This is a genomic window from Chryseomicrobium excrementi, from assembly GCF_002798305.1.
GTDB lineage: Bacteria > Bacillota > Bacilli > Bacillales_A > Planococcaceae > Chryseomicrobium > Chryseomicrobium excrementi.
The window spans coordinates 1-115,343 of record NZ_PCGR01000001.1; the positions used below are offsets into that span (position 1 = coordinate 1).

Here is a 115,343-nt window from a genome sequence, read left to right on the forward strand (position 1 = left end):
AGTGATGATGGCGAAGAGGTCACACCCGTTCCCATACCGAACACGGAAGTTAAGCTCTTCAGCGCCGATGGTAGTTGGGGGTCTCCCCCTGTGAGAGTAGGACGTCGCTAGGCACCACTATTCCGAAGTAGCTCAGTGGTAGAGCAACCGGCTGTTAACCGGTTGGTCGTAGGTTCGAGTCCTACCTTCGGAGCCATTTATGGAGAGCTGTCCGAGTGGCCGAAGGAGCACGATTGGAAATCGTGTATACGTTAACCGCGTATCAAGGGTTCAAATCCCTTGCTCTCCGCCATATAGCTTCAGTTCTACATAGTACATGGCCCCTTGGTCAAGCGGTTAAGACACCGCCCTTTCACGGCGGTAACACGGGTTCGAATCCCGTAGGGGTCACCATTTTCGGAGGATTAGCTCAGCTGGGAGAGCACCTGCCTTACAAGCAGGGGGTCGGCGGTTCGATCCCGTCATCCTCCACCATTTATCTTCATAGTATTGTCGCGGGGTGGAGCAGCTCGGTAGCTCGTCGGGCTCATAACCCGAAGGTCGCAGGTTCAAATCCTGCCCCCGCAACCAAGGTCCCGTGGTGTAGCGGTTAACATGCCTGCCTGTCACGCAGGAGATCGCGGGTTCGATTCCCGTCGGGACCGCCATTTTTTAATAAGTAGATTTTACATAAGCCATAACGCTTACATAAAATCTTGTTGGCTCAGTAGCTCAGTTGGTAGAGCAAAGGACTGAAAATCCTTGTGTCGGCGGTTCGATTCCGTCCTGAGCCACCATTTGCGGGTGTAGTTTAGTGGTAAAACCCCAGCCTTCCAAGCTGGTGATGAGGGTTCGATTCCCTTCACCCGCTCCAAATGGGCCTATAGCTCAGCTGGTTAGAGCGCACGCCTGATAAGCGTGAGGTCGATGGTTCGAGTCCATTTAGGCCCACCATGTGTATTCCGAAGTAGCTCAGTTGGTAGAGCATCCGGCTGTTAACCGGCAGGTCGCAGGTTCGAGTCCTGCCTTCGGAGCCATTGATGGGGAAGTACTCAAGTGGCTGAAGAGGCGCCCCTGCTAAGGGTGTAGGTCGGGCAACCGGCGCGAGGGTTCAAATCCCTCCTTCTCCGCCATCATGCATTGGCCCCTTGGTCAAGCGGTTAAGACACCGCCCTTTCACGGCGGTAACACGGGTTCGAATCCCGTAGGGGTCATCGCAAAACACGTTCTTCGATTTTCGAAGAGCGTGTTTTTTTATAGTTTTTAAAGTGAGCGGTCGTTCTGGAGCAAGTGGGTCATTTTCTAGAACATGTAGTCGAATTTCTAAGTCATGTGAACTGCTTTCTAGAACATGCAGAACCATTTGTAGATTCAAAGTCGTTTAAGGAAACTAAGCCATCGTTCTCATTCACTCACATAAGAGTTTCGCACACAGAAAGAGGCTGGATCAGAATCCAGCCTCTTTTTGCATCAGGTATACGATTTGCCTAGTTCTGTTAATCGTTGAGCAAATGGCTCTGTTCGATCGAAGGCAGCGCCGTAAGTCTCACGAACCTCATAGGCACTTGTTCCATGTTCTACATAATCAAGTCCTGTCATTTCTTCTTCTTCCGTTACTCGGATACCTATAGTTACTTTTGTGATGTAGACCACTGCGAATGAAGTGCTAGCCACCCATAGTATCACAGCAGTAATGCCTACTGCTTGAATACCGAGTAACTGGATACTTCCTGACGTGAATAACCCCGCTGATGAATCGAACAGTCCCACAGCTAGAGTACCCCAAGCACCAATAATACCATGAACTGTTATCGCACCTACCGGATCATCTACACGTAGCTTCGCATCTAATAGACGAATTCCTTCAGTCATCACAATACCTGCAATGAATCCAATAGCAATAGCGGAAGGGAGGGAGACATTCGCTGCACCAGCAGTAATTCCTACTAGACCGCTCAGGGCTCCGTTTAAAGTTAACGATGCATCAATCTGTCGGTAGCGTAACTTCGTATAAAGAGCAGTAGACACTACCCCAGCAGATGCTGCTAGAAGAGTATTTGTAATGATTGAAGGAACCGTTTCAGGATCAGCTGCTAATGTACTCGCTCCGTTAAATCCGAACCAACCTAACCAAAGGATGAATACGCCAAGCGCACCTAAAGGAATGCTGTGTCCAGGGATAACATTTACTTTCTTTCCTGAATACTTGCCAATACGAGGTCCAAGGACTGCAGCAGCTACTAATGCGCCAACAGCTCCTGTTAAATGGACTACAGTAGAACCAGCAAAGTCTATAAATCCTAATTGCGATAACCAGCCTCCAGCCCAAACCCAGTGACCTACGACAGGATAGATGACTGTGACGACCGCTATGGTTAAGACGAAATAGGCGGACAGCTTCATTCGTTCTGCTACTGCTCCGGAGATGATTGTTGCAGATGTAGCTGCGAAAACTGCTTGGAAGACGAAAAAGGCGATATCCTCTACTCCAGACAGTGCAAACCCTGAAGTGCCGATGATTCCTTGGAACGAATCTCCGAACATTAAAGCATAGCCAACCACAAAATAAAGAAGTGAGGCAATAGAAACCGTGATAAAGTTTTTCATTAAGATGTTGACGGTGTTCTTTGACCTAGTGAAACCTGATTCGACCATTGCAAAACCAGCGTGCATAAAGAAGACGAGGATGGTACCTAACATGATCCAAAGCATATTGATAGATGAAAGTAAAAGTTCGTTTGTCATTCGGTTTCCTCCTTAGTGTACAGCGATAGCGCCGGTTTCTTTTGTTCGAATACGAATAGCTTCTTCTACAGGGAGAATGAAAATCTTCCCGTCTCCCACTTTACCGGTTGAAGCAGTTTCTACTATCAAATCGGTAAGAGCTGCTACCTCAGAATCATCGACGACCATTTCAATTTTCAATTTCGTATGAAACTCCATTTCGTATTTATTTCCTCGAAACAGTCCAGTACGACCTTCTTGCTTCCCGATACCAGCTACTTCACTCACGCTAAATCCATCAATTCCATGCAAGGCTAAGGCTTCGCGAATGTGTGGAAAGACATCTGGACGAACGATTGCTTCAATCTTTTTCATAGTAGCACCTCCAATGTTAGAATATATAACATCATAAAATGTATTTTCAGAAAAATCAACCATTATTTTTATTTTAATGTAAGGAAAACTAACATAATCGAATTCGTTCTTAATTTTGTAAGTCAAAAGTGTGCGTGCATACTAGGAAAGGAGTAAAATAAATGTAGTGTGAAGTGTAAAGTCACGGAGGTTTAATTAATGGCAAAACAAGTGAATTCTACAACTGGAACGGAATATCTTTATACAGAAACAATTGATTCAGAAGGAATCTCTCCTATAGCGTTTTTTGAAGCTGGAGAAAGGTTGTACGAAGGCCAACGTCTATTTTGGCAAAATCGAGAAAAGACACATACGATTGTAGGACTCGGGCATGCTGCCGTACTAAAGGCAGCTGACACGAACCGAATAGCTACAATCCAATCGGAATGGAACCGTTTAAAACAAGTCGTAGTGAAAGAGAAGATGGATCAAGCACCGATTTTATTTGGTGGCTTTTCTTTTGATCCACTCCACGTTGTCTCAGGGGAGTGGGCTGCTTTTTCTGCTGCTTTTTTTGTTGTCCCTCAATTCCAACTTGAAATCAAAAATGAATCGATCAAATTGTCCATCAACTGCATGTCAGAGCGGACGGATATGTCGACACGTTTTGACCAATTACGAAAAGAGCGTGACCGGCTTCTTCATATGGCACAAGTCCAAGAACGTCCATTGTTTGAAAAGGCCAACGTGATTGAGAAAGTGGAGCGAAATGTTCCAGATTATTTGGCTGCTGTTCGTTCTGTAAAAAAAGAAATTGCTACTGGGAAAGTTGACAAAGTAGTTATTTCTCGGTCTATCGAGCTTGACTTTGAGGAACCGGTTTCTTCTGGTGCAGCACTTTATTATGCTCTCCAAGAGCAGCCGGAAAGCTATATCTTTGTACTTGAAAATGGGAGTTCTACTTTCTTAGGTGCCACCCCAGAGCGTCTAATTCGCAAAGAACAAGGTACTGTATATTCAGCAGGAGTTGCGGGTTCTGTTCGAAGAGGGAAAGACGTCGGAGAAGATCAACGTCTAGGGACGGCACTACTTACGGATGAAAAGAATTTAGAAGAACACGAATTTGTTGTGTCTATGATTCGTGATGTGATCGAACCATTATGTAACGATCTCATTATTCCAAGTCATCCAAAGCTCTTAAAAGTCCGTGATATCCAGCATCTCTTTACCCCGATTCAAGGACAGGCAGCTCCTGACAAGGATATGTTCTCGTTCGTAGATGCTCTTCACCCGACTCCAGCGCTAGGCGGAACTCCAAGAAAACAAGCTGTGGAATTGATTCGAGAGCTTGAACAGATGGACCGTGGCTATTACGCTGCGCCTATCGGCTTTGTTGATGCGGAAGACAACGGGGAATTTGCTGTAGGTATCCGCTCTGCACTTCTTCGGGGAGGAAAAGCGCTACTTTATGCTGGAGGCGGAATCGTATCTGAGTCTGAACCGCTAGCAGAGCTAGAAGAGACGAATGTGAAATTCCGTCCAATGCTTCGAGTACTAGGGGGACATCGTCATGACTTATAAAGAAACCTTGACTCGCTATGTACGGACTTTTTTATCTGCACTGAAAGACTACGGAGTCGAACAGGTCGTTGTCAGTCCGGGATCTCGTTCAACGCCACTTGCCTACGGTGTGGTCTCAGATCCAGATTTTAAAGTGTCGATTCAAGTTGACGAGCGGTCTGCTGGATTTTTCGCTTTGGGACTTGCTAAGGCTTCAGAAAAACCGGTTGTTCTGGTTTGCACATCGGGATCTGCAGCAGCAAACTATTTTCCAGCAATTGTGGAGGCATACTACGCTCGAATCCCACTGATTGTAGTGACCGCAGACCGGCCACATGAGTTGCGCCAAGTAGGAGCTCCCCAAACTATCGACCAAGTAAAGTTGTATGGAGATCATGTGAAATGGACATTCGATTATCCTTTAGCAGATTCCTATGAAGCCACAGAACCATTTGTTTATCAACAGACGGTTCGTGTGGTCGCAGAATCGATGCAGGCACCTAGAGGACCCGTCCACGTGAACATGCCGTTCCGAGAGCCGTTACTTATCGATTTAGAGATAAAACCAAGGCAAAAAGCTAGTAAGACAATTCGTTACCCTGAACAACGACTGTCTGAACGAGACAGAGAAGAATTGACGAGTCTAATTAATGGGGCTAAGGGTGGTATTGTAGTAGTTGGTGAATTTACTACATCAGACCGAGCTGCAGTGGAAGTCTTCTTGACGAGACTCGGGTGGCCAGTCCTTTGTGATCCGCTTTCGAATTTACGAACGACTAAAAACAATTCTTTACAGCAACTACTCATTGAGAATTACGATGGGATGCTGAAGAACAAAGATTGTTATGCGGCTTTAAAACCTGATGCCGTCATTCGTATAGGAGCACAGCCTGTATCAAAATTCTTGGGTATCTTTTTGAAAGAAAGTGCTCCAAGCTTGGTCATCTCAGTCGATCCTGCAGCACGTTTTCGTGACTCGCTTGGACTCACTACGGATCTTGTCGTTGGAGACATTGCTGCACTTCAAGAACTAAAAGTAGCACCAGATTCCGAGCATCAAACTGTAGCATCATGGATCCGTTGGAATCAACAAGTCCGTAAGTTGATTACGAACTATAGAGAGCAGCAATCTGATGAGGGAGCTTATGTAGCTACGCTTTTAGAGCACTTACCAGAAGAGAGTCTCCTCTTCGCTAGTAGCAGCATGCCGATTCGAGATGTCGATACATTCTTACAAGCGAAAGCAACTGGCGTCCATGTGCTTGCGAACCGTGGTACAAATGGTATTGATGGTGTGGCATCCACAGCATTCGGTGTACAAAAAGCTGCACAACGTCCACTGGTTCTGCTGATTGGAGATCTAGCGATGTTGCATGATGCGAATGCTCTGCTACTGAGTCGCTATCAGGAAATTAGTGGAACTATTGTCGTCATGAACAATGACGGGGGAGGCATCTTCTCCTATCTGCCCCAAGCAACAATTCCAGAGCATTATGAGACGCTGTTTGGAACCGCGAGTGGTTTGAAATTTGATAAGCTTGCGGAGATGTATGGGCTTTCCTATACTGCCGTCACATCTAAAGAACATCTTGCTGAACTCATGAAACAACCTACAAGTGGGCTTCGTATTCTAGAGATATCCACTCATCGTCCAACAAATACGGAGGCTCACCGAGAACTTTGGAAGCAAGTTGCAGAGAGTTGGAACTCGCATGACAAGTGATGTAAAGTATCGACGCTGGAATGACAACGGGACGAAGAGAGTCATTATGTTACATGGCTTCACGGGATCTGAGCGTTCGTTTGAACCTATAATTCCGTATCTTTCAACAGAAATTGAAGTAATAGCACCGCTCCTTCCTGGTCACGGAAAAGAGCCATCAAGTTTAGAAGACCTTTCGATGGAATCACAAATTCAGTGGCTTCGGGAGTTTATTGTCAGCAATGAACTTGAAGATGCTGCGCTCCTCGGTTATTCGATGGGGGGACGGTTGGCGATTGGATATGCCATGACTTATCCCGTAAAGCAGCTCATTTTAGTAAGTAGCTCGCCAGGTATTCAAAGCGTTGAAGAACGAAAGAGCAGGGCGGAAGCTGATAAAAAATTGGCTCAGAGCATTCGACAGAACGGCATAGAAGAGTTTATCTCCTACTGGGAGCAGATTCCTTTATTTGCATCGCAACAATCGCTGCCAGTTGACGTGAAGCGACGAGTCCGAGCAGAACGATTGCAGCACCAGCCTCTGCAGCTTTCTATGAGTCTCGAGCAGTTCAGTACGGGGAAGATGCCGAGTTATTGGCAACAGCTAGGAACGTATGCTGGACATGTCACTCTGATCGTAGGAGAGCAAGATTCTAAATTCGTCGCTATTGCTGAAGCAATGGAGAAATTACTGAAACATTCGGAACGCATTGTGGTGCCTCGTGCAGGCCATGCGATTCAAGTGGAAAATCCGAAAATCTTTGCTACAATAATAGAGGATGTACTTTTAAGGAGGAACTAACATGACAAGAGAATGGAAACCGCTCCGTACATACGAAGATATCAAGTATGAATTCTTCAACGGAATCGCAAAAATTACAATCAACCGTCCAGAAGTGCGCAATGCCTTTCGTCCAAAGACGGTAAACGAATTGATTGACGCGTTCTCACGCGCTCGCGACGACAAAGATATCGGTGTAATCATTTTGACAGGCGAAGGCGAGAAAGCGTTCTGTTCAGGTGGAGACCAGTCAGTTCGTGGGCACGGTGGTTACGTTGGAGACGACGAAATCCCACGTCTAAACGTATTAGACCTTCAGCGTCTGATCCGTGTAATTCCAAAACCAGTAGTAGCCATGGTTTCAGGATATGCGATCGGTGGGGGACACGTCCTTCACGTTGTATGTGACTTGTCTATTGCTGCTGACAATGCACGTTTCGGTCAAACAGGACCTCGCGTTGGTTCATTTGATGCTGGATACGGTTCTGGTTACTTGGCCCGTATCGTAGGTCATAAGAAAGCACGTGAAATCTGGTACCTATGCCGTCAATACGACGCGCAACAAGCGCTTGATATGGGCTTGGTCAACACAGTGGTGCCATACGAGCAACTTGAAGACGAAACAGTAAAATGGTGTGAAGAGATGCTTGAGATGTCTCCGACAGCTCTACGTTTCTTGAAAGCAGCTATGAACGCAGACACAGACGGTCTTGCGGGTCTTCAACAAATGGCTGGAGACGCTACACTTCTTTACTACACAACGGATGAGGCAAAAGAAGGTCGTGACGCTTTCAAAGAGAAGCGCAAGCCAGATTTCGGTCAATTCCCACGTTTCCCTTGATTTAACACATCTAGCTGTCCTATAGGGCAGCTTTTCTTTTTAATGAAAGGATGAATGGGGATGTATCCAAACTTACTTCAGAAACGAGTAGCGTTAACTCCAAACCGAGCGGCGTTTGAAATGAACGGCAAGACTTGGACATGGAGTGAAGTATATGGTCGAGCTTTAACCATCGCTGAAAAGCTTCCAATCAAAGAAGGCGAACGAATTGGTTTCTGGACGAAAAACAGCGAGTCTCTTTACTTCTTTCTCTTAGCGGCGATGCTAAAAGAGTCCGAAGTGGTTCTATTCAATGATCGTCTGACTGAGGAAGAATTCTTGTATCAACAGCAAGATGCGGAAGTTCAACTGACTTTAACAGAATCCTCTGATCGAGCTCGATTAGACAACGTGTTTTTATTCCGTGAAGTGGAAGAGGGAATTCCAAATCCTTTTACAATGCGACCACAGTGGAACCCTGATCGAACAATTTCTATCATGTACACTTCTGGAACGACTGGACGACCAAAAGGTGTTCGCCAAACGCTTGAAAATCATATGTCGAGTGCACTCGGTTCTGCGCTGTCATCTGGTGTGCTGCCAGAAGATAAGTGGTTATGTGTCATGCCTTTGTATCACATAAGCGGTTTTTCGATGATTATGAGGTCTCTTATCTATGGCTCTGCTCTGCAGCTTCACACGCGCTTTGAAGTTGATGCGATTCTTGAAGCAATAGAGCACGACGGGATTAGCCATCTATCCGTCGTGACGACAATGCTCGGACAACTTCTTGAACAGTACGAGAAGCAGCCTTTTCCTATTCCTTCAATGTTTCGTACAGTCTTAGCGGGTGGTGGGCCGGTACCTGCTAGTTACTTGAAACAAGCACAATCGAATGGGTTTCCAGTCGTGCAAACATATGGGATGACGGAGACTTCTAGCCAGACCTGTACATTGCTCGCTGAAGATGCTATTCGAAAACTGGGTTCTGCAGGGAAGCCTCTATTTTTCGCAGAAGTTCGAATCGACGGCGAAGAAGAAGGAGAAGTGTGGGTAAGAGGGCCTCACGTGACACCTGGTTATATTGGAGCAGCAGCACATATCGATCCGGTAACGGAAGATGGATGGTTGAAGACGGGAGACATAGGCCGAATCGATGAAGAAGGTTATCTGTACATTTTGGATCGCCGATCGGATTTGATTGTCTCAGGTGGAGAGAACATCTATCCTGCTGAAATTGAACAAGTGCTGGTGGGACATCCAAATATTCAGGAAGCAGGAGTTACTGGCAAACCAGATGAACGCTGGGGACAGGTGCCAGTAGCCTTTGTTGTACTGCGACCAGGCGAAGAGTTACCAGAGCTCGATTCTTACCTAGGACAACATTTGGCAAAGTACAAACATCCTAAAGAAATTCGAGTAGTCGAGCAATTGCCTCGCAATGCTTCAAATAAATTGATTCGAAGAGAATTGAAAAAGTGGTTATAAAAAAAGGGGAAGCAGGCAGGTGCCTGCTTCTCCTTTAGTTGTCTAATGCAGTTTTTAGAGTTTCGATATTGCGTTCCATGATCGTTAAATAGTCGTCTCCATTGTCGATATCTTCATCCGTCAGTACACCCAAATTGTGAAGGGGAAGCGTTTCGGCACCGACTTCCGTACGAATTATATCTGTGAGTTTAGATGAGACATTCTGTTCTGTTAAAATGTACGAGATTTGTTGCTCTTTTGCTTGATCTACGATAGTAGCCAGCTCTTTTTGAGACGGCTCATCTTGAGTGGAAAGACCCGCAACAGCTACTTGTTGCAAGCCGTAATCTTTCACCCAGTAACCAAATGCGGCGTGAGAAACGAAGAATGTATCGCGTTCTGCGTCGCTAACCATTGTTTTAAACGATTCATCTAATGCAGCAAGATCCGCTTCTAATGCTTCAAAATTCGCTGTGAATTCTTCTTCGTTTTCTGGAGATGCCTCGATCAATTCATTGAGGATTGACTTAGCTAATTCAGCGCTTAGTGTAGGTGAGATCCAAAGGTGTGGGTCTAGTGCTCCGTGATCATGACCTGCGTGAGAATCTGCTTCTTCAGCATGCTCCTCTTCAGAATGACCGTCTTCCGTATGTTCCTCTTCGGAATGACCATCTTCTGAGTGGCCATGTTCCTCTTCTGAATGTCCTTCTTCAGCGTGTTCTTCTTCAGAATGATTCTCACCTTCTAAAAGAGCATCATCAGAAATAAAGTCTGCAAGCTCAACGATGTCAACGTCTTGATTCTCTAATGTTTTCTTTGCATTCGGAATAAAGCTCTCAAGTCCAAGACCAATTGCGAACAACTTATCCGCTTCGGCAAATTTGATCATATCTTGTTGCGAAGGTTCATAGGTATGTTCATCAGCTCCTGGAGGATAGACAGATTGAACATTTACTAAATCGCCACCGATTCGCTCAGTGAAATATTCAAGTGGATAGACCGTTGTATAAATAGAAAGCTGCTTAGCGTCTTGAGATGATGATTGGTTTGAAGTGCCTTCCTCCGAGCTGCAAGCTGCTAAAGTTAAAGCAGACGCCAGCGCGAGAGGGAATAAGATCTTTTTCATAACTTCCTCCTAAATAGTAATCGTTACGTTTTGTAAAATGACTTTCTTATCATACAAGCATTTCAAAAAGAAAGCAACAAAAAACCACCAAATTATTTTTTTGGTGGCCAGTCGTCAGGAACAGGATCGATTCCGCCTTCATGAAAGGGATGACATTTTAAGATGCGGCGCACAGTCAAGTAACCGCCTTTAAGAGCGCCGTGTTTTTGTAAAGCTTCTACTCCGTAGTGAGAGCAGGTCGGATAAAAACGGCAGCTGGGTGGTGTCAAAGGAGAGACAGCTTTTTGATAAAATCGGATCAATCCGATAAACAGATGTTTCATTTTCGTTCACCTCATGATGTTTAGTTTACTCTAAAAGATGGGAAGATAAATAGTACAACGACTTAAAAGGAGAGATGATAAATGTCAGCAGCACTTAATAAAGAACTTAACAAACAGGTGGCCACTTGGTCCGTCATGTACACGAAGTTACATAATTACCACTGGTACGTTAAAGGCCCAACATTCTTCACGTTGCATGCAAAGTTTGAGGAGCTTTACAACGAAGCTACTTTGCACATGGATGAGATTGCAGAACGCCTACTAACTCTTGGTGGAAAACCTACAGCTACATTAAAAGAACATCTCGAACTATCTGTTGTTAGGGAAGCTACTGGTAAAGAATCCACAGAACAGATGGTAGCTACTATTGTAAAAGATTTTGATACCATCATGAAATCCTTGAAAAAGGGGATGGATGAGGCGGCAAAAGATGAAGACGATATGACAGAGGATCTTTTGAACGCAGTGTACCAAAGTATTGAAAAGCATCAGTGGATGCTCAACGCTTTTCTTGGTGACACAAACGAATAAGATACTAGAGCGTGTGCGGAAATCTCGCACACGCTTTTTGCTATACTGAACGTAGTGAAAGGCGTGATTTGATGATTACATTTCAAGATACAACTGGAACCCCAGTAACTCTCTCATTCGATTTACATGATTTTACGATTCCTTCCCGACATGTACTTGTCATCGTCAAAAGAGGGGACGAGTACCTCGTCACAAAGCATCCAACGAGAGGAATCGAGTTTCCTGGTGGCAAAGTCGAGCAAGGGGAGACGTTACACGAAGCAGCTGTTCGTGAAGTATTGGAAGAGACGGGTGTCCATATTCATGATGTCCAGCCATTTGCTGCCTATCAAGTCGAAGGGGAAGCACCATTTGTGAAAACTGTCTTTCTCGCACAATTTGCTTCTGAACAACCGTTTCTATCACAGTTTGAAACTACAGGGAGACAGTGGTTACGACTTCGTGACATTGAACGTCATCCGGATAAGAGCTTCTATATGCGAGACGAGGGAATGACCACGATGCTGACGGAATTAAAGCGTCGTTTTCCTATTGTCAAGAGTCATAAGATTCCAAGTCCGCATAACGATGTCAGCATTCAAGAAGTGACGTATCATTCAGATGACTATTATGTAAAAGGCTGGCTAGCGCTACCTAAGGGTGAGGCCAGAGAAGCAATCGTCTATCTACGAGGTGGCATTAATCAGATCGGGAAAGTTCGGCAGGCTCGTATAGCTCAAATCGCCAGTCAAGGATTCGCTGTCTTTGCTCCGCACTATAGAGGCTCGTTCGGAGGAGAAGGAAAAGATGAATTCGTTGGGGACGACCGACAAGACGCTTACGGAGCTATAGATATTTTGAGTTCATTAGGTTATGACAGGATTCATTTGTTCGCATTTAGTAGGGGAGGCATCATGGCGCTCTGGACAGCTATCAAACGCCCGAGCGTCACCTCCATCGTAACGTGGGGTGGTGTTTCATCTATCTATCTGACATATAAAGAACGGGTGGACATGAGGCGCATGATGAAGCGAATCTATGGTGGGTCGCCGAATACAGCGGCAGAGGCATTCGACTCTCGAGATGCTTTACAGCATTTAGATGATATTCACTGCCCTGTTCTGATCATTCATGGGGAGCTTGATAAAAATGTGGGCTTTGAGCATGCGACGCTGTTAGAAGACGGCTTGAAAGAGAAAGGGAAGCAAGTGGAGACGCGTTATCTGAAAAATCATCATCATTTTGTTCCCGATCCTCTGAACCGGGAGATTTTACGCGAGGCACTCGACTGGATGCGCGAGCAGTAAGAGGGAGATTGGAATGAGCGGGTGTTCATCGGCTTAAAGGGGAGTTTCTTGTGCATCAAGTTAAGTTTCTTCTGCATGAAGTTGAATTTCTTCTACATGAATGGAGATTTCATCTACAAGGGACCTTCAAATAAAAAGAAGAGTCTGGGACATAACACATTCAATTCCACAAATTTAGTTAAAGATAACAAAATGAAAAGTGTGTAGGGGTGACTCCAGCGGGATTAAAAGCGGAAGCTGAGACCTTGGCTCAGCCCGCGCCCGCGGAACGCTTCCCCTACACACAATAGAACAAACAAAAGGGAGTTTCTCATTATGAGAAACTCCCTTAGCTGGGTTTTGTCCCAGCCTCTTGTTTTGGTTTAATTAGATGATAGGGCCGCCTTTAGAGATAATCTCTTCAGATACGCCAGAGAACTTTTTGAAGTTCTCACGGAAGCTGTCAGCAAGCTCTTTTGCTTTCTTGTCATAAGCGTCTTTATCTGCCCAAGCATTGCGTGGGTTCAAGACGTCACTTGGTACGCCAGGAACTTCTTTAGGAATCGCGACACCGAATACAGAACCTTGCTCTGTTTCTACGTTATCTAGTTTCCCGTCGATTGCTGCACGAACCATAGCGCGTGTGTAAGACAGCTTCATACGAGTACCAACGCCGTACTCTCCGCCAGTCCAACCTGTGTTGACTAAGTAAACATTCACTCCGTGCTCGTCGATTTTTTGTCCTAGCATTTCAGCATACACAGACGCTGGAAGTGGAAGGAATGGAGAACCGAAGCAAGTTGAGAATACTGGTTGTGGGCTTGTGATCCCACGCTCTGTACCTGCAAGTTTTGAAGTGAAGCCACTTAAGAAGTGGTACATCGCTTGTTCTTTCGTTAATTTAGAGATTGGAGGCAATACGCCGAATGCATCTGCAGTCAAGAATACGATCGTTTTAGGGTGACCTGCTACAGATGGTACCATGATATTCTCGATAAAGTCGATTGGGTATGCAGCACGTGTGTTTTCAGTCAATGAATTGTCATCATAATCTGCTTCACGCGTCTCTTCATCAATCACTACGTTCTCAAGAACAGTACCAAACTTGATCGCATTGAAAATTTCTGGTTCATTTTCTTCCGTCAAGTTGATACATTTTGCGTAACAACCGCCTTCCATGTTGAAGACGCCTGTGTCTGACCAACCGTGCTCGTCATCACCGATCAGCTTACGGCCTTTGTCAGCAGACAATGTTGTTTTACCTGTTCCAGAAAGACCGAAGAACAAGGCAACATCGCCTTCTTCACCAACGTTTGCAGAACAGTGCATTGGAAGAATGCCTTGCTCTGGAAGTAAGTAGTTCATGATGCCGAAGATGGATTTTTTCATCTCACCAGCGTATTCTGTACCACCGATCAGGACGATTCGCTCTTCCATAGAAACCATGATGAACGTTTCCGAATTAGTGCCATCAACAGCAGGGTCTGCTTTAAAAGTAGGTGCACTTACAATCGTGAATTCTGCATTGTGAGAGGCAAGCTCTTCAGCAGTTGGACGGATGAACAACTGGTGAGCGAATAGGTTGTGCCATGCATACTCATTGATCACTTGGATTGGTAAGCGAGAATCTTTGTCTGCTCCTGCAAATCCTTTAAATAGGAAAAGAGCATCTTTTGTTTGTAGGTAATCAATTACTTTTGCGTAAAGATATTGGAAGATTTCTTTAGAGATTGGACGGTTTACAGAACCCCAATCAACCTTGTCGCGAGAAATGTCTTCATCGACCATATATTTATCTTCTGGGGAACGCCCCGTGTACTTTCCGGTTTCTGCGCGAAGTGCGCCAGTTGAAGTCAAAGTGCCTTCTCCACGAGCTGTTGCTTGTTCAACAAGTTGAGCTACTGAAAGCTGTGTATGGACTTGGTCTCCCGATAATAAAGACTGAATTGCGCTTTTTGTATCGATCGATTGCATAGGTTGAATACCATCCTTAAATAGATTTTCCGCATTAACGGAATGCTAATATGTGAATTAGTATAACACATTAAAACAAATAGTCTACACTAATACGTCACCTAAGTGGTGATTTTTTTGTGTAGGGTTTCACACAGTTTTTTGTTGACTTTCTCAATACGAGTGCGTATGATGAAAAATTGAACGGATACTCTTATCCCGAGCTGGTGGAGGGGTCAGGCCCTATGAAACCCGGCAACCTCAATAAGATAGAGATTCAAGACTTATTGAAAAGGTGCCCAACCTGAGACAGGGATTTTCCCTGATTGATAAGAGTGAAAGGTGCAAAGAAATCATCCTTTCCTCATTAGTGAGAGAAAGGATTTTATTATTTATGAACGCCTTCAACCATGCGCCAAATCCAAAACAGCTTCAAGTATTCTAGGCTTGCCATGGGGAATGAGTACCGGTTCAATTCACGAGAGCAATCTCGCAGGATCAAGAAGGAGGAAATATTATGACACAACGTCGATTATTCACTTCGGAATCAGTAACAGAAGGCCATCCGGATAAGATTTGTGACCAAATCTCAGATGCGATCCTTGACGCAATCTTGACTGAAGACCCGAATGCACGTGTTGCGTGCGAAACTACTGTAACTACTGGACTTGTTTTAGTTGCAGGAGAAATTACAACATCTGCTTACGTAGATATCCAAAAAACGGTGCGTGAAACAGTTCGAGAAATCGGCTACACACGTGCAAAATTTGGTTTTGATGCAGACACATCTGCAGTCTTAACAGCAATCGATGAGCAATCTGCTGATATCGCTTTAGGTGTTGACCAAGCGCTTGAAGCTCGCGAAGGTTCTATGACGGACGCGGACATCGAAGCAATTGGTGCAGGTGACCAGGGTCTCATGTTTGGATTTGCTTGTAATGAAACAGAAGAATTAATGCCACTTCCAATCAGCTTGGCACATAAATTGTCACGCCGCTTATCAGAAGTGCGTAAAAACGAAACTCTTGAGTACCTTCGTCCAGATGGTAAAACTCAAGTGACGGTTGAATATGACGAGAACGGGAAACCAGTTCGTGTAGACACAATCGTTATTTCAACACAGCACGCTCCAGAAGTAACGCTTGAGCAAATCCAATCAGATTTGAAAGAACACGTGATCAACGCGGTAGTTCCAGCTGAGTGGATTGATGAAAACACAAAATACTTCATCAACCCAACAGGTCGCTTTGTAATTGGTGGACCTCAAGGAGATGCAGGTCTAACAGGACGTAAGATCATCGTTGACACATACGGCGGTTACGCTCGTCACGGTGGCGGCGCATTCTCTGGTAAGGACGCTACAAAAGTAGACCGTTCTGCAGCGTATGCAGCTCGTTATGTAGCAAAGAACATTGTCGCTGCAGGTCTTGCTGACAAAGTAGAAGTTCAACTTGCTTATGCAATTGGTGTAGCACAACCAGTTTCTATCGCTGTTGATACGTTTGGTACTGGGAAAGCAACTGAAGCGGATATGGTAACATGGATTCGTGAATTGTTTGACCTTCGCCCAGCAGGAATCATCAAGATGCTTGACCTTCGTCGTCCGATCTACAAGCAGACAGCTGCTTACGGACACTTTGGTCGTACAGATATTGATGTACCATGGGAAAAAACAGACAAAGCTGCTGATTTGAAAGCTAAAGCAGGTCTATAAGATGAAAGCAAAACCATCCGAGACTAGTTGTCTTGGATGGTTTTTTGTTGTTGCTTATAAAACTGGCCTTTTTCATGGTATTCGCGAACGATACGGTCCATGTCTTTTCGGTCTTCTTCGTTTACTGCGCGCACGACTTTAGCAGGACGTCCATATGCCATCATACCAGGTGGGATGATCTTTCCTTGAGGAACTAGACTGCCAGCTCCAATAAAGGCGCCTTCACCAATTTCAGCTCCATCTAAAATGATGGATCCCATTCCAATTAATGCACCTTTTCGAATGGTGCAGCTATGTAAGGTCACTTGATGGCCAACCGTTACTTCATCTTCGATGACCAATGGATACTGAGGGCTCTGGTGCAGACAGCATAAATCTTGAATATTTACTCTCTTCCCTATTCGTGTGGCGTTGACGTCTCCACGGATGATCGTATTGAAGAAAACAGAAGAACCTTCCTCAATTTCTACATCCCCTGTGATCGTTACAAAGTCTGCCACGAAGACTGAAGGATGGATTTTTGGAGTTTTTTCACCAAATGGATAGATCATAACAGACTTCCTTTCTCTACACTTGCTATACTATACAATAAGTGTAGCAGAATCAGAAAGGGGAAGGTAGCCATGTGGATATGGGAAGCAGAAAACCAACCAAAAGCAGTCGTGGTCATCGTCCACAATGTTTTCGAACACCATCGCCGCTACGCATGGGTCATTGAATACTTGAGACAAAACGATCTTCATGTGGTGATGGGAGACCTCCCGAGTCACGGAGAATCTGCAGAGAAGAAGGGGCTTCATAATGAATCTATCGGAGAGTATGATCATTATCTTGAACGCGCGATAACTTATGCTAGTCAGTTCAACTTGCCCATTTTCTTATACGGTCATGGCTTTGGAGCAACGCTCATCCTTCATTACATGAGAAAACAAAGAGACTCTATAGCGGCAGTACTCCTTACCAGTCCCTGGCTTGAGTTGTTTGAAAGCCCATCTAAGTGGGCAAATCGAATCGCCAAACTGACCATCAATCAGCGATTAAAATTCCCACTTGATCCAGAGCTTTACGTGGAGGACCCACAACTTCAAAAAGAATATGAAGAAGATTCCTTAATTCATACGACAGTTACAACAGATTGGTATGAGAGTCTTGTTGAGCGAATGAAGACGGTGTCTCAAGCGAAAAACGAATGGGCACTTCCTGTTTGGCTTCAAGTTGCTAGTGATGACCGCATCATCAATGTGGCTGCAGTTCGGAACTGGATGAGTCACCAAAAGCTGCAAACTATTCATTACTCGGAGTGGGATCATATCCAACATGATATGCATCAACACGCGGACCGGGAATTCATTGCAAAGAGTGCTATCGATTTTATACACCTCACTGTATTGCGACTTGGCTATGTTATATGACGTCTGACCTTAAATGTGTTATACTCTAACGGCACAAAATTGAAGGAGAGAAACGATGCAGCATTTAATTCGCAATATTATAGTAGAAAGTCCATCAAAAGTTGGAAATTTAGGATTAGTAACTTCCGCTATAGGAGCAGCTGAAGGAGACATTGGCGATATCAAACTGATCAAGAGTGGCCCTTTGACGACAGTACGCGACATTTCCGTCACTTGCCGAGATGAAGTCCATTTAGAAACCGTCATTGCCAATATTGAAGCTATTGGAAATGGTGTTGAGATTCATGCCGTGACAGATGATGTATTGAAAGCACATGAAGGCGGAAAGATTGCCATGAAGAGTACGATCGATGTCCGTTCGCTCGGAGATCTGCAACGCGTATACACGCCAGGTGTAGCAAGTGTATGCTTAGAGATTGAAAAACATCCAGAGCAAGCGAAATACTTCACGTCCATTGGAAAATCAGTGGCGATTGTAACAGACGGAACCGCGATTCTTGGACTTGGGAACATCGGTTCTGTTGCGGGGATGCCTGTTATGGAAGGGAAATCGGTTCTTCTTGATCAGTTTGTAGGACTTAGCGGTGTTCCAATTTTATTAGATACAAGTGATCCGGACCAAGTCGTGGAAACGGTCAAACATATTCACCAAGGGTTTGGAGCCATCTTATTGGAAGATATCGGTTCGCCTCATTGTTTTGAAATTGAAGAGCGCTTGAAAGCGGAACTACCGATTCCAGTCATGCACGATGATCAACACGGGACGGCTGTTGTTACATTAGCGGCAGTTCTGAATGCGTGCCGTGCAACGGGAGTCGATCCTACAAAAGCGACTGTCGGTCAAATCGGTTTAGGGGCAGCAGGTCTTGCCATCGTCCGAATGCTTTTAGCATATGGAGTAAAGGATGTATATGGTATCGACCGTCAACCGGCTGCGATTGAACGCCTCCACAATTACGGCGGAAAATCGAAAGAGTCGCTTGAGGAGTTAATGAACGATTGCGATATTATTATTGCGACTACAGGAGTGGAAGGTTTGATCAAGCCAGAGATGGTGCGTAAAGGTCAGATTATCTTGGCACTTTCAAACCCAAATCCTGAAATCCAACCAGCAGAAGCCATTAAAGCAGGCGCTGCATTTGCAGCTGATGGTCGTTCGGTCAATAACGTGGTAGGGTTCCCTGGAATCTTCCGCGGAGCACTCGATGCAGAAGCCAAACAGATCACGTATCCGATGTTGATTGCAGCTGCTGAGGCTATCGTTAGCCATACACGTCGTGGAGAGTTAATTCCAACGCCACTCGATCCTGCACTTCACTTAGTGGTAGCGCGAGCTGTTGAAGAAGCTGCAGCAAAAGAAAAGCAATCACAATAATCATGAAAAATCCCGTTGAACTAGGTTCAGCGGGATTTTTTTTCGATTACCAATAGTTCAGGTGGCGAATTTTTTTGATTTAAGAACGCACTGTGGAACACTTGAACCTCTTCTTGAGGAAGGGTAGAAACTTGGTTTAGTAACGCCTGCCGTTCGAGCTTTCCACTCACATGACCATGATAAATCACGATGACAATACGACCTCCAGGTTCGAGCCATTTAAGGGCTGTCTCGATCGCTTGCCAAGTAGATGTACTCTCTGTTGTTACCTCATGTTCCGCTCCAGGAAGGTAACCCAAGTTAAAAACGACTGCACGAATAGGGGACTCGATATATTTTTCTAAATTTGCATGGCTGTCTAAGATGACTTGACACCAACTACTTACATCAGCTTCTTGAAGGCGTTTTTTCGTACTAGCAATCGCTTGTTCTTGTATATCAAAGGCAAGTACCTGTCCTGTTTCTCCGACAAGTTTCGCGAGAAAGAGAGTATCATGCCCGTTTCCCGCAGTTGCATCGATTACACGATCTCCGGGGCGCACAATCTCTTTTAAGTACTGCTTAGATTGATGTAGAGCATTTTGAATCATAAGGCACATCCTTTCTCCTCTTAGTTTATCATCTTGTCGGAAGTGAAAAAAAGGTCTAAACTGAGTGAAGTGAATGGAGATGTCAATTATGCCAAAACGCGTCTGGCTACTAGTCATTGGAATGCTAATCAATGTAACAGGGAATTCCTTGCTATGGCCACTCAATACTATATATATGAACGAATACTTGGATAAATCGTTGTCTGTTGCTGGGCTTGTCTTGATGGCGAATGCAGCAGCTGGAATTGTAGGCAACCTACTTGGTGGTTGGATATTTGACAAACTAGGTGGTTACAAAGCTATTATGCTAGGTATTGCTATTACACTCGTAGCTCTAATTGGGCTAAATTTCTGGCACGGCTGGCCGCATTATGTGTACTTCATGATTGCAATAGGTCTTGGAGGAGGGATTGTCTTTCCAAGTATGTATGCGCTTGTTGGTACAGCTTGGCCTGAGGGAGGCCGGCGTGGATTCAATGCGATTTATTTAGCTGCGAATGTTGGAGTAGCACTAGGACCAGCTGCAGCTGGGGTCATTGCAAGTTACTCATTCGATTATTTGTTTACAGCCAACATGTGGATGTACGTCCTATACTTTATCTTAGCCGCGGTAGCTTACCGAGAATACGATAAAAAAGCAGCGGTCAATACGAATGTGATTCAAGAGCGCAGTCGCATCGATCGCAAAGCACCATTTTATGCTTTGTTATTGATTTCAGGAGCTTATCTACTTGCATGGGTCGGTTATGTACAGTGGCAATCTACGATTTCTACTTATACACAAGAAATTGGGATCACGCTCAAACAGTACAGCTTACTATGGACGATAAACGGAGCCTTGATCGTTCTAGCCCAACCACTCATCTCGCCTGTAGTGAAACGATTGGAACATCGAATCAAATTGCAGATGGTCTTCGGGCTCCTCATCATGCTCATTTCGTTTATAGTCGTAGCGTTTGCTGAGCAGTTCACGATGTTTGTGGTCTCCATGGTCATTTTGACTTTAGGGGAAATGTTTGTATGGCCGGCTGTGCCGACGATCGCAAATCAACTTGCACCAGAAGGTAAGATTGGCTTCTATCAAGGAATCGTCAATAGTACTGCAACAATCGGTCGAATGATTGGGCCTGTCATTGGAGGTGTAATTGCCGATTTGCAGGGGATGAGTATGATGTTGTTATTTATAACAGTGTTCATGGCAGCTGCGATTGTACCCGCACTTCTATATGACCGTCCTTTAAGAAAGGAGCAACAAAGTTGAAAGATTGGATCCAACATTTATCGACAGAAGTAATCGATCAGATTCTTGAAAATGCCTTTCAATGGTTCGTTGTTGTAGACCGAGAGTCAAAAATCCTCTATATCAACGAAGACTATTGCCACTTTTTAGAGGTGAAGCGAGAGGATGCAATAGGTCAGCATGTAGCCGATATCATTGAAAATACAGAGATGCATATTGTAATGGAGAAGGGCGAAGCAGATATTGCCGCGCCTCATTATATTAAAGGTTCTTATATGCTCGCCAATCGAGTTCCGCTTGTAGTTGAAGGAGAGATTGTCGGAGCTTTTGGCAGTGTGATTTTTCGAGATATGACGGACTGGAAACGTTTAAGTGCCCATGTGAAGACCACCATGGAACGCATAGAGGAAAAGTTTAGCCCCACGTCGCACACTTTGTCTCGACTAGAAGACATCATCGGTGAGTCAGCTTCAATCCGAAAATTAAAAGAAACGGTCCGAATGATTGGTCCAACAAAACTTCCAGTAGTGATTGAAGGAGAGACGGGTACAGGGAAAGAGATGTTTGCTGAGAGCATCCATCGTCTTTCAGAGCGGTCAGACGCATCATTTGTCAAGGTGAACTGTGCAGTCTTACCAGCAGAGCTTGCGGAACAAGAATTGTTTGAGGGCACCGACAGCAAATTAGCGCAAGCTTCAGGTGGCACTCTTTATATAGAAGAAGTTCATGCACTTCCCATTCCTCTTCAAGCAAAACTACTAAGAACGATCACTGAAATTGAACAAGGCGTTTTTGCGACAGCAGGAGATGTCAGGTTTTTATTTTCATCGAATCGAAATCTTTCTAAGCTCGTAGATGACGGGCTTTTCAGGGAAGATTTGTATTACAGAATTCAATCGGTATACTTGAAGGTCCCAGCTCTTCGGGAACGAATGGAGGATTTCTCTCTTCTCACACGGCATTTTCTTCATCTTATAGAGCAGAGTGAAGGGCGAAGAGGCTTAAAGCTGGATCCTAAAACGGTGAGGCATCTGGTACAGTATAAATGGCCAGGAAATGTACGAGAACTTTTTAATACACTTAGAGCCATGGTCTTTATGACGGAAGGAACTAGACTTACTACAGCAACTATTCCGATGCATATCTTTCAAAACGTCAAAGCATTCTCTAATCAAACGGGTCGCTTGGAAGATATTTTGTCGCAGACCGAGTTGCAAGTTCTTGAAAACACGTTAGCAGTTTATCCAGACAAAACCGAAGCTGCCAAAGTCTTAGGAGTCAGTAGATCAACATTGTATGAAAAATTAAAAAAATATAACTTATGAACTACTTTCCGGAAATTTAGACACTGCGTCCAATTTTCCGGAATTTTTAATTGTTTATAATTCGCGTTTTATCTTGTTAATTCAATAAATATGTCCGGAATTCTGGACAGCGGATACTACTTCTGTTGTCACAGATTTGTCACAGTCTATTGCGGTGTTGAGAGGGTTCTGTTTTAATACTTATGAAAGCGCTTTTTTTATACACAATTCGAGGAGGAAGTTTCCTATGAAGCCAATCTATTCTTCTGCAGAAGAAGCAGTCAGTCAAATTCAAGATGGAGCTACGCTAATGGTAGGCGGGTTTGGTCTTGTCGGTATTCCAGAGCAACTGATCATCGCTCTGGTAAACAAAGGTGTTAAAGATTTAACCGTCATCTCAAACAACTGTGGTGTGGATGATTGGGGTCTTGGTTTATTACTTAAAAATAAACAAATTAAAAAGATGATCGGGTCATATGTTGGAGAGAACAAGGAATTTGAACGCCAAGTTCTTTCAGGCGAAATCGAAGTGGAGTTGACGCCTCAAGGTACACTCGCTGAAAAATGCCGTGCAGGTGGCGCTGGAATTCCAGCATTCTTTACACCAGCAGGAGTAGGTACTGTTGTTGCTGAAGGCAAAGAAGTACGTGAGTTTGACGGCAAAGAATACGTTCTTGAAGAAGCACTCGTCGCCGATTTCGCTCTCGTACGTGCTGCAAAAGCAGATAAGTTTGGAAATCTCATTTATAACAAGACAGCTCAGAACTTCAATCCGATGATGGCTGCCGCTGGAAAAGTCACGATTGCGGAAGTGGAAGAGATTGTGGAAACAGGAGATCTTGATCCTGCCATGATCCATACACCAAGCGTTTATGTACAAGGCTTGTTCCAAGCGAAGCAAGAAAAGCGTATTGAACGTTTAACAACGAGAGACTAATTTGAGGAGGGATTTTCATGACATTATCAACGCGTGAATTTATTGCAAAACGTGCAGAAATGGAAATTGAAGACGGGAACTATGTCAATTTAGGTATCGGTATCCCAACACTTGTAGCCAACTTTATCTCACCAAACAAGACGGTGGTTTTACAATCGGAAAACGGTCTGCTTGGAATTGGACCCTATCCTACAAAAGATCAAGTCGATCCAGATTTGATTAACGCAGGTAAAGAAACGGTAACAACAATTCCGGGTTCTGCCTTCTTTACTAGCGCAGAGTCTTTTGCCATGATCCGTGGAGGCCACATTGATGTTGCCATCCTGGGTGGTATGGAAGTATCTGAAACAGGCGACCTCGCCAACTGGATGATTCCAGGCAAGATGATCAAAGGGATGGGCGGCGCTATGGACCTTGTCCACGGAGCAAAAAAGATTATTGTCATCATGGATCACGTGGCAAAGGACGGATCTCCAAAAATCAAAAAAGAATGTACACTTCCACTGACAGGTAAAGGTGTGGTCAACATGATTATCACAGACCGGGCAGTGATTGAAGTGACTGACCAAGGACTAGTATTAAAAGAAGTCTTTGAAGGACATACAATTCAGGGTGTCGTCGAAGCAACTGAAGCGGACCTGAATGTGGACAACGTGAAGGAGAACGTTTCGTTCTAATACGACCCCAAGAACAGATGGGGGAAACTCAAGTGGAAAACATTTTAAGTATGATTGGTCTGCTCGGCGGACTATTCTTATTAATCTTTTTGACGATGAAAGGTGTTAACATCATCATCGTCGGACCAATCTCAGCACTATTTGTAGCATTATTATCTGGAATGCCTTTATTCCCTCAACTAGTTGAGGAAGGTGTACCAAACTTTGTAACGAACTACATGACTGGGTTCACTGGATTTATCATGGCTTGGTATTTGATGTTCTTATTAGGTGCCATTTTCGGTAAAGTGATGGAAGATAGCGGAGCAGCGGATTCAGTTGCGAAGTTTGTAACAGACCGTCTAGGTCTTAAATATGCGGTACTTGCAATTGTAATCGCCTGTGCAATCTTAACTTACGGTGGGGTTTCTCTATTCGTTGTTGCATTCGCAGTGTACCCAATGGCTATCTCTCTATTCAAACAAGCGAACTTACCACGTCGTTTCATCCCAGCGACACTTGGTCTAGGTTCTGTAACATTCACAATGACATCTGCAGGATCTCCTGAGATCCAAAACTGGATTCCGATTCCGTTCTTAGGGACTACTCCTTATGCAGGGTGGGAAGTCAGTATCATCGTGGCTATCTTCATGGCGATTGCAGGATATATGTGGTTGAAGAAAATCATTACTAAGGCAGTTAAAAATGGCGAAGTATTTGATGCTCGTGAAAATGATCCAACATTTGATACGACTCGTGCACTCCCGAATCCATTCTTATCATTCATTCCTTTAATTGTAGTATTGATTATCTCATTCATCTTCCATGACTCGTTGAAACAATCGGCATTAATCATTGCATTATTAGCTGGGATTTTGGCAACCTTCATCGTGAGCTGGAAATACTTCAAGAGTCCGTGGGAAGCGGTTTCTCAAGGGACACTAGGAGCCATCATTGCTATTGGTAACACGGCTGCAGTTGTAGGTTTTGGTGGAGTAGCGAAAGCAACTCCTGCATTCAATGTAGCAGTTGAAGCAATGACGAACATCCCAGGTTCACCATTAATCGGGGCAGCAGTTGCTGTATCTGTAATCGCAGGTATGACAGGTTCGGCTTCAGGTGGACAGCAAATTGCATTACCTCTAATCGCTCCAGGCTACTTGGATGCAGGTGTTAACGCGGAAGCCCTTCACCGTGTCGTTGCGATTTCATCAGGTGCATTAGATTCTCTTCCACATAACGGCTATGTTGTAACGACAATTCAGTCGATCTGTGGTGAAAAACATAGTGCAGCTTACTGGGCAATGGCAGCTACGACTGTAGTGATTCCGGTAATCGGTGTCATTATCGCAATTGTCTTGTTCTCTTTAGGACTTGGAATTCAATAGTAGATAAAGCCGCCGTGTGCGGCTTTTTCTAATCATCAAGAGGAGGAACAACCATGGTAGAAAATAAAGTAGTCTTTATCACAGGAGCCGCTCAAGGAATTGGTTTTGAAATTGCAGAAGAGTTCTTCAAAAACGGAGCAAAAGTGGTCCTCACAGATATTAACGAAGAGAAAGTTCAAGAATCGGCTGCATCACTTGGAGGCGACAGCCTTGGTATTAAATGTGACGTTACAAGCGAAGAGGAATTGAAAGCTGCTATCGATCAAACGGTCGAAACATTCGGTCGCATCGATATCTTGATTAATAATGCAGGCATGCAACACGTGGCGATGCTTGAAGATTTCCCTACGGAGCGATTCGAACTGTTGGTAAAAATCATGTTGACGGCGCCTTTCGTAGCAATCAAACATGCGCTTCCTCATATGCGTAAGCAAGGCTTCGGTCGTATTATCAATATGGCTTCCATCAACGGACTTGTTGGATTCGCAGGGAAAGCTGCATACAACTCTGCGAAGCACGGTGTCATCGGTCTTACAAAAGTTGCGGCTCTAGAAACGGCTGCTGACGGTATCACGGTGAACGCCATCTGCCCAGGTTACGTGGACACGCCACTGGTTCGCAATCAGATGCAAGACCTTGCGACGACTCGCAATGTGCCACTTGAATCTGTACTTGAAGAAGTCATTTATCCACTCGTTCCACAAAAGCGTCTACTCGATGTAAAAGAAATCGCAGATCTTGCCATGTTCATCTCAAGCGAGCAGGCAAAAGGCATGACAGGGCAAGCTGTTGTATTAGATGGCGGGTATACAGTCCAGTAATCTGTCGATAGTACTTGAACTGTCTCGCAAGTTCCGGTACAATTACAATCAATAACAGGACTGAGAGAAGGACTAGTAAGAAACCCGTGTTTCTAAAGAGAGCTGGTGGTTGGTGCAAACCAGTGGAGGCGGATTCTGAACTCACCTTTGAGTCAAACAGGCGATATGTAGTCTGTTTCGTATTCCGCGTTAAGGAATCAAGTTGAGCAGGCAACTGCTAATTTGGGTGGTACCGCGTGAGGCATATACTCTCGTCCCTTTTTCAAGGGGCGAGTTTTTTTATTGTCCAAAATGTGCCACCAACAAGGAGGAAAAATCATGAGTTTTCCGCATCAGGAAATCGAGAAGAAATGGCAACAGTACTGGGATGAAAACAAAACATTCCGCACCGAGAACGACAACTCGAAACAAAAGTTTTATGCATTAGATATGTTCCCGTATCCTTCAGGGGCTGGACTGCACGTAGGTCACCCAGAAGGTTACACGGCAACGGATATCTTAAGTCGTATGAAGCGTATGCAAGGCTACAATGTGCTTCACCCAATGGGCTGGGACGCATTTGGTCTACCTGCTGAGCAATACGCTCTTGATACTGGAAACGACCCTGCAGAATTCACAGCACAGAACGTAGCTACGTTTAAACGTCAAATGAAAGAACTGGGCTTCTCTTATGACTGGGACCGTGAAGTCAATACAACTGATCCGAACTACTATAAATGGACACAGTGGATCTTCATTCAGCTTTACAAAAAGGGCCTTGCTTATGTCGATGAAGTGGCTGTTAACTGGTGTCCGGCACTTGGTACAGTTCTTGCGAACGAAGAAATTGTCGATGGCGTCTCTGAACGGGGTGGTCACCCTGTAGAACGTCGTCCAATGCGTCAATGGGTTCTACGTATCACAGAATACGCAGAACGTCTACTTGATGATCTAGAAGAACTCGACTGGCCAGAGAGCATCAAAGACATGCAGCGCAACTGGATCGGGAAATCTGAGGGAGCTGAAATCACGTTCGCAGTGGACGGAACGGAGCACAACTTCCGTGCTTTCACGACACGTCCAGATACTTTGTTCGGCGCAACGTATGCAGTCCTTGCTCCTGAACATGCACTTGTATCGTCTATCACAACAGATGAGCAGAAAGAAGCGGTCGAAGCGTATCTCGACAAAGTGAAATTGAAGAGTGACTTAGAGCGTACAGATCTTGCAAAAGAAAAAACAGGCGTCTTCACAGGTGCTTATGCAGTGAATCCCGTTTCTGGCGACAAGATGCCAATCTGGATTGCAGATTATGTATTAGCTACTTACGGAACAGGAGCTATCATGGCCGTTCCTGCTCATGACGAGCGTGATTACGAATTCGCTACAGAATTCAACTTGCCGATTAAAGAAGTTGTATCAGGTGGCGACATCTCGAAAGAAGCTTATGTTGGAGATGGTGAGCACGTTAATTCGGACTTCTTGAATGGTCTTGGTAAAGAAGAAGCCATCGCGAAGATGATTGACTGGCTAGCAGAAAAAGGTGTAGGTGAGAAGAAAATCACGTACCGTCTGCGCGACTGGTTATTCAGCCGCCAACGCTATTGGGGCGAGCCGATTCCGGTCATCCACTGGGAAGACGGCACGATGACAACCGTTCCTGAAGATGAGCTACCGCTTGAACTTCCAAAAACGAAAGACATCAAGCCAAGCGGAACAGGTGAGTCTCCACTTGCGAACATCGAAGAGTGGGTAAACGTTGTGCATCCTGAAACAGGAATGAAAGGACGCCGCGAGACAAATACGATGCCTCAGTGGGCAGGTAGCTGCTGGTACTACATCCGTTACATCGATCCAGACAATAACGAAGCGATTGCAGACCCAGAGTTACTAAAACGCTGGCTGCCAGTAGATATTTATATCGGTGGCGTGGAACATGCCGTACTTCACTTGTTGTACGCGCGCTTCTGGCACAAAGTGTTATTCGATATTGGCGTGGTTCATACAAAAGAGCCGTTCCAAAAGCTCTTCAACCAAGGGATGATCTTGGGTGAAGGTAATGAAAAAATGTCGAAGTCAAAAGGCAACGTCGTCAATCCAGACGACATCGTGCGCTCGCACGGTGCAGACACACTTCGCATGTACGAAATGTTCATGGGACCATTAGAAGCTGCAGTTACATGGTCAACAAATGGTCTTGATGGTTCTCGACGCTTCTTAGATCGCATCTGGCGACTACTTGTCACAGATGAAGGTAACATCTCTACGAAAGTCCAAGAGTCTTCAGACACGACGCTTGAAAAAGTGTACCACCAGACCGTGAAGAAAGTGACAGAAGACTACGAAGGCATCCGTTTCAATACGGCGATTTCTCAGCTGATGGTCTTCATCAACGAATGCTACAAAGCAGACGTCGTGCCAAAACATTTTGTGGAAGGCTTCGTAACGATGCTGTCTCCAATTGCACCACACGTGGCAGAAGAGCTTTGGGAGAAACTTGGCCATAGCGAGTCGATCACGTATCAAGCATGGCCTACTTATGACGAAAGCAAGCTAATCGACAACGAAATCGAAATTCCGGTTCAAGTCAACGGCAAGCTTCGTGCAAAAGTGGTTATTGCAAAAGACGCAACACGCGAAGAGATGGAGCAGCTAGCTCTAGCTAACGAAACAGTTAAAGAGTGGACCGACGGCAAGGAAGTTCGCAAAGTTATTGCGATTCCTGGAAAGATGGTCAATATTGTGGTTGGGTAATTTAGAAAGTCCCTTGTGCCAATTTTGGCGCAAGGGACTTTTTGGTGTTTTGGAATTCAATCTGATGCTTCAAGAAGGTCATGCATAATAATTGAGCTGTCATGTATAAGAAATAAAACTTTATGTTGTAGAAATCAAGTTTGATGCTGTAGAAATCAAGTTTGATGTCGAAGAACGACCGCTCACCTCTAGAGTGGCGTTCTACACATCTAAACGAGCCGCACTCATCCCCGCCACACGACCCGTTACTAAAGCCGCGGTGATGTTGTAGCCACCAGTGTAGCCATGGATATCGAGAACCTCACCACAGAAGTACAAGCCCACTTTTTTCTTGGAAGCCATCGTCTTCGGTTCGATTTCTTTGATCGACACGCCACCACCAGTGACATAAGCTTTTTCAAGAGGTTGTGTGCCATCGACGAGCATTGAGAACGACTTCACAAGAGTGGAAAAGGCTCGCACTTTTTCAGCTGATAGCGTTTCACCACGTGCATCTTCTTCAATTCCTGCACGCTTCAACAAGAACAGCAACCAGCGTTCCGGCACGAGACCTTTCAACGCATTCTTCACTGCTTTTTTTCCATCTTCTTTCAGCATGCGGTGAATGTGCTGGAATGCTTCTTCACCGTTCATAGCAGGAAGTGAATCAATGCGAAGCTCTACAGGCTTACCGCCGTTCTTCTTACGTTCTTTGACGACGAATTGGCTACAGCGGAGAATCGCTGGTCCGCTCACTCCAAAGTGCGTAAACAGCATGTCCATTTGATGTGTAACAAGTGTTTTACCTTTTGCGTTATGAACAGAGACTGCAACGTCTCGAAGAGCAAGTCCTTGTAGTTCTTTCGAGCGAATGAATGGTTCTGAAGATAATACAGGAACCTCCGTTGGAAACAACTCGGTAACTGTATGACCTGCTTTTTCAGCCCACGGGTAGCCATCACCAGTAGAGCCGGTTTGGGGAACCGCTTTCCCGCCGACAGCGACGATGACCGACTTTGACAAGATTTCTGTTCCATCCTCTAAGCGAATGCCAAGAATTTTGTCATCGTTCATCAACAACTTCGCAACTTTCGTGTGCAAGCGGACGTCTACATGCCATCGTTTCATTTCGTCGATCAAGGCATTCACGACATCCATTGCTTTATTCGAAACAGGGAACATGCGTCCGTGGTCTTCTTCTTTTAATGGGACACCAAGCGATTCGAAAAAAGCGATGATGTCTTCGTTATTGAAAACAGAGAAAGGGCTGTATAAAAAGCGGCCGTTCCCTGGAATATGCTTGACGATTTCTTCCTGTGGTAAGCGGTTCGTGACGTTACAGCGCCCACCGCCAGAAATCGCTAATTTTTTTCCGAGCTTCGATCCTTTTTCGATCAACAGCACGCTTTTACCTTCGGCACCGGCAGCACAAGCCGCCATGAGACCAGACGGGCCACCGCCGATTACGATTACATCTATCATGAATACGTCACAATCCTTTTTTTCTTTTAGTATACAGCATTGAGCTTTTTCATGAGGAGTTGTAAACTGAAAGATAGACATTTTGCAGATGGGAAGATGATGATGGCTGGAAATTTGCTTAAAGGCACAATGATTCTGACTCTCGGGCTCGTGCTTTCACGAATTCTCGGGGTTTTATATGTAATTCCGTTTTATCAATTGATTGGGGAAGAATATGTCGTGTTGTATCAGTACGCCTATGTCCCGTATACGATTATGCTTGCGATTGCAGTCTCCGGAGTTCCTGTCGCCGTTTCGAAATTCGTGTCGAAATACAACGCGATGGGTGACTATGCTACAGGTCGTAAGCTTGTCAAATCAAGCGGAATTCTCATGCTAGTGACTGGATTTATTGGTTTTTTGATTTTATTTTTACTGGCAGAGCCACTTGCTCATGTCGTTATGAAAGAAAATGCGGATCCGACACAACCTGTGCCGTTCACAGTGAACGATGTGGCGACCGTGATCAAATATGTCAGCTTTGCAGTACTAGTAGTTCCGGCGATGAGTCTTGTTCGAGGTTTTTTCCAAGGCTATCAGCATATGACGCCAACTGCCATTTCGCAATTGATTGAACAAATTATCCGGATTGCAGTTCTTTTAGTCGGTTCCTTTATCGTAGTAAAATTGATTGGTGGAACAGAAAAGACGGCTGTGTCGTTTGCCGTATTCGCAGCGTTTATCGGAGCGCTTGCCAGTATGGGTGTGTTGTACTGGTACTGGAAGAAACTCAAACCAGAGTTTGATGATTTGATGATTGGAACGGGGGAGCATCAGTCTCCGAGATCTCTCAAATCGATTTATAAAGAAATGCTCATTTACACCGTGCCATTTGCCCTTGTAGGTGTAATCAATCCGTTATTCCAGTTCATTGACATGATTACATTCAACAATGCGATGGTCGCTATTGGGTACGACCAAACAACGTCCCAGACGCTTCTTGGAATGCTCAACTTCTCGACGCACAAGTTGGTGATGATTCCAGTCATGCTAGCAATGGGATTCTCGATGACGTTGATTCCACTGATTACGACTTATTACGCAAAGGACGATGTAGGAGGACTGACGAAGTCTTTGAACCAGACGTTCCAAGTCTTATTGTTCTTAACCCTACCCGCAGCTCTTGGAATCTCTGTACTCGCGTATGAATTTTATACGGTGTTCTACGAAGCTAGCGCCACAGGAGCAGGAGTGTTGGCAGCATATGCACCAGTCGCCATTCTATTTGCGTTGTACCCTGTTACGACGGCGATCTTACAAGGTATCGACCAGCAAAAGTTGATCATCTTAAACTTGATGATTGGTATTTTGGTCAAGATGTTATTGAACACACCACTGATCAAAGTATTTGAAACGGACGGTGCAATCATGGCCACTTCAATAGGATATATCACGGCAATTGTATTGAACTTCCTCGTGATTCGTTATTATCTTGCATATGAGACGAGAATGTTGTTCCGCCGAATCCTATTGATTGCGGGTCTTACGGCAGTCATGCTCATTCTAGCCTTCATTTCGAAAGAACTGTTAGAGCTCGTGTTGAACCCAGACTCAAAACTTCAGGCACTGGTGATTATTATGATCTCAGCAGGAATAGGAGCTGCGTTCTATGGCTTCGTTAGCTTGAAGCTCGGGCTTGCGCAACGGTTGTTTGGAGACCGTCTAACACGACTAACAAGAAAGCTAGGGATGTCTTAATGCGAATTGATAAATTTCTTTCCAATATGGGAATTGGGACTCGAAAAGAAGTGAAGCAGCTGATCAAAGCGAAAGCCGTGACAGTCGATGGGAAGTTTGTAAAAGACAGTGGTCAGCAAATCAATCCAGACATTGCAGATGTTCGTGTGTATGAAGAGCAGATTGCTTACAAGCCGACCATATATCTTATGATGAACAAGCCACCAGGCGTCATCTCAGCAACTGAAGATCACCGCGATAAAACTGTAGTCGATCTGCTCGAGGATGATGTTCGCCACTACGATCTGCATCCGGTTGGTCGCTTAGATAAAGATACTGTAGGGCTCTTGCTTCTCACAAATGACGGAGATTTGACGCATCAATTGTTGTCACCGAAGAAGAAAGTGCCAAAAAAATATTACGCCCATATTGACGGTGTTGTCACAGAAGACGACGTGAAGGCTTTTGCAAACGGGGTCGAAATTGGGGAAGGCTATATTACAAAACCAGGGGAACTCCACATTTTAGAGAGTGCAGCGCTATCTAAAATCGAACTGATTATCACAGAAGGAAAGTTTCACCAAGTGAAGCGGATGTTTGAAGCCGTTGGTAAACAGGTCGTCTATTTGAAACGTTTAGAGATGGGAAATCTGAAATTAGACGAATCTCTCGCTGAAGGGGAGTACCGGGAACTAACAGAAGAGGAATTGAATGAGTTGAAACCAAAATAAAAGAGAGGTGCTCGCGATGAGCCCTCTCTTTTTCCGTGGTGTAGGTTGTCTAAGATGGAATTTTAACTCGTTTGTTCGTCGTTGTCCATTTCCCTCTAACAGGGCTGATGACCAGGTCATTAAATGCAAGCACGTTCAAATCACGTTGAATCGTGCGAGGAGTGATGCCAAATTCATCGACTAAATCTTGTGTTGTCACTGTTCCGTTCTCACGGATGAACATATACATATCTTTAATTCGATTGAGCATCCGATCAGTAGTTGGTTTCATTCGTAACCACTCCTTCTTATCGTATCCCTTGACTCGACTAGCGGACGATTTGTTAAAAACGGTTAACTAGCTACTTTAGACATCCCCTTTATTTTCTATTCTAAAACTATCTGACAATTTCATTATAAGCCCTAATGCAACAATTTTCTAGAAAATTTGCTGATTTTACAAAACCTTAACGCATTTTCGGTGTAAAATAGAAGCATTATTCATCAAGAGGAGGCGCATTATGGATTGGTACCAACGCGCTGTAGAGCGTAAAGACGAATTGATTCAAGAACTGCAACAGCTGATTTCCATTGAAAGTGTGTTAGATGAATCTGCTGCAACGGATGCCTATCCGTTTGGTCCTAAGCCAGCAGAAGCCTTACAGTTCTTATTAGAAAAAGGTCAACAAGCAGGCTTGACTATCAAAAATGTAGATCATGTAGCGGGACATATTGAGATGGGGCAAGGTGAAGAACTCATTGGGATCCTTGGACATGTAGATGTAGTGCCAGCCGGAGATGGATGGTCTGTTCCTCCATTTGAAGGAAGAGTTGTGGGAAACAAGTTGATCGGACGCGGTGCGATTGATGATAAAGGACCCACTATGGCGGCATGGATGGCTATGAAGCTTGTGAAAGACTCCGGTATCGAACTTTCAAGACGCGTTCGACTCATTATTGGCACGGATGAAGAAAGTGGATTTCGTTGTGTGAAACGGTATTTTGAAACGGAAGAGATGCCAACTCTCGGGTTTGCACCAGACGCTGATTTTCCAATTATCTATGCGGAGAAGGGAATTGCTGGACTAATGTTATCCCAAGCAGCTTCCGCAGAACCGACAGATCTCATCTGGTTCCAATCAGGTGCTAGAACAAATATGGTTCCAGATGAAGCGAATGCTTACATCGAGCGCCCTCTATCGGAAATCGAACCTGCATTTACAGCGTACCTGGAACAACATCAACTGAAGGGCCTAGCACAAGACGTGAATGGGAACACTTCACTGATTGTCCAAGGAAAGTCCGCTCATGCGATGGAGCCGGATCATGGGGTAAACGCAGCAATCCAACTAACAAGATTTCTAGCTACACAAAGTCTCGGAGGACAAGGCGAAGTATTTGTTCAGCTTGTAGTGGATTCCTTCGAAAAAGATTCAAGAGGAAAGATATTTGGTGGTGCATTCCGCGACGACATGTCAGGAGACACCACTTACAATGCAGGTATTTTGCGATTCACAAAAGAAGACGGTTTCAAGATTGAAATCAGCATGCGCTATTCTGTGAGCTGTCCATTTGATCAACTAATTGAATCGATTCGACAGCACTTTGACCAGCACCAAGTTCAGGTTCATGTAAAATCTAATTCGACTCCCCATTATGTAGAAGAGTCAGATGAACTTATTCAGACGTTGTCTAAGGTCTACGAACGCCAGACTGGGGACAAAGCAGAGCTTCTCGCAATAGGTGGCGGTACTTACGCCCGCGTCTTAAAGAAAGGTGTCGCATTCGGCATGTTGTTCCCAGGAGAGCCCGATGTGGCACACCAAGCAGATGAATTTGTAGATGTTGAAAATTTACTTAAAGCAACAGCAATCTATGCAGATGCAATTGCTGAACTTGCAGGAAAGAAGGAATAGTACATGGAAAAAGTTTTATGGAATGATCAAATCGTAACACGTGACTCTGTACATATCAGCATCGAGGACCGTGGCTATCAGTTCGGAGACGGCATTTATGAAGTAGTAAAAGTCTATAACGGAGATGTATTCACAGCAACGGAACATATCGACCGCTTATATGCAAGTGCAGACAAAATCGGTATGGCAATTCCGTACACGAAAGATGTATTGCATCATTTGATTCATCAATTAATCGAAGCGAACGAGCTGGGAACGGGAATCGTCTACCTTCAAGTGACGCGTGGTCATTCTCCGCGTAACCATGCCTTCCCAAATCCATCAGTTGAAGCTGTTGTAACAGGCTACACACGTGAGTCTGCTCGACCAGTCCAAGACTTAGAGACAGGTGTATCCGTTTGCTTAGTGGAAGATGTGCGCTGGTTGCGTTGCGATATTAAATCATTAAATCTATTAGGGAACGTCATGGCGAAGCAGCAAGCTGTTGAAAAAGGATGTTTCGAAGCGGTCCAACACCGTGGCGATGTCATAACAGAAGGATCTTCATCTAATGCTTATGGCATCAAGGATGGGATTTTATACACGCATCCTGTCAACAATCTGATTTTGAATGGAATCACACGTCAAGTGATCCTGGATTGCTGTAAGGAAATCGGTCTACCTGTTGTGGAAAAAGCGTTCACGGTTGCTCAAGCACTAGAGATGGACGAATTCATCGTCTCCTCTACAGGGATTGAAGTGATGCCTGTAGTAAAAATTGAAGAGACCCAAATTGGGGATGGCACGCCAGGAGAATGGACGCGCAAGTTGCAAACGGCTTTTGAGGCAAAGCTGCCACAACAGCTCCATGTCTAACGCGCATTATTTTGTTGGCATTCAAGTGCCGACCGAAAAGCAGGAGTTCTATCAGAACATCCAGAATGAATTGGAATTAGGCGATTATTATCGTCGTGTGACGCACCCCGCAGATTTGCATTGTACGTTGTCGTTCATTGGCGAGGTTCGGGAGGATCAACTCCAGTGGTTAAAAGAAGAACTGTCACAGATACAACTTCCTGGCTTTACAATGAGGACGACTTCCATTAAAGGATTTGGATCAGGGAAGGTACCTCGAGTGGTGTATGCGGAAGTCGAAAATGCGGAAACGTTATCTCACTTAGAACAAGCTGTCTGGACGATTACGGAGCAGCTAGGCGCAGACCGGAAGTCACCTTACGTCCCGCATATCACTCTTGCGAAACGTGCGAAAGTACAAGATGCCATCATATTTACGGGAGCTGCAGAAGCTGATTTTCATGTAACTTCGTTTCAACTGTTCCAAGTGCATAAAGGGCAATCACCTAGCTATGAAGTGATTGCTACTTTTGCTTTGCGTAGCGAGGGTGAAAAATGAGACGACTCGTGTTTATTATTAATCCTGCAGCTGGAAATGGCCGAGCTCTAAAAAAGTGGGAAGCCTTGCAAAAAGAATTGACTGGGGACTATCAGTTCTATCTTACAAACTACACTCGCCATGCAGTCGAACTTGTCCAAGCGTTAGATCCAGATATCCATACACTTCTCATCGCAATAGGTGGAGATGGAACGGTTCACGAAGTCATCGAAGGGGCTTTAAATCGACCTTGCTTTGCCATTGCTGCTCTGTCTGCAGGGAGCGGCAATGATTTTGGAAGGACGTATACTTCTGTAACATCAAAAGATGAGATTGAGGGACTACTACGATTAAGCGAACAGGTTCCCATGAAATTAGGTAGCCTTCAAACAACTACTAGTCAATATGTATTCGTTAATAACGCAGGATTTGGGTTTGACGCCGAGGTGGTGTATCAAACGAATCGATCGCTTTGGAAAAGACGATTAAACCATTTTGGATTAGGCAAGCTTGCATATTACGGTGTTGTAGTGAAAGAGCTCTTGACATTTGAGGCGGCTACGATCGAATTAACAGTGGATGGACAGACACATGTACTTCCGAAAGCTTGGTTCTTGGTTGTTTGTAATCAGCCCTATTTTGGGGGAGGAATGAAGATCTCGCCAAACTCGAATCCTGCTGATGATATGTTAGAGGTGACAGTCGTATCGGACATCTCGAGGTGGAAATTGTTGTTGTTATTTGGTACGGTCTTTATAGGCTGGCATACAAAGTTACAAGCTGTGAAGCAGTTTTCAGGACAGAGCTGCCAGTTTACAGTGAGTCGTCCTATGATAGGACATACAGATGGAGAGTATTGTGGCCGGTTAGAAGCAGGTCAAGTGGCATCTGCACATCTCCTGTCACAAACTTGGGCAATGCCCGTGAAATAGAAAGGTGAAGAAACATGCGTTTAAGAAATAAACCGTGGGCTCAGGACTACATCCAAGCTCACCCAGAAGTGGTCATCGCAAATCCCGAGTCACGAAAAGGAAAGTGGCACGAAGAGTTCGGCAACCACAATCCTGTCCATGTAGAAGTTGGGACAGGGAAGGGCCAATTTGTCATTGGAATGGCTCGCCAAAATCCACACATCAACTATATTGGAATCGAACTTTATGATTCTGTAATTGTTGTGGCGCTTGAAAAAGTGTTAGAACAAGAATCTCTGCCAAATCTGCGTTTGCTCAATGTAAACGGTAAGGATTTGACCGAGTACTTCGAAAAAGGTGATATTAGTCAAGTGTATCTGAACTTCTCAGATCCATGGCCAAAGACACGTCATGCGAAGCGTCGATTGACTCATGCGAATTTCTTAACACTATATAAAGAACTGATGCCAGATGGCGGAGAAGTCCATTTCAAGACGGACAACCGCGGGCTATTCGAATACTCCTTAATGAGTATGACAGACTTCGGCATGAAGCTTCAGTTTGTATCACTAGATTTACACGCAAACGAACCGGAAGACAATGTTCGAACAGAATACGAAGAAAAATTTGCTGCAAAGGGGCAGCCGATTTATCGATTAGAAGCAAAATTTAATTAGGGGTGACGAAATGGACACGTATACATTTGGGGAATTGAAGTTTTCATGGTTAAAAGGCGGTACAACCAATATGGATGGGGGCGCCATGTTTGGAGTCGTTCCAAAACCGCTTTGGTCCAAGCGTTATCCAGTAAATGAACAAAATCAAATCGAACTTCCTTGTGATCCGTTATTGATTCAAACAGGGAACGATGTCATTTTGCTCGAATCAGGTTTAAACGCAGGGAAATTTGACGATAAGAAAAAACGCAACTATGGGATTACGGATGAATCAAAAGTAGAAGAGCAGTTGAAGGAACTTGGGCTGACTCCACAAGATGTGACAATTATCATTATGACCCACATGCACTTTGACCATGCATCTGGCCTTACGTCGTTAGAGGAGGACGGTACCTATAGCTCCACATTCCCGAACGCGACCATCTATACTTCTGAAGTCGAGTGGAATGAAATGAGACATCCTAATGTTCGTTCTCGTAATACTTACTGGAAAGAGAACTGGGAGCCAATCGAACATCAAGTGAAGACGTTTAAAGAATCTCATGAAGTCATTCCAGGTATTACGATGATTCATACAGGAGGTCACAGTGACGGCCACAGCATCATCAAAATGCAGCAAGGAGAAGAGACAATCATTCACTTTGCAGATTTGATGCCGACTCATGCTCACCAAAATCCGTTATGGGTACTTGCTTATGACGATTATCCGATGACTTCTGTCTTCACTAAAGAAAAACTAGTGAAAGAAGTTTTGGAAAACGGCTATTGGGTGAGTTTTTATCACGATTCGTTCTACCGTTTGTTGAAATGGTCTGCAGACGGCAAAGAAATCGTGGATTCAGTGAAACGCAACGATGTTTGATTACTAGATGCAAATGAAAAAGCATTTTCTCCGAGATTTCAGGAGAAAATGCTTTTTGTGTAGACACATTTAGAACTCTTAAACTGCTAATTGCTTTATTTCTAAAATAGACCCAGTCTTAGCATCCGCCGCAAACTCAAAGTTTTCCGTCACACCGTTTTTCATGCGTGTGATCCCACCGCGGTAAACATCCGTTTCGATAACCCCCACTTGGAAGGGTTCTGTTTTCATATACACCCAAGAGCCATCAATCGGGCCCTCTTTTTTAAAGGCATCTTTCACTTGTTCTAGAATCTGATCGGCGTTAACGCTAGGAATGTACCGTGTAGCCGCTTGCGATGCCACCACTCCAATCACGACACCAGTACCTAGACCCATCATATAATCACGTAATCTCATAGTCGATTCCTCCTTAAAGTAAACGATTCTGTTTTCAGTATATACGTTTTTTCGCGGAATAAGAAATGTTAGCCTATCCCTAACATTTCGAATAACGAAAGAAAAGATGGAATTTTCTATTTTGTTCTACTACAATAAACTATAGAGTGCTTTTTAGGAGGGGAACGATTGTGAACAACGAAACATTGGAACTGTTTAAAACACTGACGGAATTACCAGGTACTCCTGGCAATGAACATCAGGTGAGAAAATTCGTTCGACAAGAACTAGAAAAATACGCGGATGATGTGATCCAAGACAATCTTGGAGGCATCTTTGGAGTGAAAAAAGGCCCTGAGAACAGCCCGAAGATCTTAGTGGCAGGTCACATGGATGAAGTAGGTTTCATGGTTTCCAGCATTACAGATAACGGCATGATTCGTTTTCAGCCATTAGGAGGCTGGTGGAACCAAGTGATGCTTGCACAGCGAGTGGACATTGTGACTCGTGACAAGACGGTTCCTGGAGTTATCGGATCCATTCCCCCACATCTGCTTAGCGATGAAGTTCGTAACAAGCCAATGGACATTAAAAACATGCTAATTGATGTTGGGGCAGATGATAAAGAAGATGTGAAGGCGATGGGCATTCGTCCAGGTGACCAGATTGTTCCTGTTTGTCCTTTCACTCCAATGGCCAACCCAAAGAAAATCATGGCTAAAGCATGGGACAACCGCTATGGTGTCGGTCTTGCTATCGAATTGTTAAAAGAGTTAAAAGACGAAACGCTTCCGAACCAGTTGTTCTCAGGAGCCAACGTGATGGAAGAAGTCGGCTTGCGAGGCGCACAGGCTTCTGCGACGATGATCCAACCTGACCTGTTCTTCGCATTAGATGCAAGTCCAGCTAATGATGCTTCAGGAGATAAAAATGAATTTGGGCAATTAGGAAAAGGGACATTGTTGCGTATCCTAGACCGTTCCATGGTAACGCACCGCGGTATGCGCGAATTTATTTTAGATACTGCGGAAACACACAAGATTCCGTATCAATACTTTATTTCTCAAGGTGGAACGGACGCTGGGCGTGTTCACACTGCTAATGAAGGAGTACCGAGCGCTGTCATTGGAATCTGCTCTCGTTATATCCATACAGCCGCTTCGATCATTCACACAGATGATTATGCAGCTGCAAAAGAATTACTGACGAAACTTGTTAAAACAGCTGACGCAACTACACTTCAAACAATAAAACAAAACGTCTAAGTGTCCTTCGGGGCACTTTTTTTAAAGGAGCGATTCGATGAACATTGCAATTGGAACCAAGAACCCGGTAAAGATACAGGCAGTAAAGAGCGCATTTGAACAGGCACAACTAGACGCTGATTTTACTTCGTATGATGTCCCTTCAGAGGTCTCAGCACAACCCATCTCAGATGAAGAGACGAGACTCGGGGCTCTCAATCGAGCACGTCATGCCCAGCTAAAAGAACATGCAGAAGTAGGAATCGGCCTTGAGGGAGGAGTCAAATGGATTGAGGGGACACTCTATCTCTGCAACTGGGGGGCCCTTGTCACAGCAGAAGGAACTGTTTTTACAGCGATGGGAGCGGGTCTGCCATTGCCTGAAGAGATTGCAAAAGGAATTGAAGCAGGTAGTGAACTAGGACCGCTTATGGATCACTTCACATCACGGACCGGTATTCGCCATGCGGAAGGAGCCATTGGCGTTTTCACGAATAATCTCATTACAAGACAATCGATGTTTGAACAGATCGTCTTACAACTTGTCGGCCAATATACCCTACATAAGTCAGTTAATTGATTGTTTTGGCATAGGAAGGTACAATAGAGGGCAGGGTTAAAGAAGGGAGGCCATTTTTAATGAAGCAAACATGGCGATTTTTACTGATCCCACTGGCTCTTGTGCTCGTTCTCGTTGGGTGTGCATCACCTGAAGAGCAAGCTGCTGAAGGCGTTCGACAAGCTGCTGCGCAACTTGAAGAATCCCCAGAGGAGCCAAATGAAAAAATTGGAGACTACTCTGTTTTTCTACCAGGTGGTTATACAGTAGAAGCGGGTTCGGAAGCTCCAAACATTTTACTTGAAAAGGATAACGACACTTACGTGTTATTTATAAATGAAAATGAACCGGCAACAAGTCGTTTGTATTACGATTTACTTGTTTCAGATCCATCGAAAGAAATCGTGGAAGAAGAGACAAATGAACTCAGTGACCAATTTGGTTTTGCTGCAGTTGTCGAACATTCTGACGAGCAGTTTGAGTTGATTGTTTCTAGAGGTGGAGTAAAATTGTCCACAGTCACGGACGACGGCTCAATCGATAAAAAGTTGAATGAGATGATGCAAATCGTTCATTCGTTCAAATCTGAGGAGGGCTCTAAATGATAGCATTGCAGTCAAAAGAACAGTTTGAAGAATTCAAACAAGGCAATACCGTTTTCTTGTTTACAGCTGGATGGTGTCCCGATTGTCATTTCATCGATCCCTTCATGCCAGAAGTGGAACAAAAATTTGACCAGTATACTTTTGTGTCAATAGATCGCGATCAATTTATTGAGATCTGTCAAGAGATGGACGTATTCGGTATTCCAAGCTTCATCGTTTTCGAGCAAGGGAAAGAAACGAAGAGATTTGTAAGTAAAGACCGCAAGACGCAACAACAAATTGAAGAATTTTTAGACGGTTCACTAGCGTGAGCCGTTTCATTTTGATGCTGAGAAAGGAGTGCTCGCTATGAAGCCCTTGCAGCTCATTGCACAACTAAAAGAACAACTTCCTGAGACGGACTATGTGTACTCTTATAATCGCGAAACAAACATCTTAAAATTAACGCACCAACGAGTAGGAAGAGCCATTGAAGTAGCACTAGGTCCAGTCATTGCAAAATATGGTCAAAAAGAGCAAGCAGCTATTGATGAAGTCGTCTATATGATTCGTGAAACATTTGATGCGATGGAGAAAGAGCAACAGACAAAAGGTTACGTGAATCCTGTGATTTATCCAGTAATCCGAGCTACGTCGTTTCCTAAAAAATCTAAAAGTGGCGTACCTTTCATTACGAAAGCTCACACAGCTGAGACACGGATTTTTTATGCTCTAGATTTGGGTACAACTTACCGTCTAGTTGACGAAGAGTTGTTACAGAAATTAAATATGACCGAGCAAGAAGTGATGGAGTCCGCACTTTTCCAATTGCGAAAGCTACCAACTCACTATAAAATAGATGAGGTTGCAGGAAATCAATTCTATTTCTTCAATGCCAAGGACGGCTATGATGCGAGTCGCATCTTAAACGATAAGCTATTGAAAGAAATGCAAGACAAGATTCAAGGAGAAATGACAGTGGCGGTACCTCATCAAGATGTGTTGATTATCGGAGATATTCGAAATGATGCAGGGTACGACATTTTGGCACAAATGACGATGCACTTCTTTACTGTTGGCATTGTCCCTGTGACATCCCTGTCTTTCCTATATGAAGACGGTGAACTAGAGCCGATTTTCATCCTTGGAAAACATGCAAACCAAAAGGAGAAGAACTAAATGCGCGTGTATTATAATACTAACGGGATTGGTGACGTCCTTCTGATTGAACTAGGGACGACTACAAACGAAGTCAACTCAGAACGTTTTGGAGATGTAACGCTTGTTACAGACGCACAAACAAATGAAGCGATGGCATGCAATATTTTTTGCTTCTCGAATTATGAAAACATTCAAGAGAACGGTGCAGTTGAACTGACACCAGAACTGATTGAAAAACTTCAACAGATTCTGGATCAGAATGATGTACCTTTAGAATTGCACGCAGACTTTTCACCGAAATTTGTAGTAGGCTTCGTTAAAGAGTTACAGCCACACCCAGATGCAGACAAACTGCGCGTGGCGACAGTTGACGTTGGGGACGAAGAACTTCAAATCGTTTGTGGCGCACCAAATATAGAACAAGGCCAACATGTAGTTGTAGCTAAAGTTGGAGCCACGATGCCATCTGGTCTCGAAATCAAAGACGCGGTCCTTCGCGGAGTGCCGTCATCGGGTATGATTTGTTCAGCTAAAGAGCTAGCGATCCCTAATGCACCACAAGAAAAAGGCATCTTGATCTTGGATTCTTCTAATGAACCAGGAACGCCTTTTGAAGCTTCGCAAGTAGAATTATAAGAGCATGCCTTCGGGTATGCTTTTTTTCTTTGCCTAAATAGGAAAATGGAAGGGGCTCGCTTACGAAATTCCTACAGACGTATGGTGTTTTTCTTGCTAAAATGAAGAGATAGAAAGGATGAAGTACCATATGGATTGGATTAAGCGATTCTTTCGCCAAGAACAAGAGATAGAGGACATCGAGGAATCATCCTTTGAAGAAGTTAAAGAAACGAAACAACCGCCGTTTCGGTTTCCTCTCATTTCGGATGAGGAAAAGAATCTCCTACTAAATAAACAGTCGAGCCCTTCTTATGAAGACTATAGCTATGAAGAGCCGTCTTATATACGGCAACAAACGAATCGTGAATCAACGAAACAAAAATCTACTACTCAACAAACTAAAGCAGTGCCCAAAAAAGAAGAGTCACGACCGATTGTAAGGTCATCTAAGCGTTATGTTCCTTCTGTAGTGCCGTCTCCAGTATTCGGATTAAAGACAGAGCAAGAATCTACAGGGAGCATATCTCGCACTATGAGAACGTCTCACTATGACTGGTCGACAACTGCAGTTGAAGAAGAGCCCGTTGTAGAGCAATTGCCTAATGAAGAAGTGAAATTAGTAGAGGAAGTGCAAGTTGCATCCGAAGTAGCAGTAACTGAAGAAGTTGTTGTTGCTGAGGAAGATACAATTTGTGATGAACTTCATGAAATGCACATGCAACCAGTTGAAGAGGAACCAATCAATCTAGCTCCACCTCAAGAGACGGAGAGTAAGGATACTCCAGTTGAAGAGCTTGTTGAACAACCAAGAGAAAAGATCAAACCCTTCAATGTGTTAATGCTAACTTCTGATAAACGCAAGCTGCAACAAAAAGCAGCACCGCAACTAGTGAATAGGGAAAAGACAAAAGTAGAACCACCAAAAGTAGAACCACTGAAGACTGAACAACCTGTTGCGCATTACGCGATGCCTAATGCGAATTTTCTACACGCTCCTGTACATAAATCGGATGATCAAGAATGGATGGACCAACAAGCAGAGCATCTTGTAGAAGCACTTGCCCATTTCCAGATTCAATCTGAAGTCCTATCGATTGTACAAGGTCCAGCCGTGACGCAGTTCGAGCTAACAGTGGGCCAAGGGACGAAAGTTAGTAAAATTCGCAACTTGACGGATGACTTGAAACTGGCATTAGCAGCAAAAGACATTCGTATTCAAGCACCGATTCCAGGGCGTCGTTCAATTGGTATTGAAATTCCTAACCGCACATCTCGTGCTGTGCAACTATCAGAAGTGATTGAAGCTCCTGTATTTAAGCAGGCGGAATCACCTTTAGAAGTCGCTATGGGATTAGATCTCCATGGGCAACCGGTGACAATGGATCTTCGGAAGATGCCACACGGGTTAATTGCGGGAGCTACTGGTTCAGGAAAATCCGTCTTTATTAATTCTCTTTTGATTAGTTTGTTATATAAAGCGTCTCCACAGGATGTAAAGCTTTTGCTAATTGATCCAAAAGTGGTGGAGCTCGCACCATTTAACCACATCCCACATTTGATTAGTCCTGTCATCACGGACGTCAAGGCAGCAGCTGCTGCTCTTAAATGGGCTGTGGAGGAAATGGAACGCCGTTATCAACTGTTTGCGCACGCAGCTGTACGAGACATTGGAAGATTTAATCAGCAAGCTGTTCAGGCAAGAGAGTTTTCGAAAAAACTTCCCTACATCGTTATTGTTATCGATGAGTTGGCAGATATGATGATGGCTGCTCCACAAGACGTTGAGGATTCCATTTGCCGAATTGCGCAGAAAGCACGTGCTTGCGGGATTCATCTAGTACTTGCCACACAACGTCCAAGTGTTGATGTCATCACAGGATTAATCAAATCTAATGTTCCAACTCGTATTGCATTTTCCGTATCGTCTCAGATTGATTCACGCACTATTTTGGATCAACAAGGGGCAGAACGTTTACTGGGAAAAGGGGATATGCTGTATTTAGGCAGCGGCATGGCGAGTCCTGTTCGTATTCAAGGGACATTTGTGTCGGATGACGAAATCGACCGAATCATTGAACATGCACGCTCGCAGGGTGAACCGGATTATTTCTTCAAGCAAGAAGATTTGATTGTCCGTGCAGTTGAAGTTGAAGAGCAAGATGAGATGTTCGAAGAGGCTTGTCGATTTGTCATTGAACATGGTGCGGCATCGACCTCTCTGTTGCAGAGAAAGTTCCATTTAGGCTATAATCGAGCAGCACGCCTGATGGATGCGATGGAAACAGCAGGCATCATTTCAGGGCAGAATGGCAGTAAACCACGTGAAGTACTCGTATCAGAAGAGTTTTTACAGGAGATTTTGTAAGGAGGAACTTAAGGTGACAACCTATCATTTTACAGGAATTAAAGGATCGGGCATGAGCTCGTTAGCTCAGATTCTTCACGATGTTGGACATACAGTACAAGGTTCAGATAAAGCAGAGTTTTTCTTTACAGAAAAACCTCTTCATGAGCGAGGCATTTCCGTTTATGAATTCGGTCAGGCAGAACTTACAAAAGATATGATTGTGATTGCAGGAAATGCGTATCCAGACAACCACCCAGAACTTGAGCAGGCACGCGTGGCGGGTGCCGAAATCATTCGCTATCATACATTCTTAGGGGACTATATGAGTCACTTTACGTCTGTAGCGGTGACAGGTGCTCACGGGAAAACCTCTACAACAGGTCTACTTTCTCATGTTTTGAATGTCTACTCTCCAACCTCTTATTTAATTGGAGATGGTACAGGGAACGGGCAAGCAAGTGCTGAAAACTTTGTCTTTGAAGCATGTGAATACCGCCGTCATTTCTTGGCGTATCATCCAGACTATGCTGTTATGACAAATATTGATTTTGACCACCCAGATTATTTTAAAAGTAAAGAAGATGTGTTTTCCGCATTCCAAGAGATGGCGAGTCAAGTTAAGAAAGCCATCTTTGCATGTGGAGATGATGAAGATCTACTAAAAATTACGGCATCTGTTCCCGTGATCTATTATGGATTAGAGAGTGGAAACGACTTCCAAGCAACAGCTATTGAAAAATCACCAGAGGGGACTTCGTTTGATGTGATGATTCGAGATGAATTCTATCACCGCTTCCATATTCCTATGTACGGAGATCATACCATTCAAAATGCATTAGCAGTTATCGCATTATGTCATTTTGAAGAGATTCCTGCCGAAGCAGTTGCAAAAGGTCTTTCTACATTCTCTGGAGTGAAGCGTCGCTTTACTGAAACTGTCAAGGCTTCTCGTGTGTTAATTGACGATTACGCGCATCACCCGACAGAGATTACGGCTACGATTCAATCAGCTCGTCAGAAATATCCCAATAAAGAAGTCGTTGCAGTTTTCCAACCACATACATTCTCAAGAACAGAAAAGTTTTTAGATGAGTTTGCTGTATCACTTTCACAAGCAGATACTGTGTATCTATGTGAAATCTTTGCTTCCGCTCGTGAAGCATCAGGAGAGCTTACGATCCATGATTTGCAAAAACTGATTCCTTCTAGTCAAGTCATTTCAGAGGATGATGTATCACCTCTACTTACTCATGAGGACGCAGTATTTTTGTTCATGGGAGCAGGGGACGTTCAAAAATTCCAAGCTGCATTTGAAAAATTAGTTTAATCTTTATGAAACCAGCCGATTCAGTCGGCTGGTTTATTTTTACTTGAAAAGAAGATTCCTTTAAAGCGATAATAAGAGCATGGTAAAAAAGGAGCAGACGAGTTTACCGTCCCTAGTTTGGGGTATAATGAACTAGCACTGCTTGAATTAAGTGAAGGAGGAAGAGTAGATGGAAAACTTATTGTACATAGCTGCCATCATTGCAGCAGTCGGTTTTCTAGTTCTATGTGTCAGCTTGGCCATCACATTTTTCTCTGTGAAAAAAACATTGGCAAATGTAGCTGTTACGGTAGAACATTTAGACGCCAATCTGCAAGACATGACGAAAGAGACGGCATTGCTATTACACAAAACAAATGCTTTAACGGAGGATATTCAATATAAATCTTCCCAATTGAACGGCTTAGTAACTTCAGTAAAAGGTTTTGGAGATACGGTCAATCAATTTAATTCCTCCATGCAACGTATTACAAGTTCGGTAACAAACGAAGTAGAGAAGAATGAAGATAAGATTGCTCAAGTTGTTCAGTGGAGTAATGTGGTACTTGGCATTCGTGACCAGTGGAAAGAACGCAAATCTTTAGAAGAAGCTGGCTACTATACGTACAAGGCCAAACAAACGAAAAAAGAAGATCCAACCTACCAATCTAACTTATAGGAGGAACTTATAATGACAAACTACTCAAACAAACCAAGTTATGGTGAGAGCCGTAAAAACTCTGAATACTACGATCACGAAGCTTCGTATGCAACACAAGGAGAAACATTCTATGCTCCACAAAATTATATGGCGCATGAAGACATTTACCGTGAAGAATCAGCAAGCAAAGATTTCTTGTTAGGTGCTCTAGTAGGTGGAATCATTGGTGCAGCTACTGCGCTTTTATTGGCTCCAAAGAGTGGAACAGAGTTACGTGGTTCCCTATCTGAACAAGCTTCAACTTTAAAAGAAAAATCTGCAGATTTTTCTCAAACTGCAAAAGACAAAACTACAGAAATCTCTAAAAAGGTTTCGGATTCTTCAAATCAGCTGTTAAGCAAAGTGAAGAAAAATCAAACTCCTCCAATGGATGATGGTACTGTTTCTTCAGAAGGTGAAGAAGAGATGGATGTGCTTGAAACCGTATCAAACACAGTAGAAGATACATCTTCTGATACGACTGTAGGGGAAGCGTTCACGGAAGCTTTGAAAGACAGCGAAGATGCATCTGACTCTACAACTAAAAACTAAATGTTCGGTGAAGCGCCCTTAGACAGGGCGTTTTTTTTATACAAAACTTTAACGAGTTGAAGCGTTAAATCATTTTTCGTGACTTTTCACCTCTACTTGCTTATAATAGACAGTATCTCGAAAATGAAGTACAATTTTCAGAAATTCAACGAACACCAGGAGAGGAGTAATTCCATGAGCCAATCAGAGCTAGAAACATTACGCAGCCGCGTAGATGACTTAAACATTGAAATTCTCAAACTGATCAATGAACGTGCTACAGTTGTTCAAGAAATCGGTCGAGTTAAAGAAAAATCAGGTGTGAACCGTTATGATCCGCTTCGTGAGCGCACCATGTTAGATTTATTAAAAGAATCAAACCAAGGTCCTCTCCCACAATCAACGGTTGAACATATTTTTAAAGAAATCTTTAAGACAGCACTTGAACTTCAAGTGGATGACCAGAAGAAAGCACTTCTTGTTTCTCGTAAAAAGAAACCTGAAAATACAATTGTCACAGTAAATGGGGAACCAATCGGACAAGGGAAACCTTCCTTCGTGTTTGGTCCATGTGCAGTTGAATCGTACACACAAGTTGCAGAAGTCGCAGCTGCCATTCAATCAAAAGGTCTAAAACTCATTCGAGGCGGCGCATACAAACCACGTACCTCGCCTTATGACTTCCAGGGTCTTGGTTTAGATGGATTGAAAATCTTGAAACAAATCTCTGACGAGTTCGGTCTAGGCGTTGTATCTGAAATCGTAACCCCAGGTCATTTAGATGAAGCCCTTGACTACATCGATGTAATTCAAGTCGGCGCACGCAATATGCAAAACTTCGAGTTGTTGAAAGCTGTCGGCTCAGTAGACAAGCCTGTACTATTAAAACGTGGTATTGCTGCAACTCTTGATGAGTTTGTTCATGCTGCCGAGTACATCATGTCTCAAGGAAATGATCAAATCATTCTTTGTGAGCGCGGAATCCGTACGTACGAACGAGCAACTCGGAACACTTTAGATATCTCAGCTGTGCCGATCTTGAAGCAAGAAACGCACTTACCTGTATTCGTCGATGTGACGCACTCTACAGGACGTCGTGATATCTTGTTGCCTGCAGCCAAAGCAGCATTAGCTATTGGAGCAGACGGAGTTATGGCAGAGGTTCACCCGGACCCAGCAGTTGCACTTTCTGACCAAGCTCAACAAATGAACTTAAAGCAATTCGATGAGTTCTACGAGTCGATTCAGACATTCATGAAATCACACGAAATTCATGCTTAAACACAGCACCCTTCGGGGTGTTTTTTAGTGGAATGAAATCGAACACCTTCCACATCTAGAGTAATCGAGTTGCGAACTTCATCTGAGAAGCCTTTATGATGAGAGTGTTCGGAAAAGACACGCTTATCTTTGGGAGCGGTCATCAAAATCCTATCTTAGTGTAGCTAGTTTCACCTGGAAGCCCCTTTCCAAGGGGAGAACCTCGAAGCCTCCTCGTCGTGAACAAAGCTTCGCTTTACTCCTGCGGGGTCTCCGAGAACCTCTTGATACCCTAGGAAAGAGGCATCTCAGGTTCAAAAATATCTAGTGTCAGATCACATAACAGGTTTCGAATTGCAAGAAGCGTATAAGCGTGCCATAGATCTTGGGGCTGTTTCCTGAAGAATCAGGTTGATGCCGGATATCACCCGTGTCGCTTAGATGTCTAGTTACACCGGCTAGAAACTCACTCGAAAATCGGCCACACCCAATGAGGCAAAGAACGCCTCACCGGGTCCGTCCGATTCCCGAGAAGTTTCTGACCAAGCCGGTTTCACTTTTCTTGCGTGAAGCGATTGGGAAGATTCGGCACGGCCCTTTTGGAAACAGCCCCAAGTCAGGCACGATTTTAGCATTAAAATGGCGTTCTCCACATCTAGAGTAATCGAGTTGCGAACGCCAGAAATCTCCGCAAGTATCGGTCGCATCCCTAGAGGCAAAGAGCGCCTCCACGGACACGCCCAATTTTTACAAGATTTCTTGAGCGGCGTTCCACATCTAGAAGTTACAATGATTTCCTTTCATAAAATGACATGATTTTTAACGTTTTCCGTTCAAAAGTATTGTATACTAAGTAAAATAGTACGAGTTGAAGGAGAGAATCCACATGACTGTAACCATTTATGATGTAGCCAGAGAAGCCAATGTCTCGATGGCAACGGTGTCTCGTGTCGTGAACGGCAACCAAAATGTAAAGCCAGCTACACGGCAAAAAGTATTGGCTGTCATTGAACGACTAGATTACCGCCCAAATGCGGTAGCAAGAGGATTAGCTAGTAAAAAGACGAAAACTGTAGGAGTGATCATTCCAGACATCTCCAACGTCTTTTATGCAGAATTAGTTCGCGGCATCGAAGATATCGCGACGATGTACCGCTACAATATTATTCTCACAAATTCGGATCAACAGCCTCAAAAAGAAGCTCAGTTACTTTCCACGTTACTCAGCAAACAAGTAGATGGGGTTGTATTGATGAGTGATCAATTGTCTGATGGATTGCGAGACGAAATGAAACGCTCTTCCATTCCAATCGTTCTTGCTGGAACGTTAGATCAAGCAACAGACACACCTTCCGTAAACATCGAATATCATCAAGCTGCGGTAAAAGCAGTAGAGCGCTTGATTCAGAATGGACATGAGCGAATCGCCTATGTGACGGGTTCACTAAAATCTTCAATCAATCGTCTGCACAAACTTACAGGTTATGAAAAAGCACTCGATGCTGCTAATTTGGAAGTTGATTCCGACCTCATTGTAGAAGTCGACAATACATACGAGGAAGGGATTCGAGCATTTAACCAACTACAGGGACTTAAAAATCCACCGACAGCATATTTTGCCGGTAACGATGAGATTGCAATTGGCATCCTTCAAGGTGCTAAAGATGCAAACCTTGATGTACCAGGTGATATCGAGATCATTAGTTTTGAGGATTCGAAACTTACGCGTATGGTGCGACCTCAATTGACAAGTATAGCGATGCCGCTTTATGACATCGGTGCCGTATCTATGCGCTTACTGACAAAATTCATGAATAATGAAAAAGTAGAAGAGAATAGCGTTATCCTGCCATATCGCTTAGAAGAGCGTCAATCAGTTAAGCAGCATTAATATAAAAATCCCGACCATCCAATGGTCGGGATTTTCTACGTCGAGAGCTTGCGCTCATTTCGAATAATGTATAACGCTTTTTCAAGCATCTGTTGATTCTTTTCCGTGATTTCTGCTTTTCTAGGAATCTCTTCATAGAGCGGTTGTGGGTCTTCCCAAGTAGGGATGAGTGGCACGGGGCTTTCTTTTTCCCATCGTTCCAACCAGTCCCCAGGAAGTGGACCCCGTGGAAGCGGTTGATTCGTCATCTCAAACCAAATCAGAGACCAGGCTCTAGGTACAACTCGCCAAATATCATATCCTCCGCCACCAACAGCAATCCAGCGACCCTCGCAGTACTCATGAGCGAGCTCGTGCGCGAGTTTTGGTATCTCTTTGTAGATTTCCATAGAACCGTATAAATGCGTGAGAGGATCAAAATAATGGGCATCAGCACCGTTTTGAGTCAAAATGACATCTGGTTTGAAATGCTCAATGATTTCTCGAAAAGCTGTCCGGTAAATTTCTAAAAACGACTCGTCTTCCGTAAATGCATCGATAGGGAAGTTAAAGGACGTCCCGTATCCTTCACCAGATCCTCGTTCGGTAATATTACCAGTACCAGGGAAGAGGTAGCGACCGGTTTCATGGATTGAGATCGTACATACATTTGGATCATCATAAAAACACCATTGCACCCCATCCCCATGGTGAGCGTCCGTATCAATATACAAGACTCGTGCATTGTATTTTTCCTGCATATAGCGAATAGCTACAGAACTGTCATTGTAAACACAAAAGCCTGAAGCTTTTCCTCTAAATCCATGATGCAAGCCACCGCCAAGATTCAAAGCGTGTTTAGCTTTACCTTCCATCACATAATCCACAGCAGTCAAAGTACTTCCTACTAAACGCGCGCTGGCTTCGTGCATACCAATGAATAGGGGCGTGTCTTCTGTGCCAATCCCGTAAGCCTCAAAGTCATCAGGATTACAGTCGGGAAGTGAGGCTCTTTTCACAGCTTCTATGTATCTTCGGTCATGAGCAAGCTCCAGTTCTTCATCGGTTGCTATACGAGGCGAAACGACACATTCTTTTGAAAGCGCATTCATTTTTTCGAGCAAGTCGACTGTCAACGTCAAACGTTTTTGGTTGAAAGGATGCGTCTCAGAAAACCGATACCCCAATTGGTCTTCAGAATAAACAAAAACAGAGTCACATGTTACAATGTCGGCTGACTTGGCCATAAGACGTCAAACCCTTCTTTTTCAAGTGCAGAAACGAGTTTTAGGGGATTGATCGTTTTCACACGGATTACCAACACTTTGAAAGTTTCGTCTTGTTTGTCTGGATAGACGAGAACAGAAAGGACGTTCACTTTATGTTGATAAAACACTTTGGAGACTTCGTATAAAACACCTGACTTATTCGGAACTCGGATTTCTATCTGAGATCCAGGTTGCGTGACACCTGTCAGTTCAATGAACTTATACAGCATATCTGACTCAGTGATCATTCCCACTAGTTTTCCTTTGCTGACAATCGGGAGACATCCGATTCGGTTGTCATAAAAGATGGTGGCGGTCTCCTCGACGAAATCTAAAGGGTGTCCTGTTATCGGATTTTTTGTCATGATCCGCTCTATCGGAGTGTCTAGTACACTGTGGTCATCCGATTCAAGTAAATTGGACGGAGTTGCTTGCTTGATATCTCGGTCGGTGATCACCCCAACAACCTTTCGATGCTCATCGATTACCGCGATATGACGAATCTTCTTTTCTCTCAGTGTAGCAGCTGCTTCTCGTAACGTTTGGGTAGGGTACAAGGTGGCAACGTCTTGATTCATAATTTCTTCGATTAACATGAGGTCCCTCCTAATACATAAAACGGTTCATGAAACGTAGTTGATCAAACTGTTGAATGGATTCCGAATCAACACGACTTCCGATGCGAGCCATTAAACAGTTGGCAGGGTGGGAACTGATTTCCGGATCGTCTGTCGCAAAATATTCGAGACCGCCGGCATTCATCATTTTTTCCATCACTTTGCGGTACTCCCAAACATTAAGTCCGGTTCCTTTTAAATCCCAGTGCCAGTAGTACTCGGTCGTAATCACAATATAGTCGTTCATGGCATCGTCCATCATCGAAACTTTTAATAAGCTCTTTCCGACACCGCTACCACGATATTTAGGAATGACTTCAATAGCTCCTAGCTCAATCAAGTTTTCCATATTACCTTTTGACCATCGCTCTAAAGGATCTGGGTGTAAAAAGGTCGCATAACCAACAATAGTTGTTTGTTCTCGAACAATAATTAAGCGCCCTTCAGGTAACTTTGCGATGTCTATAATTGCTTTGTGTTGTTGCTCAGGCACACGAAATGCGGTTAGATCTTCATGAAACTGAAGAGCGGCGATTTCTTCACTAGGTACAGGTCCTTCTACAATGACTGTCCCGTGTTTTGTTTTGACTTCAATGGCATTGTAAGTCTTCTTGTGAATCACATGCACACCACCTTTGTTATACTCTTTTTTCATTATACCGTAAAGTATTTACAATGTGTGCGCTTTCAAGAAACATTCAGAATAGTTGTACAAACGAAATAACATTAGGTAAAATAAGGGGGTACTTACATAGAAGGGGTGACGATATGAAACTTGAAACACTACCAGCAGTCCAAGGAGATTATAATCTCTTCGATTACGAGGGGTTCTCGAAAGACTTTACGTGGGATCAGGCATCGGAGGTCTTCGATTGGCATAAAACCGGAAAACTGAACATTGTGCATGAGGCAATTGATCGACACGCTCGCTCCCATAATAAAAACAAAGTGGCTCTTTATTATCAGGATGGGATCCGTAAAGAAAGCTATACGTTTTATGAGATGATGCGCAACGTCAATCGCGCTGCGAACACATTATCCAAAAATTCATCTCTAGAAAAAGGAGACCGCATGTTTATTTTCATGCCACGTTCTCCAGAGCTTTATTTTGCACTTCTTGGCGCGTTGAAGATGGGGGTCATAGTAGGGCCACTTTTCGAAGCTTTCATGGAAGGCGCTGTCTATGACCGATTAGATGACAGCGATGCAAAAGTACTTGTGACTACTCCTGAATTGCTGTCACGAGTTCCAGTAGACAAGTTACCAAAACTTGAAACGATTTTCTTAGTGGGCGAGTATGACAATTATGACGACAAATATGTGGATTTTGAAGCCGGCTTAAAAGAAGCGAGCGACTCATTTGAAACCGTTTGGGTCGACAAGGAAGATGGGCTCGTCCTACACTACACTTCAGGATCTACGGGAAAACCGAAAGGGATTCTTCACGTCCACGGAGCGATGGTGCAACATTATCACACGATGAAATGGGTCATGGACATTCGTGATACAGACATCTACTGGTGTACAGCAGACCCGGGTTGGGTAACAGGGACTGTCTACGGAGTATTCGGACCATGGCTGACGGGAACGACATCTCTAATCCTAGGAGGGCGTTTCTCTCCAGATGCGTGGTACAAGGCGATTGAGGATTACGGAGTGACAGTTTGGTATAGCGCACCAACAGCGTTCCGTATGTTGATGGGAGCAGGCGACAACCTCGTCAAGGACTACAATCTATCGACGCTTCGTCATTTATTGTCAGTTGGAGAACCGCTGAATCCTGAGGTTGTGAAGTGGGGAATGCAAGTCTTTGGTCTGCGCATTCACGATACTTGGTGGATGACTGAAACAGGCGGACAGATGATCTGTAACTATCCGACTATGGCTATCAAGCCTGGATCAATGGGGAAACCAATTCCAGGTGTCTATGCGGCTATCATTGATAACGAAGGAAAAGAAGTACCGCCACTGACAATGGGGAACTTGGCTATTAAAAAAGGCTGGCCTTCGATGATGCGCGAGGTCTGGAACAACAAAGAAAAGTACGATTCGTACTTTATGAACGATGAATGGTACTTCTCAGGAGATTCAGCTTACATGGATGAAGACGGCTATTTCTGGTTCCAAGGTCGTGTGGATGATGTGATCATGACTTCAGGTGAACGAGTAGGACCATTTGAAGTAGAAAGCAAATTGATTGAGCATCCGGCTGTAATGGAAGCTGGCGTTATCGGGAAACCTGATCCGGTCCGAGGTGAAATCATCAAGGCGTTCATCGCTTTAAATGATGGCTATGAACAATCGGATGAATTGATTGCAGAAATCCAACAGTTTGTGAAAAAGGGACTTGCTGCTCATGCAGCTCCTCGTGAAATTGAATTTAAAGAAAAACTTCCGAAGACGCGAAGCGGGAAAATCATGCGTCGTGTACTGAAGGCTTGGGAACTCAACTTGCCGACAGGTGATTTATCAACAATGGAAGATTAATAAAAAAGCAGTACGCTGAAAAATCAGCGTACTGCTTTTTGTATAAGACTATTCTTCACCATCATCGGTACCTGGATCTGTAGGATCTGTTGGTTCGACTGGATCCGTTGGCTCTTCTTCATCTCCGCCACCGGTATCGCCACCGCCAGAATTGCCTCCGCCATTTCCACCACCAGAATTATTCCCTCCAGAATTGCCACCGCCAGATGCAGGTGGTTTTGGTTCTGGTTTCGGCTCAGGACGTTCACGGGAGATTACATTAGATGGTGCAGAAATTTTCCCAGTAATGTCTACAGCACGAACTGAATAATCTCCGTAGCCACTTAATACATAACGATTTTCACTAGCTTGTGGGATAGCTGCAATTCGTGTGTCGCCTTGGTAAATATAATACCCTACGACATCAGCCGAGCCTGAATTTGTCCACGTCATGACACTGTTTGCTACTGCAGCGGAAACTCCAGAAGGCGCTGCTCCATCCGCATTAAACACATCTTCTGACACTACATTCGATGCGAATCCAGAATTTTCTGGGAAAAGTTTGCTTGCATTCCCACCAAATCTGCCAAGCATCCGTTCAATGAATGACTCGCTCACTCCAAATCCACCTTTAACAACGAATTCAGAAGGTGTTGAGTCAAGTGCACGGTAGCGATTGCCATTGATAGTCACGTATGAAGAACTCACTAAACTATCATCTGGTTTGGTAGGTAGGAACGTCGCCGCATTAAACAAGTCAGATTTTACGAGACCTGCATTCGAACAAGCAGAAGAAGGAGCCAAACCGGAAATTCCACAGAATGACCGTTCTACTACACCTTCAGGACGTTGGAACGTCTTATTCGGTGCTGCAATCAGCTCTGGGTTGACGTCATACATTCCGTTCATAAGGTTTGACCACAGTGTATTAGATCGTACACTTGGATGCCCATACGTATTGTTCATATAGAAGAGGGTGTTGTCACCCGCTTTAAAGTTGTAGTTATCGTATCCTAGCCATACGCTCAGTGTGACATTTGGATTGTAACCGATCAACCAAGCATCTTTGTGATCTTGAGTTGTACCTGTCTTACCTGCAATATCAGAGCTGAATTTTAAGCGAGAGTTAGCGACTGTTGCAGTTCCTTCGTCAAACACATCACGCATAATATCATTCATGATATAAGCTGTAGCTGGGCTGAACACTTGTACAGGTTCTGATTTATGTTCGTAAACGATGTTACCGTCTACATCTTCAATCTTTTCGATTAAATAAGCATCAACAAATGAGCCATTATTTGCAAACATTGCGAACGCATTTGTGTTGTCTTCAATAGTGACACCTTTACTCGTTCCACCGATAGAAAGAGAAAGGTTACTGTTCTCATTATCTTCTACACTGTCAAAGCCCATCTTATGAAGGAACTCGACAGGTTTGCGTTCGCGAATCGTGTCATAGAGACGAATCGCAGTTAAGTTCTGAGAAGTCGTCAACGCACTGCGGAGTGAGATGATTCCTTTCTCTTGGTCTGGGTTGTAGTTTTCAGGAGACCATCCTGAGTTAGACGCATCCGTGAATGAGAACTCTACATCGACTACTGGAGTACCAGCGCCAGCGACACCATATTCAATTGCTGGTGCGTAAACCATTAGCGGTTTAAACGTTGAACCAGGAGAGCGATAAGCTTGTGTCGAGTGATTTAGAGCTTCAATGTTATGATCACGACCACCCATGAAAGCAAGGATGCGTCCCGTTTGATTCTCAAGTAACATTCCACCGACTTGTACCGGTTCTTCAACTTTTTCAATCTCACCCGTTTCAGAATTTTTTACTTCCTTCACGCGCGTGTAGCCGTACATGTCATAGTTTGATTTGATTTCTTCCATTTTTCGCATCAATTTCTCATCAATTGTTGTATGGATGCGGTAACCACCCGTTGCGATTTCTTGTCGCGCTAACTGACGATATTCATTGCGAAGAGAAGAGTCCCCATCGATTCGTTTTGGATCTAATCCGTCACGTTCAGCCAAGACCTTGGCCATAATAGTAGTGACGCGTTCTTCAACTTCAATAGTTAGCCAAGGGAGGTCTTCATAAGTAGACGCTTCACGAGGTTTAAAATCTTTTGTGATGTCATAAGCAAGAGCTTCTTGATATTCGGCTTCCGTAATGTAACCCGTCTCTTTCATACGGAAAAGTACAGTCTTCATCCGGTCGATTCCTGGAGCCAGTCCTTCCGCGTCCTTCAATTCACCTTTACTTGTGAATGGAGTATACCGGTAGGGAGCCTGAGGGATTCCTGCGATATAAGCGGATTGAGCTAAGTTTAAATCTTTGGCTTCTACACCAAAAATCCCTTGTGCAGCTGTTTCAATCCCTGCTATGTTGCGCCCACTTGAATTGCGTCCATAAGGGATGATGTTGAGATAGGCTTCCAAAATTTCTTCTTTGTCCATATATTCTTCTAAACGCATCGCAAGGAGTATCTCTTTTGCTTTACGAGAATAAGAGACTTCATTTGTCAAAATCTGATTCTTAATGATTTGCTGGGTTAATGTCGAACCCCCCGTTTGAGTATCTGCATTGGTAATATCTTGCAACAGTCCACGGAAAATGGCTTTTGGCACAATCCCGTCGTGTACTTCAAAATACTCATCTTCAGTGGCGAACACTGCATTGAGTACATTGTCTGAGACGGCATCGAGTTTCGTTTCTGTACGTTCTAGATCCGTTCTCATTTTTCCAAAGTAATTGTTATCTTTAAAATAAATCTCTGAGGTCTCTTCGTATGTGAAGACCGCATTGCGCATTTGTTCAGGAGAACGCAACGGTTCATCTTTAACAAGCGCTGCAAAGTAGCCAGCTCCGACAGATGCGCCAAAGGCTCCCAGGACAACAAACACAATCAATAATATCAGTGCTAAGTTCCAAAAAACACTTCCTGTAATACGTAAAGCCTTGGCCCATTTTGAACGGGTCCAACTATCTAATCGTTCCTTCCAGTTCAAGGTCGTGCACCCCCTAAAATATCACTTTATTATAGCATAATAGGCACCCCAATTTCGATAGATATTGACAACTTCTGTGAAATGAGTAAAATAGGGATATATTTAAGCGATGAGTAAATACGAGTAGCTTATGGACAATGCCATTAGAAATCTGGTGGGTGCTGCAAACCAGACATTTCCATGCGTGAAGTACAGTTTAGGAGCTTAACGTAGGACGGCGTTAACGTCATACGAGTGAGAAGGAGATAGCTCCTTTCTAAACTGGGTGGTACCGCGCGTATTCGCGTCCCTGCATCTTTTGAGATGTAGGGACTTTTTTGTTGCTAAAAATCAGATTGAGGAGGAAACAAAATGTCGAAAGAACTTTTAGAAGATTTAAGCTGGAGAGGCTTGTTATACCAACAGACGGATGAAGAGGGAATGGCTGCTTTACTAGATAAAGAAAAAGTTGCTCTTTACTGTGGAGTCGACCCAACAGCAGATAGTATGCATATTGGACACATCGTGCCGCTACTCACACTTCGTCGTTTCCAAATGCACGGACATCAACCGATTCTTTTAGTGGGCGGTGCAACTGGAACTATCGGCGATCCATCCGGTCGTTCAGAAGAACGTCAACTTCAAAGTATGGAGCAAGTGGATCAAAATGTTGCTGCGATTACAGAGCAAATGAAACGCATCTTTGACTTCGAAGCAGACAACGGCGCGAAGATGGTCAACAACAAAGACTGGATCAGCAGTATGACTATTATCGATTTCCTCCGTGACTACGGAAAACTAGTGAACATCAACTACTTGTTAGGAAAAGATTCTATCTCGAGTCGTTTGGATACAGGTCTATCGTTCACGGAATTTGCTTACACTCTAATCCAAGGAATCGACTTCAACCATTTATATGACCACCACAACTGCCGCGTTCAAATTGGAGGATCCGATCAGTGGGGCAACATCACAACTGGACTCGAGATGATTCGCAAAACGCATGACGAAGAAGCCAAGGCTTTTGGAATCACGATTCCTCTTGTAACAAAAGCGGATGGAACGAAGTTCGGGAAGACAGCTGGCGGAGCGGTATGGTTAGATGCTGAAAAAACGACGCCGTATGAGTTCTTCCAGTTCTGGATCAACACAGCAGATGCGGATGTCATCAAATATTTGAAAATCTTCACTTTCGTAAGTCGAGAAGAAATCGAAGCGCTGGAGAAGGCTGTAGAGGAGCAACCACATCTACGTGAAGCTCAAAAACGCCTAGCTAAAGAGATGACTGAACTGATCCATGGTGCGGAAGCTCATGAGCAAGCTGTTCGGATTTCACAAGCGTTATTCAGTGGAAACTTAAAAGAGTTGACTGTATCTGAGATGAAAGACGCTTTTAAAGATGTACCAACATCTGAACTACCAAAGCAAGATACAACTATTGTGGACTTGTTAGTAGAAGCATCCGTTTCTCCATCGAAACGTCAAGCTCGTGAAGATGTGACGAATGGAGCGATTTCCATTAATGGGGAAAAAGTAACAGACGTGACTTACACAGTTACTGGGACTGACCGTCTAGATGATCAATTCATGATTGTAAGAAGAGGGAAGAAAAACTATAGAATGATACAATTTTTACAATAGATGGTACTAAAAATTATTGAAAAAAATCAAAATTAACTAATTTTTTGTTGTGGGATTGTGGTACACTAGCATATATATGAACCTATGCAAGGAGTAGCGGTAATGTCCCAATCAAAAATTTGTATAGTAAGTGTTGTTGATGATTTTTTCGTGATTTTAAACGAAAAAGAAACAAACGAGCGCATATTTATCCCTAAAGATAAATTCACTGTGAAGGCGAAGCCAGGGGATGAACTAGAGATCACACGCGATGAGCGTTTGAACGGCTATATTTTTAAAGAAGTTATGTAATGCAAAACCCTGTTCTCACTTGTTGAGAACGGGGTTTTTATTTGCTCAAAATAAAAAAGCCTCCCAATAAAGGGAGGCAGAAACGGAAATTAACGAGAGTAGAACTCAACGATAAGAGCTTCGTTGATTTCAGCAGATAATTCGCTACGCTCTGGAAGGCGAGTGAATTTACCAACTTTTTTGTCAGCGTCAAATTCTAAGTACTCAGGTACGAAGTTGTTAACTTCCATAGCTTCGTTAACAGCTGTAAGGTTTTGAGATTTTTCACGAAGTGAGATCTCTTGACCTGGTTTTACAAGGAATGAAGGAATGTCAACGCGTGCGCCATCGACCATAACGTGACCGTGGTTCACTAATTGACGAGCTCCACGACGAGTGCGAGCAAGACCTAAACGGTAAACTAAGTTATCTAGGCGAGTTTCAAGAAGGATCATGAAGTTTTCACCTTGTTTACCTTGAAGCTTAGCAGCTTTGTTGAAAAGCGTGCGGAATTGACGCTCGTTCAAGCCATAAGAATGGCGAAGCTTTTGCTTTTCTTGTAATTGTAAACCGTACTCAGACAATTTTTTGCGTTGGTTTGGACCGTGTTGCCCTGGAGCGTACGGACGCTTTTCTAATTCTTTACCTGTGCCGCTTAGAGAAATTCCAAGACGACGAGACAGTTTCCATGATGGACCTGTATAACGAGACATAGTAGTCTCCTCCTCTGTTGGTTTTATTTTGTTGTAAAATAAAAACCAATTGTATTCAGTCAAAAGGTTATTTTGTCATGATGTGATTTCGCCCATGCAGCCGAAGGGTTACGTATCACTTCCACAAAGTCGTGGGACAAACTAACAGCTCTTGGCCATACAACTGCTGCGTTTATTTTACACAAAGGCCATTGTATAACATACAATACCAACTGTCAAGGGGTGGACCTGTACATAGTGTGAAACTGGTCTGACTTCTTGGGAATCCATTGCCAGAGTTATAGAGAAAGGACTACAATAATAATGAAAGCGTTTACATTACAAAGGGGTGCTTTACATGAAGAAAGACACGCGGTTGATCCATGAGGGGATGGATCCTAAACAACATCACGATAGTTTGACCGTGCCACTTTATCAAACATCAACGTATACATTTCACACTGCAGAGCAAGGACAACGCCGGTTTGCTGGAGAAGAAGCAGGTGGAATCTATTCGAGACTCGGGAATCCGACTGTGGAAGTTTTGGAGAAGCGGATGATGGCTCTTGAAGAAGGTGGGGGAGCTTTAGCATTTGGTTCAGGGATGGCAGCAGTAAGTACTATTCTCGTGCATTTGACGAAAGCAGGAGATCACATTCTTTGTTCCAAAGGTCTCTATGGCTGTACATTTGGTCTACTCGGAATTTTTGAAAACAAATACAACATTACACATTCCTTATCGGACCTCTCTACTCGCGAAGAAATCGAACAGGCCATCACGGATGCAACAACAGTCATTTATGTAGAATCACCAATCAATCCAACGATGGAGCTAGTCGATCTACATCTTGTGTGTGAGGTAGCAAAAGAGAAAGGGATTCGGGTTGTAGTGGACAATACATTTTGTTCGCCGTACCTTCAACAGCCTCTTGTCATCGGAGCAGATTTTGTCCTGCATAGCGCAACCAAATATTTGAACGGTCACGGGGATGTGATTGCCGGAATTTTAGTAGGAAAAGATACGGAGGAGATGCACCAGATCCGTATGTCGATCCAAAAAGATTATGGTGGTATCATCTCACCTTTTGATGCATGGCTGATTTTGAGGGGGTTGAAGACTCTTCACGTTCGTATGGAACGTCATGTGAAAAATGCAGAGAAGTTATTGGCATATTTAAAAACAGAATCAAGTGTCACTAAAATTCTTTATCCATTTGATGAAGCCCACCCACATGCAGCAATAGCTAAGAAACAAATGCAAGCAGGCGGCGGTCTTATCTCATTTGTAGTTGAAGGGGGAACAGAAGCGGCTCAACGTTTCTTAAATCACTTAAAACTGATTCATGTAGCTGTTAGTCTTGGAGATGCGGAGACGTTGATTCAACACCCTGCTACAATGACACATTCTGTTGTTCCGGAAGCAGATCGAATTGCAATGGGAATAGATAACGGGATGCTTCGTCTGTCTGTTGGTCTTGAAGATCCTGAGGACATCATTGCAGATTTACAGCAAGCGTTCCAGAGTATTAAAACAAGCAGTATGGAAATGCAGTGACATATGAATGAATAAAAAAGGGAGTTTCTCGATTTGGTTCGAGAAACTCCCTTTTGTACATTTTTTGTGTGCAGGGGAAGCGTTCCGCGGGCTGAGCCTCGGTCTCAGCTTCCGCTTTTTATCCCACTGGAGTCACCCCTACACACTCTAATGAATTATGCTTTTCAATTCAACTTAGCAAGTGAAATAAGATAGTTAAGATTCAATTCTCACTATTTATCGGGTCTGAGATACCATTTCCCAGGCTGTCAGAGGTTCTGCGAGACCCCGCAGGAGCCTGCGACGAGGAGACTTGCAGGTTCTCCCCTTGGAAATGGTTTCTCAGGTCAAATTTCTACTTTACTTAGTTATCTTTACATTTGTCTTCCACATCTAAGATTTCTAGAGCGGCGTTCTCCACATCTTAGAGATGCTTAACTAAATGAGCCACAAATGTCTCAAGACCCGCTTGGTCTTGTTCAGTGAAACGGCCTTTAGAAGGGCTATCAATATCAAGTACACCGATTACTTCGCCGTCCTTTACTAAAGGAATCACGATTTCTGAATTGGAAGCGGCGTCACAGGCGATATGACCGGGGAACGCATGCACATCTTCAATGCGCAGTGTTTCATTTTTAGCTACCGCTGTTCCACAAACGCCTCTACCCACTGCAATTCGAACACATGCAGGTAAGCCCTGGAATGGACCGAGCACTAATTCCCCGTCTTCCATTAAATAAAATCCAACCCAGTTTGTATCATCTAAAAATTGATTTAACAAAGCGGAAGCGTTGCTTAAATTTGCAATCTGATTCGTTTCTCCGTCAAGCAGGGCATCAAGTTGTTTAGCAAGTAGAGCATAGTTTTCTTCAAGTGAAGCGGAATACGCTTGTTTCGTAAACATGTTCATTCCTCATTTCTCAAATTCAGTGAAGTACTCTGAAAACTGGTGCAAGTCGGCGACAGTGTGGGCATCTGAACCAAACACAAGTGGAACTCCTCGAGTTTTTGCAAGTCGTGCAATTTCAAGAGGCGGATAAGGTTCCAAACAAAAAGGTTTAGCCAGCCCTGCACTATTTAGGTCCACTTCAAGTCCGGCAGCTTGAATAGCATCTAGCACTTCTATTAAATGATGCTGATCATTCGGTTTAGATGCCAACGCGTTCTGGAACTTGTGCACTAACGAAAAATGTCCGATCCGTTGTGGCTTCCAGTTTCCAAGAGAAGATGTAACCGATTTTAGCACAGTAGCGTAGTAAAGTGAATAAAGCTGTTCGCTACTACCTACCTTTTGGACCGTATCTAGATAAACTTCTTTTGAATAGTCGATACAAACATAATTGTCGTTCGGTAGCTTTAAAAAGTGGACAGATAAAATACTGTCATCTAATTCCGGGCCGTAGTGCTCCAGAAACTGAGTCGTTTCTTCTTCAAATCCTTCTATAAAGTCGACTTCCAAGCCTACTTGTATTTGTATGTCCTTAGAATACTCTTGCTGGATTGACTTTACTGCAACTAGATAGGCCTCAAGTATGGCAGGTGTCATTCCGCTATCTTGTGTAGGAGTAGTGTCTACAAAAGAAGGGGGGAGGGGAGCGTGTTCTGTAAACGTCATTTCCTTAATGCCAAGTTTAATGGATCGTTCTACATAATCCTTTAAAGAATCTGAAGAACCATGGGGGCAAAATGGAGTATGAATGTGAGCATCTCTCTTCATATTGAAAATCCTTTCAAAAAATAGTTACAATAGATTGAAACAATCTTAACATAACATGGTAAACTAGAAGAACAACAAGCATGTGGGACAAAGGAACAGGGGGCTTATAATGGAATATCTTATCCCAATACTCATAGTGATCCTGGTGGCGATTGTTCTAATTCTTGTATTTAGAAGGAAGCACAACGCCATTATAAGTGATTTAGACCAACAAAAACTGCAGATTCAGCATAAGCCGATTCTCGAGGAAATGACAAAAGTAAAACAGTTGAACATGAACGGTCAAACAGAAGAAATGTTTGAACGATGGCGGAACATTTGGAACGAAGTGATGGATCACGATATTCCAGAAGTCGATTCTCTGCTCTTTGATGCAGAAGAATTCGTCGACAAAATGCGTTTTGGGAAAGCATCGCAAACGGAACAGCTCATTAAAGAACGTTTACATATTGCTGAACAAAAGATGAATTCCATTTTAGAAGAATTACATAACCTGATTGGTAGCGAAGAAAAGAATCGGATTGAAATGGAGCAGATCAACGAACAATATCGTGCCGCTCGTAAAAATGTCCTAGCCCATCAGTATTCATTTGGAGAAGCGTTACCGGCTTTAGAGCAAGAGCTTGAAAGCTTCCAACCGGAAATGAATGAATACAACGAATTGACGGCAAAAGGAAATTATATGAGCGCTCGTGAAGTAGTCATGCGCCTTCGTGAAAAAGGAGATCTTTTATTCCCGAAACTTCATGACATTCCTACATTGTTCTCAGAGGTCTCTTCAAAGATACCTGCTACTCTTCATGAGCTCCGAACAGGGAAAAATGAAATGGAATCTCAAGGCTACTTCTTAGATCATTTAGAATTGACATCGAAGCTAGATGGGATTGAAGCAGAACTGGTGACACTAAAAGAAGAGATTGCCAAGTTATCAGTTGGTCCAGTAAAGCGTCGTGTTGAAGAAATCAAAGATGAGCTTGAAACGGTTTATGATGTACTAGAAAAAGAAGTTAAGGCAAGAGCCTATGTCGACCAACAGCATCTTGTCATTGCTGAAAAACTGGATGAAACAAAAAAACAGACACAAGCAGCTCAAGAAGAAGCCAACTACATTAAACAAAGTTATCACTTAACTGATGAGCAATTGTCTGTTCCTGTGAAATGTTTAGAAAAGTTGACTGCAGCTGAATCAAAAATGACTTGGGTGCAGACACGTTTGAGCGAAGAAACATCTGCCTATTCTTCCATAGAAGAAGAATTGCGTTCTCTAGAACAAGTTATCGGAGAACAAGACGAGATCCAAAGTGAGTTCCACAACAAGTTGAAGAACTTGCGTATCGATGAGAATAGCTCACGGGCGAAAATTGTCGAACTAAAGCGAACGTTGCATGTGACGGAGCGTAGCCTCCATAAAGCGAACCTTCCTGGTGTGCCAGAGGAAATTGATGTTCGTTTCGAGGAAGCAGAAGAAAATATCTTCGTTGTGGAACAGAATTTACAAGAAGTGCCTTTAAATATGGCGACGGTTGATGCGAACATGAAGAAGGCAGAAGGTGCCGTTCAAGAAGCAGTAGCAAAAGCTGAGGAAATGTTAGAAAACGCCTTACTTGTTGAGCGAATCATCCAGTACGGAAATCGTTACCGGACGACGAATACTGCAGTCAATGTAAAGTTACTTGAAGCGGAGCATGCATTCCGTCAAAAACGCTATACAAAAGCACTGGAAGAAGCGGGTATTGCTGTAGAGCAAGCGGAGCCAGGTGCATTGAAAAAAATTCAAAAGATGATGAAAGAACAGCAATGGAATCACTAAAAGCTGCCGCTTCGGCAGCTTTTTGTTATGGTAGAAAAAAGAGGTGAACGGAATGATTTATTTAGATAACAGTGCTACGACGAAGCCCGATTCGTCTGTCTTAGATTCGTTCGTAAAAGTGAATGAGAGCCTATGGTTCAATCCTGCATCCATTCATGCACTAGGGGATCAAACCAACCGATTATTGGAAAGTGCTCGAGGACAGATTGCAGAACTTCTAAAAACTCAGACGAAATCTGTCATCTTTACTTCAGGCGGGACAGAGGGGACGAACTTTGTAGTACGTCAAACTGCAAAAGCTCGAAAGTCTATTGGAAAACATATTTTGATTTCAAAGGTAGAGCATCCAGCAGGAATCGAAGTAGGAAAGCTGATGTTAGATGAAGGTTTTGAAGTCGACTGGCTCGAGGTAGACAGCACCGGAGCAATTCAACTAGAGGACTTAAAAAAGAAAATTCGCCGCACGACCACAGTTGTTTCTATTCAGCATGTCAATAATGAAATTGGTACCATTCAACCGCTTCAGGAATGCTTAGAAATTATCCGTTCCAATTCCCGAGCCATAGTGCACGTCGATGCAGTCCAAAGTTACGGAAAACTGCCAGTCGATTTTGACAGCTTACCTGTAGATTGGCTGACGCTCTCAGGTCATAAGTTTCATGGGATTAAAGGGAGCGGTGTAGTGGTTTGTTCTAAAGCTATCGACTTGGAAGCGCTGATTGTGGGTGGCGGCCAAGAATTTGGTCTTCGCAGTGGGACGGCTCCTGTTGCACAAGCTGTCGCACTGGCAAAAGCGATGCGCTTGGCTCACCAAGATCAACAAGTGACTCACGATAAATTGTCACTACTGCAGCAGCGGCTTCTAGACTTCTTTAGCCACCATCCACTTGTGACGGTGCTGACACCTAAAAATGCTGCACCTCATATCGTCACGGTTGCAGTTAAAGGTGTTACTGGGGAAGTTCTCGTCAATGCGTTAGAAAAGCATGAAATCTATGTGTCTACTAGTAGTGCGTGCTCGTCTAAGAAAAAGTCGACGAGTCATGTGCTTGAGGCAATGAATGTTCCAAATGAGTTGATAGATGGCGTGATTCGGATTAGTATGGGTAAAGACACGACCGAGCAGGACATCACAACGTTCCTGAAAACGTTTGACTTGATCCTCCGGCAATTAGAAAGGAATTTGCAATGATGAAGTGGGACCGTATACTCGTTCGCTACGGCGAACTTTCAACTAAAGGAAGAAACCGACGTCAATTTACCAATCGATTACGCGACAATATTCGTTTTTCGTTTGAAGACGTCCCAACACTAAAGCTCCAAGCGGAAAGAGACCGCATGTTTTTAACGACTGAAACGGAACAGGATATGGAGACGTTACTTTCACGACTTCCAGCAGTATTTGGAATTCAGTCGTTCAGCCCAGTTGCAAAAGCAGAGAAGACAATTGACGCAATGGCAGCTACAACGATTGCCATTTTAAGTGAGCTTGAAACTTCAGGGAAGACCTGTAAAGTTACAGTCAAACGATCTGATAAAAGCTTTCCTCATGAAACGAATGAAATTCAACATTTAGTTGCAAGTCAAGTGCTTCGTCATTTTGAAGGATTGACAGCTAAAATGAAAGATCCGGATTACAACATCAAAATTGAAATTTTACAAGATGCTGCTTTCATTTCAGCACAAACTATTCTTGGTGCAGGTGGCATGCCAGTTGGATCAAATGGCCGATCTCTTTTAATGCTTTCTGGAGGGATTGATAGCCCAGTTGCAGGTTATATGATGCTAAAGCGTGGTGTGCGATTGGATGCGATTCATTTTCACAGTCCGCCATATACAAGTGAGCGTTCTTTAGATAAAGTAAAACAGCTCGCAGAAAAGCTCAGTCACTTTGGTGCAACGGTCCGCCTACATGTCATTCCGTTCACGGAAATTCAAGAAGTGATTCAACAGCAGATTCCTAAAAATGTTTCGATGACGACGACAAGACGCATGATGTTAAAAATTGCAGACCTTGTACGGGAAGACATTGGCGCATTAGCGATTGTCACAGGTGAAAGTCTTGGGCAAGTTGCCAGTCAAACTTTGGAGTCGCTAACTGCTATCAATGAAGTGACTGCAACTCCTGTCTTGCGTCCACTAATTGCTGAGGATAAAACAACTATTATTCAGCTTGCTCAGGAAATCGGAACGTATGAGACATCCATCTTACCATTTGAAGATTGCTGCACGATCTTTGTGCCGAGTTCACCAAAGACAAAACCGAAACTTGAGAAAGTGACGTTCTATGAGAGCTTCGAAAGTTTTGATAGCTATGTCGAAAAAGCAGTTGAAAATCGAGAAGTATTCCGCTTCCCTGAGAAGAAGCAAAAAGAGTCTTTCGACGATTTATTATAAAAGAAAAAATTTCCTCCTTGTGCGATGTATGAAAAAGCCGTTTCGGTTCATTCTATCTGCACAAGGAGTTGACACAACATGGCAAACAACAACTCAAACAAGCTTGCGTTACCTGGTGTAATACAAGCGCTTGATCAAATGAAGTATGAAATCGCTCAAGAGTTTGGCGTACAATTAGGTCCTGATGCCACTTCACGTGCTAACGGTTCAGTTGGTGGAGAAATCACGAAACGTCTTGTGCAAATGGCAGAGCAACAATTGAACAACGGTCGCCAGCAATAACCACAAAATCCGAAAGTCCTCTATAAAGAGGGTTTTCGGATTTTTCCTTTTTTCTGAAAGATTTACTTCAGCGTATCAGAGTGATACACTGATAGCATTATTTCGAAACTAAAAATAAATAGGGGTACATCATGACAACAGAACAAAAAGGAATCAGCCAGGTTTTTTTAGCGTACTTACTTTGGGGGTTAATGCCGATCTATTGGAAGACGGTTCAGCATATTACAAGTGACGAAATCCTTTCCAGTCGCATCGTCTGGTCATTTATCTTCACACTGTTGTTAATTACAGTGATGCGTGATATTCCAAAATTACGCAAAGACCTGCACAGTCTTTGGAGTGACAAAAAAGCGTTCTTTAGCCTGATGCTTGCGTCGTATTTAATCACAGCTAACTGGTTTACGTTTATTTTCGCAGTAAATAACGGAGAACTTGTACAGACGAGCTTAGGCTACTACATCAATCCGTTAATTTCTGTCATGCTCGGAATTGTGTTCTTAGGTGAGAAATTGAGTGATGCTCAAAAAGCCGCAGTAGGAATTGCTGCAGCTGGTGTTTTGATTTTAACACTCACTTATGGACAACTCCCTTGGATATCTTTAGTGCTAGCAGGGAGCTTTGCATTTTATGGGTTGATCAAGAAGCAAGCTAAAGTAGGTGCCATCACAGGTCTTGCGATTGAGACATTTTTTGTCCTACCGTTTGCGTTTGCCTATATGGTCTATTTGTTCACACAAGATTCATTACAGTTCATCGACAGCTCAGCTATCACGATGGTGCTACTCATGCTTTCAGGAGTGGCTACAGCATTACCGCTTCTTCTTTATGCGAGTGGTACAAAATCTATTCCGCTCTACTTATCAGGATTTATCCAGTACATAGCCCCGACAATCATGCTGATTTTAGGAGTAGCCTTATACAATGAACCGTTCTCAAACATGGAATGGACAGGATTCAGTTTCATCTGGGTCGCACTTGGTCTATTCTCGATATCGAAGTTTATACAGATAAAACGCTCATTACAAGAATGAGCGTTTTACTTTTTCCCAGTAACTATTGTCTTTTAATTTCACAGTCTTGACAACGCGTTCGCTTAAGCGAATATCAATCGTGTTCACATGTTGAATGCTCAACGCTTCATTATCTGTCGACATCGTAGGGTAGTCATTCCAATCGTCGTGGAGTTCTAGTCGAAGCGTTCTATTACCGCTTAAGATAAACGAAGATCCGAGTGAACGGTACTCATTGTTGTTCATAGAAGCCACCTCGGTCACTTGGAAACAAGGCATCTGAGGATCGACGACAGCGCCACCTAGTGACTTATTATATGCGGAGCTACCTGTTGGAGTCGAAATAACTATTCCATCTCCTCGGTACGTCTCGAAGTGAATAGTGTCGATTTTTACATCCATTGCTATCGTTTTCATGATGTTCGAGCGAATAGAAAATTCGTTTAAACAATAAAAATGCGGTTCTCCATTCACGGAAACCTCGATTACTGGATATTTCCGTACTTCCACACGGTCTTGCAAGATAGCACTCGCCATATCAGGAAAATGAAGATCTTCTAATAAGAAGTCACAGTACATAGCTAATGAACCTGAAGTGGAGATACCTGCATACAGGACGTCTTGACGGAAACCCGTCTTACGAACGGCTTGCAAGAAGCTGCCATCTGTTCCGACGCTAACAATAATGGAAGCTTCTTCTGGTGATGTCACGACCTCCAGTCCTTGAGCATCGATTGCCGTTCCGAGCTCTTCCCTCAAGTGTTGGGAGGCACGGTCGTTTTTAGCATAAATATATAGAGCGTTTCGTTTTTTCACGCATCCAGTCTCCTTTCGTGCACTTCTCTAAAATCAATTTTACATCGGATGAAACATTTCTGCATGTTTTACGTAAACAATAAAGAATACATATCAAGGAGGAGTCATTATGAACATCAAACGCTGGGTAGCGTTAGGAATTGCAGCACTATTAGTAGGTGTATCTATTATCGTCAATTCGGTATCGGCTGCACTATCCACAGATTGGACATCTTGGTTAGAAGACTATGAATCCACGATGTTAGAGACGATGGGAAGTACGGTAATCGAATCAGGAGATGTATCGGAGCGAATTGCGGTACTTCGAGTAGAAGGAGTCATTCAAGATACGGGGGCTGCATCTAGTCTCTTTGCTACAGAAGGGTATAACCATAGTTTCTTCCTCCAACAGTTAGAGGAAGCAAAGAACGATGAAAGTGTAAAAGGAATCGTCTTAGCAGTTGATTCACCAGGTGGTGGAGTTGTGGAGTCTGCTGAGATTTACAAAGATTTGATGAAAATCAAAGACGAGACAGATAAGCCGATCTACGTTTCTATGGGAGGTATGGCTGCTTCAGGGGGCTACTATATCGCAGCACCAGCAGACAAAATCTTCGTCATGAAAGAAACGATGACAGGTTCCATCGGAGTCATCTTGCAGAGCGTCAACTATGGGGACCTTGCAGAAAAGTACGGAGTTGAATTTGTAACGATTAAAACGGGTCCTTATAAAGATATCTTGAGTCCTTCACGGGACATGCTTCCAGAAGAGGAAGAGATGCTACAAGATATGATCAACGATTCCTATGAAGAATTCGTTCGTATCATTGCAGAAGGACGCGGAATGTCAGAAGAAGAAGTCCGTAAAGTAGCTGATGGTCGTATTCTAAATGGGCGTCAAGCAATCGAAGCGAACTTAGCGGATGACTATGGATTTGAAGAAGATGTCATTGCCGCAATGAAAGAAGATTTAGATATACCAGGAGCAGAAGTGTTTGAGTATTCACAAGAGCAGTCACTGAGCTCGTTATTTGGAGTGAAAGCACAGTCCTTTTTAGGCCTTGATATCGAGACACAAGTCATTTCAAAATTGATCACTGACAATCAAGCACCTCGTATGATGTACTTATACGGTGAACAATAAGGAGGAGCCATATGAACACTCATTATGAACATAAATATGCAGGGTTCTGGATTCGATTTTGGGCATACCTGCTTGATTTGTTGATCATCGCAAGTTTCGGCTGGTTGGTGATTAAACCGTTGTTCCGTCTATTCAATCTCGATTTACAAAGTACGGCGTGGTACGCACCCATCACTATTTTGTCCGTCATCGTATTTTATGGATATTTCACGCTCATGACTTTCTTCTTACAGCAAACATTAGGCAAAATGATTCTTGGTATCCGTGTAGTCACGTTGTCTCAGCAGAAGCCTAGTTTTGGAACCGTGTTTTTCCGCGAGACGATCGGGCGAATTTTGTCAGTTATTCCGTTTAATCTTCCTTATCTTATTGTCGGATTTACACCTAAAAAACAAGCGGTACACGATTTTATAGCGGATACTGTAGTGATCCATGAACAAGATTTTTATCAAGTTCAAGCACCGAATCAGTTGCACCAACCGAATGTGGTACAGTAAGATGAAAACAGATTGAAAAGGAGGCGGTTGTCTAGTGGCACATGTTACATTTAAAGGAAACCCAATGACATTACCAGGTACTGAGGTAAAAGTAGGAGACAAAGCACCAGATTTCAAAGTGCTTGCAAATGATTTATCTGAAGTCACACTTGCTGATTCTAAAGGTAAAGTACGTTTGATCAGTGTCGTGCCTTCTCTGGATACGGGAGTTTGTTCAACACAAACTAACAAATTTAATAGTGAAGCAGCAAGCATGGGGGACAATGTGGAAATCTTAACGATTTCTAATGACTTGCCATTCGCACAAAAACGCTGGTGTGGCGCTAACGAAGTGGACGCTGTCCGCACGTTGTCTGATCACCGTGACCTTTCATTTGGTGAAGCATATGGCGTTACAATGAAGGAATTACGTTTACTTGCACGTTCCATCTTTGTAGTTGATGCGAACGATATCGTAACATACGTCGAGTATGTACCTGAGGGTACGGATCACCCAGATTATGAAAAAGCAATTGAAGCAGTGAAACAAGCTGCATCTAACTAAGAGAACATGCCCACTTCTATGAAGTGGGCATCTTTTCGGTTAGAAGAAAAGGAGTCAGGCATGAACGTAGTAGAACAGATCTTTACAAAAGTAAATGAAGCGGCCGAGCAGATTGAACTTTCCGGTCAAGGGACGTATCTGGAAGGAGTCGTCTTCGGATTAGAGCGCTGGTTAGTGAGTGGCACTGAATTTGTCGATGTGGAAGCGACGAAAGAAGAAAAACGCAGAGCCATCCAACTCGCAATATTAAAAGGCATGCGCAAGTCCGCACAGCCTAACCATCAAATGACCCCAGATGCACTCGGCATGCTCGTTGCATTTTTAGTTCGGGAATTGGTGGAAGGGAAGCAAGAAGTTCGCTTGTTCGACCCTGCAGTTGGAACTGGAAATCTGATGTTTACAGTAGCCAATTATTTGGGCTCTCAAGAAGTCGAGTTGTTTGGAAGTGAGATTGACGAGTTGTTGATTCAGCTTGCTTCACAAACGGCGGAATTACTCAATCAACCAATCGAGCTGTTCCTTCAAGATTCGCTCAGACCGCTACTTTTAGATCCAGTAGATATGGTAATCAGCGACTTACCAATTGGATATTATCCAGATGATGAGCATGCCGCAACGTTTGAACTGCGAGGAAACCAACAACACGCTTATGCCCATCATTTGTTCATCGAGCAGAGCATGAACTATGTGAAAGATGGTGGGGCACTGATTTTATTGGCACCTGCAACGCTTTTCTCTTCACCAGAAGCGCAAAATCTCCACACGTATATTTCAAAGCATGGGCGTCTTGAAGCGGTCCTGCAGCTTCCAAAAGAAGTGTTTAAATCAGAGCAGACTGCCAAAGCGCTTTTAGTCATTCGAAAAGACGAGAAGAAAGCCTTGCCAAAGAAAGATGTGCTATTAGCGCAAGTCCCTTCTTTATCTAATAAAAAGAGCATGGAGTTGTTCTTTGAAAAAGTGCGTCAGTGGAAGTAAAATGAAAGAAATGTTGTTGAGAGGAAGATCGTATGCATAATATTCTTGCTATCAATGCAGGTAGCTCCAGTCTGAAGTTCCAGCTAGTTCGAATGCCCCAAGAAGAAATCGCAGCTAAAGGATTAATTGAACGTATTGGTTTATCAGATGCCTACATCACAGTTACTGTCGGTGATGACAAAGTGAAAAAAATGGCGGAGATCCCCAATCATGAAGTAGCGGTTCAGTTACTTATGGACTCTTTATTAGAAACTGGGGTCATACAATCGCTACATGATATCCACGGTATCGGACATCGGGTGGTCCATGGCGGCGAAGTATATAGTGATTCAGTGGAAATTACGGATGAGATCATTTCAAAATTGATTGATCTGTCGGAATTAGCGCCACTTCATAACCCAGCCAATATTACGGGTATCCAGAGTTTCAAAAAAGCACTTCCTGATGTACCTGCTGTAGCTGTTTTCGATACGGCTTTTCATCAGACGATGCCGGAGAGCTCCTTTTTATATTCGATTCCGTATTCGTATTATGAGAATTACGGTATTCGTAAATATGGGTTTCACGGGACATCTCATAAATTCGTGGCACAGCGCGCAGCGGAACTATTAAACCGTCCAATTGAGACGACTCGATTTATTTCTTGTCACTTGGGGAACGGGGCGAGTATTGCAGCGATTCAATACGGAAAGTCTATCGATACTTCTATGGGCTTTACTCCACTTGCTGGGGTGACGATGGGGACTCGTTCTGGAAACATTGATCCTGCATTGATTCCGTTTTTGATGGAGAAGACGGAGAAGAGTGCGGAAGAAGTACTTGATGTCTTAAACAAAAAGTCGGGGATGCTAGGTGTTTCCGGTTTCTCCAGTGATTTGCGAGATATTGAACTTGAAGTAGAAAAAGGAAATGAACGAGCGCAGCTTGCTCTTGATGTGTTTGCAAACCGTATTCACAAGTACATCGGTTCCTACGCAGCTAGAATGAATGGAGTCGACGCTATCATCTTCACGGCAGGAATTGGAGAGAACAGCTCTGTAATCCGAGCAAAGGTGTTAGAGGGGCTTCAATTTATGGGAGTCTATATGGACCCAGAGCTCAACGCTCAGATTGGAAAAGAGACACCAATCAATTATCCACATTCTCCAGTAAAGGTATTAGTGATTCCTACCAACGAAGAAATCATGATTGTTCGCGATACGGTTCGTGTTGCGGGACTGGAATAAAAAAGATGAGACAGAACTAGAATGCATCACCAAAAAAAGTCGAGATTGATACCATATACAGAGTGCAGGGGTGACTCCAGCGGGATCAAAGCGGAAGCTGAGACCTTGGCTCAGTCCGCGCCCGCGGAACGCTTCCCCTGCACGCGATAAAAAGGCTAAAGGCAGTTTCTCAATGAGAAACTGCCTTTGTTAGGTTCTGTCCCAACCTTTATTACTCTTCGTCTACTGGAGCTTCGGTACGTACAACTAATACATCACATTTTGCTGTACGCACAATGTTTTCAGATACACTACCAATTAAGAAACGTTCTACAGTATTTAGTCCAGTCGCCCCTACGATAATCAGATCGGCATTGACCTTGTTCGCCAAATCTTTTGAAATCATCGTTTTCGGTGATCCGTATTCCACCATTACATGAACATTAGAGACTCCGTGCTTTTCAGCTTCTTGCTTATAGCCTGCAAGCAGTTCCTCAGCAAAATTCTGTGCACGTTCTGCGATAGAGCGGTCATATGCTTCAATTGCTGCGAATGAACGAGTATCAATAATGTTAGCTAGGTGAAGTGTTGCATTGTTACGGGAAGCAATCGCCACCGATTTTCTGAAGGCAAGCTCGGCTTCTTTGGATCCATCTACTGCTACTAGAATTTCTTTGTACGTCAATGTCATCTGAAACTCCTCCTTAGAAATGAATTCACTTATACCTTTCGACAGTAGATTTCAAAACTCCTCTTTTTATTTGTGAACAATCTAAGTCACTTATAAAAAATAATTAAAGCTTTTTTTTATGCAATTTGCTAAAATGGATTTGATTTGAAGAAAGGGAGGCAGTTTAAAATGAAAATTGGCGTTCCATCCGAAGTAAAAAACAACGAAAATCGTGTTGCCATGACACCAGCGGGAGTTGTTTCTCTTGTAACCAATGGTCACGAAGTATATATCCAATCAGGCGCAGGTCTTGGTTCTAGCTTTACAGACGAAGACTACAAACAAGCAGGGGCTCACATTGTAGAGACTGCTCAAGAAGCTTGGCAACAAGAAATGGTGATGAAAGTAAAAGAACCAGTTTCTTCTGAATATGAATTGATCCAGCCGAACCAAGTTCTGTTTACATACCTTCACTTGGCTCCAGAACCAGAATTGACAAAAGTACTATTAGATAAAAAAGTAACAGCGATTGCTTACGAGACAGTTCAATTACCAAATAACTCACTTCCATTATTAACTCCAATGAGTGAAGTAGCAGGGCGTATGGCAACTCAATTAGGTGCTCAATACCTTGAAAAAATCAACGGTGGTAAAGGGATTCTACTTGGAGGAGTACCTGGCGTTGAACGTGCCAACGTAACTGTTATTGGTGGTGGGATTGCCGGAACTAACGCTGCTAAAATGGCAGTAGGTCTTGGTGCCAATGTAACTATCATCGATTTAAGCCCAGAGCGTCTTCGTCAATTGGATGAAATGTTTGGAGCGACTGTGCACACATTGATTTCAAATCCATACAACATTGCAGAGTCTGTAAAAAATGCAGATCTAGTCATTGGAGCTGTTCTAATTCCGGGTGCTAAAGCACCAAAATTAGTAACAGAAGAGATGATTAAATCCATGTCACCTGGTTCTGTAGTAATCGACATCGCAATCGATCAAGGTGGAATTTTCGAAACATCGGACCGCATCACAACTCATGATGAGCCAACTTACATCAAGCACGGTGTTGTACACTACGCAGTTGCTAACATGCCTGGCGCCGTTCCACGTACATCAACAATCGCTTTGACAAACACGACGGTTCCTTATGCAGTGCAAATTGCTAACAAAGGATATAAGCAAGCATGTCTAGATAACACATCTTTATTAAAAGGATTAAATACATTAAACGGAGTCTGTGTTTACAAAGCAGTAGCAGATGCTCAAGGCATTGAATACCGTGATGTGAACGATGTGTTAGCAGTCGTTTGATAAGAGTTAAAGCTGATTCTTTGGAATCGGCTTTTCTTTTTTAGGGGGGATTGTATGAGAGAGGTCATGATAGGTGGAGCACTTGGAGCCGTATTTCGAGCCCTTTTTGCTACTTTGCTTCCGCTTAGTTTATGGGGACTGCCCCTCGCTACTTTACTAGCTAACTGGGTGGGGAGCGCAGCAATTGGGTATGTCTCTTTGCTTGCATTATCTCCTGGATGGAAACGGTTTTGGATGACTGGAATCTTTGGAGGCTTTACGACGATGTCGCTATTTAGTTTCGAATCGTTGACTTTGATTCAAGAAGGCAATCTCTTAGGCTGGATCTTATATTCATTTTTAACTCTAGTTGGAAGCACGGTTATTGTCCGTTGGATTCGGCTGAAGGGGGCGGTAGCGTGATCTGGTTATGGATTGCACTTGGTGGAGCTTTAGGTGCCGCTGGTCGCTACTTTCTCAGTAAGTTAAATGGAAAGCATCCGTACGGGACGTTCATAGCGAACTTTATTGCTAGTTTGCTAATTGGCTATTTGATTCCTTCTCTTCAACAAGGGAACTTCAGTGCCTTTTTAATTATTGGAATATGCGGGGCTTTAAGTACAGTCTCGACATTTGCACTTGAAGCGGCCACATCTACGAAACCGATTCGTTATATACTAGCTACTTGGCTAGCGACTTTACTGGCTGTTGGAGCGGGCTATTTACTGGCAATCCTATAGCTCAAAAAAGGCATCTTCTCTTCAATGAGAAAATGCCTTTTATTCAATTATGTCATGTGTAGGGGAAGCGTTCCGCGGGCGCGGGCTGAGCCTCGGTCTCAGCTTCCGCTTTAAATCCCGCTGGAGTCACCCCTACACACTTTGTAAATGTAGTAAGTTAAATTAAACGAAATGAAATGAATTACAGTACTATTAAATCCTTCGTAAATTTCGTCAAGACTTCCACTCCATCTGCAGTAACCACTACATCATCCTCAATGCGGACGCCTGTTACTTCTGGGTGATAAATACCTGGCTCGATTGTAAAGACCATACCTTCGCGAAGAGCCATCTCATTTTCGCCATGGATAGAAGGGAACTCATGAACTGAAATTCCTAAACCATGTCCTAAGCGATGAGTGAAATACTCCCCATACCCGGCATCTTCAATCACATCACGAGCCGCTTTATCTAGGTCTTTAGCAAGAACTCCAGGACGAACTAGAGCAACAGCCGTTTCTTCTGCTTTTTTTACAGTTTCATAGATGTTGCGCTGATCTTCACTAGGCTCCCCAAATGCTACTGTTCGTGTAATATCCGAGCAATATCCATTTACGATAACCCCTAAATCGAACAACACAAAATCACCTTTTTGAATTTTGCGGTTACCTGGTGTGCCATGTGGAGAGGCTGTCTTTAGACCACTCAGAACCATCGTACTGAATGACATACCATCTGCACCTTCTGCTTTTACAGCCGATTCGACCTCAGAAAGAATTTCCATCTCCGTTTTTCCTTCTGCAATCGCTTTGCAGCCCACTTCAATTGCAAAATCAGCAAGTGCTGCTGCTTTTCGAAGTTCAACAAGTTCTTCAGGTGTCTTTAGTAAACGCATCTCCGTGATTGTCTCGTCGATAGAGGAGAAAGTAGCACCTGTGATGCGTGACTCTAAAAATTCTAAACGCTCTACAGTCATGTGGCTCTTTTCGATTGCAAGTTTTGCAACAGGAACTGTGAACGAAGCAACTAACTTGTCCCAAGCGTTTTCTGTATCCACGTGCCCGATGATGCTACCTGAAAAATGTTCTCTCGCATCCGGCACTTCCATCTGAGGACAAATTAAAAAAGATTCACCGTTTGCAGGAACGAAAATACCAAGCAATCGCTCGTGTGGATTGCTTCGAAATCCAGTAAAATAAAAGACGTTATCGGGATGCGTGATGAAAGCGGCATCGATATTTTGTTCGACTAAATGAGACTGCAGTGTAGCAAGTTTTGACATATTCGAAACCCTCCTAAGTGTTTGACTATCCATTTCTCATCCTAACATAGTAGAATACAAGTTAGCAGTAAAATCTGATAAATGGAGTGATGGCAATGAAACTGAGCTACCATGGACATTCTGTTGTAAAAATTGAAACAGGTGACTTCACCATTTTGATTGATCCTTTTATTTCAGGGAATGGACAGACAGATTTACAAGTCGGAGATGTCTCGCCCACGCATATCGTCCTAACTCACGGACATAATGACCATGTAGGCGATACGATTCAACTCGCAAAAGAGCACGGAGCTCTTGTGATTGCAACATTTGAATTGGCTGATTATCTCGAGACCCAAGGAGCTAAGACGCATGGCATGGGAATCGGTGGAGGAAGAAAATTTGATTTCGGGCATGTGAAATTTACTCAAGCGTTTCATAGTTCCTCCTTTACAGATGATCAAGGCACGGTACACTATACGGGAATGCCTGCTGGTGTTGTGTTGACTATCGAAGAGACAACTATTTATCATGCAGGGGACACAGGACTGTTCAGTGACATGAAATTGATTGGAGAGCAGGGGATTGATGTTGCCTTCTTGCCGATCGGGGACAATTTTACAATGGGTCCTCGTGATGCAGCTCGCGCAGTAGAGTTCATAGAACCAAGAATCGTGGTGCCGATGCATTATAATACGTTCCCACCGATTGAACAGGATCCTGAGCACTTTAAATCGCTAGTCCATAGTGCAGACGTACAAATACTAAAAGCAGGCGAAGAAGTACAGAATTAGACGGGGCGTGAAAGCAAGTGTCGACCAAGCATGAACAAATTTTAAGTTATATTGAATCGTTGCCTATCGGAAACAAGATTTCTGTCCGACAAATTGCAAAAGACCTGACAGTGAGTGAGGGAACAGCTTACCGAGCTATCAAAGAAGCGGAAAACCGTCGCTTGGTCTCTACGATTGAACGAGTGGGTACGATTCGGATTGAAGTAAAACGAAAAGAAAACTTTGAGCGACTGACGTTTGCAGAAGTCGTCAATATTGTAGATGGTCTGGTTCTCGGCGGGAAGTCAGGTTTACATAAATCCCTGAGCAAGTTTGTCATTGGGGCCATGCAAGTGGATGATATGATGCGTTACGTTGATCCAGGCAATCTGTTGATTGTCGGGAACCGCTACAAAGTACATGAACACGCCTTAAAGGCAGGAGCTGCCGTTCTGGTAACAGGTGGATTCGATGTTCCGGAATCCTCGAAAAGACTAGCAGATGAGCTTGAATTGCCTTTGATTTCAACAAGCTACGATACGTTTACAGTTGCTACGATGATCAATCGGGCAATCGACGATCAATTGATCAAAAAAGACGTGTTGTTGATTGAAGACATCTATATTCCAAAAGAGCAGACGGCGTATTTAACTACTAAAGATACGGTGAACCGTTATAGGGAATTGAATATGGAGACGAACCATGGAGGCTATCCTGTCGTGGATCAGAAAGAGACTGTAGTTGGAGTTGTAACGGCACGCGATGTGATGGATGCCGATAGTGAGGATTCTATTGAAAAAGTGATGACCAAGCAACCTATCGTCATTACATTAACTACGAGCGTCGCAGCAGCGAGTCATCGGATGGTTTGGGAGAGCATTGATTTACTTCCTGTAGTCAATGAAGCGAACAAACTTCAGGGGATCATCAGTCGAGAAGATGTTCTAAAAGCATTACAAGCTTCTTCTCGCCAGCCGCAAAATGGGGAGACCATCGATGATTTAATCAAATCTCAATTGTCGCCTTCTTCTGATGACAAGTCGGTCATCGGGTTCACTGTGACACCACAAATGACGAATCATTTTGGAACGATGTCATACGGAGCGTTTACTACGGTGCTTGCTGAAGCAGGTTCTCAAGCATTACGCACAAGGCGACGAGTGGAAAGTGTCGTCGAAAATATGACGATTTACCACACAAAGCCTGTACCTCTTGAAGCTCATATCAAGCTCATGCCAAAAGTTTTGGACTTTAGTAGACGGATGGCAAAAGTAGACGTCGAAGCCTACAATGACAAACATCTTGTCGGCAAAGCATTGATTACGTATCAGATATTTGACCATTAGAAAAACCGTTCTGCCGAGTGCAGAACGGTTCTTTTCATTCAGGGACCTGGTTTAAATCCCATTCCTCTTGTACAAACTTTCCATAATGTTTGGATGCCTTATAGTTATGAACGGCCATATACCCTCCAAGTACTAAGAAAACAGCAGCTACAATATAAGTGATTGTATCCGGGAATAAAAACAAGTAGTTCAATCCAAACAAAAATACAAAGGCTCCGAGACAAATCCCACTTTTCGCTGCATACCATTTCTTGCGAATTGGCAAATCTGTACGAAATTGTTTTGTTTTAAAATAGAAATACCATACAATAGAGATAATAATCCCAATTACTAAAATTGAATTCATTTGGTTCCCTCCACACACTTTCTTCTAACAGTGTAACGATTTTTACAAGAAAATGCGACAGTGGAGGTGCCGTTACAGGAGGAATACTGATGCACCGTCAAATACTGGACAAAATTAAGGCCTACCCAAAAATTGTCATTCACCGTCATGTGAGGCCTGACCCTGATGCGTATGGTTCCTCTATCGGCTTGATGATGCTGCTAAAGCATAACTATCCTGAGAAAGAAATTTATGTAACAGGAAAGCATGATTTCACCCTTGATTATCTAGCAAAGCCGATGGTAGTCGCAGATGCAGCATTCGATGGAGCTTTGATCATTGTGACAGATACAGCAAATACGGAACGTATCGATGATCAACGGTATACAAAAGGTGATTTTTTAATCAAGATTGATCACCATCCAAATGAAGATCCTTATGGAGATATCATCTATGTCGATACTACTGCTAGTTCTGCAAGCGAAATCATCTACTCGTTATTTCTGACAGGAGCGGAACAAGAAGATTGGACACTTCCTGACCAAGCAGCACGTCTTTTGTATGCAGGAATTGTTGGAGATACAGGACGCTTTATGTTCTCAAGTACATCTTTGAAGACGATGACTTTTGCAGGAGAATTGATGGCTTATGACTTTGACAGAAACCAACTGTTCAATTCAATGTATGAAGTGTCTCCGAACGTTCTGAAATTGAAAGGCTACGTATACGAGAACTTCGTTATGAAAAACGGAATTGGGCACGTCAAGATGACCAAATCGCTTCTTGCAAATTACGGTGTGAGTCAATCAGAAGCTTCATTGCTTGTGAGTGCCCTAGCAGATGTACAAGGGATGCGGGCATGGGTATTCTTTATTGAAGACGAAGAGAGCATCCGAGTTCGCCTTCGCTCAAAAGGTCCAGTTATTAACGAGATTGCGAAAAAATACAACGGCGGAGGACATCCTCTAGCTTCTGGAGCTACCATCTACAATTGGCATGAAGTGGATGATGTGATGGAAGATATGTATAAACTTTAAGGAGGTTCTTATGGCGATCTGTTATCCGCAACTAGTAACATCAATGGATTTATTACAGAGTACGATACGGTTAGATCGCCTAGGACCATTTCTTGCAAGTCAAGGGGTTCAACTGGCAGCTCTGACCAACTCTACTTTGTACGGCGTCCAAGCATTCTACAAAGAAATGGTCCGTCATTCGATTCAACCGGTCATTGGTTTACGCTATCATCTAGAACTGTCTGATGAGGACATAGTTCAAGCAATTAGTTATGCAACGAACGAGACTGGGTGGAAACAACTGCTTAAGTTGTCTAGTGCTCTTGAGACTAGACATGTTGATGCATTGCCAACCTCTTGGTTTCGTGCATACTCAAAAGGATTGCTGACAGCCATAGTCGTTACTGAAGAAACGTATCCCCGAATTGCTTCCTATTTCTCTGCATCTGTGATTCCCGCAGTTTCCTCCGAAACAGCTGACCAGGTTGCGTTTATTGAACAATTGAAAAGTAGGCATCCTCTCATTCTTCCTTATGCCCCTGCACAACTAGAGAACGAAGAGGACCGCCTTGCATTTCGAGTTCTTCAAGCTCTCTCACAAGGAAAGAAGCTTCAGGAAACAGAAGAGCTGCCTGTCATTCCATTATTAACTAGACCCCAATGGGACGAGCAGTTCGCTTCTCTTGGAAATTGGCAATCCTTGTTTTTCCAACGGTTTTCTGAAGGGTATACGGTGGCAGATAGTGTACCAAAGTTACCACGCTTTCCAGTTCCTGAGGGAACAACGGCAGATGCCTATCTGGCTCGTCTTGCATCAAGTCAACTCGAAAAAAAAGGCCTACAAGCTCAGCAAGTTTACATAGAGCGCTTAAAGTACGAACTCACAGTCATCCAGTCGATGGGATATAGTGATTATTTCCTGATCGTCCAAGATTTCATTAACTTTGCCAAATTGAAAGGAATTTCTGTAGGTCCAGGAAGGGGATCATCCGCAAGCTCATTAGTAGCGTATGTCCTTGGAATAACTGGAATAGACCCAATAGAGTACGGGTTATTATTTGAAAGATTCCTAAATCCTGAGCGAGTGTCTTTACCAGATATCGATGTTGACTTTGCTGATTATCGTCGTGATGAAGTCATTCGCTATGTGCAGCAGAAGTACGGAGAACAATTCGTTGCGCAAATTGTCGCATTTGGAACTCTGTCTACTAAAGCAGTGGCCCGCGAAGTGGCTAGGGTCATGGAACTTCCACAAGAGACTCTTGCATTTTTATCTAGATCTATTCCTGCTCAAGTGGCTTCTTTAGAAGTGGCAGTCAGCGAGTCAGCAGAACTCCAAAATTTTATTGCAAGAGAAGAAAAGCATGAGCTTTGGTATCAATTAGCGAAGCGACTTGAGGGCATGCCGCGAAATACCACGGTCCACGCAGCTGGTGTGGTCATCTCGCCGAAACCTCTCGTTGAAGTCGTGCCAATTGAAGAGCATCATGACGGTATCTATTTAACCCAATGGACTATGAAAGAAGTGGAGCAAGCAGGTCTTCTCAAAATGGACTTTTTAGGGTTGCGCAACCTCACCATGCTCGACCAAATGACAGCAAGCATCCGTGAGACGAAGTCACAAGACTTTTCACTTGCGCGAATTGACCGGGAAGACAAAAAAGCACTAGCCTTACTGTCGTCTGGAGATACACTTGGGGTCTTTCAGTTTGAGTCTCCAGGTATGAAGAAGGCCCTGCAAACTGTCCATCCAACTTCATTTCGAGAAGTGGTTGCTGTCAATGCCTTATTCCGGCCAGGTCCAATGGCGTTTATTCCAAACTTTGCCGCACGCAAACTCGGGAAAGAGTCTGTACGTTATGCACATCCCGCAGTGGAACCTATCTTAAAAGAGACCTACGGAATTATCGTCTATCAAGAGCAAATCATGCAGATTGCAAGAAGCGTTGCAGGCTATAGTTATGCCGAAGCAGATAATCTTCGCAGGGCAGTAAGCAAGAAAGACCGTAACGTGCTGACGGCTGAGAAAAATAGATTTATCACTAGAGCTCAGGAGCAGGGAGTTGCCGAACAGACGGCCTCTACTTTATATGACTTCATTGTCCGGTTTGCAGAGTACGGCTTCCCAAAAAGCCATGCGACCGCTTATAGCTTGATTGCCATGCAGATGGCATACATTAAAGCGCATTACCCGGAAGCGTTTTATACGACATTATTAACGTCATCTACAGGTAACAAAGAGAAACAAGTTGCCGTCTTCCGTGAGATGAAGCGTAGAGGCCTTGCACTCTTGCCACCTGACTTATGGAAAAGTTTGGGTCGTTTTACAGTGGATAAAGGAGGCATTCGAGTTGGCCTGAGCAGTATCAAAGGGATTCCGCGTCCCTTTATGCAACACCTCCTTACAGTCCGTAAACAACGAACTTCTCCGTGGAAATCTTTTTTTGAACTTGCCGCCGATCTTTCTGCGCAGTATTTTACACGGGCAACAATTGAACCATTGATTAAAGCCGGGGCTCTAGATTTTCTAGGCAAAGACCGAGCTGTCTTACTGGCTAGCCTTGATCCGGCTATTATGCATGCAGAGCTCGTTCGGCCTTCAGTTGATACTGATTTACTGAGTGGTGCAATTAGCTCTTTTGGAGAACCTAAATATACAGAAGCGACAGCGATGCCAGACACCTATAAGTTAGCCTATGAAAAAGAGGTTCTTGGAACGTTCTTATCAGCGCATCCTGTCGAAGCAGCTCGTAATCAGTTCAATACAAGCTTGCTTCCAATTGACGAAATCCAACTTGCGAATGGAAAACAGGTGGAGCTTGTAGGTTTACTCAAAGATATTCGTAAAATACGGACTAAAAAAGGGCAAGCCATGGCATTTGGCGTTCTTGAAGATGAGCGTGATGAGATCGACCTTACGTTTTTCCCAGAAGTGTTTGCGAGTGTGAATATCCACCTAAAAGACCAAGCAGTGGTCCATGTTCGAGGGAAAGTCGAACAGCGAAACGGAAAAAGCCAATTGATTGTTCAGTCACTGCAGCCTCTATAGAAATTTGGATTCCAGTCTTTCGAGACTGGAATTTTTTTTATGTGACAGTTGTCATGAAGAAAAAAATGCGTTATGCTACTAGTTGTGAGTGGTCAGACCACTTTCAAAATTATGGAAAAAGGTGACGATATGACATCTGCATCACCTAAATTATTTACAGAAATCGTCCGACAACTAAGGCAATTAATTGAACAAGAGCGGATTCCTATTGGAGGGAAACTGCCTTCTGAACGAGAACTTGCCGAACGTCTAGAAGTAGGGCGGTCCACAATCCGAGAAGCCCTGCGCAGTCTTGAGCTCTTAGGATTGATTGAAACGCGAAGAGGCGAGGGAACTTTCTTAGCCGACTTTCGTAACCATAAATTAGTAGAGATTTTAGCGACATTTATTTTAAAAGATACAAAATCCACTGTAGATATTCATTCCACACGGCAAGCACTTGAAAAACAAGCTATTCATGAAGTTGTGGAGAGTAAGAGTGCCAGTTTGTCCGTATTAAAAAATGCATTGCTCACAACTGACGATATTCAACAGGAATGGTTTTTAAAAGAGCTTGTCGTCGCATCAGGCAACCGTTTGTCTATGAAGATTTGGTTGTTACTTAACGAGTACAGTAGTCGACCGTTTCGTACGGAAATGACAGTAGAAGATCGAAGTCGTTGGCTCGAGCTGATTGAATCCATTGAAGCAGGAGATAGTCAACAAGCACAACTGCAATTAGCTGCATGGGAACAACGATTGAAAGGGGAACAAGATAGATGATTCGAGAACTATTTGCGAAAAACAAAGTGAAGTATGCCACGATTCCAAAAAAAGAACATAAAAATGATGTTCCAGAAGGTATTATGACCAAGTGTCCTGCTTGTAAGAAAAATATGTTCACTAAAGAAATTGAAACAAACAACTGGGTCTGCCCTCAATGTGATAACCACTATCCTCTAAACGCAAAGCAACGTGTTGCTACTCTTCTTGAAGAAGAAGGGCAACAAGTGTTTGATATGGACCTGCAAACGACAAACCCATTAGGCTTCCCTGGGTACACGGAAAAAATCCTGTCAGATCAAAAAAAGACAGGTCTTAATGAAGCTGTATGGACAGGAACGGGAACTTTAGATGGAAATCAAATTGTCCTTGCGGTCATGGATTCTACATTCCGCATGGGCTCTATGGGATCGGTCGTTGGAGAGAAGATCACACGTGCTATCGAATATGCGACATCAAATCGACTTCCCTTCATTATTTTTACAGCGAGTGGTGGTGCACGTATGCAAGAAGGAGTTTTGTCACTTATGCAGATGGCGAAGACCAGTGTGGCTCTTAACCGTCACCGCGCAGAAGGGCTTCTATATGTATCCGTCATGACACATCCTACTACAGGTGGCGTTTCTGCAAGCTTTGCCTCACTAGGAGATGTCAACTTAGCGGAGCCAAAGGCATTAATTGGCTTTGCAGGTCGTCGCGTAATTGAACAGACCGTTCGTGAAAAATTGCCTGAAGATTTTCAGACGGCAGAGTTTTTGTTAGAGAAGGGCCAGTTGGATGCTGTTGTTCATCGTCAAGATATGAAGCAGACATTAGCGAATCTCGTGCACTTACACACCAAGGAGGCATCCCAATGGTAAAAGCATTGCCTTTTGAAGAACCAATCGAAAAGTTGAAGTCCAAAATTGAAGAACTTAAAAACTATACTCAAGATGCCGAAGTGGATCTATCGGAAGAAATTGCTACACTCGAGTCTCGACTAGAGCAATTGCGTGAAGACGTCTATTCGAATCTGCAACCATGGGACCGCGTCCAGATTGCACGTCACCCGGAGCGTCCTACAACATACGATTACATTGAAACGATTGTTGAGAACTTTATAGAACTCCACGGGGACCGAAACTACGGAGATGACGCTGCTATTGTTGGCGGTATAGGGACTATCAATGGGAATCCAGTTACTATTATCGGTCATCAACGAGGCCGTGATACGAAAGAAAATGTTCGTCGTAACTTTGGTATGCCGCATCCTGAAGGCTACCGTAAAGCACTCCGCTTAATGAAACAAGCGGAGCAATTCGGTCGACCAATTATCTGCATGATCGATACAAAAGGTGCGTATCCTGGGAAAGCTGCTGAAGAACGTGGTCAGAGTGAAGCAATCGCTCGCAACTTAATTGAGATGGCCGATTTAAAAGTTCCTGTCGTCAGTATCATTATTGGAGAAGGAGGAAGTGGTGGAGCCCTGGCACTTGGCGTAGGGAATCACGTCCATATGCTAGAGAACAGCACGTATTCTGTTATCTCCCCAGAAGGTGCGGCTTCGATTTTATGGAAAGATGCAAGTCTCGCTCAAAAAGCAGCCGAGTCAATGAAAATCACAGCACCGGATCTTCAAGCTATGGGAATCATCGATGAAATCATTCCTGAAGTGAAGGGTGGCGCTCATCACGATCGTCAACAGCAAGCTGAATTTGTAAAACAAACCATTGTGAACTCAATGAAAACATTGACAGCTCTTTCACAACAACAATTGATACAACAACGCTATGAAAAATTCGCAAAGATGGGATCATTTTCGTCCTAAAAACCGCGAAATAGCGCGCCTTTCAAACCTTTTTTCTTTCGAGAGAAAAGGTTTTTGCGCTCTTTGAAAGAAATTCTGAAAATAAAGCGTTTTCATTGTTTTACAACTTAGACATCTGACTTCTTGCGTGATAAGCTAAATGAAGAAATGCTGACTTGAAGGAGGCAATCCTGTGAAAAGAATTGCGGTTTTAACAAGTGGAGGAGATGCGCCTGGCATGAACCCTGCAATCCGGGCTGTTGTTCGAAAAGGGATTTATGAAGGTCTTGAAGTATATGGAGTGTACAACGGCTACCAAGGATTGATTGAAGGTAAGATGGAACCGATGACACTTGGTTTTGTAGGAGATATCATTCAGCGTGGGGGGACGAAACTTTACTCTGCGCGTTGTCCAGAATTTCGTACGGAAGAAGGTCAGAAAAAAGCTCTAGAGCAAATCAAAAAACATCAGATTGATGGAATCGTCATCATTGGTGGAGATGGATCGTATCAAGGGTCGATGGTCTTGACGAAACACGGCATTCCGTGTGTTGGCGTTCCGGGGACAATTGATAATGACATTCCTGGAACTGATTACACTCTAGGATTTGATACAGCATTGAATACAGTAGTAGAGGCAATTGATAAGATTCGAGACACAGCTACTTCCCATGAGCGGACGTTTATCATTGAAGTCATGGGCCGTGACGCGGGAGACATCGCTGTCTGGGCGGGTCTAGCTGGCGGTGCTGAAACAATCTTGATTCCTGAAGTGAATGAATCGATGGAATCTATTGTGCAGCGTCTAGAGAGCGGTTCGTCGCGTGGTAAGAAACACAGTATCATCATTGTAGCTGAGGGTGTCATGAGTGGAAATGAGTTTGCCGATAGGTTAAAAGAGCATACTGCTATGGATACTCGAGTGTCCGTACTAGGCCATATTCAGCGCGGTGGCACTCCATCTGCTCGTGACCGTGTGATGGCTAGTCAGTTCGGTGCAAAAGCCGTAGAAGTATTATTGCAAGGAACAGGTGGTCGTGCCATTGGGTTACGTCACAATCAAGTAGTCGACTATGATATGAAAGAAGCTTTCGAAGGAAAACATGAGCTTGATCTTTCTATGTATCATTTATCAAAAGAATTATCTATCTAAGTGAGGAGACAAGGAAATGCGAAAAACAAAAATAGTATGTACGATTGGACCAGCTAGTGAAAGTGAGGAAATGTTAGAAAGTTTGATTCTAGCTGGAATGAACGTAGCACGTCTGAACTTTTCACACGGAAGCCACGAAGAACACGGGGCCCGTATTGAGAGAATCCGTAAAGTTGCAAAGAAGTTAGATCGTATTGTTGGGATTTTATTGGATACGAAAGGTCCTGAAATTCGTACACATAAAATGGAAAATGATGCCATTGAACTTGTGACAGGTCAATCGATTGCCATTTCTACATCTGAAGTGTTAGGCAATGCAGATGTCTTCTCTATAACTTACGATAAGTTGATTGAAGATGTCTTTCCGGGCTCTGTCATCTTACTTGATGATGGATTGATTGAATTGACAGTAGAGTCAATTGATAAAGAAGCTGGGAAAATCCACACAAAAGTCATCAATGCTGGAACGCTCAAAAACAATAAAGGTGTCAATGTACCAGGAGTTTCCGTTCAGCTTCCAGGGATTACTGAAAAGGACGCTCAAGATATTCTTTTTGGTATCGAACAAGAGGTAGATTTCATCGCAGCTTCTTTTGTACGTCGTGATTCAGATGTTCTTGAAATTCGTGAGCTTCTTGAAAAAAATGGCGGGGGACACATCCAGATTGTTCCTAAGATTGAAAATCAAGAAGGCGTCGATAATATCGATAAAATTTTGGCTGTATCCGATGGTTTAATGGTGGCTCGTGGAGATCTAGGTGTAGAAATCCCAGCAGAAGAAGTCCCATTAGTACAGAAAAAGCTTATCGCAAAATGTAACCACTTAGGAAAGCCTGTCATCACGGCAACTCAGATGCTGGATTCCATGCAACGCAACCCACGTCCTACACGTGCAGAAGCATCTGACGTAGCAAACGCGATTTTAGATGGAACAGACGCGATTATGCTATCGGGTGAGACGGCAGCTGGAATGTATCCAGTTGAATCTGTTGAGACGATGCAGAAAATTGCAGTTCGCACAGAAAAAGCAGTAGATTATCGTTCTATCGTTGGCAAGCTCAGCAAGAAACGCGATGTGAATTTAACAGATGCTATTGGGCAAGCCGTAGCGCATACGTCTTTAAACTTAAATGTTAAAGCAGTATTAGCTCCAACTGAAAGCGGTCATACAGCTAAGATGATTTCAAAATTCCGTCCAGGTGTTCCAATCGTAGGGGTGACGTCTTCAGAACGTCCTGCACGTCAATTGACTCTTGTATGGGGTGTCTATCCAATCGTTGGAGCCAAAGTTCATTCTACGGATGAAATTTTAGAAACATCAATTGAAGAAAGTTTAGAAAAAGGCTACGTATCTCATGGAGATCTAGTCATTATTACGGCAGGTGTACCTGTTGGCAAAGCAGGAACTACAAACTTGATGAAAGTTCATGTTATTGGTGACATGGTTGCTAAAGGGCAAGGAATTGGAAAAACAACTGCAATGGGAAATGCTTACGTAGTGAAGGCTGGAGAAGTAGCTGATCCTGAAAAAGCGGAAGGGAAAATTTTAGTGACGGTCGGAACAGATAAAGATATGGTTCCAGCCATCGAGCGTTGCGCGGGTATCGTAGCAGAAGAAGGCGGTCTGACTAGTCATGCTGCAGTGGTTGGTTTGACTCTTGGCAAGCCGGTCATCGTTGGTGTCGAGAATGCGACTTCCTTGCTTCATGATGATCAAGAACTTACAATAGATGCAGAGTCTGGTGCTATTTATCACGGTCAGGCCCACATCATTTAAGGACGTGATTCTGTGAAGTGGATCGTTGCATCCGTTTTACTGTTACCTATTATTGAATTAATCTTGTTTTTGACTGTCGGTAAGGCCATCGGTGTCTTTTGGACCCTAGGACTGATTTTAGTGTCCGGTGCAGTCGGCATTTATTTAGTAAAATCGGTTGGAATCCAAGCGTTTAAGGATCTACCGAAACAAATTGAGCGTGGTGAACATCCAGCCAACACTGTTGTGGATGGTGTGTTAATCGGAATTGGAGCCGTTCTAGTTCTGCTACCTGGTTTCTTAACAGATGCGATTGGAATCACACTGTTATTTTCACCAACGCGCAAATTTTATCGACCTGCAATCAACCGCTTTATCCAGCGCAAGATTCGCAAAGGAAATATTATTATCGTGCGCTAAAATCCAGCCTTGTGCTGGATTTTTTTAATTTCTATGCTATGAAACGGCTGGGCGTTTTTAGGAAACTGCTCACTCAATTTTTGAATGGTAGCTACGATGCTGGTCCCCGCTGCTTGCATTTCCATTTAAATGAGAGGTAGTGTGACGCACCCTTCCATCATGACAGCTCCAAAGAGCATCAACGATTTCCAAGGATGTCGAAGCAAGTGTTTACCTAAAGGAGTAAGTGTAAAAGCTAAAAACAGAGCACAGTAGATCGGAGTTAGAAACCAAAGCATAAGTATACAAAGACAGCTAATAATTATAAAAATAAGAAGTGAATGACCACTCATTTTCATCAATTACATCCAATCTTTTCAAATATTTAGGAAAACAGCTGTCGTACAATTGTTATTTATTTATAAATTCAAGCGTTTTCATTCACAAACCCGCCATAATTAGCTATAATACGATAGGTAAGGTTGTTGAGGTACATATAGAAAGCATTCAAAGGAGAGAGACACATGACATCCACACGTGGACTTGAAGGTGTAGTAGCAACGCAATCAGCGATCAGCTCAATTATTGACGATACATTGACTTACGTTGGCTACGACATCGACGATTTAGCAAACAACGCAAGCTTTGAAGAAGTAGTGTATCTGTTATGGCATAAGCGTCTTCCAAAGCATGATGAATTAGCTGAGTTAAAACAACAGCTTGCCGACAACATGGCAGTACCAGCTGAAGTGCTAGCTCACTTTAAAACATACGACATCCAATCGGTACACCCGATGACAGCACTTCGCACAGCGGTATCTATGCTTGGCCTTTTCGACGAAGCAGCAGAAGATATGTCTGACGAAGCAAACTACTTAAAAGCAATCAAGCTTCAAGCGAAGTTGCCTACTTTAGTAACAGCATTTGCTCGCGTCCGTAAGGGTGAAGAGCCAGTACAACCACGTACAGATTTAAACTATGCAGCGAACTTCCTTTACATGTTATCTGGTAAAGAGCCAGAAGCAATTGAAGTAGAAGCTTTTGATAAAGCACTTGTTCTTCATGCTGATCACGAGTTAAACGCATCAACATTCACTGCGCGTGTATGTGTTGCAACTCTTTCTGACATGTATTCTGGTGTCGTAGCAGCTATCGGGGCTCTTAAAGGACCACTTCACGGTGGAGCTAATGAGCAAGTAATGAAAATGTTGAGTGAAATCGGTTCTGTAGAAAATGTAGAATCGTATATTCAAACAAAATTAGATAACAAAGAAAAAATCATGGGCTTCGGTCACCGCGTATATCGCAATGGAGATCCTCGTGCAAAGCACCTTCGTGAAATGTCTGAAAAATTGACAGCTTTACGTGGAGAGTCGAAATGGTACGAGATGTCTGTTAAGATTGAAGAGTTAGTGACAGGTCAAAAGAAACTTCCGCCAAACGTGGACTTCTATTCGGCTTCTGTATATCACTCTTTAAATATTGATCATGATTTGTTCACACCAATCTTCGCGGTTTCTCGCGTTTCTGGTTGGACAGCGCACATTCTTGAGCAGTATGCAGATAACCGTCTAATCCGTCCTCGCGCAGAGTACACAGGACCTGGCATGCAGACATACGTACCGATCGACGAGCGTTAATCTGTACGAATCATACATTGGGGCTACCGCATTTTATGCGTCTAGCCCTTTACTTACGACCATTAGGAGGAGACAATCACTATGACAAACGGCAAAATTACAGTTGAAAACGGTGTACTAAACGTCCCAAATGAACCAATTATTCCTTTCATTGAAGGTGATGGAACAGGTCCAGATATCTGGGCAGCAGCAGTCCGTGTTTTAGATGCTTCAGTTGAAAAAGCATTCGGTGGCGAGAAAAAGATTCAGTGGAAAGAAGTTTTAGCTGGTGAAAAAGCATTCAACCAAACTGGTGAGTGGTTGCCACAAGAAACTTTAGATACTATCAACGAATACCTACTCGCTATTAAAGGACCTTTGACTACACCAATCGGTGGCGGTATCCGTTCCCTAAACGTAGCTCTTCGCCAAGAATTAGACCTATACGCTTGTGTACGTCCAGTTCGTTATTTTGAAGGTGTTCCTTCACCTGTACGTCGTCCAGAAGATACAGATATGGTTATCTTCCGTGAAAACACTGAAGATATCTACGCAGGTATCGAGTACTCTAAAGGCTCTGACGAAGTGAAAAAATTGATCGACTTCTTACAAGGTGAGATGGGCGTTAAAAACATTCGTTTCCCAGAAACTTCTGGTATCGGTATCAAGCCAGTTTCTGAAGAAGGAACGAAGCGTTTAGTTCGTGCTTCTTTAGAGTATGCAATCAAAGAAGGTCGTGAATCGTTAACTTTAGTTCACAAAGGAAACATCATGAAGTTCACTGAAGGAGCTTTCAAAAACTGGGGTTATGAAGTAGCTGAGCAAGAGTTCGGCGATAAAGTGTTCACTTGGAACCAGTACGACAAAATCAAAGAAGAGCAAGGTACAGAAGCTGCAGATAAAGCTCAAAACGATGCTTTAGCTTCAGGCAAAATCCTTGTAAAAGATTCAATCGCTGATATCTTCTTACAACAGATCTTGACGCGTCCAAAAGAGTTCGATGTAGTAGCTACAATGAACTTAAATGGTGACTATATTTCAGATGCACTTGCTGCACAAGTTGGTGGTATCGGTATCGCACCAGGAGCGAACATTAACTATGTAACAGGACATGCAATCTTCGAAGCAACTCACGGAACGGCTCCGAAATATGCGGGTCTTGACAAAGTAAACCCATCTTCAGTAATACTTTCAGGTGTGTTGATGCTTGAGCACCTTGGCTGGGCAGAAGCTGCAAAATTAATCATGGACTCTATGGAGAAAACAATTGCTTCTAAAGTCGTGACTTATGACTTTGCACGTTTGATGGATGGCGCTACAGAAGTGAAGTGTTCTGAATTCGCTGATGAGCTAATCAAAAACATGTAATTCTCCACTCAACCGGACTCCCTTCACAGGGAGCCCGGTTTTTTTAAATATAAATTTTAGAGTCTTAATAACCGAGCACTCTATACTTTTTAACAGACTTTCTTCTTCTCTTTCGAGACGATGGAACTTCTCTTAGTGCAATAAACCACAGGTGCAGGATTCGCTTTTCGAGCGAATCCTGCACCTGTCTTCATCGTACGGGAGAAGATTCACATCTAATTTAGGAAGAAAACCGGTCTATAATTACTTTGGAGGAAGTTGTGGAAACTTACCATCCCTGATTCGGCTCTGCCTCTAGTTGGTCTTGTGATAAATACAGGTAACCTCTCTGAAACTTATTTGGAGGCGGGGCTGTGCTGGGGCAAGGCCCGATATATAGACTTCAAACTCACAGTCTAGGACAGCGAGCGAGTTAAGGTTAGAAATAGAAATCCCTAGGTTGTATCAACTAGTTTAATAAACATAAATAATTTTTATTAGATTATTTGAACTTAACACGCTGTTTTTTACTTTGAGCACGAGATACCATTTCCCAGGGTATCAGAGGTTCTGCGAGACCCCGCAGTCGCCCGTAATCCATGTGCTGAAGAGCTGAAAACTCGTATGAAACTCAGCATCCCTTCACCGAGGTGCAGCGAGGAGACTCGCAGGTTCTCCCCTTGGAAATGGTGTCTCGGGTGAAAGGAAGTCAATTTTATTAAGCTGGCGGGTAAGAAGCTTTCTTGATACACTAGAACCAAAGGGATGATTGGAGGAATTGCACGTGTTACTAGGGAAAAAACGCAAACTTGGCAGAAAAATCGAAGATATCACAGCAGGAGAAAAACTAGTCATTACAGAGAAAATCGAAGACAAAGATCTTTTGCTCTATTTAGGTCTTACAAACGATGCCAATCCACTATACATACAACATGATTACGCGATGAAAACATCGTTTGGTAAACCAATTGTACCTTCGATCATGCTAACAGGAATCGTCACATCAGCAGTATCTAAATACATGCCAGGACCGGGGTCCCATGTGTTCGAACAGCACTTAAAGTTTCCTCATCCTGCCTATCATTATGATACGCTCGAGTTCTTATTTGAGGTGCAAGACGTGAATCCATCTGAAAATCGGATTTCCGTCAAAGTAGAAGCGAAAAATGAAAGTGACCAGCTCGTTGTTGCAGGGACACCTCACGTGACACCGCCGAAACTCGCCAACCGTATGATGGAACAATCTATGGAAAATTTCTAACACTCAGGTTTGAAAAGGGGTTTTCATTTAACTGAGGGGGAATAGACAATGGCAAAGATTCTTGTAGTAGAAGACGAACAATCCATTCAAACACTTCTTGCATATAACTTAAAAGACGCAGGCTATGAAGTGATAACGGCTTTAGACGGCCGTGAAGGACTAGACAAAGCTCTAGCAGAAACTCCAGACCTCATCTTATTAGACTGGATGCTTCCGCATATGGACGGTATGGAAGTGTGCAAACAACTCCGTCTGCAAAAGAATCAAGTTCCTATCATCATGTTGACTGCAAAAGATGCGGAGTTTGATAAAGTGCTGGGGTTAGAACTTGGTGCTGACGATTATATGACCAAACCGTTCAGCCCTCGAGAAGTTCTCGCACGAGTAAAGGCGTTGTTAAGACGTTCCCAGCTCAGCGATCAAACAGACGGCTCAGGTGATAAGAAGTATCAGTTCGGGGATCTAGTCATCTACCCAGAACGATTTGAAGTGTTAAAGAATGGAGAGAGTCTTGAATTCACTCCGAAAGAATTTGAACTTCTGATTTATCTTGTAGAAAACAAAAACCGTGTCTTGACACGCGATCAACTTCTCAGCTCTGTTTGGAACTATGACTTTGCAGGAGATACTCGAATTGTAGATGTGCATGTCAGCCATGTCCGGGAAAAAATTGAAGAGAATAGCCGAAAACCGTTCTTCATCAAAACAATTCGAGGACTTGGATATAAATTTGAGGAGCCGAAAAAAGGATGAAGACGTTTTACAGTCGACTCCTCTTTGTCTTTGCTGTCTTGTATGCCGTGATGCTAGTTACACTTGGCATCGTGCTGGGACAGCTTTTTCCTATTGTTTTGAAAGAACAAGTTGATTTTGACAGCACGGACGTATCTTTATTCAACTTATTGGTATTTGGTACGCTAGCCGTGTTCTATTTAGTGTCACTACTAATAGCACGTATCGTACTTGCTCGTTATATCAAACCAATTGATGATATTTCTTATACAGCGATTCAACTTGCGGATGGCGACTACTCTGCTCGTGTTTTTGAAGATGAATTAACTGGGATTACACCGCTCACCCATTCTTTAAATGTACTTGCACGCAATCTTCAAGAGATGTCTCAACTTAGGGAAAGTGAGCAAGAACGGTTAAAGACTTTGATAGAAACGATGGGATCTGGTCTTATCGTTCTTGGAAGATCCGGAAATATTAGCATCATGAACAAGACATTCGGAGGCCTCTTTGGTTTACAATTTGACGAAGTTCGGGCACAAAATTATCAAGACGTAGGCTTGCCAAAAGATTTGCAAGCTTTCGCTTACAACTTACTCCTCACGGAGATGCCGACACGTCAGCAACTCAAGCTTCAGACGACTAAAGGCATCCGCTATACAGAATGTTATGGAGCCCCTATTATTGGAGAGTATGGGAAATGGCTCGGGATGGTCATCGTAATTCATGACATCACGGAATTAAAGCGTCTTGAAAAAGTACGCCAAGATTTTGTTGCGAATGTCTCTCATGAGCTAAAGACACCCGTGACGTCTATAAAAGGATTTACAGAAACGCTACTTTACGGGGCGTATCAAAAAGAAGAAACCTTGCTAGAATTCTTAGAAATCATTAAACTAGAGAGCGACCGTCTACAACTTCTAATCAATGATTTGCTCGATCTATCTAAAATGGAACAACATGAGTTCCATCTTCAGAGAGCCGCAGTTTCTATAGATATGGTCATAGGAAGAGCTCTGCAGCTGACAAAGCAATCAGCTGAAGATAAGGCCATTACGATGGAATATAATTTGGAACAAGATTTATTGATTCAAGGGGACGAGAACCGTCTTCTGCAAATCATCGTCAATTTACTTAGCAATGCCATCACGTATTCTTCCGATCAGACAATTATTGAGATCGCTGTTGAAAAACAACAATCATATGGAGTTTTTATTATTAGAGATCAAGGTATTGGTATTTCTAAAGAAGAACTTCCTCGTATTTTTGAACGGTTTTACCGGGTGGACAAAGCCCGATCTCGAAATAGTGGGGGAACGGGACTTGGTCTTGCTATAGTAAAACATTTAGTTGAAGCCCATATGGGGAAAATAGAAGTCGATAGTGAACCGGGTAAAGGTACGACGTTCCACGTCTTCATTCCACTGGTCACCACTTAGCTTGGAGGAACTGTAATGCAATTGAATTTTTTACCGATTATTGTTGGTACAGATATGAACGCCTATAATATGGCGATTTCGTTCCATGAAGAATACGGAATTCATCCGGTTCTAGTTGGAAAAGAAGAGATGTCGTTTACGAGCCTGAGCTCGATCCCATCTGCGATTGAGTATGACAAAGATTTATGGAATAAGGATGCGTTCGTTTCGATTTTAGAGAAAGTCGCGAAAAAATATCAAAAACAGGGAATATCCCTTTTGTTAATTGGTACGAATGATTTCTATGTTCGCTTGATTATTGAGAATCAAGAACAGCTTCGTGAATGGTATGTGTTCAATTACATGTCCGAAGATCTGATGAACGATTTATTAGTGAAAAAGAACTTTTACCGACTATGTGACGAGCATGGTCTTGATACACCAGATACCTATTTTTACAGCTGCAAAGAACAAGGCATCTTTGATAAAGATGTCCAGTTCCCGTTAATCGTTAAGCCAAGTAACGGCGTTGAATATTATAAAAACAAGTTTCCTGGGCAGCAAAAAGTCTATCGGGTGGAATCACGTGAAGAATTGCAACAAGTATTAGATCAAGTGAATGCTTCAGGCTATCAAGAAGACATGATCATTCAAGACTTTATTCCAGGTGACGATACGTTCATGTGGGATTCCGTGTTCTATGTCAATACGAAAGGGAAGGCGGAGCTTGGGACACTTGCTCAAGTCGTCTTGCAAGAACATACGGTGACCGCTATTGGGAACTATACCGCACTTGTCACTCGTTATGACGAAGAGCTCATGAAAAAACTTCAGCATTTCTTAGAGGCAGTTGGCTATCAAGGGTTTGCCAACTTTGATTTGAAATACGACGCACGAGATGGCAAATACAAAGTGTTTGAAGTCAATATTCGTCAAGGCCGTTCAAGCTATTACACGACTGCATGCGGTCACAACATGGCGAAGTATTTTGTAGACGATGTCATTTATGGACAAGAAAAACCATTGACATATTTGAATACCGAGTACTTGTTTACTGTAGTGCCTAAGATTGTGTTGAAAAAATTCGTGGACAACCATGCAGTAAATGAAGAGTGCCGCCGCTTGATCCGTCAAGGCAAGTGGGGCAACCCGATGTTCTATAAAGGCGACACAAATATGAAGCGAAAGTTCTACCTGATTGCGCGTCAGTTTAACTATTATAGAAAATACAAGAACAATCAGTGGGAATCTTAACAGTAGCTTCATACAGACTTTACAAACAACTCGTACTATAAAGGTAACCCCTTTTCCAAACTGGAAAAAAGGAGACCGAGTCAGCAATCGCTGGCTCGGTTTTCTTTTTGTGTGAAACTTTTCAGGTAGCTGTCCGTAAAAGAGATAGACAGAAGAAAGGGGCGAACATAATGACAACAAAACGTTTACTATCCATCATCGGTGTCTCAATTGCGGGACTTATTGTCCTTCTAGTAATTGCGACATCGTGGTATACAGTCGATGAATCCGAGCAAGCCATCGTCATCACATTTGGAGATGCAGGAGATCCTATCACAGAACCGGGACTAAAATTTAAAATGCCTTGGCCAATCCAACAAGTAGAAAAACTTTCTAAAGAGACGTTCAGTTTACAGTTTGGCTACCAACAGACGTCAGACGGAGAAATCGTCTCTTATGACGACGAGACCAAGATGATCACAGGAGATGACAACATCGTATTAGCAGACTTAGTCGTCCAGTGGCGAATCACGAATCCACGTGACTATCTGTTCAATTCGGAAGATCCACGAGAACTTCTTCACTCGGCTACATCCGCTTCCATCCGCTCCGTTATCGGAAGTTCTAAGATTGATGACGCGTTGACTTCTGGTAAAGCAGAAATCGAAGCGACAACTCGAGATCTACTTGCAGACCTAGTGACGAAATACGATATCGGGATTACAGTATTGTCAGTCAATCTACAAGACGTTGAGCTTCCGAACGAAGAAGTCCGTCAAGCATTTACTGCCGTGCGAGATGCGGAAGAACAAAAGAACATCAAAGTGAACCAAGCAGGGCGCTATGAGAACCAACGTCTGGGAGAAGCGAACGGGGAAAAAGATGCTATCATCTCAAATGCTACAGGGGAAAAAATTGCCCGTATCGAGCAAGCACGTGGAGATGTGGCCCTTTTCAATGAACTGTACGAAGAGTATGCGCAGAACAAAGAGATCACGCGGGACCGACTGGTTCTCGAGACGTTGGAAGCGGTGCTACCTAATGCGCAGCTCTATATTATGAACGAAAATACGGGCAATATGACTTATTTGCCACTTGCAGGATCACGTACAACGCCACCAGTTGCAACGGAAGGGAGCGATAACGAATGACCGAGAAAGATTCCAACTTTGTCTCTCTTGAAGAGCGATTTGCACTTAATCAAAAGAAAAAACCAAAAAAGCCTAAAGCAAAATCCGAGTTTGTTCTTGATTGGAAGAAGCACGGCAAAATTATCGGAGGCGTCTTCCTAGCCTTTGTCCTCATCGTCATTTTCCTGACCAACATGTATGTAGTACGTGAAGGAGAATACAAAATTGTTCGTCAGTTCGGAGAAATCGTCAAAGTCGTTGAAGAGCCTGGTCTTGGGTTTACCGTTCCATTCGTGCAAAGTACAACAACTGTACCGAAATATTTGATGAACTATGAGATTTCGGAAGCGGAGATCAACACGAAAGACAAACGCCGTATTATCATTGATAATTACGCTGTTTGGAAAGTGAACAACCCGCAGCAGATGATTGCCAACGCTGGAACGTTAATCAACGCAGAATCTCGTATGGAAGAATTCATCTACTCAGTCGTTCGTACCGAGCTTGGGCGACTAGATTACTCAGAAATCATCAATGATGAAGATACATCAAGAGGCAGTTTAGGAGAACAAGTTACGGCTCGAGTGAATGAGTTGCTCGCTGCTGATTCATACGGTATCGAAGTACTTGACGTTCGTATTAAACGTACGGACCTTCCTGTAGAAAACGAGCAAGCCGTTTACCAAGACATGATTTCTGAGCGTGAGAAGATTGCGCAGAAATTCTTATCTGAAGGAGATGCGGACAAGCGTCGTATCGAAGCAGAGACGGACCGCCAAGTACGAGAAATCATCGCAAATGCAGAACGAGAAGCTGCTGTCATCATTTCAGAAGGAGAAGCGGAGGCTGCACGCATCTACAACCAATCCTTCTCGAAGGATCCTGAGTTCTATAATTTGTACCGCACATTAGAATCCTATAAATCGACAATTGGGGAAGACACGGTCATCATGTTGCCATCAGATTCTCCATATGCTCAGATTCTTTCCGGGATTACACCGTAATGGACCACACCTTGCTTTCAGTCATGGTAAACTGAAAGCAAGGTTTTTTCGTTCAAAAAAGGAGTGACAGATGTGTCAAAACAAAAAGTAGTCTTAGTGGATGGGAACAGTTTGGCGTACCGTGCCTTCTTCGCCTTACCACTTTTAACAAACGAACAGGGCATCCATACAAACGCCACTTACGGATTTACGATGATGCTTCAGAAAATCGTAGAAGAAGAACAACCGACTCATATGTTAATCGCATGGGATGCGGGGAAAACGACATTCCGTCATGCGACGTTCTCTGAATATAAAGGAGGTCGCCAAAAGACACCACCTGAGCTTTCCGAGCAATTTACTTACATTCGCCAATTAGTTGAAGCGTATCAGATTCCTCAGTATGAGCTTGATCAATACGAAGCTGATGATATTATTGGTACCTTGTCGAAGCAAGCAGAAGCACAAGGTATTGAGACCGTCGTCATCAGTGGAGATAAAGATTTGACGCAGCTCGCAAGCTCACTTACAACCGTTCAAATCACACGAAAAGGCATCACAGATCTCGAGCACTATACACCCGAACATATCCAGGAAAAATACGGTCTGACACCACTTCAAATCATCGACATGAAAGGACTAATGGGAGACGCATCCGATAACATCCCAGGAGTTCCGGGTGTTGGAGAGAAAACGGCTATCAAGCTGTTGACTGCTTATGAAACCGTCGAAGGCGTGTACGCACATATGGACGATATGAAAGCGTCGAAGATGAAAGAAAAGCTTGTGGCAAACGAAGAGCTTGCGCATATTAGCAAGCAGCTCGCTACGATTGAACGGGATGCACCGATAGCAGTGAATCTGGATTCGATTCCGTACCCGGGTCCGGATATGGAAAAAGTCCATACGATCTGGCAGCAGCTTCAGTTTAAAACGCTACTTGAAAAATCGGCGTTCCAATCGGACACAAAAGAATTGGCCGAAGTTTCCTATGAAGTCGTGACAGAGTGGAAGTCAGAGCACTTTGAACAAGACATGGCCCTTCATGTTGAACTGTATGATGACCATTACCACACAACGGATATTTTAGCTGTTGGGATTGTGGGGGAAAAAGGCCAGTACGTCATGGAAGGAAACGCTGCGTTTTCAGATCCTTTATTTAAGGCATGGCTAGAAGACGAGACGAAGTCGAAACGTTGCTATGACGTCAAAGCGTTCCAAGCAGTGGCTAAACGTTTCGGTTGTGAGTTAAAAGGGGCAAGTTTTGATCTTCTTCTTGCAGCGTATATTTCCGATCCTTCAATGTCTTCTTCACAAGACCTCGCATCACTTGCGCGTCACTTCGGTCACGGGGAGGTTGATGATGACGAAGCTCTTTACGGGAAAGGAGCGAAGAAGAAAGCTCCAGAAGGAGACGTGCTGTTTGAACATGTAATCCGAAAAGCTACTGCTGTTTGGAAGCTTAAAGATGTTGTTGAATCTAAACTGAAAGAGACCGAACAGTACGACCTCTATCACAATCTCGAATTGCCACTTGCGAGTGTATTAGGAGAGATGGAATCGTTCGGAGTTCGAGTGGACCGAGAGACTCTAAAGAAGATGGGTGTAGAGCTTCGAGGGCGTCTAGAGCAAATCGAGAAGCGCATCCATGAGATGGCGGGGGAAGATTTCAATATCAATTCACCGAAGCAGCTGGGTGTTATCTTATTTGAAAAGTTAGGCTTACCGGCTATCAAGAAGACCAAGACGGGCTATTCAACTGCTGCCGATGTTCTTGAAAAACTGCAAGGGCAGCATGAGATCATTTCGGAAATCTTGTTATATCGTCAACTTGGTAAGCTGCAGTCGACGTATATTGAGGGGTTACTGAAAGAAATTCACGAAGATGGAAAAGTGCATACGCGCTACCAACAAGCGCTGACGTCTACCGGCCGGTTGAGTTCGATCAATCCGAACTTGCAAAATATTCCGATTCGTATCGAAGAAGGGCGCAAGATTCGTCAGGCATTTGTACCTTCTGAAGATGGTTGGGTATTGTTCGCAGCCGATTATTCTCAGATTGAGCTTCGCGTCATGGCGCATATGTCTCAAGACGAAAAACTGGTCCGTGCCTTCCAGGAAGACCGAGATATTCATACGCAAACAGCGATGGATGTGTTTGGGGTCAAAGCTGAAGAAGTCACATCTAACATGCGTCGAGCTGCAAAAGCCGTCAATTTTGGGATTATTTATGGAATCAGTGATTACGGTTTGTCGCAGAGTCTTTCCATTACTCGAAAAGAAGCGGCTACATTCATCGACAACTATTTGACGAGCTTCCCAGGTGTCAAAGAGTTTATGGACAACGCGATTGCTGAAGCGAAAAAGCACGGCTTTGTCACGACCATCATGAACCGTCGTCGCTACTTGCCAGAAATCACAAGCTCGAACTTCAACCTTCGAGGATTTGCAGAGCGGACAGCCATGAATACACCGATTCAAGGTAGTGCTGCCGACATCATCAAAAAAGCGATGATTGACATGGACCGAGAAATTGAAGAACGCGGCTTGAAGACGAAGATGTTATTACAAGTTCACGATGAACTGATCTTTGAAGTCCCAGTGGACGAGCTCGAGACGATTGAAAAGCTCGTGCCTCACGTTATGGAACATGCCGTAGAACTATCGGTACCACTGAAAGTAGATTTTGCACACGGTAAGACATGGTACGAAACGAAATAAGGAGGGATTTGAATGCCTGAACTACCAGAAGTAGAAGGCGTCGTCGAATCCTTGAGACCGTATATTGTTGGAAAAACGATTGAGAAGATTCATGTATCTGATCAGTTAGTGACCAGTCACGAAGCAGGGAAGCAAGCCATTATCAAAGGGCTTGCTCCTGCTGCTTTTTCTGAAGCGGTGCAAGGGTTTCAAATCAAACAACTGACGCGCCGCTCGAAATATATGTTTTTTGAACTAGAACACGAGGGACAGCGCGCTTGGATGGTTGGACATCTCGGAATGACGGGAGCCTGGTTCCCTGTGAACACTTTAGATGACATCACAGAAGCCAAGTTTCGCAATCACATTCACGTGATCTTTACATTAGATGATGGGTCGACACTCGTGTATTCAGATATTCGACGATTCGGAGAGCTGCGTTTTTTACATGAGCTTCACGATCATCCGCCGCTTCTCGCAATGGCACCAGAGCCGTTTACAGAGGAAGGCCTTGCACATTATTTGGAGATGGCAGAACTGCCAAAGTATAAGACCAAACCTATTAAAGCGTTTATCATGGATGGCCATGTGATTTCAGGATGCGGAAACATCTATGCGACAGAAGCATTATTTCGAATGAAGATTCATCCAAATCGCCAAGTGGCTCGTATCTCAAAAAAACGCAAAATCGAGTTGTATCAAGCGATTGTTGACGTGTTGAAAGAAAGTATCGAACGGGGAGGAAGTAGCATCTCCGACTACCGGAATGTCAATGGTGGTGCTGGAAACATGCAGCATTTTTTGAAGATGTACGGGAAGAAGCAGTGCCCAACTTGTGGGACAGAAACAAAGCAGATGGTTATAGGAGGCCGAACGTCTACCTACTGTCCAGTATGTCAAAAATAGGAGGTCACTATGATCATTGGATTAACTGGGAGTATAGCAACTGGTAAAAGTACTGTTGCGAATCGTTTTAAAGAGCATGGGATTCCGGTAGTCGATGCCGATCTGATTGCAAGACAAGTAGTGGAGCCAGGAACAGCTACTCTCCAAAAAATCAAAGAAGCTTTTGGTGAAGACGCGCTTTTAGCTGATGGCACGATGAATCGGGAAGAGATTGGTCGTCAAATTTTTGGGAACGAAGAAAAGCGAAAAGTTTTGAACGGAATCATCCATCCCGCTATTCGTCAGGAGATGCTGCGTCAAAAAGATGTCTATGTTGCGCAGGGAGAAAAAATCGTTATTTTAGATATCCCCCTGTTATTTGAAAGCAAGTTAGAGCATTTCGTAGAACACATTGTAGTCGTAGGAACGACACCGGAAATCCAAAAACAGCGCTTGATGGCACGAAATGATTTCACAGAGCGACAAGCAGAGGAACGAATTGCATCTCAAATTCCCATCACCGATAAAATGGAGTGGGCGGATGATGTCATTCAAAATGACGGCACATTAGATGAGTTGTACGGACAAGTAGATTCCCTTGTAGCAGAATGGAAACAGGCACTGTCAGAATAATGGAACTTTTATTTGTGTCACATATTAGCGTACCAGATAGACTTTAATGTGTTATACTAATTGCATATTAAGTGAATTAGTATCACATAGTTAACAGGAGGAACGGTATTTATGACAGCTTCTATTGCGATTAATGGTTTTGGACGAATTGGACGCATGGTGTTTCGCCAGGCGATTATGAAAGACGATCTTTCGATTGTGGCAATCAATGCTAGTTATCCAGTGGATACTTTGGCTCATTTGATCCGTTACGATTCCGTACACGGTAAATTTGAAGGTGAAGTAGAGACAGCTGAGAACGCTCTTATCGTAAATGGTAAGCGCATTCAAATCGTAAGCGAACGCAACCCAGCTGCACTACCTTGGAAAGAATTAGGTGTAGATATCGTGATCGAAGCCACTGGAAAGTTCAATGAACGTTCAGGCGCCGCGCTTCATCTTGAAGCAGGAGCTAAGAAAGTCATTTTGACTGCTCCAGGAAAGAACGAAGACATCACTGTGGTTCTTGGAGTCAATGATGACCAACTAGATCTCGAAAAACATGACGTCATCTCGAACGCAAGCTGCACAACCAACTGTTTAGCTCCTGTAGCAAAAGTGTTAAACGATGAATTCGGTATCGTCAACGGATTGATGACTACGGTTCATGCGTATACAAACGACCAAAACAACTTAGACAACCCGCACAAAGATCTTCGTCGTGCGCGCGCATGTGCACAGTCGATTATTCCGACATCTACTGGTGCTGCGAAAGCATTGACATTGGTGCTTCCTGAGTTGAAAGGTAAAATGCACGGGATGGCTCTTCGCGTCCCAACACCAAACGTTTCTTTAGTAGACTTAGTTGTTGACTTAGAACGCGACGTGACGGCAGAAGATGTGAACTTGGCATTTGAAAAAGCAGCTTCAGGTTCCATGAAAGGTATCTTAGCAATCACTCAAGATCCATTAGTTTCTATCGATTTCAACACGACAACTGTTTCTGCAACAGTGGACGGCTTGACGACAATGGTAATTGGTGACCGCAAAGTGAAAGTTCTTGCTTGGTACGACAACGAGTGGGGCTACTCAGCTCGCGTAGTGGACTTGACTCAGAAAGTTGCGAAATCACTAGAAGCAATTACTGCATAAGTTAGATGTGAAAGGCGCCCATTGTGGCGCCTTTTTTTGTGCGCGGTTGGCTGAGCGAGCGTTCATCGACAATTACGAGGATTTATTCTGCAAATCTCGGATTTTATTCTACAAATTCGAAGATTTATTCTACAATTTTCAAACTTTCTTCGACCGAAGTAATTTATTCGATACTAATTTTGAAACTTCGCAGGAAAGCCTGAACAGAGAGTACAGAGCTCCTTTTAAAATTGTGTTGCATTTTATGTCGGATGTTCGTATAATGAAAATCGTGCCAAAAGCACCGGCTACTTAAAGGGTTAGGACCTCTCTGGACTAACTTTCCCCCGTGGTAGTCACTTTGATTAAAAATTCCAGTCAAAGGGGGAAACGGACATTGGAAACAATGGGACGTCACATCATTGCTGAGCTGTGGGAATGCGATTTCGACAAATTGAACGACGTGAACTTCATTGAACAAACTTTCGTAGATGCTGCGCTAAAATCTGGTGCGGAAGTACGCGAAGTTGCGTTTCATAAATTTGCACCTCAAGGTGTAAGTGGAGTGGTCATCATTTCAGAATCACATTTAACGATTCACAGCTTTCCAGAGCATGGATACGCGAGTATCGATGTATACACATGCGGTGACCTGGATCCAACAATTGCAGCCAATTATATCGCCGAGGCACTTCACGCTAAAACGCGTGAGTTGATGGAGCTTCCACGTGGTATGGGCCCAGTTGCAGCAAAATCATTACAAACGGTTTAAAATTACAGCAGAGGGGAATCTCCCTCTGCTTTTTCTATGGGTGCAGAAGTGCCCTAACTTTAGTATAATGAATGAAATACGAGCATATAGGAGCGTTAATTATGAGATGTCCTTCCTGCCAATACAATGGCACGAAAGTAGTCGATTCACGACCGGTCGATGAAAACAAGTCCATACGAAGAAGACGCGAATGTGAACAATGTGGGTTTCGCTTTACGACGTTTGAAAAAGTAGAAGAGACGCCACTGATCGTGGTCAAAAAAGATGGCTCACGAGAAGAGTTCAGTCGCGAAAAAATGCTGCGTGGATTGATTCGTGCGTGTGAAAAACGCCCAGTCACTCTAGAACAGTTAGAAGAAGTCGTGTTCTCGATTGAAAAAGAACTGCGCCGTACAGGCAATTCCGAAGTGAAGTCAGAGCATGTCGGAGAACAAGTGATGGAGAAACTTGCTGCAGTCGACGAAGTCGCCTATGTTCGCTTCGCATCTGTGTACCGCCAATTCAAAGATATCAATGTATTTATGGAAGAAGTAAGAGAGTTATTAAAACGTAACCCTTCTTCACACTAGAAAGGATGAGAGCAGATGCTACACAAAGAATTACAACCTATGGACGCCTTTCGCACCAGTATCGCTGCTCCCATTTCAACAGAAGACCTACAAACCATCACGCTCCTCTATCAGCCAATCATCGGCCCTGAAGCGTTCACGCTGTATCAACAGCTTTGGACGTTCTCTGATTCGATGAAGACGGAGTACAGCCATTACAGTCTAATGAATGCGATGTCTTTGACAGCTCAACGTGTCTTTGAGGCGCGTGCTCATCTAGAAGCTATTGGACTGCTTCGTACATGGCGTGCAGGTGACGAACAACGAACATTTTATTACGAGCTGCAGAAGCCGCTGACACCACAAGCATTCTTTGCGGATCCTCTGTTGTCGATTTTCCTTTGGAACAAGATTGGAGATCAGAGTTATCAGCAGCTTGAGAAGCGTTACCAAAAGTCAACGCCTTGGCAAAAGAAGGGTGTAGAAGTGACGCGCAGTTTTACGGATGTTTTTCAGCCAAACCTGAAGCAAAAAAATGTTACAGCTAGTACTGAAAAAGACACGCGCGAAAGCTATGAGTTCGAGCACGAGTTTGATTTCGAGCTGTTACTCGATGGCTTGAGTGAACATTTATTGCCTCGCAAATTGGTCACACCAGAAATCAAGAGACTGATAGCAAAGCTTGCTTTCTTATATGGCTATTCACCACTTGATATGCAGAAGATTATTCTACTTGCAGTGGATGATCCAACACATATTTCGACGGAGCGTTTAAAACGCTCGTGTGAAGATTACTTCAAATTGAAAGTGGACCGGTCACCTGCTTTGCAGTCGTCCGTGAAGCAGCAGCCAGTTGAATCAAAATCTTCTGCATCTGCAATTCCTCCAGCCTCTAAAGAGCAAGAATACTTGTTATACCTGGAGAGCACGTCGCCACTTGAAGTGTTGCGAGATAGTGCAGGGGGGAAAGAGCCATTCCCTGCAGACATCGAACTCGTTAACCGTTTCATCACGGTCTATGAGATGCCCACTGGCGTCGTCAACGTTTTGATTCAGTACGTGATGCTTCGAACAGATATGAAACTTACTAAGACGTTTGCTGAGAAAATCGCGTCCCACTGGGTTCGGAAAAAAGTGAAGACGGCAAAAGAAGCGATGGAACTCGCACGTCAAGAACATACGCAATATATGAAATGGAAGAACGGCGAGACCACATCTTCTAACAAATCCTACAAACGACAAGAAAAAGTACCTGAATGGTTAGATAAAAAAGCACCTGCGAAGCAATCTGCAGCTGCAGATCCAACCATTGATATAGAAGCGGAACGTCAAAAGTTGCTTGCTGAAATCAGCGCAACGAAAGGCCGGTGAATGAAATGGAACCAATCAATCGGACATTAAAACGCATGATCTCGAATCCTTCTTTTGCTATTCGAATGGAAGAAATGAAAAAAGAAGTATTAGAAAATCGAGATGTTCAGGAATTTTTGCAAGCGAATGCGAATGTCGTCACACCTGAAGTCTTGAATGCCAGTATGAGTAAGCTCTACGAATATGTCGAACAGACGCATGACTGCAAAGGATGCCCGAGCGTCGCACAGTGCCAAAACTTGATCAAAGGTTTTGAACCACGTCTTGTAATGGGCAAAGGCCGCATTGAAATCGATTATTCTCGCTGCCGACAAGGTCGCATTGAAGATGAGCGCCAATCGATTTCTTCGATGATTCATAGCATGCATATGCCAAAAGACGTGCTTGCTGCAACATTTTCTGATGTCGATCTCACTGACGGTTCGCGAGTCCTTGCACTTCGAGCTGCTAAGAACTTTATTGATGCCTATGAGAAGGAGCATGTTCTTCCGACAAAGGGTCTCTATATCCACGGCTCATTTGGTGTTGGAAAATCGTATATTCTTGGGGCCATTGCGAATGAACTGGCGGACCGCCAAATTTCTACGGTCCTCGTATATGTACCAGAGTTTCTGCGAGAGATGCGTCAATCCATCCAAGAAAATTCGCTAAGTGAGAAAATGGAGACGGTGAAAAATGCATCTGTCTTGATGCTTGATGATCTTGGAGCAGAGACGATGTCGTCATGGACTCGAGACGATATTATCGGGACGATCTTGCAGCACCGCATGGCACAACAACTACCAACTTTTATTTCTTCAAACTTTACTTATGAAGAACTTCAGCATCACTTTACAACTACACAACGCGGAGAAAAGGAACCTGTGAAAGCAGGAAGGATTCTTGAACGAATCAAAGCCTTGACAATTCCGATTCAGCTCCAAGGCAAAAATTGGCGAGAAAGTTTCTAAACTTTTTCGCTTTTTTTGTTGATTTTCATTCTCAATGAGGCTATACTAATCCATGGAAATGAAATTCATTATCAATTACAAAAGGAGCGACATCATGAAAAAGTTACTTGCTTTAGTAGCCGTTCTGGCACTATTTCTTGCCGCTTGCTCGAACTCGTCTTCAGAGTCAGCAGAAAACGACAACTCTACCGCTTCGGAAGAAGTGAATCTATATACAAGCCGTCACTATGATGTAGATGACGAATTGTTTGCGAAGTTTGAAGAAGAAACAGGAATTAAAGTGAACGTCATCAGTGGAGAAGAAGATGAGCTGTTAGAGCGTATCAAACGTGAAGGTGAAGCGACAGAAGCCGATCTACTTTACACAGCAGACGTTGGCCGTCTCTACCGTGCGAAAGAAGAAGGCGTTCTTGAGTCAGCAGAGAGTGATGTGCTATTCGAACAGATTCCTGAGAAATACCGTGACGAAGACAACCAATGGTTCGGTCTTACGAAACGCGCACGTGTTATTGTTTACAATAAAGAAACTGTAAAACCAGAAGATCTTTCTACTTATGAAGCATTGGCAGAAGAAGAGTGGAACGGCCGTGTGTTGATCCGTTCATCTGAAAACATCTACAACCAATCTCTATTAGCTTCATTCATCGCTATTGATGGCGAAGAACAAGCAACAGCTTGGGCTGAAGGAATGGTAAACAACTTTGCCCGTGATCCTGAAGGTGGAGACCGTGACCAAGCAAAAGCAATCGCTGCAGGTATCGGTGATGTCGCAATCATGAACACCTACTACCTTGGTCAAATGGTGAACTCTGATGATCCAGAAGAAGTGAAAGTAGCAGAAAACCTTGGCGTCTTCTTCCCGAACCAAGAGACAACTGGAACGCATGTCAACGTGTCAGGTGCAGGTATGGTCAAAGGTGCTAAGAACAAAGAAAATGCTATCAAACTACTTGAATTCCTATCAGCTGAAGAAGCACAAGGGACATTTGCAGAAGCAAACTATGAGTACCCAGTGAACGAAGCAGTACCAGCTGCTGAATTGCTTCAGTCTTGGGGCGAATTCAAAGAGCAAGAGATTCCACTTTCTGAGCTTGGAACAAACAATTCAAAAGCAGTGATGATCTTCAACCAAGTCGGTTGGAAGTAATCACATGAGCCTCCCAATTTTGGGAGGTTTTTTTATTTTGTGAACATTCATCGAGAATGAGTATCATTTACCGGACTTTTCTCTGATTTGCATGCTATAATGATACCGCATAGAAATACGGTCTATAGAAGGGCATGACACCCACGTGAGAAAACTTTCCTACTACTTGAACGGATGGACCATCTTGTCTGTCATTATCGTTCTTTCTTTACTTTCCCCGATGCTTCCTATCATCGGAGGATTATTGGCACCATCTAGCGAGAACTGGGAACATATCAAGGAATACATGCTTCAAGATTACATGAAGACGTCGTTCTTACTTGTCTTTTATACGGCAGTTGGAACCATTGTCATTGGAACAAGCCTGGCTTGGCTGATTGCTCAATATGAATTTCCATTAAGTCGTTTTTATAAATGGGCACTGATCCTACCCTTATCAATCCCACCATTTATCGCTGCGTATACGTACTCTGGGATGATGAGTTATACAGGAGTCATTCAGACGACACTTCGCAATGTCTTTAATATGCCAGTGAATCAAAAGTTTTTTGACATCATGAATATTCCGGGAGCCATTTTCATCTACACGATGTTCTTGTTTCCGTATGTGTATACCATTACGCGCGTGTTCTTGACACAACAGGCAGCATCGCTTGTTGAAAGTGCGAAACTTCTTGGGAAAGGCCCATGGGCGATTTTCTTTAAAGTCGTGTTGCCGATCTCCCGTGCAGCCATCATAGGAGGGGTGAGTCTTGTCTCGCTTGAAGTGTTGAACGATTACGGAGTCGTAAAGTATTACGGCATCCAGACGTTCAGTACAGCCATCTTCCAGACGTGGTTTGGCTTGGGCGATATTGATGCAGCTATCAAGCTTGCTGCATCTCTAATGACATTTGTCGTGTTGATGCTCGTCGTGGAGAAGCTCCTTCGAGGAACAAAACAGTTCAGTTATTCCAATACAAAAGTCAACCCGTTGCCGAAAGTGAGACTAACAGGCTTCCGTAAATGGGGAGCGTTTGGTTATGTTACGCTGATTTTCTGTCTGGCCTTCCTCATTCCGGTCATTCAGTTGATCGACTGGTTCGTATTGACGTGGGGAGCGATTCCTAACGATGAGTTCACGACCTACATTCGCAACTCGATGTTAGTAGCTGGAATAGCTTCTGTCGTTATCATTGCAGGTTCACTGATTGTAGGGAACTTCCAACGCTTTGCAAAAGGGCGCATTGGAAAAGTGTTACCGAAGTTCACGATCGTGGGGTATTCGATTCCTGGAGCGGTCATCGCAGTGGCTATTGTCACGATGTTTATCTGGCTCGATCGCCAACTTGGGTCTCTTTATAGTGCATGGGGGCTTGATTCAACGCTTGTTCTTAGTACCAGTGTTGTGATGCTTGTAGTGGCCTACATCGTCCGTTTCTTCGCCATTGGGTACAATGCCATCGAGTCGGGTTACGATAAGATCGGTGTGAACTTCAGTCTGGCATCACGTATGCTGGGAGCTTCCGTGACGAAGACATTTTTCAAAGTTGATATTCCACTTCTTAAAGGAGCTATTATTTCTGGTTTGATGCTCGTATTTGTGGATATCATGAAAGAGATTCCGCTGACCTTGATTTTGCGGCCGTTCAACTTTGAGACACTTGCAACAAAAGCGTTCCAGTACGCTGGAGATGAAAAAATCATGCAAGCCAGTCAACCGTCTCTTATCATTATCGCCATGAGTGCTCTGGCCATTTTTATATTCTATAGATTGCTGGATAAGGAGGATGCAAAATGACCATTGAAATTAAAGACGTATGTTTCTCTTATCGCAATAGTAAAGAACTCGCCATCGATCATTTTTGCATGACGATTGAGACGGGAGAAGTGATCTCGATCCTCGGACGAAGCGGGAGTGGAAAGAGTACGATGCTTCGAATCCTTGCAGGTCTTGAGATTCCTGAAAAAGGAGAATTTCGTCTGTATGAGGAGACGATGTTTGATGGCAAGCACTTCGTGCAACCTGAAAAACGCGGCATCGGTCTAGTTTTCCAAGATTACGCGTTGTTTCCGCATATGACGGTTCTTGATAATGTGAAGTTTGGACTGAGCCATTTGTCTCGCACCGAACGGTTGAAACGAGCGAATGAAGTACTTGAACTAGTCGAGATGGGAGATTACAAGAAGCGCTATCCCCACCAATTGAGTGGTGGTCAGCAGCAGCGTGTCGCTCTCGCGCGTGCACTTGCACCGAATCCTAAACTGTTGTTACTAGATGAGCCGTTCTCGAACCTGGACAAAGAGCTTCAGTATAAGATTCGAGAAGAGTTGTATTCGATTTTAAAACGTGCTCAGATTACTTCTATCTTTGTAACACACGACGAAGACGACGCTCACACGATTGCAGACCGTATCGTCAAACTCGACAAAGGGAAGATCACGAAAATTGGTCGTCCATGCGATATGTTGGGGACGCCGCTGAAGCGCCCGGAAGTCATTTTAAAATAAGGGTTGCGAAAGCCTGCGACTATCGGTATACTAATTTTCATAATTACGTTACATGTAGCGATGAGGACATGAACAAAAAGATGAGCCATTTTAGAGAGAGAAGCCTAGGCTGGGAGCTTCTTATGGACCGCTGTTGTTTACCACCTCTGAACAGTATGCAAACCAATGCATACCGGTACCGGCCGTTATCCGATGTAGAGCTTCGTTTGCATTCGTGCAGACAGAAGAAGGGTGGAACCACGAATTAATTCCTCGTCCCTTTATTGGGACGGGGATTTTTTGCGTTCTACAGAACTTGAAAAGGAGAGAATTGTCATGTCAGAAAACATTCAACTGATTTATCCAGACGGCGCTGTAAAGGAGTTTGAACGTGGCACAACAATGGAAGACGTTGCCCAGTCCATCAGCCCAGGTCTTCGTAAAAAAGCACTAGCTGCTAAGATCGATGGCAAACTAGTCGATTTGAAAGCGCCACTTCAAGAAGGCGGTGAGATGGAGATCATCACTACAGACTCGCCAGATGCTCTTGAGATTTTGCGTCACTCATCAGCTCACTTACTTGCTCAAGCGGTGAAACGTCTGTATCCAGATGCGAAGCTTGGCGTCGGTCCTGTCATTGAAGGCGGATTCTACTACGACATCGATTCGGAACAGCCAATCACTTCCGAAGATTTGGCTGTCATCGAGAAAGAAATGAAAAAGATCATTAACGAAAACATTGCAATCACTCGTCATGACGTCTCTCGTGACGAAGCGTATGCTCGTTTTTCAGAAATTGAAGATCCTTACAAGCTTGAGTTGTTAGAAGCAATTCCAGCAGATGAGCAAGTCTCGATCTACGAACAAGGCGAATTCTTCGACCTATGCCGTGGTGTTCACGTTCCTTCAACTGGAAAGCTAAAAGAGTTCAAGTTGCTAAGCGTTGCTGGTGCATACTGGCGCGGAGACAGTGACAACAAGATGCTGCAACGCATCTACGGTACTGCTTTCTTCACGAAAGAAGATTTGAAAGAGCATTTACGTCTACTTGAAGAAGCGAAAGAGCGCGACCACCGCAAAATTGGGAAAGAACTAGATCTTTTCATGAACAGCCAAAAGGTTGGCCAGGGCCTTCCGTTATGGTTACCAAAAGGCGCAACGATTCGCCGTATCATCGAGCGTTATATCGTGGATAAAGAAGTGCAACTTGGCTACGATCACGTTTATACTCCAGTGATGGCAAGCGTGGAACTCTACAAAACAAGTGGTCACTGGGATCACTATCAGGAGAACATGTTCCCTGTGATGGCTATGGACAACGAGGAACTGGTACTTCGTCCGATGAACTGTCCTCACCATATGATGATCTACAAAAACGGGATCCACTCGTACCGCAACTTGCCGATTCGTATTGCAGAGCTTGGCACAATGCACCGCTATGAGATGTCTGGAGCTTTGTCTGGCCTTCAACGAGTTCGTGGGATGACTTTGAATGATGCGCACATCTTCGTTCGTCCGGATCAGATCAAAGACGAGTTCAAACGTGTAGTTCAGTTGATCTTAGAAGTCTACAAAGATTTCAACCTAGAAGACTACTCGTTCCGTTTGTCTTACCGTGACCCTGCGGATACTGAGAAATACTTCGATGACGATCAAATGTGGGAACGCGCACAAGGCATGTTAAAAGAAGCGATGGACGAGCTTGGCCTTGAGTATTACGAAGCAGAAGGCGAAGCGGCGTTCTACGGACCAAAGCTGGACGTGATGGTGAAGACAGCTCTTGGTAAAGAAGAGACATTGTCTACTGCGCAACTTGATTTCTTGCTTCCTGAGCGTTTTGACTTAAACTACATCGGAGAAGACGGCAAGCAGCACCGCCCAGTCGTCATCCACCGTGGTGTCGTTTCAACTATGGAACGATTTGTGGCGTTCTTGATCGA

The 115,343-nt window shown here is 43.7% G+C and carries 107 protein-coding genes, 12 tRNA genes, 1 rRNA gene, 1 riboswitch and 2 other annotated features (1 of these 123 running past the window's edge); of the genes, 97 read left to right on the forward strand and 23 right to left on the reverse strand.

Annotation, left to right across the window (positions count from 1 at the left end):
* The 13 genes from rrf to CQS04_RS00065 form a co-directional block, all read left to right on the forward strand.
* Nucleotides 1-113 (forward strand): 5S ribosomal RNA (rrf, locus tag CQS04_RS00005); the annotation flags it as partial.
* Nucleotides 114-121: 8 nt separating this feature from the next.
* Nucleotides 122-196 (forward strand) — tRNA-Asn (locus CQS04_RS00010).
* A gap of 5 nt (nt 197-201) precedes the next feature.
* Nucleotides 202-292 (forward strand) — tRNA-Ser (locus tag CQS04_RS00015).
* A 26-nt stretch (nt 293-318) separates the two neighbouring features.
* Nucleotides 319-393: transfer RNA gene (locus tag CQS04_RS00020), tRNA-Glu, on the forward strand.
* A 5-nt stretch (nt 394-398) separates the two neighbouring features.
* Nucleotides 399-474, forward strand: a tRNA-Val gene (locus CQS04_RS00025).
* A 19-nt stretch (nt 475-493) separates the two neighbouring features.
* Nucleotides 494-570: transfer RNA gene (locus CQS04_RS00030), tRNA-Met, on the forward strand.
* A gap of 1 nt (nt 571) precedes the next feature.
* A tRNA-Asp gene (locus CQS04_RS00035) sits at nt 572-647 on the forward strand.
* A gap of 53 nt (nt 648-700) precedes the next feature.
* Nucleotides 701-776, forward strand: a tRNA-Phe gene (locus tag CQS04_RS00040).
* A gap of 3 nt (nt 777-779) precedes the next feature.
* Nucleotides 780-853, forward strand: a tRNA-Gly gene (locus tag CQS04_RS00045).
* 3 nt (nt 854-856) lie between these two features.
* Nucleotides 857-933 (forward strand) — tRNA-Ile (locus CQS04_RS00050).
* Nucleotides 934-940: 7 nt separating this feature from the next.
* Nucleotides 941-1,016, forward strand: a tRNA-Asn gene (locus CQS04_RS00055).
* Nucleotides 1,017-1,021: 5 nt separating this feature from the next.
* Nucleotides 1,022-1,112 (forward strand) — tRNA-Ser (locus CQS04_RS00060).
* A gap of 9 nt (nt 1,113-1,121) precedes the next feature.
* Nucleotides 1,122-1,193, forward strand: a tRNA-Glu gene (locus tag CQS04_RS00065).
* A gap of 256 nt (nt 1,194-1,449) precedes the next feature.
* Here CQS04_RS00065 and CQS04_RS00070 read toward each other — a convergent pair.
* Together CQS04_RS00070 and CQS04_RS00075 are read right to left on the reverse strand one after the other, a co-directional pair.
* Nucleotides 1,450-2,724: an ammonium transporter gene (locus tag CQS04_RS00070; RefSeq protein ID WP_100352196.1), complete on the reverse strand. Its 1,275-nt coding sequence runs from the start codon at nt 2,722-2,724 to the stop codon at nt 1,450-1,452.
* A 12-nt stretch (nt 2,725-2,736) separates the two neighbouring features.
* A complete protein-coding gene (locus CQS04_RS00075) occupies nt 2,737-3,078 on the reverse strand; it encodes a P-II family nitrogen regulator (protein WP_100352197.1) in 342 nt (113 codons plus the stop codon).
* 198 nt (nt 3,079-3,276) lie between these two features.
* Between CQS04_RS00075 and CQS04_RS00080 the strand changes: the two genes are divergently transcribed.
* From CQS04_RS00080 to menE, 5 genes are read left to right on the forward strand one after another with little or no spacing between them, the layout of a single operon-like run.
* Nucleotides 3,277-4,638, forward strand: a complete 1,362-nt coding sequence (locus CQS04_RS00080; protein ID WP_100352198.1) for an isochorismate synthase — start codon at nt 3,277-3,279, stop codon at nt 4,636-4,638.
* Nucleotides 4,628-6,340, forward strand: a complete 1,713-nt coding sequence (menD, locus tag CQS04_RS00085) for a 2-succinyl-5-enolpyruvyl-6-hydroxy-3-cyclohexene-1-carboxylic-acid synthase (protein WP_100352199.1) — start codon at nt 4,628-4,630, stop codon at nt 6,338-6,340. The genes CQS04_RS00080 and menD overlap by 11 nt, the downstream gene beginning before the upstream one ends.
* Nucleotides 6,330-7,121 carry a 2-succinyl-6-hydroxy-2,4-cyclohexadiene-1-carboxylate synthase gene (menH, locus tag CQS04_RS00090; protein ID WP_100352200.1) on the forward strand — a complete coding sequence of 264 codons (792 nt, stop codon included), beginning with the start codon at nt 6,330-6,332 and terminating at the stop codon, nt 7,119-7,121. Before menD ends, menH begins: the two co-directional genes overlap by 11 nt.
* A gap of 1 nt (nt 7,122) precedes the next feature.
* On the forward strand, nt 7,123-7,941 hold the full coding sequence (menB, locus tag CQS04_RS00095) for a 1,4-dihydroxy-2-naphthoyl-CoA synthase (RefSeq protein ID WP_100352201.1): 819 nt from the start codon (nt 7,123-7,125) through the stop codon (nt 7,939-7,941).
* Nucleotides 7,942-8,001: 60 nt separating this feature from the next.
* Nucleotides 8,002-9,408 carry an o-succinylbenzoate--CoA ligase gene (menE, locus tag CQS04_RS00100; protein ID WP_100352202.1) on the forward strand — a complete coding sequence of 469 codons (1,407 nt, stop codon included), beginning with the start codon at nt 8,002-8,004 and terminating at the stop codon, nt 9,406-9,408.
* Nucleotides 9,409-9,442: 34 nt separating this feature from the next.
* Here menE and CQS04_RS00105 read toward each other — a convergent pair whose 3' ends face one another.
* Nucleotides 9,443-10,513, reverse strand: coding sequence for a metal ABC transporter solute-binding protein, Zn/Mn family (locus CQS04_RS00105; RefSeq protein WP_100352203.1), 1,071 nt, complete (start codon nt 10,511-10,513; stop codon nt 9,443-9,445).
* Between the two features lie 92 nt (nt 10,514-10,605).
* A complete protein-coding gene (gene yidD / locus CQS04_RS00110; protein ID WP_100352204.1) occupies nt 10,606-10,836 on the reverse strand; it encodes a membrane protein insertion efficiency factor YidD in 231 nt (76 codons plus the stop codon).
* An 81-nt stretch (nt 10,837-10,917) separates the two neighbouring features.
* Here yidD and CQS04_RS00115 point away from each other — a divergent pair, with 81 nt between their 5' ends.
* Together CQS04_RS00115 and CQS04_RS00120 are read left to right on the forward strand one after the other, a co-directional pair.
* The gene (locus CQS04_RS00115; protein WP_100352205.1) at nt 10,918-11,367 is read left to right on the forward strand and encodes a Dps family protein; all 450 of its coding nucleotides are present in this window, start codon (nt 10,918-10,920) and stop codon (nt 11,365-11,367) included.
* 71 nt (nt 11,368-11,438) lie between these two features.
* Nucleotides 11,439-12,653, forward strand: coding sequence for a prolyl oligopeptidase family serine peptidase (locus CQS04_RS00120; RefSeq protein ID WP_100352206.1), 1,215 nt, complete (start codon nt 11,439-11,441; stop codon nt 12,651-12,653).
* Nucleotides 12,654-13,019: 366 nt separating this feature from the next.
* Here CQS04_RS00120 and pckA read toward each other — a convergent pair whose 3' ends face one another.
* Entirely contained in the window at nt 13,020-14,606 is a 1,587-nt protein-coding gene (gene pckA, locus CQS04_RS00125) for a phosphoenolpyruvate carboxykinase (ATP) (RefSeq protein ID WP_100352207.1), read from the reverse strand.
* A gap of 190 nt (nt 14,607-14,796) precedes the next feature.
* Nucleotides 14,797-14,921, forward strand: a riboswitch (SAM riboswitch).
* Between the two features lie 181 nt (nt 14,922-15,102).
* Here pckA and metK point away from each other — a divergent pair.
* Nucleotides 15,103-16,299, forward strand: coding sequence for a methionine adenosyltransferase (metK, locus tag CQS04_RS00130; protein WP_094943990.1), 1,197 nt, complete (start codon nt 15,103-15,105; stop codon nt 16,297-16,299).
* Nucleotides 16,300-16,322: 23 nt separating this feature from the next.
* Here the strand turns inward: metK and CQS04_RS00135 are convergent, their stop codons facing one another.
* On the reverse strand, nt 16,323-16,850 hold the full coding sequence (locus CQS04_RS00135) for a gamma carbonic anhydrase (RefSeq protein ID WP_100352208.1): 528 nt from the start codon (nt 16,848-16,850) through the stop codon (nt 16,323-16,325).
* A 72-nt stretch (nt 16,851-16,922) separates the two neighbouring features.
* On the opposite strand from CQS04_RS00135, the gene CQS04_RS00140 reads away from it, so the two are divergent.
* Both CQS04_RS00140 and CQS04_RS00145 read left to right on the forward strand, forming a co-directional pair.
* Nucleotides 16,923-17,711: an alpha/beta fold hydrolase gene (locus tag CQS04_RS00140; protein WP_165775417.1), complete on the forward strand. Its 789-nt coding sequence runs from the start codon at nt 16,923-16,925 to the stop codon at nt 17,709-17,711.
* A 55-nt stretch (nt 17,712-17,766) separates the two neighbouring features.
* The gene (locus CQS04_RS00145) at nt 17,767-19,086 is read left to right on the forward strand and encodes an NAD-dependent malic enzyme (RefSeq protein WP_100352209.1); all 1,320 of its coding nucleotides are present in this window, start codon (nt 17,767-17,769) and stop codon (nt 19,084-19,086) included.
* 26 nt (nt 19,087-19,112) lie between these two features.
* Here the strand turns inward: CQS04_RS00145 and mnmM are convergent, their stop codons facing one another.
* Complete coding sequence (gene mnmM / locus CQS04_RS00150; RefSeq protein WP_100352210.1) at nt 19,113-19,676, reverse strand: tRNA 5-(aminomethyl)-2-thiouridylate-methyltransferase MnmM; 564 nt, start codon at nt 19,674-19,676, stop codon at nt 19,113-19,115.
* An 88-nt stretch (nt 19,677-19,764) separates the two neighbouring features.
* Here mnmM and CQS04_RS00155 point away from each other — a divergent pair, with 88 nt between their 5' ends.
* The 7 genes from CQS04_RS00155 (at nt 19,765) to leuS (ending at nt 28,755) form a co-directional block, all read left to right on the forward strand.
* Nucleotides 19,765-20,937, forward strand: a complete 1,173-nt coding sequence (locus tag CQS04_RS00155) for an MDR family MFS transporter (protein WP_100352211.1) — start codon at nt 19,765-19,767, stop codon at nt 20,935-20,937.
* Nucleotides 20,934-22,241 carry a sigma-54 interaction domain-containing protein gene (locus CQS04_RS00160; RefSeq protein ID WP_100352212.1) on the forward strand — a complete coding sequence of 436 codons (1,308 nt, stop codon included), beginning with the start codon at nt 20,934-20,936 and terminating at the stop codon, nt 22,239-22,241. Before CQS04_RS00155 ends, CQS04_RS00160 begins: the two co-directional genes overlap by 4 nt.
* A gap of 226 nt (nt 22,242-22,467) precedes the next feature.
* Nucleotides 22,468-23,157 (forward strand): CoA transferase subunit A, encoded by a 690-nt coding sequence (locus CQS04_RS00165; RefSeq protein ID WP_100352213.1) that lies wholly within the window; start codon nt 22,468-22,470, stop codon nt 23,155-23,157.
* A 17-nt stretch (nt 23,158-23,174) separates the two neighbouring features.
* Nucleotides 23,175-23,834 (forward strand): 3-oxoacid CoA-transferase subunit B, encoded by a 660-nt coding sequence (locus CQS04_RS00170; protein WP_100352214.1) that lies wholly within the window; start codon nt 23,175-23,177, stop codon nt 23,832-23,834.
* A gap of 41 nt (nt 23,835-23,875) precedes the next feature.
* On the forward strand, nt 23,876-25,201 hold the full coding sequence (locus CQS04_RS00175) for a GntP family permease (protein WP_174688382.1): 1,326 nt from the start codon (nt 23,876-23,878) through the stop codon (nt 25,199-25,201).
* Nucleotides 25,202-25,254: 53 nt separating this feature from the next.
* Nucleotides 25,255-26,022: a 3-hydroxybutyrate dehydrogenase gene (locus tag CQS04_RS00180; RefSeq protein ID WP_100352216.1), complete on the forward strand. Its 768-nt coding sequence runs from the start codon at nt 25,255-25,257 to the stop codon at nt 26,020-26,022.
* 53 nt (nt 26,023-26,075) lie between these two features.
* Nucleotides 26,076-26,284: a binding site (T-box leader), on the forward strand.
* A 56-nt stretch (nt 26,285-26,340) separates the two neighbouring features.
* On the forward strand, nt 26,341-28,755 hold the full coding sequence (leuS, locus tag CQS04_RS00185; RefSeq protein WP_100352217.1) for a leucine--tRNA ligase: 2,415 nt from the start codon (nt 26,341-26,343) through the stop codon (nt 28,753-28,755).
* Nucleotides 28,756-28,956: 201 nt separating this feature from the next.
* Here leuS and CQS04_RS00190 read toward each other — a convergent pair whose 3' ends face one another.
* Nucleotides 28,957-30,216, reverse strand: a complete 1,260-nt coding sequence (locus tag CQS04_RS00190; RefSeq protein WP_100352218.1) for a BaiN/RdsA family NAD(P)/FAD-dependent oxidoreductase — start codon at nt 30,214-30,216, stop codon at nt 28,957-28,959.
* A 102-nt stretch (nt 30,217-30,318) separates the two neighbouring features.
* Here CQS04_RS00190 and CQS04_RS00195 point away from each other — a divergent pair, with 102 nt between their 5' ends.
* On the forward strand, nt 30,319-31,953 hold the full coding sequence (locus CQS04_RS00195; RefSeq protein WP_100352969.1) for a putative polysaccharide biosynthesis protein: 1,635 nt from the start codon (nt 30,319-30,321) through the stop codon (nt 31,951-31,953).
* Complete coding sequence (locus CQS04_RS00200; protein ID WP_100352219.1) at nt 31,953-32,663, forward strand: pseudouridine synthase; 711 nt, start codon at nt 31,953-31,955, stop codon at nt 32,661-32,663. Before CQS04_RS00195 ends, CQS04_RS00200 begins: the two co-directional genes overlap by 1 nt.
* Before the next feature lie 49 nt (nt 32,664-32,712).
* On the opposite strand, the gene CQS04_RS00205 is transcribed toward CQS04_RS00200, so the two are convergent.
* Nucleotides 32,713-32,934, reverse strand: a complete 222-nt coding sequence (locus CQS04_RS00205; RefSeq protein WP_094944012.1) for a DeoR family transcriptional regulator — start codon at nt 32,932-32,934, stop codon at nt 32,713-32,715.
* A gap of 229 nt (nt 32,935-33,163) precedes the next feature.
* Between CQS04_RS00205 and pepV the strand changes: the two genes are divergently transcribed.
* The 6 genes from pepV to CQS04_RS00235 are packed head-to-tail and all read left to right on the forward strand — an operon-like array spanning nt 33,164 to nt 38,380.
* Nucleotides 33,164-34,558, forward strand: a complete 1,395-nt coding sequence (gene pepV / locus CQS04_RS00210) for a dipeptidase PepV (RefSeq protein ID WP_100352220.1) — start codon at nt 33,164-33,166, stop codon at nt 34,556-34,558.
* Nucleotides 34,559-34,561: 3 nt separating this feature from the next.
* Nucleotides 34,562-35,413 (forward strand): D-amino-acid transaminase, encoded by an 852-nt coding sequence (dat, locus tag CQS04_RS00215; protein ID WP_100352221.1) that lies wholly within the window; start codon nt 34,562-34,564, stop codon nt 35,411-35,413.
* Nucleotides 35,406-35,951, forward strand: coding sequence for an RNA 2',3'-cyclic phosphodiesterase (gene thpR / locus CQS04_RS00220; RefSeq protein WP_165775418.1), 546 nt, complete (start codon nt 35,406-35,408; stop codon nt 35,949-35,951). Before dat ends, thpR begins: the two co-directional genes overlap by 8 nt.
* A complete protein-coding gene (locus CQS04_RS00225) occupies nt 35,948-36,862 on the forward strand; it encodes a diacylglycerol/lipid kinase family protein (protein WP_100352223.1) in 915 nt (304 codons plus the stop codon). The genes thpR and CQS04_RS00225 overlap by 4 nt, the downstream gene beginning before the upstream one ends.
* Nucleotides 36,863-36,876: 14 nt before the next feature.
* A complete protein-coding gene (gene trmB, locus CQS04_RS00230) occupies nt 36,877-37,518 on the forward strand; it encodes a tRNA (guanosine(46)-N7)-methyltransferase TrmB (RefSeq protein ID WP_100352224.1) in 642 nt (213 codons plus the stop codon).
* 10 nt (nt 37,519-37,528) lie between these two features.
* Entirely contained in the window at nt 37,529-38,380 is an 852-nt protein-coding gene (locus CQS04_RS00235) for a YtnP family quorum-quenching lactonase (protein WP_100352225.1), read from the forward strand.
* A 78-nt stretch (nt 38,381-38,458) separates the two neighbouring features.
* On the opposite strand, the gene CQS04_RS00240 is transcribed toward CQS04_RS00235, so the two are convergent.
* Nucleotides 38,459-38,779 carry a PepSY domain-containing protein gene (locus CQS04_RS00240; RefSeq protein ID WP_100352226.1) on the reverse strand — a complete coding sequence of 107 codons (321 nt, stop codon included), beginning with the start codon at nt 38,777-38,779 and terminating at the stop codon, nt 38,459-38,461.
* A gap of 170 nt (nt 38,780-38,949) precedes the next feature.
* Here CQS04_RS00240 and CQS04_RS00245 point away from each other — a divergent pair, with 170 nt between their 5' ends.
* From CQS04_RS00245 to CQS04_RS00295, 11 genes are all read left to right on the forward strand, one after another.
* Complete coding sequence (locus CQS04_RS00245; RefSeq protein WP_100352227.1) at nt 38,950-40,023, forward strand: M42 family metallopeptidase; 1,074 nt, start codon at nt 38,950-38,952, stop codon at nt 40,021-40,023.
* A gap of 37 nt (nt 40,024-40,060) precedes the next feature.
* Nucleotides 40,061-40,582: a DUF84 family protein gene (locus CQS04_RS00250; RefSeq protein ID WP_100352228.1), complete on the forward strand. Its 522-nt coding sequence runs from the start codon at nt 40,061-40,063 to the stop codon at nt 40,580-40,582.
* A 59-nt stretch (nt 40,583-40,641) separates the two neighbouring features.
* The gene (locus tag CQS04_RS00255) at nt 40,642-41,166 is read left to right on the forward strand and encodes a hypothetical protein (RefSeq protein ID WP_100352229.1); all 525 of its coding nucleotides are present in this window, start codon (nt 40,642-40,644) and stop codon (nt 41,164-41,166) included.
* Complete coding sequence (locus CQS04_RS00260; RefSeq protein ID WP_100352230.1) at nt 41,163-41,477, forward strand: thioredoxin family protein; 315 nt, start codon at nt 41,163-41,165, stop codon at nt 41,475-41,477. Before CQS04_RS00255 ends, CQS04_RS00260 begins: the two co-directional genes overlap by 4 nt.
* A gap of 37 nt (nt 41,478-41,514) precedes the next feature.
* Nucleotides 41,515-42,324, forward strand: coding sequence for a DUF1444 domain-containing protein (locus tag CQS04_RS00265; RefSeq protein WP_100352231.1), 810 nt, complete (start codon nt 41,515-41,517; stop codon nt 42,322-42,324).
* Nucleotides 42,325-42,942, forward strand: coding sequence for a YtpR family tRNA-binding protein (ytpR, locus tag CQS04_RS00270; protein WP_100352232.1), 618 nt, complete (start codon nt 42,325-42,327; stop codon nt 42,940-42,942).
* A 130-nt stretch (nt 42,943-43,072) separates the two neighbouring features.
* Nucleotides 43,073-45,289 (forward strand): DNA translocase FtsK, encoded by a 2,217-nt coding sequence (locus CQS04_RS00275; RefSeq protein ID WP_100352233.1) that lies wholly within the window; start codon nt 43,073-43,075, stop codon nt 45,287-45,289.
* A gap of 13 nt (nt 45,290-45,302) precedes the next feature.
* Nucleotides 45,303-46,598, forward strand: coding sequence for a UDP-N-acetylmuramate--L-alanine ligase (murC, locus tag CQS04_RS00280; protein WP_100352234.1), 1,296 nt, complete (start codon nt 45,303-45,305; stop codon nt 46,596-46,598).
* 169 nt (nt 46,599-46,767) lie between these two features.
* Complete coding sequence (locus CQS04_RS00285; RefSeq protein WP_094944040.1) at nt 46,768-47,256, forward strand: DUF948 domain-containing protein; 489 nt, start codon at nt 46,768-46,770, stop codon at nt 47,254-47,256.
* A gap of 12 nt (nt 47,257-47,268) precedes the next feature.
* On the forward strand, nt 47,269-47,829 hold the full coding sequence (locus tag CQS04_RS00290; RefSeq protein ID WP_100352235.1) for a YtxH domain-containing protein: 561 nt from the start codon (nt 47,269-47,271) through the stop codon (nt 47,827-47,829).
* A gap of 174 nt (nt 47,830-48,003) precedes the next feature.
* Complete coding sequence (locus tag CQS04_RS00295; RefSeq protein WP_100352236.1) at nt 48,004-49,089, forward strand: bifunctional 3-deoxy-7-phosphoheptulonate synthase/chorismate mutase; 1,086 nt, start codon at nt 48,004-48,006, stop codon at nt 49,087-49,089.
* Nucleotides 49,090-49,526: 437 nt separating this feature from the next.
* On the opposite strand, the gene CQS04_RS00300 is transcribed toward CQS04_RS00295, so the two are convergent.
* Entirely contained in the window at nt 49,527-49,775 is a 249-nt protein-coding gene (locus CQS04_RS00300) for a hypothetical protein (RefSeq protein WP_165775419.1), read from the reverse strand.
* Between the two features lie 179 nt (nt 49,776-49,954).
* Between CQS04_RS00300 and ccpA the strand changes: the two genes are divergently transcribed.
* Complete coding sequence (gene ccpA / locus CQS04_RS00305) at nt 49,955-50,959, forward strand: catabolite control protein A (protein ID WP_100352238.1); 1,005 nt, start codon at nt 49,955-49,957, stop codon at nt 50,957-50,959.
* A 35-nt stretch (nt 50,960-50,994) separates the two neighbouring features.
* Here ccpA and CQS04_RS00310 read toward each other — a convergent pair whose 3' ends face one another.
* The 3 genes from CQS04_RS00310 to CQS04_RS00320 are packed head-to-tail and all read right to left on the reverse strand — an operon-like array spanning nt 50,995 to nt 53,445.
* Entirely contained in the window at nt 50,995-52,185 is a 1,191-nt protein-coding gene (locus CQS04_RS00310) for an acetoin utilization protein AcuC (protein WP_100352239.1), read from the reverse strand.
* A complete protein-coding gene (locus tag CQS04_RS00315; protein WP_100352240.1) occupies nt 52,161-52,802 on the reverse strand; it encodes an acetoin utilization AcuB family protein in 642 nt (213 codons plus the stop codon). The genes CQS04_RS00310 and CQS04_RS00315 overlap by 25 nt, the downstream gene beginning before the upstream one ends.
* 10 nt (nt 52,803-52,812) lie before the next feature.
* Nucleotides 52,813-53,445, reverse strand: a complete 633-nt coding sequence (locus CQS04_RS00320) for a GNAT family N-acetyltransferase (protein ID WP_100352241.1) — start codon at nt 53,443-53,445, stop codon at nt 52,813-52,815.
* Nucleotides 53,446-53,591: 146 nt separating this feature from the next.
* On the opposite strand from CQS04_RS00320, the gene acsA reads away from it, so the two are divergent.
* Nucleotides 53,592-55,310, forward strand: coding sequence for an acetate--CoA ligase (acsA, locus tag CQS04_RS00325; protein ID WP_100352242.1), 1,719 nt, complete (start codon nt 53,592-53,594; stop codon nt 55,308-55,310).
* Nucleotides 55,311-55,358: 48 nt separating this feature from the next.
* On the opposite strand, the gene CQS04_RS00330 is transcribed toward acsA, so the two are convergent.
* Nucleotides 55,359-58,298 (reverse strand): transglycosylase domain-containing protein, encoded by a 2,940-nt coding sequence (locus tag CQS04_RS00330; protein ID WP_100352243.1) that lies wholly within the window; start codon nt 58,296-58,298, stop codon nt 55,359-55,361.
* Between the two features lie 100 nt (nt 58,299-58,398).
* Nucleotides 58,399-58,592: a binding site (T-box leader), on the forward strand.
* 57 nt (nt 58,593-58,649) lie between these two features.
* On the opposite strand from CQS04_RS00330, the gene tyrS reads away from it, so the two are divergent.
* A complete protein-coding gene (gene tyrS / locus CQS04_RS00335; protein ID WP_100352244.1) occupies nt 58,650-59,918 on the forward strand; it encodes a tyrosine--tRNA ligase in 1,269 nt (422 codons plus the stop codon).
* 102 nt (nt 59,919-60,020) lie between these two features.
* Nucleotides 60,021-60,209 (forward strand): hypothetical protein, encoded by a 189-nt coding sequence (locus CQS04_RS00340; protein WP_100352245.1) that lies wholly within the window; start codon nt 60,021-60,023, stop codon nt 60,207-60,209.
* Between the two features lie 89 nt (nt 60,210-60,298).
* Here the strand turns inward: CQS04_RS00340 and rpsD are convergent, their stop codons facing one another.
* On the reverse strand, nt 60,299-60,901 hold the full coding sequence (gene rpsD / locus CQS04_RS00345; protein ID WP_100352246.1) for a 30S ribosomal protein S4: 603 nt from the start codon (nt 60,899-60,901) through the stop codon (nt 60,299-60,301).
* Between the two features lie 337 nt (nt 60,902-61,238).
* On the opposite strand from rpsD, the gene megL reads away from it, so the two are divergent.
* Nucleotides 61,239-62,435 carry a methionine gamma-lyase gene (gene megL, locus CQS04_RS00350; protein WP_100352247.1) on the forward strand — a complete coding sequence of 399 codons (1,197 nt, stop codon included), beginning with the start codon at nt 61,239-61,241 and terminating at the stop codon, nt 62,433-62,435.
* Between the two features lie 403 nt (nt 62,436-62,838).
* Here the strand turns inward: megL and CQS04_RS00355 are convergent, their stop codons facing one another.
* Both CQS04_RS00355 and hisJ read right to left on the reverse strand, forming a co-directional pair.
* A complete protein-coding gene (locus tag CQS04_RS00355; RefSeq protein ID WP_100352248.1) occupies nt 62,839-63,318 on the reverse strand; it encodes a GAF domain-containing protein in 480 nt (159 codons plus the stop codon).
* 9 nt (nt 63,319-63,327) lie between these two features.
* On the reverse strand, nt 63,328-64,131 hold the full coding sequence (gene hisJ, locus CQS04_RS00360) for a histidinol-phosphatase HisJ (RefSeq protein ID WP_100352249.1): 804 nt from the start codon (nt 64,129-64,131) through the stop codon (nt 63,328-63,330).
* Between the two features lie 109 nt (nt 64,132-64,240).
* Between hisJ and ezrA the strand changes: the two genes are divergently transcribed.
* The 5 genes from ezrA to rarD all read left to right on the forward strand — a co-directional run bounded on the left by ezrA (nt 64,241) and on the right by rarD (nt 69,651).
* Nucleotides 64,241-65,941 carry a septation ring formation regulator EzrA gene (ezrA, locus tag CQS04_RS00365; RefSeq protein WP_174688372.1) on the forward strand — a complete coding sequence of 567 codons (1,701 nt, stop codon included), beginning with the start codon at nt 64,241-64,243 and terminating at the stop codon, nt 65,939-65,941.
* A 52-nt stretch (nt 65,942-65,993) separates the two neighbouring features.
* The gene (locus CQS04_RS00370) at nt 65,994-67,133 is read left to right on the forward strand and encodes a cysteine desulfurase family protein (RefSeq protein WP_100352250.1); all 1,140 of its coding nucleotides are present in this window, start codon (nt 65,994-65,996) and stop codon (nt 67,131-67,133) included.
* On the forward strand, nt 67,133-68,338 hold the full coding sequence (thiI, locus tag CQS04_RS00375) for a tRNA uracil 4-sulfurtransferase ThiI (RefSeq protein WP_100352251.1): 1,206 nt from the start codon (nt 67,133-67,135) through the stop codon (nt 68,336-68,338). Before CQS04_RS00370 ends, thiI begins: the two co-directional genes overlap by 1 nt.
* 78 nt (nt 68,339-68,416) lie before the next feature.
* Nucleotides 68,417-68,620, forward strand: a complete 204-nt coding sequence (locus CQS04_RS00380; RefSeq protein WP_100352252.1) for an alpha/beta-type small acid-soluble spore protein — start codon at nt 68,417-68,419, stop codon at nt 68,618-68,620.
* Nucleotides 68,621-68,751: 131 nt separating this feature from the next.
* Entirely contained in the window at nt 68,752-69,651 is a 900-nt protein-coding gene (gene rarD / locus CQS04_RS00385; protein WP_100352253.1) for an EamA family transporter RarD, read from the forward strand.
* Here the strand turns inward: rarD and CQS04_RS00390 are convergent.
* Nucleotides 69,640-70,446, reverse strand: coding sequence for an NAD kinase (locus tag CQS04_RS00390; RefSeq protein WP_100352254.1), 807 nt, complete (start codon nt 70,444-70,446; stop codon nt 69,640-69,642). The genes rarD and CQS04_RS00390 overlap by 12 nt on opposite strands.
* Before the next feature lie 109 nt (nt 70,447-70,555).
* On the opposite strand from CQS04_RS00390, the gene sppA reads away from it, so the two are divergent.
* The 5 genes from sppA to CQS04_RS00415 are packed head-to-tail and all read left to right on the forward strand — an operon-like array spanning nt 70,556 to nt 74,811.
* Nucleotides 70,556-71,569, forward strand: coding sequence for a signal peptide peptidase SppA (gene sppA, locus CQS04_RS00395; RefSeq protein WP_100352255.1), 1,014 nt, complete (start codon nt 70,556-70,558; stop codon nt 71,567-71,569).
* Nucleotides 71,570-71,580: 11 nt separating this feature from the next.
* On the forward strand, nt 71,581-72,066 hold the full coding sequence (locus CQS04_RS00400) for an RDD family protein (protein WP_100352256.1): 486 nt from the start codon (nt 71,581-71,583) through the stop codon (nt 72,064-72,066).
* A 34-nt stretch (nt 72,067-72,100) separates the two neighbouring features.
* Entirely contained in the window at nt 72,101-72,610 is a 510-nt protein-coding gene (gene tpx, locus CQS04_RS00405) for a thiol peroxidase (protein WP_100352257.1), read from the forward strand.
* 60 nt (nt 72,611-72,670) lie between these two features.
* On the forward strand, nt 72,671-73,585 hold the full coding sequence (locus tag CQS04_RS00410; RefSeq protein WP_100352258.1) for a class I SAM-dependent methyltransferase: 915 nt from the start codon (nt 72,671-72,673) through the stop codon (nt 73,583-73,585).
* Nucleotides 73,586-73,617: 32 nt separating this feature from the next.
* Nucleotides 73,618-74,811, forward strand: coding sequence for an acetate kinase (locus CQS04_RS00415; RefSeq protein ID WP_100352259.1), 1,194 nt, complete (start codon nt 73,618-73,620; stop codon nt 74,809-74,811).
* A gap of 211 nt (nt 74,812-75,022) precedes the next feature.
* Here CQS04_RS00415 and CQS04_RS00420 read toward each other — a convergent pair whose 3' ends face one another.
* Nucleotides 75,023-75,481, reverse strand: coding sequence for a universal stress protein (locus CQS04_RS00420; RefSeq protein ID WP_100352260.1), 459 nt, complete (start codon nt 75,479-75,481; stop codon nt 75,023-75,025).
* Between the two features lie 168 nt (nt 75,482-75,649).
* Here CQS04_RS00420 and ald point away from each other — a divergent pair, with 168 nt between their 5' ends.
* Genes ald through CQS04_RS00435 form a run of 3 tightly spaced genes read left to right on the forward strand, consistent with a single transcriptional unit; the run spans nt 75,650 to nt 77,490 of the window.
* The gene (gene ald, locus CQS04_RS00425) at nt 75,650-76,771 is read left to right on the forward strand and encodes an alanine dehydrogenase (protein WP_094944079.1); all 1,122 of its coding nucleotides are present in this window, start codon (nt 75,650-75,652) and stop codon (nt 76,769-76,771) included.
* Between the two features lie 54 nt (nt 76,772-76,825).
* Nucleotides 76,826-77,173, forward strand: coding sequence for a fluoride efflux transporter FluC (locus tag CQS04_RS00430; RefSeq protein WP_100352261.1), 348 nt, complete (start codon nt 76,826-76,828; stop codon nt 77,171-77,173).
* A complete protein-coding gene (locus CQS04_RS00435; RefSeq protein WP_165775420.1) occupies nt 77,170-77,490 on the forward strand; it encodes a FluC/FEX family fluoride channel in 321 nt (106 codons plus the stop codon). Before CQS04_RS00430 ends, CQS04_RS00435 begins: the two co-directional genes overlap by 4 nt.
* A 181-nt stretch (nt 77,491-77,671) precedes the next feature.
* Here the strand turns inward: CQS04_RS00435 and CQS04_RS00440 are convergent, their stop codons facing one another.
* Nucleotides 77,672-78,751: a M24 family metallopeptidase gene (locus CQS04_RS00440; RefSeq protein ID WP_100352263.1), complete on the reverse strand. Its 1,080-nt coding sequence runs from the start codon at nt 78,749-78,751 to the stop codon at nt 77,672-77,674.
* 95 nt (nt 78,752-78,846) lie between these two features.
* Between CQS04_RS00440 and CQS04_RS00445 the strand changes: the two genes are divergently transcribed.
* The gene (locus CQS04_RS00445; protein ID WP_100352264.1) at nt 78,847-79,524 is read left to right on the forward strand and encodes a metal-dependent hydrolase; all 678 of its coding nucleotides are present in this window, start codon (nt 78,847-78,849) and stop codon (nt 79,522-79,524) included.
* A 17-nt stretch (nt 79,525-79,541) separates the two neighbouring features.
* Nucleotides 79,542-80,849 (forward strand): DRTGG domain-containing protein, encoded by a 1,308-nt coding sequence (locus CQS04_RS00450; RefSeq protein ID WP_100352265.1) that lies wholly within the window; start codon nt 79,542-79,544, stop codon nt 80,847-80,849.
* A 34-nt stretch (nt 80,850-80,883) separates the two neighbouring features.
* On the opposite strand, the gene CQS04_RS00455 is transcribed toward CQS04_RS00450, so the two are convergent.
* Nucleotides 80,884-81,195, reverse strand: a complete 312-nt coding sequence (locus CQS04_RS00455) for a YtpI family protein (RefSeq protein WP_100352266.1) — start codon at nt 81,193-81,195, stop codon at nt 80,884-80,886.
* 89 nt (nt 81,196-81,284) lie between these two features.
* Between CQS04_RS00455 and CQS04_RS00460 the strand changes: the two genes are divergently transcribed.
* From CQS04_RS00460 to CQS04_RS00495, 8 genes are all read left to right on the forward strand, one after another.
* Nucleotides 81,285-82,211, forward strand: a complete 927-nt coding sequence (locus CQS04_RS00460) for a DHH family phosphoesterase (RefSeq protein ID WP_100352267.1) — start codon at nt 81,285-81,287, stop codon at nt 82,209-82,211.
* Between the two features lie 10 nt (nt 82,212-82,221).
* The gene (locus CQS04_RS00465) at nt 82,222-85,239 is read left to right on the forward strand and encodes a DNA polymerase III subunit alpha (protein WP_100352268.1); all 3,018 of its coding nucleotides are present in this window, start codon (nt 82,222-82,224) and stop codon (nt 85,237-85,239) included.
* A gap of 72 nt (nt 85,240-85,311) precedes the next feature.
* Entirely contained in the window at nt 85,312-86,001 is a 690-nt protein-coding gene (locus CQS04_RS00470) for a FadR/GntR family transcriptional regulator (RefSeq protein WP_245858717.1), read from the forward strand.
* Nucleotides 85,998-86,861, forward strand: coding sequence for an acetyl-CoA carboxylase, carboxyltransferase subunit beta (gene accD / locus CQS04_RS00475; RefSeq protein WP_100352269.1), 864 nt, complete (start codon nt 85,998-86,000; stop codon nt 86,859-86,861). Before CQS04_RS00470 ends, accD begins: the two co-directional genes overlap by 4 nt.
* On the forward strand, nt 86,855-87,808 hold the full coding sequence (gene accA, locus CQS04_RS00480) for an acetyl-CoA carboxylase carboxyl transferase subunit alpha (protein ID WP_100352270.1): 954 nt from the start codon (nt 86,855-86,857) through the stop codon (nt 87,806-87,808). Before accD ends, accA begins: the two co-directional genes overlap by 7 nt.
* A gap of 172 nt (nt 87,809-87,980) precedes the next feature.
* Nucleotides 87,981-88,940, forward strand: a complete 960-nt coding sequence (pfkA, locus tag CQS04_RS00485; protein WP_100352271.1) for a 6-phosphofructokinase — start codon at nt 87,981-87,983, stop codon at nt 88,938-88,940.
* A 16-nt stretch (nt 88,941-88,956) separates the two neighbouring features.
* Complete coding sequence (gene pyk / locus CQS04_RS00490; protein WP_100352272.1) at nt 88,957-90,717, forward strand: pyruvate kinase; 1,761 nt, start codon at nt 88,957-88,959, stop codon at nt 90,715-90,717.
* Nucleotides 90,718-90,729: 12 nt separating this feature from the next.
* Nucleotides 90,730-91,116 (forward strand): FxsA family protein, encoded by a 387-nt coding sequence (locus CQS04_RS00495; RefSeq protein ID WP_100352273.1) that lies wholly within the window; start codon nt 90,730-90,732, stop codon nt 91,114-91,116.
* Here the strand turns inward: CQS04_RS00495 and CQS04_RS13975 are convergent.
* Nucleotides 91,113-91,241, reverse strand: a complete 129-nt coding sequence (locus CQS04_RS13975) for a hypothetical protein (protein WP_281257818.1) — start codon at nt 91,239-91,241, stop codon at nt 91,113-91,115. The two genes, CQS04_RS00495 and CQS04_RS13975, sit on opposite strands and share 4 nt — an antisense overlap.
* A 378-nt stretch (nt 91,242-91,619) precedes the next feature.
* Between CQS04_RS13975 and citZ the strand changes: the two genes are divergently transcribed.
* The 20 genes from citZ to thrS form a co-directional block, all read left to right on the forward strand.
* Nucleotides 91,620-92,735: a citrate synthase gene (citZ, locus tag CQS04_RS00500; protein ID WP_100352274.1), complete on the forward strand. Its 1,116-nt coding sequence runs from the start codon at nt 91,620-91,622 to the stop codon at nt 92,733-92,735.
* Nucleotides 92,736-92,816: 81 nt separating this feature from the next.
* Nucleotides 92,817-94,082, forward strand: coding sequence for an NADP-dependent isocitrate dehydrogenase (gene icd / locus CQS04_RS00505; RefSeq protein WP_100352275.1), 1,266 nt, complete (start codon nt 92,817-92,819; stop codon nt 94,080-94,082).
* A gap of 763 nt (nt 94,083-94,845) precedes the next feature.
* On the forward strand, nt 94,846-95,322 hold the full coding sequence (locus CQS04_RS00510; RefSeq protein ID WP_100352276.1) for a MaoC/PaaZ C-terminal domain-containing protein: 477 nt from the start codon (nt 94,846-94,848) through the stop codon (nt 95,320-95,322).
* Nucleotides 95,323-95,370: 48 nt separating this feature from the next.
* Nucleotides 95,371-96,075, forward strand: a complete 705-nt coding sequence (locus CQS04_RS00515) for a response regulator transcription factor (protein ID WP_100352277.1) — start codon at nt 95,371-95,373, stop codon at nt 96,073-96,075.
* Nucleotides 96,072-97,493, forward strand: coding sequence for a two-component system histidine kinase PnpS (gene pnpS, locus CQS04_RS00520; protein ID WP_100352278.1), 1,422 nt, complete (start codon nt 96,072-96,074; stop codon nt 97,491-97,493). Before CQS04_RS00515 ends, pnpS begins: the two co-directional genes overlap by 4 nt.
* A 15-nt stretch (nt 97,494-97,508) precedes the next feature.
* Nucleotides 97,509-98,726, forward strand: coding sequence for a carboxylate--amine ligase (locus CQS04_RS00525; RefSeq protein WP_100352279.1), 1,218 nt, complete (start codon nt 97,509-97,511; stop codon nt 98,724-98,726).
* 170 nt (nt 98,727-98,896) lie between these two features.
* The gene (gene hflK / locus CQS04_RS00530) at nt 98,897-99,856 is read left to right on the forward strand and encodes an FtsH protease activity modulator HflK (RefSeq protein WP_100352280.1); all 960 of its coding nucleotides are present in this window, start codon (nt 98,897-98,899) and stop codon (nt 99,854-99,856) included.
* On the forward strand, nt 99,853-100,839 hold the full coding sequence (gene hflC, locus CQS04_RS00535) for a protease modulator HflC (RefSeq protein WP_100352281.1): 987 nt from the start codon (nt 99,853-99,855) through the stop codon (nt 100,837-100,839). Before hflK ends, hflC begins: the two co-directional genes overlap by 4 nt.
* 72 nt (nt 100,840-100,911) lie before the next feature.
* On the forward strand, nt 100,912-103,539 hold the full coding sequence (gene polA / locus CQS04_RS00540; protein WP_100352282.1) for a DNA polymerase I: 2,628 nt from the start codon (nt 100,912-100,914) through the stop codon (nt 103,537-103,539).
* 12 nt (nt 103,540-103,551) lie between these two features.
* Nucleotides 103,552-104,424: a bifunctional DNA-formamidopyrimidine glycosylase/DNA-(apurinic or apyrimidinic site) lyase gene (mutM, locus tag CQS04_RS00545; protein WP_100352283.1), complete on the forward strand. Its 873-nt coding sequence runs from the start codon at nt 103,552-103,554 to the stop codon at nt 104,422-104,424.
* 9 nt (nt 104,425-104,433) lie between these two features.
* Nucleotides 104,434-105,036 (forward strand): dephospho-CoA kinase, encoded by a 603-nt coding sequence (gene coaE, locus CQS04_RS00550; RefSeq protein WP_100352284.1) that lies wholly within the window; start codon nt 104,434-104,436, stop codon nt 105,034-105,036.
* Nucleotides 105,037-105,147: 111 nt separating this feature from the next.
* A complete protein-coding gene (locus tag CQS04_RS00555; protein WP_100352285.1) occupies nt 105,148-106,167 on the forward strand; it encodes a glyceraldehyde-3-phosphate dehydrogenase in 1,020 nt (339 codons plus the stop codon).
* 376 nt (nt 106,168-106,543) lie between these two features.
* A complete protein-coding gene (speD, locus tag CQS04_RS00560; RefSeq protein WP_094944123.1) occupies nt 106,544-106,918 on the forward strand; it encodes an adenosylmethionine decarboxylase in 375 nt (124 codons plus the stop codon).
* 101 nt (nt 106,919-107,019) lie between these two features.
* The gene (nrdR, locus tag CQS04_RS00565) at nt 107,020-107,487 is read left to right on the forward strand and encodes a transcriptional regulator NrdR (protein ID WP_100352286.1); all 468 of its coding nucleotides are present in this window, start codon (nt 107,020-107,022) and stop codon (nt 107,485-107,487) included.
* 15 nt (nt 107,488-107,502) lie between these two features.
* The gene (locus tag CQS04_RS00570) at nt 107,503-108,837 is read left to right on the forward strand and encodes a replication initiation and membrane attachment family protein (protein ID WP_100352287.1); all 1,335 of its coding nucleotides are present in this window, start codon (nt 107,503-107,505) and stop codon (nt 108,835-108,837) included.
* A gap of 5 nt (nt 108,838-108,842) precedes the next feature.
* Nucleotides 108,843-109,787 (forward strand): primosomal protein DnaI, encoded by a 945-nt coding sequence (gene dnaI / locus CQS04_RS00575; RefSeq protein ID WP_100352288.1) that lies wholly within the window; start codon nt 108,843-108,845, stop codon nt 109,785-109,787.
* 94 nt (nt 109,788-109,881) lie between these two features.
* Complete coding sequence (locus CQS04_RS00580) at nt 109,882-110,934, forward strand: Fe(3+) ABC transporter substrate-binding protein (RefSeq protein ID WP_100352289.1); 1,053 nt, start codon at nt 109,882-109,884, stop codon at nt 110,932-110,934.
* 220 nt (nt 110,935-111,154) lie between these two features.
* Nucleotides 111,155-112,714: an ABC transporter permease gene (locus CQS04_RS00585; RefSeq protein ID WP_100352972.1), complete on the forward strand. Its 1,560-nt coding sequence runs from the start codon at nt 111,155-111,157 to the stop codon at nt 112,712-112,714.
* Nucleotides 112,711-113,424 carry an ABC transporter ATP-binding protein gene (locus CQS04_RS00590; protein WP_100352290.1) on the forward strand — a complete coding sequence of 238 codons (714 nt, stop codon included), beginning with the start codon at nt 112,711-112,713 and terminating at the stop codon, nt 113,422-113,424. The genes CQS04_RS00585 and CQS04_RS00590 overlap by 4 nt, the downstream gene beginning before the upstream one ends.
* 315 nt (nt 113,425-113,739) lie before the next feature.
* Nucleotides 113,740-115,343: the 5' portion of a threonine--tRNA ligase gene (gene thrS, locus CQS04_RS00595; RefSeq protein WP_100352291.1), read on the forward strand. Its footprint extends 340 nt past the window's final position; only the first 1,604 of its 1,944 coding nucleotides appear in the window; it begins with the start codon at nt 113,740-113,742; its stop codon lies beyond the right edge, outside the window.

What these genes read in the sequence shown, in the direction of transcription:
- CQS04_RS00070 (WP_100352196.1), bottom strand. Translation starts at nt 2,724, where the DNA reads ATGACAAACGAACTTTTACTTTCATCTATCAATATGCTTTGGATCATG.
- CQS04_RS00075 (WP_100352197.1), bottom strand. Translation starts at nt 3,078, where the DNA reads ATGAAAAAGATTGAAGCAATCGTTCGTCCAGATGTCTTTCCACACATT.
- CQS04_RS00080 (WP_100352198.1), top strand. Translation starts at nt 3,277, where the DNA reads ATGGCAAAACAAGTGAATTCTACAACTGGAACGGAATATCTTTATACA.
- menD (WP_100352199.1), top strand. Translation starts at nt 4,628, where the DNA reads ATGACTTATAAAGAAACCTTGACTCGCTATGTACGGACTTTTTTATCT.
- menH (WP_100352200.1), top strand. Translation starts at nt 6,330, where the DNA reads ATGACAAGTGATGTAAAGTATCGACGCTGGAATGACAACGGGACGAAG.
- menB (WP_100352201.1), top strand. Translation starts at nt 7,123, where the DNA reads ATGACAAGAGAATGGAAACCGCTCCGTACATACGAAGATATCAAGTAT.
- menE (WP_100352202.1), top strand. Translation starts at nt 8,002, where the DNA reads ATGTATCCAAACTTACTTCAGAAACGAGTAGCGTTAACTCCAAACCGA.
- CQS04_RS00105 (WP_100352203.1), bottom strand. Translation starts at nt 10,513, where the DNA reads ATGAAAAAGATCTTATTCCCTCTCGCGCTGGCGTCTGCTTTAACTTTA.
- yidD (WP_100352204.1), bottom strand. Translation starts at nt 10,836, where the DNA reads ATGAAACATCTGTTTATCGGATTGATCCGATTTTATCAAAAAGCTGTC.
- CQS04_RS00115 (WP_100352205.1), top strand. Translation starts at nt 10,918, where the DNA reads ATGTCAGCAGCACTTAATAAAGAACTTAACAAACAGGTGGCCACTTGG.
- CQS04_RS00120 (WP_100352206.1), top strand. Translation starts at nt 11,439, where the DNA reads ATGATTACATTTCAAGATACAACTGGAACCCCAGTAACTCTCTCATTC.
- pckA (WP_100352207.1), bottom strand. Translation starts at nt 14,606, where the DNA reads ATGCAATCGATCGATACAAAAAGCGCAATTCAGTCTTTATTATCGGGA.
- metK (WP_094943990.1), top strand. Translation starts at nt 15,103, where the DNA reads ATGACACAACGTCGATTATTCACTTCGGAATCAGTAACAGAAGGCCAT.
- CQS04_RS00135 (WP_100352208.1), bottom strand. Translation starts at nt 16,850, where the DNA reads ATGATCTATCCATTTGGTGAAAAAACTCCAAAAATCCATCCTTCAGTC.
- CQS04_RS00140 (WP_165775417.1), top strand. Translation starts at nt 16,923, where the DNA reads ATGTGGATATGGGAAGCAGAAAACCAACCAAAAGCAGTCGTGGTCATC.
- CQS04_RS00145 (WP_100352209.1), top strand. Translation starts at nt 17,767, where the DNA reads ATGCAGCATTTAATTCGCAATATTATAGTAGAAAGTCCATCAAAAGTT.
- mnmM (WP_100352210.1), bottom strand. Translation starts at nt 19,676, where the DNA reads ATGATTCAAAATGCTCTACATCAATCTAAGCAGTACTTAAAAGAGATT.
- CQS04_RS00155 (WP_100352211.1), top strand. Translation starts at nt 19,765, where the DNA reads ATGCCAAAACGCGTCTGGCTACTAGTCATTGGAATGCTAATCAATGTA.
- CQS04_RS00165 (WP_100352213.1), top strand. Translation starts at nt 22,468, where the DNA reads ATGAAGCCAATCTATTCTTCTGCAGAAGAAGCAGTCAGTCAAATTCAA.
- CQS04_RS00170 (WP_100352214.1), top strand. Translation starts at nt 23,175, where the DNA reads ATGACATTATCAACGCGTGAATTTATTGCAAAACGTGCAGAAATGGAA.
- CQS04_RS00180 (WP_100352216.1), top strand. Translation starts at nt 25,255, where the DNA reads ATGGTAGAAAATAAAGTAGTCTTTATCACAGGAGCCGCTCAAGGAATT.
- leuS (WP_100352217.1), top strand. Translation starts at nt 26,341, where the DNA reads ATGAGTTTTCCGCATCAGGAAATCGAGAAGAAATGGCAACAGTACTGG.
- CQS04_RS00190 (WP_100352218.1), bottom strand. Translation starts at nt 30,216, where the DNA reads ATGATAGATGTAATCGTAATCGGCGGTGGCCCGTCTGGTCTCATGGCG.
- CQS04_RS00195 (WP_100352969.1), top strand. Translation starts at nt 30,319, where the DNA reads ATGGCTGGAAATTTGCTTAAAGGCACAATGATTCTGACTCTCGGGCTC.
- CQS04_RS00200 (WP_100352219.1), top strand. Translation starts at nt 31,953, where the DNA reads ATGCGAATTGATAAATTTCTTTCCAATATGGGAATTGGGACTCGAAAA.
- CQS04_RS00205 (WP_094944012.1), bottom strand. Translation starts at nt 32,934, where the DNA reads ATGAAACCAACTACTGATCGGATGCTCAATCGAATTAAAGATATGTAT.
- pepV (WP_100352220.1), top strand. Translation starts at nt 33,164, where the DNA reads ATGGATTGGTACCAACGCGCTGTAGAGCGTAAAGACGAATTGATTCAA.
- dat (WP_100352221.1), top strand. Translation starts at nt 34,562, where the DNA reads ATGGAAAAAGTTTTATGGAATGATCAAATCGTAACACGTGACTCTGTA.
- thpR (WP_165775418.1), top strand. Translation starts at nt 35,406, where the DNA reads ATGTCTAACGCGCATTATTTTGTTGGCATTCAAGTGCCGACCGAAAAG.
- CQS04_RS00225 (WP_100352223.1), top strand. Translation starts at nt 35,948, where the DNA reads ATGAGACGACTCGTGTTTATTATTAATCCTGCAGCTGGAAATGGCCGA.
- trmB (WP_100352224.1), top strand. Translation starts at nt 36,877, where the DNA reads ATGCGTTTAAGAAATAAACCGTGGGCTCAGGACTACATCCAAGCTCAC.
- CQS04_RS00235 (WP_100352225.1), top strand. Translation starts at nt 37,529, where the DNA reads ATGGACACGTATACATTTGGGGAATTGAAGTTTTCATGGTTAAAAGGC.
- CQS04_RS00240 (WP_100352226.1), bottom strand. Translation starts at nt 38,779, where the DNA reads ATGAGATTACGTGATTATATGATGGGTCTAGGTACTGGTGTCGTGATT.
- CQS04_RS00250 (WP_100352228.1), top strand. Translation starts at nt 40,061, where the DNA reads ATGAACATTGCAATTGGAACCAAGAACCCGGTAAAGATACAGGCAGTA.
- CQS04_RS00255 (WP_100352229.1), top strand. Translation starts at nt 40,642, where the DNA reads ATGAAGCAAACATGGCGATTTTTACTGATCCCACTGGCTCTTGTGCTC.
- CQS04_RS00260 (WP_100352230.1), top strand. Translation starts at nt 41,163, where the DNA reads ATGATAGCATTGCAGTCAAAAGAACAGTTTGAAGAATTCAAACAAGGC.
- CQS04_RS00265 (WP_100352231.1), top strand. Translation starts at nt 41,515, where the DNA reads ATGAAGCCCTTGCAGCTCATTGCACAACTAAAAGAACAACTTCCTGAG.
- ytpR (WP_100352232.1), top strand. Translation starts at nt 42,325, where the DNA reads ATGCGCGTGTATTATAATACTAACGGGATTGGTGACGTCCTTCTGATT.
- CQS04_RS00275 (WP_100352233.1), top strand. Translation starts at nt 43,073, where the DNA reads ATGGATTGGATTAAGCGATTCTTTCGCCAAGAACAAGAGATAGAGGAC.
- CQS04_RS00285 (WP_094944040.1), top strand. Translation starts at nt 46,768, where the DNA reads ATGGAAAACTTATTGTACATAGCTGCCATCATTGCAGCAGTCGGTTTT.
- CQS04_RS00290 (WP_100352235.1), top strand. Translation starts at nt 47,269, where the DNA reads ATGACAAACTACTCAAACAAACCAAGTTATGGTGAGAGCCGTAAAAAC.
- CQS04_RS00295 (WP_100352236.1), top strand. Translation starts at nt 48,004, where the DNA reads ATGAGCCAATCAGAGCTAGAAACATTACGCAGCCGCGTAGATGACTTA.
- CQS04_RS00300 (WP_165775419.1), bottom strand. Translation starts at nt 49,775, where the DNA reads ATGCGACCGATACTTGCGGAGATTTCTGGCGTTCGCAACTCGATTACT.
- ccpA (WP_100352238.1), top strand. Translation starts at nt 49,955, where the DNA reads ATGACTGTAACCATTTATGATGTAGCCAGAGAAGCCAATGTCTCGATG.
- CQS04_RS00310 (WP_100352239.1), bottom strand. Translation starts at nt 52,185, where the DNA reads ATGGCCAAGTCAGCCGACATTGTAACATGTGACTCTGTTTTTGTTTAT.
- CQS04_RS00315 (WP_100352240.1), bottom strand. Translation starts at nt 52,802, where the DNA reads ATGTTAATCGAAGAAATTATGAATCAAGACGTTGCCACCTTGTACCCT.
- acsA (WP_100352242.1), top strand. Translation starts at nt 53,592, where the DNA reads ATGAAACTTGAAACACTACCAGCAGTCCAAGGAGATTATAATCTCTTC.
- tyrS (WP_100352244.1), top strand. Translation starts at nt 58,650, where the DNA reads ATGTCGAAAGAACTTTTAGAAGATTTAAGCTGGAGAGGCTTGTTATAC.
- CQS04_RS00340 (WP_100352245.1), top strand. Translation starts at nt 60,021, where the DNA reads ATGTCCCAATCAAAAATTTGTATAGTAAGTGTTGTTGATGATTTTTTC.
- rpsD (WP_100352246.1), bottom strand. Translation starts at nt 60,901, where the DNA reads ATGTCTCGTTATACAGGTCCATCATGGAAACTGTCTCGTCGTCTTGGA.
- megL (WP_100352247.1), top strand. Translation starts at nt 61,239, where the DNA reads ATGAAGAAAGACACGCGGTTGATCCATGAGGGGATGGATCCTAAACAA.
- CQS04_RS00355 (WP_100352248.1), bottom strand. Translation starts at nt 63,318, where the DNA reads ATGTTTACGAAACAAGCGTATTCCGCTTCACTTGAAGAAAACTATGCT.
- hisJ (WP_100352249.1), bottom strand. Translation starts at nt 64,131, where the DNA reads ATGAAGAGAGATGCTCACATTCATACTCCATTTTGCCCCCATGGTTCT.
- ezrA (WP_174688372.1), top strand. Translation starts at nt 64,241, where the DNA reads ATGGAATATCTTATCCCAATACTCATAGTGATCCTGGTGGCGATTGTT.
- CQS04_RS00370 (WP_100352250.1), top strand. Translation starts at nt 65,994, where the DNA reads ATGATTTATTTAGATAACAGTGCTACGACGAAGCCCGATTCGTCTGTC.
- thiI (WP_100352251.1), top strand. Translation starts at nt 67,133, where the DNA reads ATGAAGTGGGACCGTATACTCGTTCGCTACGGCGAACTTTCAACTAAA.
- CQS04_RS00380 (WP_100352252.1), top strand. Translation starts at nt 68,417, where the DNA reads ATGGCAAACAACAACTCAAACAAGCTTGCGTTACCTGGTGTAATACAA.
- rarD (WP_100352253.1), top strand. Translation starts at nt 68,752, where the DNA reads ATGACAACAGAACAAAAAGGAATCAGCCAGGTTTTTTTAGCGTACTTA.
- sppA (WP_100352255.1), top strand. Translation starts at nt 70,556, where the DNA reads ATGAACATCAAACGCTGGGTAGCGTTAGGAATTGCAGCACTATTAGTA.
- CQS04_RS00400 (WP_100352256.1), top strand. Translation starts at nt 71,581, where the DNA reads ATGAACACTCATTATGAACATAAATATGCAGGGTTCTGGATTCGATTT.
- CQS04_RS00410 (WP_100352258.1), top strand. Translation starts at nt 72,671, where the DNA reads ATGAACGTAGTAGAACAGATCTTTACAAAAGTAAATGAAGCGGCCGAG.
- CQS04_RS00415 (WP_100352259.1), top strand. Translation starts at nt 73,618, where the DNA reads ATGCATAATATTCTTGCTATCAATGCAGGTAGCTCCAGTCTGAAGTTC.
- CQS04_RS00420 (WP_100352260.1), bottom strand. Translation starts at nt 75,481, where the DNA reads ATGACATTGACGTACAAAGAAATTCTAGTAGCAGTAGATGGATCCAAA.
- ald (WP_094944079.1), top strand. Translation starts at nt 75,650, where the DNA reads ATGAAAATTGGCGTTCCATCCGAAGTAAAAAACAACGAAAATCGTGTT.
- CQS04_RS00430 (WP_100352261.1), top strand. Translation starts at nt 76,826, where the DNA reads ATGAGAGAGGTCATGATAGGTGGAGCACTTGGAGCCGTATTTCGAGCC.
- CQS04_RS00440 (WP_100352263.1), bottom strand. Translation starts at nt 78,751, where the DNA reads ATGTCAAAACTTGCTACACTGCAGTCTCATTTAGTCGAACAAAATATC.
- CQS04_RS00445 (WP_100352264.1), top strand. Translation starts at nt 78,847, where the DNA reads ATGAAACTGAGCTACCATGGACATTCTGTTGTAAAAATTGAAACAGGT.
- CQS04_RS00455 (WP_100352266.1), bottom strand. Translation starts at nt 81,195, where the DNA reads ATGAATTCAATTTTAGTAATTGGGATTATTATCTCTATTGTATGGTAT.
- CQS04_RS00460 (WP_100352267.1), top strand. Translation starts at nt 81,285, where the DNA reads ATGCACCGTCAAATACTGGACAAAATTAAGGCCTACCCAAAAATTGTC.
- CQS04_RS00465 (WP_100352268.1), top strand. Translation starts at nt 82,222, where the DNA reads ATGGCGATCTGTTATCCGCAACTAGTAACATCAATGGATTTATTACAG.
- CQS04_RS00470 (WP_245858717.1), top strand. Translation starts at nt 85,312, where the DNA reads ATGCTACTAGTTGTGAGTGGTCAGACCACTTTCAAAATTATGGAAAAA.
- accD (WP_100352269.1), top strand. Translation starts at nt 85,998, where the DNA reads ATGATTCGAGAACTATTTGCGAAAAACAAAGTGAAGTATGCCACGATT.
- accA (WP_100352270.1), top strand. Translation starts at nt 86,855, where the DNA reads ATGGTAAAAGCATTGCCTTTTGAAGAACCAATCGAAAAGTTGAAGTCC.
- pyk (WP_100352272.1), top strand. Translation starts at nt 88,957, where the DNA reads ATGCGAAAAACAAAAATAGTATGTACGATTGGACCAGCTAGTGAAAGT.
- CQS04_RS13975 (WP_281257818.1), bottom strand. Translation starts at nt 91,241, where the DNA reads ATGGAAATGCAAGCAGCGGGGACCAGCATCGTAGCTACCATTCAAAAA.
- citZ (WP_100352274.1), top strand. Translation starts at nt 91,620, where the DNA reads ATGACATCCACACGTGGACTTGAAGGTGTAGTAGCAACGCAATCAGCG.
- icd (WP_100352275.1), top strand. Translation starts at nt 92,817, where the DNA reads ATGACAAACGGCAAAATTACAGTTGAAAACGGTGTACTAAACGTCCCA.
- CQS04_RS00515 (WP_100352277.1), top strand. Translation starts at nt 95,371, where the DNA reads ATGGCAAAGATTCTTGTAGTAGAAGACGAACAATCCATTCAAACACTT.
- pnpS (WP_100352278.1), top strand. Translation starts at nt 96,072, where the DNA reads ATGAAGACGTTTTACAGTCGACTCCTCTTTGTCTTTGCTGTCTTGTAT.
- CQS04_RS00525 (WP_100352279.1), top strand. Translation starts at nt 97,509, where the DNA reads ATGCAATTGAATTTTTTACCGATTATTGTTGGTACAGATATGAACGCC.
- hflK (WP_100352280.1), top strand. Translation starts at nt 98,897, where the DNA reads ATGACAACAAAACGTTTACTATCCATCATCGGTGTCTCAATTGCGGGA.
- hflC (WP_100352281.1), top strand. Translation starts at nt 99,853, where the DNA reads ATGACCGAGAAAGATTCCAACTTTGTCTCTCTTGAAGAGCGATTTGCA.
- mutM (WP_100352283.1), top strand. Translation starts at nt 103,552, where the DNA reads ATGCCTGAACTACCAGAAGTAGAAGGCGTCGTCGAATCCTTGAGACCG.
- coaE (WP_100352284.1), top strand. Translation starts at nt 104,434, where the DNA reads ATGATCATTGGATTAACTGGGAGTATAGCAACTGGTAAAAGTACTGTT.
- CQS04_RS00555 (WP_100352285.1), top strand. Translation starts at nt 105,148, where the DNA reads ATGACAGCTTCTATTGCGATTAATGGTTTTGGACGAATTGGACGCATG.
- nrdR (WP_100352286.1), top strand. Translation starts at nt 107,020, where the DNA reads ATGAGATGTCCTTCCTGCCAATACAATGGCACGAAAGTAGTCGATTCA.
- CQS04_RS00570 (WP_100352287.1), top strand. Translation starts at nt 107,503, where the DNA reads ATGCTACACAAAGAATTACAACCTATGGACGCCTTTCGCACCAGTATC.
- dnaI (WP_100352288.1), top strand. Translation starts at nt 108,843, where the DNA reads ATGGAACCAATCAATCGGACATTAAAACGCATGATCTCGAATCCTTCT.
- CQS04_RS00580 (WP_100352289.1), top strand. Translation starts at nt 109,882, where the DNA reads ATGAAAAAGTTACTTGCTTTAGTAGCCGTTCTGGCACTATTTCTTGCC.
- CQS04_RS00585 (WP_100352972.1), top strand. Translation starts at nt 111,155, where the DNA reads ATGCTTCCTATCATCGGAGGATTATTGGCACCATCTAGCGAGAACTGG.
- CQS04_RS00590 (WP_100352290.1), top strand. Translation starts at nt 112,711, where the DNA reads ATGACCATTGAAATTAAAGACGTATGTTTCTCTTATCGCAATAGTAAA.